Source organism: Aliiglaciecola sp. NS0011-25, from assembly GCF_040370605.1.
Lineage (GTDB): Bacteria > Pseudomonadota > Gammaproteobacteria > Enterobacterales > Alteromonadaceae > Aliiglaciecola > Aliiglaciecola lipolytica_A.
In genome coordinates this window covers 1-115,343 of record NZ_BAABWR010000010.1, presented here as the reverse complement: position 1 = coordinate 115,343, position 115,343 = coordinate 1, and the positions used below count along the sequence as shown (strand labels likewise).

103 protein-coding genes, 2 tRNA genes and 1 pseudogene (1 of these 106 running past the window's edge) are annotated in these 115,343 nt (G+C 41.4%); 47 read left to right on the top strand and 59 right to left on the bottom strand.

All coding sequences use genetic code 11. The annotated features are described in order from the left end of the window. The 4 genes from ABWV72_RS10525 to ABWV72_RS10510 all read left to right on the top strand — a co-directional run. On the top strand, positions 1 to 1,185 hold the 3' portion of the coding sequence (locus ABWV72_RS10525; protein WP_216048855.1) for an ammonium transporter AmtB. It extends 60 nt beyond the left edge of the window; 1,185 of the gene's 1,245 nt are visible here — the last part of the coding sequence; its start codon lies beyond the left edge, outside the window; the stop codon is at positions 1,183 to 1,185. A gap of 302 nt (positions 1,186 to 1,487) precedes the next feature. After that, positions 1,488 to 2,486 (top strand): DUF4382 domain-containing protein, encoded by a 999-nt coding sequence (locus tag ABWV72_RS10520; protein ID WP_303499227.1) that lies wholly within the window; start codon positions 1,488 to 1,490, stop codon positions 2,484 to 2,486. A 110-nt stretch (positions 2,487 to 2,596) separates the two neighbouring features. Further along, the gene (ggt, locus tag ABWV72_RS10515) at positions 2,597 to 4,285 is read left to right on the top strand and encodes a gamma-glutamyltransferase (RefSeq protein ID WP_353370430.1); all 1,689 of its coding nucleotides are present in this window, start codon (positions 2,597 to 2,599) and stop codon (positions 4,283 to 4,285) included. Between the two features lie 46 nt (positions 4,286 to 4,331). Beyond that, positions 4,332 to 5,255, top strand: a complete 924-nt coding sequence (locus tag ABWV72_RS10510; protein ID WP_353370428.1) for a Dyp-type peroxidase — start codon at positions 4,332 to 4,334, stop codon at positions 5,253 to 5,255. 79 nt (positions 5,256 to 5,334) lie between these two features. Here ABWV72_RS10510 and ABWV72_RS10505 read toward each other — a convergent pair whose 3' ends face one another. The 9 genes from ABWV72_RS10505 to ABWV72_RS10465 form a co-directional block, all read right to left on the bottom strand. Next, the gene (locus ABWV72_RS10505) at positions 5,335 to 5,682 is read right to left on the bottom strand and encodes a hypothetical protein (RefSeq protein WP_216048851.1); all 348 of its coding nucleotides are present in this window, start codon (positions 5,680 to 5,682) and stop codon (positions 5,335 to 5,337) included. Between the two features lie 452 nt (positions 5,683 to 6,134). Further along, entirely contained in the window at positions 6,135 to 6,692 is a 558-nt protein-coding gene (locus ABWV72_RS10500) for a CBU_0592 family membrane protein (protein ID WP_216048850.1), read from the bottom strand. Further along, complete coding sequence (locus ABWV72_RS10495) at positions 6,689 to 7,702, bottom strand: substrate-binding periplasmic protein (protein ID WP_353370426.1); 1,014 nt, start codon at positions 7,700 to 7,702, stop codon at positions 6,689 to 6,691. The genes ABWV72_RS10500 and ABWV72_RS10495 overlap by 4 nt, the downstream gene beginning before the upstream one ends. Before the next feature lie 2 nt (positions 7,703 to 7,704). Beyond that, on the bottom strand, positions 7,705 to 8,994 hold the full coding sequence (locus ABWV72_RS10490; RefSeq protein ID WP_353370424.1) for a hypothetical protein: 1,290 nt from the start codon (positions 8,992 to 8,994) through the stop codon (positions 7,705 to 7,707). Positions 8,995 to 9,341: 347 nt separating this feature from the next. Continuing rightward, positions 9,342 to 10,442 carry an adenylate/guanylate cyclase domain-containing protein gene (locus tag ABWV72_RS10485; protein WP_216048847.1) on the bottom strand — a complete coding sequence of 367 codons (1,101 nt, stop codon included), beginning with the start codon at positions 10,440 to 10,442 and terminating at the stop codon, positions 9,342 to 9,344. A 67-nt stretch (positions 10,443 to 10,509) separates the two neighbouring features. After that, on the bottom strand, positions 10,510 to 11,796 hold the full coding sequence (gene hemL / locus ABWV72_RS10480; RefSeq protein WP_216048846.1) for a glutamate-1-semialdehyde 2,1-aminomutase: 1,287 nt from the start codon (positions 11,794 to 11,796) through the stop codon (positions 10,510 to 10,512). Positions 11,797 to 11,804: 8 nt separating this feature from the next. Then, positions 11,805 to 12,812: an aspartate carbamoyltransferase gene (locus ABWV72_RS10475; RefSeq protein ID WP_216048845.1), complete on the bottom strand. Its 1,008-nt coding sequence runs from the start codon at positions 12,810 to 12,812 to the stop codon at positions 11,805 to 11,807. Positions 12,813 to 12,915: 103 nt separating this feature from the next. After that, positions 12,916 to 13,341, bottom strand: coding sequence for a hypothetical protein (locus ABWV72_RS10470; protein ID WP_216048844.1), 426 nt, complete (start codon positions 13,339 to 13,341; stop codon positions 12,916 to 12,918). Continuing rightward, complete coding sequence (locus tag ABWV72_RS10465) at positions 13,338 to 15,989, bottom strand: reprolysin-like metallopeptidase (RefSeq protein WP_353370420.1); 2,652 nt, start codon at positions 15,987 to 15,989, stop codon at positions 13,338 to 13,340. The genes ABWV72_RS10470 and ABWV72_RS10465 overlap by 4 nt, the downstream gene beginning before the upstream one ends. A 406-nt stretch (positions 15,990 to 16,395) precedes the next feature. On the opposite strand from ABWV72_RS10465, the gene ABWV72_RS10460 reads away from it, so the two are divergent. Further along, on the top strand, positions 16,396 to 16,833 hold the full coding sequence (locus tag ABWV72_RS10460) for a RidA family protein (RefSeq protein ID WP_353370418.1): 438 nt from the start codon (positions 16,396 to 16,398) through the stop codon (positions 16,831 to 16,833). Here ABWV72_RS10460 and ABWV72_RS10455 read toward each other — a convergent pair. After that, entirely contained in the window at positions 16,830 to 17,492 is a 663-nt protein-coding gene (locus ABWV72_RS10455; protein ID WP_303499235.1) for a TetR/AcrR family transcriptional regulator, read from the bottom strand. The two genes, ABWV72_RS10460 and ABWV72_RS10455, sit on opposite strands and share 4 nt — an antisense overlap. Before the next feature lie 124 nt (positions 17,493 to 17,616). Here ABWV72_RS10455 and ABWV72_RS10450 point away from each other — a divergent pair, with 124 nt between their 5' ends. From ABWV72_RS10450 to ABWV72_RS10440, 3 genes are all read left to right on the top strand, one after another. Then, on the top strand, positions 17,617 to 18,780 hold the full coding sequence (locus ABWV72_RS10450) for an efflux RND transporter periplasmic adaptor subunit (RefSeq protein ID WP_353370416.1): 1,164 nt from the start codon (positions 17,617 to 17,619) through the stop codon (positions 18,778 to 18,780). Between the two features lie 2 nt (positions 18,781 to 18,782). Beyond that, entirely contained in the window at positions 18,783 to 21,941 is a 3,159-nt protein-coding gene (locus ABWV72_RS10445; RefSeq protein ID WP_342805181.1) for an efflux RND transporter permease subunit, read from the top strand. 259 nt (positions 21,942 to 22,200) lie between these two features. Further along, positions 22,201 to 22,938, top strand: coding sequence for a DUF2982 domain-containing protein (locus ABWV72_RS10440; protein ID WP_353370413.1), 738 nt, complete (start codon positions 22,201 to 22,203; stop codon positions 22,936 to 22,938). Between the two features lie 8 nt (positions 22,939 to 22,946). Here the strand turns inward: ABWV72_RS10440 and ABWV72_RS10435 are convergent, their stop codons facing one another. Then, positions 22,947 to 26,054 (bottom strand): hybrid sensor histidine kinase/response regulator, encoded by a 3,108-nt coding sequence (locus ABWV72_RS10435; RefSeq protein ID WP_353370411.1) that lies wholly within the window; start codon positions 26,052 to 26,054, stop codon positions 22,947 to 22,949. A gap of 273 nt (positions 26,055 to 26,327) precedes the next feature. Between ABWV72_RS10435 and ABWV72_RS10430 the strand changes: the two genes are divergently transcribed. From ABWV72_RS10430 to ABWV72_RS10415, 4 genes are all read left to right on the top strand, one after another. Next, positions 26,328 to 27,449 (top strand): PQQ-dependent sugar dehydrogenase, encoded by a 1,122-nt coding sequence (locus ABWV72_RS10430; protein ID WP_353370409.1) that lies wholly within the window; start codon positions 26,328 to 26,330, stop codon positions 27,447 to 27,449. A gap of 152 nt (positions 27,450 to 27,601) precedes the next feature. Then, positions 27,602 to 29,908: a DNA topoisomerase IV subunit A gene (parC, locus tag ABWV72_RS10425; RefSeq protein ID WP_353370407.1), complete on the top strand. Its 2,307-nt coding sequence runs from the start codon at positions 27,602 to 27,604 to the stop codon at positions 29,906 to 29,908. Between the two features lie 17 nt (positions 29,909 to 29,925). Then, on the top strand, positions 29,926 to 30,363 hold the full coding sequence (locus tag ABWV72_RS10420) for a hypothetical protein (protein ID WP_342805173.1): 438 nt from the start codon (positions 29,926 to 29,928) through the stop codon (positions 30,361 to 30,363). 164 nt (positions 30,364 to 30,527) lie between these two features. Then, positions 30,528 to 32,480, top strand: coding sequence for a RecQ family ATP-dependent DNA helicase (locus ABWV72_RS10415; protein WP_353370405.1), 1,953 nt, complete (start codon positions 30,528 to 30,530; stop codon positions 32,478 to 32,480). A 35-nt stretch (positions 32,481 to 32,515) separates the two neighbouring features. Here ABWV72_RS10415 and ABWV72_RS10410 read toward each other — a convergent pair whose 3' ends face one another. The 8 genes from ABWV72_RS10410 to rpe all read right to left on the bottom strand — a co-directional run bounded on the left by ABWV72_RS10410 (position 32,516) and on the right by rpe (position 41,258). Beyond that, positions 32,516 to 33,328, bottom strand: a complete 813-nt coding sequence (locus ABWV72_RS10410) for a DUF1338 domain-containing protein (RefSeq protein WP_353370403.1) — start codon at positions 33,326 to 33,328, stop codon at positions 32,516 to 32,518. Between the two features lie 67 nt (positions 33,329 to 33,395). After that, positions 33,396 to 34,868, bottom strand: a complete 1,473-nt coding sequence (gene astD / locus ABWV72_RS10405; RefSeq protein ID WP_216048831.1) for a succinylglutamate-semialdehyde dehydrogenase — start codon at positions 34,866 to 34,868, stop codon at positions 33,396 to 33,398. Positions 34,869 to 34,891: 23 nt separating this feature from the next. Continuing rightward, a complete protein-coding gene (astA, locus tag ABWV72_RS10400; protein WP_353370401.1) occupies positions 34,892 to 35,923 on the bottom strand; it encodes an arginine N-succinyltransferase in 1,032 nt (343 codons plus the stop codon). A 34-nt stretch (positions 35,924 to 35,957) separates the two neighbouring features. Continuing rightward, complete coding sequence (locus ABWV72_RS10395; protein WP_216048829.1) at positions 35,958 to 37,163, bottom strand: aspartate aminotransferase family protein; 1,206 nt, start codon at positions 37,161 to 37,163, stop codon at positions 35,958 to 35,960. Between the two features lie 457 nt (positions 37,164 to 37,620). Beyond that, a complete protein-coding gene (locus ABWV72_RS10390) occupies positions 37,621 to 38,781 on the bottom strand; it encodes an HDOD domain-containing protein (protein WP_216048828.1) in 1,161 nt (386 codons plus the stop codon). 79 nt (positions 38,782 to 38,860) lie between these two features. Further along, positions 38,861 to 39,469: an anthranilate synthase component II gene (locus ABWV72_RS10385; protein ID WP_216048827.1), complete on the bottom strand. Its 609-nt coding sequence runs from the start codon at positions 39,467 to 39,469 to the stop codon at positions 38,861 to 38,863. 70 nt (positions 39,470 to 39,539) lie between these two features. Beyond that, a complete protein-coding gene (trpS, locus tag ABWV72_RS10380) occupies positions 39,540 to 40,544 on the bottom strand; it encodes a tryptophan--tRNA ligase (RefSeq protein WP_216048826.1) in 1,005 nt (334 codons plus the stop codon). A gap of 36 nt (positions 40,545 to 40,580) precedes the next feature. After that, positions 40,581 to 41,258: a ribulose-phosphate 3-epimerase gene (gene rpe / locus ABWV72_RS10375; protein ID WP_216048825.1), complete on the bottom strand. Its 678-nt coding sequence runs from the start codon at positions 41,256 to 41,258 to the stop codon at positions 40,581 to 40,583. Between the two features lie 319 nt (positions 41,259 to 41,577). On the opposite strand from rpe, the gene ABWV72_RS10370 reads away from it, so the two are divergent. The 3 genes from ABWV72_RS10370 to ABWV72_RS10360 all read left to right on the top strand — a co-directional run bounded on the left by ABWV72_RS10370 (position 41,578) and on the right by ABWV72_RS10360 (position 42,972). After that, positions 41,578 to 42,258, top strand: coding sequence for a TorF family putative porin (locus tag ABWV72_RS10370; protein ID WP_216048824.1), 681 nt, complete (start codon positions 41,578 to 41,580; stop codon positions 42,256 to 42,258). 210 nt (positions 42,259 to 42,468) lie between these two features. Beyond that, positions 42,469 to 42,771 (top strand): hypothetical protein, encoded by a 303-nt coding sequence (locus ABWV72_RS10365; RefSeq protein WP_216048823.1) that lies wholly within the window; start codon positions 42,469 to 42,471, stop codon positions 42,769 to 42,771. Further along, the gene (locus ABWV72_RS10360) at positions 42,772 to 42,972 is read left to right on the top strand and encodes a DUF2970 domain-containing protein (protein WP_342805167.1); all 201 of its coding nucleotides are present in this window, start codon (positions 42,772 to 42,774) and stop codon (positions 42,970 to 42,972) included. A gap of 33 nt (positions 42,973 to 43,005) precedes the next feature. On the opposite strand, the gene ABWV72_RS10355 is transcribed toward ABWV72_RS10360, so the two are convergent. The 9 genes from ABWV72_RS10355 to pilM form a co-directional block, all read right to left on the bottom strand. Beyond that, positions 43,006 to 43,824 carry a Dam family site-specific DNA-(adenine-N6)-methyltransferase gene (locus ABWV72_RS10355; protein ID WP_216048821.1) on the bottom strand — a complete coding sequence of 273 codons (819 nt, stop codon included), beginning with the start codon at positions 43,822 to 43,824 and terminating at the stop codon, positions 43,006 to 43,008. A 29-nt stretch (positions 43,825 to 43,853) separates the two neighbouring features. Beyond that, positions 43,854 to 45,221, bottom strand: a complete 1,368-nt coding sequence (locus ABWV72_RS10350) for an SPOR domain-containing protein (protein WP_342805165.1) — start codon at positions 45,219 to 45,221, stop codon at positions 43,854 to 43,856. 11 nt (positions 45,222 to 45,232) lie between these two features. Then, positions 45,233 to 46,303 (bottom strand): 3-dehydroquinate synthase, encoded by a 1,071-nt coding sequence (aroB, locus tag ABWV72_RS10345; protein ID WP_353370395.1) that lies wholly within the window; start codon positions 46,301 to 46,303, stop codon positions 45,233 to 45,235. Between the two features lie 32 nt (positions 46,304 to 46,335). Next, positions 46,336 to 46,851, bottom strand: coding sequence for a shikimate kinase AroK (aroK, locus tag ABWV72_RS10340; protein ID WP_216049198.1), 516 nt, complete (start codon positions 46,849 to 46,851; stop codon positions 46,336 to 46,338). Positions 46,852 to 47,345: 494 nt separating this feature from the next. Further along, the gene (locus ABWV72_RS10335) at positions 47,346 to 49,106 is read right to left on the bottom strand and encodes a type IV pilus secretin PilQ (RefSeq protein ID WP_342805161.1); all 1,761 of its coding nucleotides are present in this window, start codon (positions 49,104 to 49,106) and stop codon (positions 47,346 to 47,348) included. Then, on the bottom strand, positions 49,099 to 49,635 hold the full coding sequence (locus tag ABWV72_RS10330; RefSeq protein ID WP_353370393.1) for a pilus assembly protein PilP: 537 nt from the start codon (positions 49,633 to 49,635) through the stop codon (positions 49,099 to 49,101). The genes ABWV72_RS10335 and ABWV72_RS10330 overlap by 8 nt, the downstream gene beginning before the upstream one ends. After that, positions 49,632 to 50,231 carry a type IV pilus inner membrane component PilO gene (locus ABWV72_RS10325; RefSeq protein WP_216048816.1) on the bottom strand — a complete coding sequence of 200 codons (600 nt, stop codon included), beginning with the start codon at positions 50,229 to 50,231 and terminating at the stop codon, positions 49,632 to 49,634. The genes ABWV72_RS10330 and ABWV72_RS10325 overlap by 4 nt, the downstream gene beginning before the upstream one ends. Next, complete coding sequence (locus ABWV72_RS10320) at positions 50,228 to 50,812, bottom strand: PilN domain-containing protein (RefSeq protein ID WP_353370391.1); 585 nt, start codon at positions 50,810 to 50,812, stop codon at positions 50,228 to 50,230. The genes ABWV72_RS10325 and ABWV72_RS10320 overlap by 4 nt, the downstream gene beginning before the upstream one ends. Then, positions 50,800 to 51,864 carry a type IV pilus assembly protein PilM gene (gene pilM, locus ABWV72_RS10315; protein ID WP_216049197.1) on the bottom strand — a complete coding sequence of 355 codons (1,065 nt, stop codon included), beginning with the start codon at positions 51,862 to 51,864 and terminating at the stop codon, positions 50,800 to 50,802. The genes ABWV72_RS10320 and pilM overlap by 13 nt, the downstream gene beginning before the upstream one ends. A gap of 139 nt (positions 51,865 to 52,003) precedes the next feature. On the opposite strand from pilM, the gene ABWV72_RS10310 reads away from it, so the two are divergent. Together ABWV72_RS10310 and ABWV72_RS10305 are read left to right on the top strand one after the other, a co-directional pair. Then, entirely contained in the window at positions 52,004 to 54,691 is a 2,688-nt protein-coding gene (locus tag ABWV72_RS10310) for a penicillin-binding protein 1A (RefSeq protein WP_353370389.1), read from the top strand. A 280-nt stretch (positions 54,692 to 54,971) separates the two neighbouring features. Continuing rightward, the gene (locus tag ABWV72_RS10305) at positions 54,972 to 56,660 is read left to right on the top strand and encodes an NAD-dependent malic enzyme (RefSeq protein ID WP_216048813.1); all 1,689 of its coding nucleotides are present in this window, start codon (positions 54,972 to 54,974) and stop codon (positions 56,658 to 56,660) included. A 101-nt stretch (positions 56,661 to 56,761) separates the two neighbouring features. Here the strand turns inward: ABWV72_RS10305 and argA are convergent, their stop codons facing one another. The 6 genes from argA to argC form a co-directional block, all read right to left on the bottom strand. Next, on the bottom strand, positions 56,762 to 58,078 hold the full coding sequence (gene argA / locus ABWV72_RS10300; protein ID WP_216048812.1) for an amino-acid N-acetyltransferase: 1,317 nt from the start codon (positions 58,076 to 58,078) through the stop codon (positions 56,762 to 56,764). A 10-nt stretch (positions 58,079 to 58,088) separates the two neighbouring features. Further along, entirely contained in the window at positions 58,089 to 59,465 is a 1,377-nt protein-coding gene (gene argH, locus ABWV72_RS10295) for an argininosuccinate lyase (protein WP_216048811.1), read from the bottom strand. A 2-nt stretch (positions 59,466 to 59,467) separates the two neighbouring features. Next, positions 59,468 to 60,700, bottom strand: a complete 1,233-nt coding sequence (locus ABWV72_RS10290) for an argininosuccinate synthase (protein ID WP_216048810.1) — start codon at positions 60,698 to 60,700, stop codon at positions 59,468 to 59,470. A gap of 94 nt (positions 60,701 to 60,794) precedes the next feature. Next, the gene (locus ABWV72_RS10285) at positions 60,795 to 61,703 is read right to left on the bottom strand and encodes an ornithine carbamoyltransferase (RefSeq protein ID WP_216048809.1); all 909 of its coding nucleotides are present in this window, start codon (positions 61,701 to 61,703) and stop codon (positions 60,795 to 60,797) included. Continuing rightward, a complete protein-coding gene (gene argB, locus ABWV72_RS10280; RefSeq protein WP_216048808.1) occupies positions 61,700 to 62,494 on the bottom strand; it encodes an acetylglutamate kinase in 795 nt (264 codons plus the stop codon). The genes ABWV72_RS10285 and argB overlap by 4 nt, the downstream gene beginning before the upstream one ends. Beyond that, entirely contained in the window at positions 62,491 to 63,519 is a 1,029-nt protein-coding gene (argC, locus tag ABWV72_RS10275; RefSeq protein ID WP_216048807.1) for an N-acetyl-gamma-glutamyl-phosphate reductase, read from the bottom strand. The genes argB and argC overlap by 4 nt, the downstream gene beginning before the upstream one ends. A 337-nt stretch (positions 63,520 to 63,856) precedes the next feature. On the opposite strand from argC, the gene argE reads away from it, so the two are divergent. Next, positions 63,857 to 65,017, top strand: a complete 1,161-nt coding sequence (gene argE, locus ABWV72_RS10270) for an acetylornithine deacetylase (RefSeq protein WP_353370384.1) — start codon at positions 63,857 to 63,859, stop codon at positions 65,015 to 65,017. Between the two features lie 19 nt (positions 65,018 to 65,036). Further along, positions 65,037 to 65,456 carry a methylglyoxal synthase gene (locus tag ABWV72_RS10265; RefSeq protein WP_216048805.1) on the top strand — a complete coding sequence of 140 codons (420 nt, stop codon included), beginning with the start codon at positions 65,037 to 65,039 and terminating at the stop codon, positions 65,454 to 65,456. Positions 65,457 to 65,504: 48 nt separating this feature from the next. On the opposite strand, the gene ABWV72_RS10260 is transcribed toward ABWV72_RS10265, so the two are convergent. After that, positions 65,505 to 66,320, bottom strand: a complete 816-nt coding sequence (locus ABWV72_RS10260; RefSeq protein ID WP_353370382.1) for a Spy/CpxP family protein refolding chaperone — start codon at positions 66,318 to 66,320, stop codon at positions 65,505 to 65,507. 209 nt (positions 66,321 to 66,529) lie between these two features. On the opposite strand from ABWV72_RS10260, the gene ABWV72_RS10255 reads away from it, so the two are divergent. The 4 genes from ABWV72_RS10255 (at position 66,530) to trmL (ending at position 70,270) form a co-directional block, all read left to right on the top strand. After that, entirely contained in the window at positions 66,530 to 67,225 is a 696-nt protein-coding gene (locus tag ABWV72_RS10255; protein WP_216048803.1) for a response regulator transcription factor, read from the top strand. Beyond that, a complete protein-coding gene (locus tag ABWV72_RS10250) occupies positions 67,222 to 68,619 on the top strand; it encodes an ATP-binding protein (protein WP_303499263.1) in 1,398 nt (465 codons plus the stop codon). Before ABWV72_RS10255 ends, ABWV72_RS10250 begins: the two co-directional genes overlap by 4 nt. A gap of 111 nt (positions 68,620 to 68,730) precedes the next feature. Next, positions 68,731 to 69,702, top strand: coding sequence for an alpha/beta fold hydrolase (locus tag ABWV72_RS10245; RefSeq protein ID WP_353370379.1), 972 nt, complete (start codon positions 68,731 to 68,733; stop codon positions 69,700 to 69,702). Positions 69,703 to 69,805: 103 nt separating this feature from the next. Further along, a complete protein-coding gene (gene trmL / locus ABWV72_RS10240) occupies positions 69,806 to 70,270 on the top strand; it encodes a tRNA (uridine(34)/cytosine(34)/5-carboxymethylaminomethyluridine(34)-2'-O)-methyltransferase TrmL (protein WP_216048800.1) in 465 nt (154 codons plus the stop codon). A 16-nt stretch (positions 70,271 to 70,286) separates the two neighbouring features. Here the strand turns inward: trmL and gpsA are convergent, their stop codons facing one another. Genes gpsA through ABWV72_RS10220 form a run of 4 tightly spaced genes read right to left on the bottom strand, consistent with a single transcriptional unit; the run spans position 70,287 to position 72,539 of the window. Further along, complete coding sequence (gene gpsA / locus ABWV72_RS10235) at positions 70,287 to 71,300, bottom strand: NAD(P)H-dependent glycerol-3-phosphate dehydrogenase (RefSeq protein ID WP_216048799.1); 1,014 nt, start codon at positions 71,298 to 71,300, stop codon at positions 70,287 to 70,289. 8 nt (positions 71,301 to 71,308) lie between these two features. After that, a complete protein-coding gene (gene secB / locus ABWV72_RS10230) occupies positions 71,309 to 71,812 on the bottom strand; it encodes a protein-export chaperone SecB (RefSeq protein WP_216048798.1) in 504 nt (167 codons plus the stop codon). 25 nt (positions 71,813 to 71,837) lie between these two features. After that, on the bottom strand, positions 71,838 to 72,095 hold the full coding sequence (gene grxC / locus ABWV72_RS10225; RefSeq protein WP_216048797.1) for a glutaredoxin 3: 258 nt from the start codon (positions 72,093 to 72,095) through the stop codon (positions 71,838 to 71,840). 18 nt (positions 72,096 to 72,113) lie between these two features. Next, positions 72,114 to 72,539, bottom strand: coding sequence for a rhodanese-like domain-containing protein (locus tag ABWV72_RS10220; RefSeq protein ID WP_216048796.1), 426 nt, complete (start codon positions 72,537 to 72,539; stop codon positions 72,114 to 72,116). A gap of 251 nt (positions 72,540 to 72,790) precedes the next feature. Here ABWV72_RS10220 and gpmI point away from each other — a divergent pair, with 251 nt between their 5' ends. The 7 genes from gpmI to ABWV72_RS10185 all read left to right on the top strand — a co-directional run bounded on the left by gpmI (position 72,791) and on the right by ABWV72_RS10185 (position 79,313). After that, positions 72,791 to 74,326, top strand: a complete 1,536-nt coding sequence (gene gpmI, locus ABWV72_RS10215; RefSeq protein WP_216048795.1) for a 2,3-bisphosphoglycerate-independent phosphoglycerate mutase — start codon at positions 72,791 to 72,793, stop codon at positions 74,324 to 74,326. Positions 74,327 to 74,413: 87 nt separating this feature from the next. After that, positions 74,414 to 75,484 carry a murein hydrolase activator EnvC family protein gene (locus ABWV72_RS10210; RefSeq protein ID WP_252729243.1) on the top strand — a complete coding sequence of 357 codons (1,071 nt, stop codon included), beginning with the start codon at positions 74,414 to 74,416 and terminating at the stop codon, positions 75,482 to 75,484. Between the two features lie 76 nt (positions 75,485 to 75,560). Continuing rightward, positions 75,561 to 76,316 carry a divergent polysaccharide deacetylase family protein gene (locus ABWV72_RS10205; RefSeq protein ID WP_342805147.1) on the top strand — a complete coding sequence of 252 codons (756 nt, stop codon included), beginning with the start codon at positions 75,561 to 75,563 and terminating at the stop codon, positions 76,314 to 76,316. Positions 76,317 to 76,342: 26 nt separating this feature from the next. Continuing rightward, complete coding sequence (locus ABWV72_RS10200; protein ID WP_353370374.1) at positions 76,343 to 77,281, top strand: DUF808 domain-containing protein; 939 nt, start codon at positions 76,343 to 76,345, stop codon at positions 77,279 to 77,281. Positions 77,282 to 77,394: 113 nt separating this feature from the next. Then, a complete protein-coding gene (locus tag ABWV72_RS10195; protein ID WP_303499288.1) occupies positions 77,395 to 77,733 on the top strand; it encodes a VOC family protein in 339 nt (112 codons plus the stop codon). Continuing rightward, positions 77,730 to 78,119 (top strand): hypothetical protein, encoded by a 390-nt coding sequence (locus ABWV72_RS10190; RefSeq protein ID WP_216048790.1) that lies wholly within the window; start codon positions 77,730 to 77,732, stop codon positions 78,117 to 78,119. Before ABWV72_RS10195 ends, ABWV72_RS10190 begins: the two co-directional genes overlap by 4 nt. A gap of 777 nt (positions 78,120 to 78,896) precedes the next feature. Beyond that, on the top strand, positions 78,897 to 79,313 hold the full coding sequence (locus ABWV72_RS10185) for a MerC domain-containing protein (protein ID WP_216048789.1): 417 nt from the start codon (positions 78,897 to 78,899) through the stop codon (positions 79,311 to 79,313). Here the strand turns inward: ABWV72_RS10185 and ABWV72_RS10180 are convergent. From ABWV72_RS10180 to rsgA, 4 genes are all read right to left on the bottom strand, one after another. Next, positions 79,291 to 79,995, bottom strand: a complete 705-nt coding sequence (locus ABWV72_RS10180) for a glycerophosphodiester phosphodiesterase (RefSeq protein ID WP_216048788.1) — start codon at positions 79,993 to 79,995, stop codon at positions 79,291 to 79,293. The genes ABWV72_RS10185 and ABWV72_RS10180 overlap by 23 nt on opposite strands. A gap of 35 nt (positions 79,996 to 80,030) precedes the next feature. Further along, the gene (locus ABWV72_RS10175) at positions 80,031 to 80,897 is read right to left on the bottom strand and encodes a DMT family transporter (protein ID WP_353370371.1); all 867 of its coding nucleotides are present in this window, start codon (positions 80,895 to 80,897) and stop codon (positions 80,031 to 80,033) included. Positions 80,898 to 80,902: 5 nt separating this feature from the next. After that, on the bottom strand, positions 80,903 to 81,763 hold the full coding sequence (asd, locus tag ABWV72_RS10170) for an archaetidylserine decarboxylase (protein ID WP_353370369.1): 861 nt from the start codon (positions 81,761 to 81,763) through the stop codon (positions 80,903 to 80,905). Between the two features lie 157 nt (positions 81,764 to 81,920). Further along, positions 81,921 to 82,952, bottom strand: a complete 1,032-nt coding sequence (gene rsgA, locus ABWV72_RS10165) for a small ribosomal subunit biogenesis GTPase RsgA (RefSeq protein WP_353370367.1) — start codon at positions 82,950 to 82,952, stop codon at positions 81,921 to 81,923. A gap of 190 nt (positions 82,953 to 83,142) precedes the next feature. Between rsgA and orn the strand changes: the two genes are divergently transcribed. The 6 genes from orn (at position 83,143) to ilvN (ending at position 87,831) form a co-directional block, all read left to right on the top strand. Further along, a complete protein-coding gene (gene orn, locus ABWV72_RS10160) occupies positions 83,143 to 83,688 on the top strand; it encodes an oligoribonuclease (RefSeq protein WP_216048784.1) in 546 nt (181 codons plus the stop codon). Between the two features lie 155 nt (positions 83,689 to 83,843). After that, positions 83,844 to 83,919, top strand: a tRNA-Gly gene (locus ABWV72_RS10155). 204 nt (positions 83,920 to 84,123) lie between these two features. Further along, complete coding sequence (locus ABWV72_RS10150) at positions 84,124 to 84,612, top strand: DUF4442 domain-containing protein (RefSeq protein WP_216048783.1); 489 nt, start codon at positions 84,124 to 84,126, stop codon at positions 84,610 to 84,612. Positions 84,613 to 85,039: 427 nt separating this feature from the next. Then, a complete protein-coding gene (locus ABWV72_RS10145; RefSeq protein WP_216048782.1) occupies positions 85,040 to 85,417 on the top strand; it encodes a MaoP family protein in 378 nt (125 codons plus the stop codon). Between the two features lie 198 nt (positions 85,418 to 85,615). Continuing rightward, the gene (locus tag ABWV72_RS10140; RefSeq protein WP_216048781.1) at positions 85,616 to 87,334 is read left to right on the top strand and encodes an acetolactate synthase 3 large subunit; all 1,719 of its coding nucleotides are present in this window, start codon (positions 85,616 to 85,618) and stop codon (positions 87,332 to 87,334) included. Further along, positions 87,334 to 87,831, top strand: a complete 498-nt coding sequence (ilvN, locus tag ABWV72_RS10135) for an acetolactate synthase small subunit (RefSeq protein WP_216048780.1) — start codon at positions 87,334 to 87,336, stop codon at positions 87,829 to 87,831. Before ABWV72_RS10140 ends, ilvN begins: the two co-directional genes overlap by 1 nt. Positions 87,832 to 87,985: 154 nt before the next feature. Here the strand turns inward: ilvN and ABWV72_RS10130 are convergent, their stop codons facing one another. The 3 genes from ABWV72_RS10130 to ABWV72_RS10120 all read right to left on the bottom strand — a co-directional run bounded on the left by ABWV72_RS10130 (position 87,986) and on the right by ABWV72_RS10120 (position 89,617). Then, positions 87,986 to 88,306 (bottom strand): EthD family reductase, encoded by a 321-nt coding sequence (locus ABWV72_RS10130; protein ID WP_353370363.1) that lies wholly within the window; start codon positions 88,304 to 88,306, stop codon positions 87,986 to 87,988. Between the two features lie 196 nt (positions 88,307 to 88,502). After that, positions 88,503 to 88,856 (bottom strand): ribonuclease E inhibitor RraB, encoded by a 354-nt coding sequence (rraB, locus tag ABWV72_RS10125; RefSeq protein WP_216048778.1) that lies wholly within the window; start codon positions 88,854 to 88,856, stop codon positions 88,503 to 88,505. 35 nt (positions 88,857 to 88,891) lie between these two features. Continuing rightward, positions 88,892 to 89,617 carry a 1-acylglycerol-3-phosphate O-acyltransferase gene (locus tag ABWV72_RS10120; protein ID WP_216048777.1) on the bottom strand — a complete coding sequence of 242 codons (726 nt, stop codon included), beginning with the start codon at positions 89,615 to 89,617 and terminating at the stop codon, positions 88,892 to 88,894. A 221-nt stretch (positions 89,618 to 89,838) separates the two neighbouring features. Between ABWV72_RS10120 and ABWV72_RS10115 the strand changes: the two are divergent. Then, positions 89,839 to 90,949 (top strand): annotated as a pseudogene (locus ABWV72_RS10115) (HD-GYP domain-containing protein). Between the two features lie 62 nt (positions 90,950 to 91,011). On the opposite strand, the gene ABWV72_RS10110 reads toward ABWV72_RS10115, so the two are convergent. Then, entirely contained in the window at positions 91,012 to 91,335 is a 324-nt protein-coding gene (locus tag ABWV72_RS10110) for a DUF3718 domain-containing protein (RefSeq protein WP_216048775.1), read from the bottom strand. 574 nt (positions 91,336 to 91,909) lie between these two features. Between ABWV72_RS10110 and ABWV72_RS10105 the strand changes: the two genes are divergently transcribed. Then, positions 91,910 to 92,674, top strand: a complete 765-nt coding sequence (locus ABWV72_RS10105) for a choice-of-anchor H family protein (RefSeq protein ID WP_216048774.1) — start codon at positions 91,910 to 91,912, stop codon at positions 92,672 to 92,674. 208 nt (positions 92,675 to 92,882) lie between these two features. After that, positions 92,883 to 93,584 (top strand): DUF445 domain-containing protein, encoded by a 702-nt coding sequence (locus ABWV72_RS10100; protein WP_342805137.1) that lies wholly within the window; start codon positions 92,883 to 92,885, stop codon positions 93,582 to 93,584. 145 nt (positions 93,585 to 93,729) lie between these two features. On the opposite strand, the gene ABWV72_RS10095 is transcribed toward ABWV72_RS10100, so the two are convergent. The 3 genes from ABWV72_RS10095 to pepA are packed head-to-tail and all read right to left on the bottom strand — an operon-like array spanning position 93,730 to position 98,451. After that, positions 93,730 to 96,495 carry a valine--tRNA ligase gene (locus ABWV72_RS10095; RefSeq protein WP_353370359.1) on the bottom strand — a complete coding sequence of 922 codons (2,766 nt, stop codon included), beginning with the start codon at positions 96,493 to 96,495 and terminating at the stop codon, positions 93,730 to 93,732. Further along, on the bottom strand, positions 96,488 to 96,946 hold the full coding sequence (locus ABWV72_RS10090) for a DNA polymerase III subunit chi (protein WP_216048771.1): 459 nt from the start codon (positions 96,944 to 96,946) through the stop codon (positions 96,488 to 96,490). The genes ABWV72_RS10095 and ABWV72_RS10090 overlap by 8 nt, the downstream gene beginning before the upstream one ends. After that, on the bottom strand, positions 96,946 to 98,451 hold the full coding sequence (gene pepA, locus ABWV72_RS10085) for a leucyl aminopeptidase (RefSeq protein WP_216048770.1): 1,506 nt from the start codon (positions 98,449 to 98,451) through the stop codon (positions 96,946 to 96,948). Before pepA ends, ABWV72_RS10090 begins: the two co-directional genes overlap by 1 nt. Before the next feature lie 243 nt (positions 98,452 to 98,694). Between pepA and lptF the strand changes: the two genes are divergently transcribed. Further along, positions 98,695 to 99,792 (top strand): LPS export ABC transporter permease LptF, encoded by a 1,098-nt coding sequence (lptF, locus tag ABWV72_RS10080; RefSeq protein WP_216048769.1) that lies wholly within the window; start codon positions 98,695 to 98,697, stop codon positions 99,790 to 99,792. Positions 99,793 to 99,794: 2 nt separating this feature from the next. Continuing rightward, positions 99,795 to 100,856 (top strand): LPS export ABC transporter permease LptG, encoded by a 1,062-nt coding sequence (gene lptG / locus ABWV72_RS10075; protein WP_216048768.1) that lies wholly within the window; start codon positions 99,795 to 99,797, stop codon positions 100,854 to 100,856. Between the two features lie 37 nt (positions 100,857 to 100,893). Here the strand turns inward: lptG and ABWV72_RS10070 are convergent, their stop codons facing one another. The 5 genes from ABWV72_RS10070 to ABWV72_RS10050 all read right to left on the bottom strand — a co-directional run bounded on the left by ABWV72_RS10070 (position 100,894) and on the right by ABWV72_RS10050 (position 107,661). After that, positions 100,894 to 102,222, bottom strand: coding sequence for an NCS2 family permease (locus ABWV72_RS10070; protein WP_216048767.1), 1,329 nt, complete (start codon positions 102,220 to 102,222; stop codon positions 100,894 to 100,896). Between the two features lie 64 nt (positions 102,223 to 102,286). After that, the gene (locus ABWV72_RS10065) at positions 102,287 to 103,405 is read right to left on the bottom strand and encodes a purine nucleoside permease (protein ID WP_353370355.1); all 1,119 of its coding nucleotides are present in this window, start codon (positions 103,403 to 103,405) and stop codon (positions 102,287 to 102,289) included. 95 nt (positions 103,406 to 103,500) lie between these two features. Continuing rightward, positions 103,501 to 105,942: a TonB-dependent siderophore receptor gene (locus ABWV72_RS10060; protein ID WP_342805130.1), complete on the bottom strand. Its 2,442-nt coding sequence runs from the start codon at positions 105,940 to 105,942 to the stop codon at positions 103,501 to 103,503. A 373-nt stretch (positions 105,943 to 106,315) separates the two neighbouring features. Continuing rightward, complete coding sequence (locus ABWV72_RS10055) at positions 106,316 to 106,825, bottom strand: RDD family protein (RefSeq protein WP_353370353.1); 510 nt, start codon at positions 106,823 to 106,825, stop codon at positions 106,316 to 106,318. A 104-nt stretch (positions 106,826 to 106,929) separates the two neighbouring features. Then, entirely contained in the window at positions 106,930 to 107,661 is a 732-nt protein-coding gene (locus ABWV72_RS10050) for a FadR/GntR family transcriptional regulator (RefSeq protein WP_216048763.1), read from the bottom strand. Positions 107,662 to 108,383: 722 nt separating this feature from the next. Here ABWV72_RS10050 and ABWV72_RS10045 point away from each other — a divergent pair. From ABWV72_RS10045 to ABWV72_RS10035, 3 genes are all read left to right on the top strand, one after another. Beyond that, positions 108,384 to 108,782 carry a PfkB family carbohydrate kinase gene (locus ABWV72_RS10045; protein WP_353370350.1) on the top strand — a complete coding sequence of 133 codons (399 nt, stop codon included), beginning with the start codon at positions 108,384 to 108,386 and terminating at the stop codon, positions 108,780 to 108,782. Further along, on the top strand, positions 108,743 to 109,333 hold the full coding sequence (locus tag ABWV72_RS10040; RefSeq protein ID WP_353370509.1) for a PfkB family carbohydrate kinase: 591 nt from the start codon (positions 108,743 to 108,745) through the stop codon (positions 109,331 to 109,333). Before ABWV72_RS10045 ends, ABWV72_RS10040 begins: the two co-directional genes overlap by 40 nt. Before the next feature lie 93 nt (positions 109,334 to 109,426). Beyond that, positions 109,427 to 110,077 carry a hypothetical protein gene (locus ABWV72_RS10035; RefSeq protein ID WP_353370348.1) on the top strand — a complete coding sequence of 217 codons (651 nt, stop codon included), beginning with the start codon at positions 109,427 to 109,429 and terminating at the stop codon, positions 110,075 to 110,077. 68 nt (positions 110,078 to 110,145) lie between these two features. Here ABWV72_RS10035 and ABWV72_RS10030 read toward each other — a convergent pair whose 3' ends face one another. The 4 genes from ABWV72_RS10030 to ABWV72_RS10015 form a co-directional block, all read right to left on the bottom strand. After that, positions 110,146 to 110,454, bottom strand: a complete 309-nt coding sequence (locus ABWV72_RS10030) for a hypothetical protein (RefSeq protein WP_342805123.1) — start codon at positions 110,452 to 110,454, stop codon at positions 110,146 to 110,148. Between the two features lie 15 nt (positions 110,455 to 110,469). Next, a complete protein-coding gene (locus ABWV72_RS10025; protein ID WP_353370346.1) occupies positions 110,470 to 111,462 on the bottom strand; it encodes a YHYH protein in 993 nt (330 codons plus the stop codon). A 129-nt stretch (positions 111,463 to 111,591) separates the two neighbouring features. Then, positions 111,592 to 112,278, bottom strand: coding sequence for a response regulator (locus tag ABWV72_RS10020; RefSeq protein ID WP_216048758.1), 687 nt, complete (start codon positions 112,276 to 112,278; stop codon positions 111,592 to 111,594). After that, complete coding sequence (locus ABWV72_RS10015; RefSeq protein ID WP_303499316.1) at positions 112,275 to 113,747, bottom strand: ATP-binding protein; 1,473 nt, start codon at positions 113,745 to 113,747, stop codon at positions 112,275 to 112,277. Before ABWV72_RS10015 ends, ABWV72_RS10020 begins: the two co-directional genes overlap by 4 nt. 170 nt (positions 113,748 to 113,917) lie before the next feature. Here ABWV72_RS10015 and ABWV72_RS10010 point away from each other — a divergent pair, with 170 nt between their 5' ends. From ABWV72_RS10010 to ABWV72_RS10000, 3 genes are all read left to right on the top strand, one after another. Then, complete coding sequence (locus ABWV72_RS10010; protein WP_303499318.1) at positions 113,918 to 114,181, top strand: hypothetical protein; 264 nt, start codon at positions 113,918 to 113,920, stop codon at positions 114,179 to 114,181. A 14-nt stretch (positions 114,182 to 114,195) separates the two neighbouring features. Next, positions 114,196 to 114,540 (top strand): hypothetical protein, encoded by a 345-nt coding sequence (locus ABWV72_RS10005; RefSeq protein WP_353370343.1) that lies wholly within the window; start codon positions 114,196 to 114,198, stop codon positions 114,538 to 114,540. A 176-nt stretch (positions 114,541 to 114,716) separates the two neighbouring features. After that, positions 114,717 to 114,803 (top strand) — tRNA-Leu (locus ABWV72_RS10000). The last annotated feature ends 540 nt before the right edge of the window (positions 114,804 to 115,343 follow it).

Here is a 115,343-nt window from a genome sequence, read left to right as displayed (position 1 = left end):
GCCTTAGTCATGTGGATGGCAGCTGGCTTTACAATGCTAGAAGCCGGTTTAGTGCGTGCTAAAAACACCACTGAAATATTAACTAAAAACATTACTTTGTACGCAGTCGCTTGTATCATGTATATGGTATGTGGCTACTCAATTATGTACGGTGGAGACGACTTCACATTGTTCCTTAGCGGAATCGTAGGTGACGGCGCAACGGGTGAAGCAGAACCTGCTACCTATGCTCCTTCAGCAGACTTCTTCTTCCAAGTAGTATTTGTTGCAACTGCAATGTCAATCGTTTCAGGCGCGGTCGCTGAGCGTATGAAATTGTGGTCTTTCCTTGCATTTGCCGTAATCTTAACTGGTTTCATCTATCCAATGGAAGGTTCTTGGACTTGGGGTGGCGCTTCTGTATTCGGTATGTATACACTTGGTGACCTAGGTTTCTCTGACTTTGCTGGTTCAGGTATTGTACATATGGCCGGTGCTGCAGCTGCTTTAGCTGGTGTGTTGATACTAGGTGCTCGTAAAGGTAAATATACTGCCGATGGCAAAATTAATGCGATTCCAGGCGCTAACTTACCGTTAGCAACATTAGGTACATTTATCCTGTGGATGGGTTGGTTTGGTTTCAACGGTGGTTCTGTTCTTGCGACAGCTACTGTAGAAAGTGCTAATGCTGTTGCTGTAGTATTTATGAATACTAACGCTGCTGCTGCTGGTGGCCTAGTTGCTGCACTTATTCTAGCGCGTATCTTGTTTGGTAAAGCTGACCTTACTATGGCTTTAAACGGTGCGTTAGCTGGTTTGGTTGCTATTACTGCAGAGCCTTCTACTCCAACTCCACTGCAAGCTACTTTGTTCGGAGCTATCGGCGGTCTATTGGTAGTTGGAAGCATTGTTGCTCTAGATAAAATGAAAATTGATGATCCAGTAGGTGCTATCTCTGTTCACGGTGTGGTAGGTCTTTTAGGACTTCTACTAGTACCTATTACAAATGATGGTTCTTCTTTCTCTGGTCAAATCATCGGTGCTATCACAATCTTTGTATGGGTATTCGTAACTAGCTTGGTTGTATGGTTAATACTTAAAGCTATCATCGGTATTCGTGTAAGCGAAGAAGAAGAGTTCGAAGGTGTAGATATTGGCGAATGTGGTTTGGAAGCATACCCAGACTTCACTGGTGGACGTTCTTAATACCTACTCTTTAAGAAAAACACAGAGGGCGAATAAAAAAATAAGAATAATCAGAATAATAACAACATCGTCCTACTGTTGTTAAAAACAGACAAAACCCCGCTAATCAGCGGGGTTTTTTTTATGCTCAGCTCTGATTATTCTGAATCATCCTTTCGAAGTTAATTGTAACTATCTGAATATCTTGAACTTACACAGTTTTTAACACTCTTGGTATCCTTCCTGCTCTGAACTAAATCAATGTTAATTGTCAGATGCCTATAGACATTTTGAAAACTGACGTGACTTTTTCAGGAGAAATTATGATTATAAAGCCCCTTCATGTGTCTTTACTCTGTTTCATTGCAATGCTATCCGCTTGTGGTTCTAATGATGATGCTTTGCCGATTTTTGCCGCTCCCGTTAAAACCACTCTACCGTCTTTTTCCTTAGCCGTGAGTGATGCACCAGCAGACGGTTTAGCAGATGTAATTTTGTGTTTTTCGACTATTACCCTCAAAGGCGAGGAAGAAGATCTTACTTTCAAAGTTGGTGATCCAGAGTTTGCTCTTACGGCCAACGATTTATGTTTGGATGATACCAATAATGTGGTGCCTAATGCGGTTGGAATTGACCTTCTTGAGTACACTGGTAGTCTCTCAATACCGCTAGTAGAAGAGATTAATATACAAGCCGGTCAATACTCTCAAATAAGCCTTGGTATGACAGATGGTTCATACACGGTAGATAAACTAAAGCATACAAAAAATCCGATAACCATCGCATCCAATGAAATCACCTTTGACGGGTTTACTGTAACTGAAAACAACACAGCAGATTTTACGGTTGAATTCGATTTACGAAACGCCTTGACCAACCCCGTGGGACAAGATGAATATTTTTTACAATCAACTGGAATAAGGTTGGTAGATAATCAGCAAGCTGGGCAAATCAAGGGGCAAGTTTCAGAAACGCTTTTGATTAATCAATTATGTGAGCCGTTAGCTGATATCAATGGCTCTCCTGCGGTTGTGTATTTGTATGAAGGCATGAACTTAGAATCTAGTAAATTGGCAGATAATGGTGGTTTAGAACAGGTTCTTCCTTTTGCCAGTACAAGTGTCTATTTTGATGCTTCACAAACTACTTACCCCTTTGATATTGGTTTTGTTCCCTATGGAAGTTACACGCTGGCACTCAGTTGCGATCTTACTGATGATCCAGAGTTAGATGACGAAGTAGGCTTTGTACAAATTCAAGAAGTCAGCATAGATGATGCTAAAACTGAGGGAGTAGTCAATTTTGAGGACGTTAATGAATAGGCTTTAAAGCATAGAAAAGTGCTTTTACACCACTTGCGTTTATATTTTCTTTAAACCAATGGTCGCAAAGCGTATCCTTTAAATCATCAAATAGTATAAAGGGTGGTTTAATGAGATTTCTTGCGTGTATCTTTGGTTCATTGATTGTATTCAGTCAATACAGTTCAGCCTATGATCGTATCACTGGTGAACCCTTCGCTTCACGTTCTGAGGTTATAGCGACCAATGGTATGGTTGCCACTAGCCAACCATTAGCCACGCAAGTTGGCTTAGACATCTTAAAGCAAGGTGGTAACGCTATTGATGCCGCTATTGCTGCGAACGCCATGCTGGGCTTGGTAGAACCAACCGGCAATGGAATTGGTGGTGATTTGTTTGCTATCGTCTGGGATGCAAAAACGCAGCAGCTTTATGGATTAAATGCCTCAGGCCGTTCGCCTAAATCGTTAACGTTAGAATACTTTAAAGAGCAAGGTATGGAAAAGATTCCATCCCATGGTCCTTTGCCGGTTTCCGTTCCTGGCGCTGTTGATGGATGGTTTGAACTACACGGTAAATTTGGTTCATTGCCGATGACTAGTATCTTATCTCCAACCATAGAGTATGCTAAAAAAGGCTTTCCAGTAAGCGAACTTATTGCTTGGTACATGCAACGTAGCGCGCCAATTTTAAGTAAGTATGAGGGATTTTCCGATACTTATATGCCCAATGGTTCAACACCTAAAAAAGGTGAAATATTCGTAAATCAGAATTTAGCCGCCACATTGGAAAAAATAGCCACAGGTGGTCGCGATGCCTTTTATAAAGGTGATATCGCTCGAACTATTGCCGCCTATATGAAAGGGCAAGGTGGATTCCTTAGTTATGAGGATTTAGCTAGTCACACATCCACTTGGGTAGAACCCGTATCGAGTAATTATCGTGGCTATGATGTTTGGGAATTGCCACCAAATTCGCAAGGCATTGCGGCTTTGCAAATTTTAAATATGCTTGAACAGTTTGATATCGAAGGAATGGGCTTTGGTTCGGCTGAATACATTCATACATTTGTAGAAGCTAAAAAACTGGCGTTTGAAGATCGCGCAAAATATTACGCCGATCCGGCATTTAATCAGATTCCAACTGATTGGCTGATATCCAAACAATATGCCCAACAACGGGTGAAGCTACTGAATCAACAAAAGGCAGCCAATCGTTATGATGCCGGCCTCAATGAAGGCGATACTATCTACCTAACCACCGCAGATAAAGACGGTAATATGGTATCGCTTATCCAATCCAATTATCGCGGGATGGGCTCAGGAATGACACCCACAGGCTTGGGATTTATATTGCAAGATCGCGGTGAACTGTTTTCTCTGCAAGAAGGACATTTTAACGTTTATGAACCAGCGAAACGACCATTTCACACTATCATTCCTGCTTTTATGACAAAAAATGGCAAACCTTGGTTGAGTTTTGGAGTAATGGGTGGTGGTACACAACCACAAATGCATGCCCAGATAATAGTCAATTTAATTGATTTTGGAATGAACCTGCAAGAAGCTGGAGATGCACCAAGAATACTGCACAGTGGTTCAAGCCAACCGACAGGTACTTTGATGGAAGATGGGGGCTATGTGAGCCTCGAAAGCGGTTTTTCAGCCAAGACTCGACGAGAATTAGTACAAAAGGGACATATATTACGAGATGTATCTGGCAGCTTTGGTGGTTATCAAGCTATTCTTAGAGACAGCAAAACTGGTGTATACTTTGGCGCCTCTGAAAGCCGGAAAGATGGCCAAGCTGCCGGCTATTAACTGAACTTACAATGCTCTTCTATTAATAAAAAAGAACAAGAAAAATATGACACAACCCCAAAAAGGCATTTGCGCAGAACCCAATTTACATGCGCAATATTTGATGTTTAATGTTATCGATGATGATGCGCAAGTGATACGCGCAAAACTAGCTCATATCCTCAATGTATTTGAACACTATGATGAGGAGCATTATGAGGCCATGGTGTCGGGTATCATAGCGGTTGGCACTAGTTATTGGACTGACTTATATCCGGGCCTAATTCCAATGGAACTCGCGCCTTTTCCAGATATGGAGTGTGATGATCGCAATGCGCCAGCAACACCATGTGATTTATTTATTCAAATCCGTGCTGACCGAGCGGACGTTTGTTTTGCCATAGGTAGTGAGGTGTGTGAGTTGCTTAAAGGACATGTGGAGTTATTCGAGGAAGTTAAAGGATTCCGCTATTTAGATGGGCGGGACTTGATTGGTTTTGTAGATGGCACAGAAAACCCCAAGGGCATGCACAAACGAACTGTAGCCGTAGTTGGCGATAAAGATCCCGATTTTGCTGGCGGTAGTTATATTCATATTCAACGTTACCGAACCCATATGGATCGTTGGCAAAGACTACCGGTTAAAAACCAAGAAGATATAATTGGTCGCACCAAAGAGGACAACGTCGAATATTCCCGCGAAGATAAACCCGCATTTTCACATGTCAAACGCTCGGGAATTAAGGATGCTGACGGAAATAGCCTTGAGATATTGCGGCAAAGCATGCCTTACGGTGATATGACAGTGAAAGGACTATTTTTTGTATCATTGGCTATCAGTCCTAAACCATTTACGCAGATGTTAAGCAGTATGGTGTTTGGCGATGAAAACGGCGTATATGATAGGTTATTGGATTTTACTGTAGCAGAAACCGGTGCTGCGTTTTTTGCCCCTTCACTTAACTTTATTAAAGCTAATAAAGACAAGTAAAACAGACCGCAAGATGTCAGGTGTCGTGCCGATAGCCGACACCTCCATTGGTCTTTTTAAAGCAATTATATTTTTAACGTTATTCCAAATTGGTGGTTAATCGATTCGCGAATGGCTTTTTAGAAAATCCTATTCGTAATGCGCCATAAGCCAACATGATAAAGGCTATGCCAATAGCAACCATAGCAGCAAACACCTGTTGCTCACCGCTAAACACATTAGCCGTGACTAATACTACTGAAATCACAACGACAAATACTGAGATGATATATTTAGCATGGGACTTGATAATTTCAGACTTACTTTTGTATATCGCCACAATGGAAAGTAAAGCAATTAATGGAATGATGACCACTTGTTGCAGCGCAAACATTGCGAGTAAATAAGCGGCTAATCCAATCAGTTTTAAACGGTTTGCTGTGTTCATTATAACAACCTTTGCCATTGTATTTTGATTAGGATGTCATTAACCCTTAATGCAAACAATAAGACATAGGTCGTAGAGTTTAAGGGATTGTGGGCGGGTGCTTTAGCCTCTTGGATGTTTGCAGTTTTCCATGGCCTAAAGGCCATGCTACGGCCTCTTGGCTGTTTGGGTTTTTCCATGGCCTAAAGGCCTTGCTACGACCTCGTGGATGATTGGAGTTTTCCATGGCCTAAAGGCCTTGCTAGGGCCCCGTGGCTTTTTGGAGTTTTCCATGGCCTAAAGGCCTTGCTACGACCTCGTGGATGATTGGAGTTTTCCATGGCCTAAAGGCCTTGCTAGGGCCCCGTGGCTTTTTGGAGTTTTCCATGGCCAAAAGGCCTTGCTACGGTCCCGCGGTTGTTTGGGTTTTTTCATGGCCTGAAGGCCATGCTACGGCCTCGTGACAATATTTACTAGTCGATTAAATGGGCATTGTCGGGCTGACGCAATGCACCATGAATAGAAATCAATGCCCAAATGACTTCTAAGGTGAGTACAGGGTAGTTTTTATCTATCCACAATTGCGGTGTTAGTGCTAAGGCCGCATAAACATTTAAATACAAATAGGTTTTTTGCGTCATTTTCTGCGCGCAAAATAGCAAATAAGCGGCGCCAAAAACTAATGCCGATGTCCAACCTAAGATACGAATCGACAAATCAAGTTGATAAAATAAACCTAACAGGGCAGCTATCCACATAAAGGCTACGGCAACCGCCATCATTCGAAATGTGATTGGTGTGTTCTTTAGGGTGATATTCAGCAGTAATAACAAGCTAATGACAGCCCAAAATCCATTTATTACGACAGCTTGCCATGATGAAACCAATAGTGAGTTTATTATCAGGCTAGTGGCCGCGACCAAATTACCCGCGTAATAGACTCTTGGCGACCAGTTTGTTACTAAGGATAAGTATGCATGGTTGAGTAAATATAAAACCGTACCTATCCATCCTAAGCCTATTGTAATCATGGCTCTAACTGAATATGCATGTTTTTAACTCGCAATTCTTTGCCTACATGGGGGCCATTTAAAATCACAACCTTACTGGTTTCCATCATGTTCTTATAAATGCGGTCTGAATGTGATGGTTTTAGAATTTTTGAACTCCATTGAAGAACGATAACTTTGGTTCCTATTGGAATGGTGTAATAATCAATATTACCGTTTTGATTGGTAAATTCTCCAAGTATTGCCGGAAACCCTTCTGATGTTACTAATGTCGCTAAATCGACCTGTTGCTTAAGGTTTTGAGTTGGTTGCAACTGTGCATCTTCGCCATTGAGTCGCATCGTAATGGCTTGATCAAACTTTTCAATTAATGCCTTACCTTCGGCTGTTTTACTAGCAATAATATGTAGACTAGATTCATCTTTCACTTCATCAACTGGAATAATCAACTGTTTTTGCTCTGAAAATCGGGTATCCAGTAAGTTGTTCATCACGCCTTCGGTCATCGGTAATATTTGTACTTCATTGTTTAATAAAGCGATGAGTGCATCTTCTTCGGTTTCATATTGTTTGCCATTTGTGACAATACTATCTATTTTTTCGCCATAACTATAACCAGCCACTTTGGCTATTTTGAGGGATTCATAGTTGTTATTTGCTAACTCAGAAGACACAAAGTGACGATTAAAATAGAGTCGACTCGTGAGGTAGAATATAGGTTTTGAGTAGTAGTGTTTTTCTGCCCGTTGCTGAGTATAAAAATACGGATAACCAAGTTGTGCTTTTTGTTTTTCCAATAACAATGCGGCGTCTCTATAGGGCACGTAACGCCACTTAACATTGGCTTGTGCGTAAGCGGCAATTGTATCTAACACTTTTGCAGCTCGACCCATAGGTTCACTTTCTGGATTAATGTATGGAGCCCATACATCTGTCAAAACTTCTATTGATACGTCTTGTGCGTATAACCGTTGTGTTTGCATCGTTGAGCATAAAACCAATGCGACTAAAATAAGGAGTTTTTTGCCCATGATTACAGTTTCCTTTTGGCAACAGACATATAAATAAAGGCAAGGGCAATCATCAAACCAATTCCTATTCCAAACATGGTATCTGCATCTAAACTAGCTATTAATGTGAGTATCCAAGAAGAGCTTTCGTCGTTGTAATCTAGAGCCGGACGGGACATCACCTCTCTACTGTGCTGAGACAAAAATATTAATAATTCGAAAATGGTGAACAGACTGATGGCGAATAAAATCCTATCGGTTTTTATACTATTAAGTTTGCTTTGTTTGGAATTTGCTTCTTCAATTTTGTTTGAGCAAATCTCTTTCATATCATCGCCGTTCTTTATCAACAAATCGAATTCCCAAGATTCAAAAATTTCGTCTAAGTATTTCCGTTTTTGTCGAGTTAAGTATTTTTTGTGTTCATTTATCGAAACTTGGTGAAGTTTTGATTGAATTCGACTGTCTTCAAGTTGATTCTGTGCACCCAATAAATTGCCATCAATATATGCATGGGCGATAGCTTCATGTAAGCGCAGGTTACATTTTTCTTGCGCTGTGTAGCAGTATTGAGCAAGTATCATGGTGTCTATGCGTGGATCACTTTTCGCTCGCTTATCAACAATCACGTAGTTTAACCAAGTCATGGATTCAGTTTTTACTTGGTCAAAACTATTAGCGCTTGTGACACTGTCGAAGTTGATTAGATTGCAAATTTTTTCTGCGTCTTGTGGACATTCCGTTTCAGCTAGCCACTGATGTATTAATTGACGTATATCCGTGTTTTCTAGTTGTGATCTATGGATATTCAGTGAACGAGCGGTCCAATATAGACGGGTCGAGCGAGACCTAGGTTTAATAAGCAGTGGATTGTTAATACTGTTATATATATCTTTAATAACTGCCTCAAGGGCTGGCAATGATTGTTGTATAGCGAATTCGGCTTGTTGCTGAACTTGTGATTCCATTTGTTTAATATCAGCTTGAATAGGCAAGACCAGTTGGCATTCCACTACCGCCAATTCATTTGGAAATATGTGAAACTTGACCTCAACATTTTCCCATTGTGTTTTCCACAGGAAAAATGACATTGAAGATACATCACTATCAAGGTTTACATACTCGGGGCCATCATTGAGCCAAGTTACACTCTCGATGTCTTTTCTTTGACTCAAAGACGTCATGAGCTTTTTGAAATTGTTAGATTTGCGGTTAAATCCCCTAATTAAAGAGAAAGGCACATCTATTGGAGAAATGGCGGTGAAACAAATTTGATTATCGGATGGATCTTGTTGGGGGGAATTCGAAACCACGACTGGCTCTCCTTGCTACTACTGAGCGCAATATAGCAAACCTACTGATGAATGAGAATCATTGAACGCCATACATTGATTTGGTGGGGATTTTTTGTGCAAAAGCCAAACCTGTAGGCGGGTGCTACGGCCCCGCGGTTGTTTGGGGTTTTCCATGGCCTCGTGGTTGTTCGGTTTTTCCATGGCCTCGTGGTTGTTCGGTTTTTCCATGGCCTAAAGGCCATGCTACAGGTTTGGAATTGTAGGCGGGAGCTTTAGCCCCGTGGATGCTTGGAGTTTCCCATGGCCCCGTGGTTGTTTGGGTTTTCCATGGCCTAAAGGCCATGCTACGGGGAAATTTGTCGGCGTTAGAGTTCTGCTGCACCGTCCCAATTTGCGGGGACTAGGGTGTTTTTTAGGGCGTGACACTGTTCTATGTGATGGGCGACCAAGTGGTCATTCGGATTTAACAAACGTGCTTTTTCGAAACAACTTAATGCTTTGTTCCATTGTTGAGACTTGCGATAATTAACCCCTTTTTCGATCCAAGGCGCGGTTTTCAATTTTAATGTCACACTTTGTTCAGGAAGGTGATTGAGTATTTCATACACTTCTACAGGATTTTTACGTCCCTTGACTCGAACCCAATCAAGCAGCCTGTAGGTAAACTTCGCTTTGGCATCTGCAGTTGCAAGTAACTGTGAGCTGACTATGATATCGGCACCCAATTTCGGTGCCAGTGATTCCAAACGGTAGGCGATATTCACACTGTCACCAATCACAGTCGTATCCATTCGATCGTCTGAGCCGACTGTGCCAATAATCACGGGCCCGAAATGAATACCTACACCTATGTTGATAGGTGGATAACCACTGTTGCTTCGGTGCTGGTTATACACGTTTAACGCATAACGCAAATCTAAAGCTGCATTAAGCGCATCTATTGCTTTATCTTGATTACTACCATTGGGATGGTCAAATAATGCCATGATCGCATCGCCAATAAATTTATCAATAAAGCCACCATTTTGATGAATAGGATCATTCATCCGCAAGAAATAGGAATTAAGAAATTTCATCAATTCTTGTGGGGTCATCTTTTCTGATAGACCGGTAAAACCGCGAATATCTGAAAACAAAATGGCTACTTCATCTTCATCTGCTCGACCAAGCTCTAAGGTATCCGAACCATGTTTAGCAAAATGTTCAACAAATTGTCGAGGTACAAACTTTTGAAAGGTTTGAGTTAGGCGAAGTGCTTCATCAGCTTTTGATAAAAACCGCTGATCCGCTTCATTGGCGCGCAAGGTACTTTGCACCTGCGTTTCCATTTGCGCGTCGGTTTGATTCGAAAGGTTAACGAGGTTTCGTTGTTTTAAGATTCGATTTAGACGCAACAATGCCACTGCCATGATGACAATAATAACCAGTAAAACTAGCGGCACAGGTTGTAAAATTTGTTCCAACATTTTTGCGTCTTTTTCTTATTTTTATGAATAACGTAATCAACCTAACACAGCATCACTTTTAAACCTATTAGGCTGTTAACTCAGCGAATACTTCTTTGGTAATTTGTAAGGTTTTTTCTACGATATCCATATCATGCATTGCCGAAACGAAACCTGCCTCATAAGATGCCGGAGCCAAATAAACCCCTCTTGATAGCATGCCATGAAAAAAGCGATTGAACATCTCAGTATCACAATTAATTGCTTGTTTATAATTGGTTACCTTATCTATGTCGGTAAAGAAAATACCAAACATGCTGCCAGCATAATTAACGGTCATCGGAACCCCATGCTCTAAAGCTATAGATTTTATGCCTTCCGCTAAGGTTTTGGTTGCTAGGCTCAGTCGGTCGTATAGACCAGCCTCTTGAATTTGTGTTAGTGATGCTAACCCGGCTGCCATGGCAATAGGATTGCCGGATAAAGTACCTGCCTGATAGACTGGGCCTGTCGGTGCGATTTGTTGCATAATTTCAGCTTTACCACCAAATGCCCCTACAGGCATGCCACCACCGATAACCTTGCCTAAACAGGTCAAGTCAGGAACAATAGAATATAGCTCTTGTGCACCACCACGGCTGACTCTGAAACCGGTCATAACTTCATCAAAAATCAAAACACTTTGATATTGGTCACAAATGTCTCTCAGACCCTGTAAAAATCCATCAACGGGCGGGATACAGTTCATATTGCCCGCAACTGGTTCAACAATAATACAAGCAATATCATCACCAAATTCAGCAAACGCCTGTTTCACACTATCAATATTGTTAAATTCCATGGTCAAGGTATGTTTTGCCACATCCGCAGGTACACCTGGAGAGCTTGGAACACCCATTGTCAGTGCACCAGAGCCGGCTTTCACTAACAGCGAGTCTGCGTGTCCGTGATAACAACCTTCAAATTTAAGAATTTTATTTTTGCCAGTTACGCCTCGGGCTAAACGAATAGCACTCATGGTGGCTTCTGTGCCTGAGTTGACCATTCGTAGCATTTCCATTGACGGAACTAGTTTATTAACCAATTCAGCCATGGTCACTTCAGATTCTGTGGGCGCTCCAAAACTAAGGCCATTTTCAGCTGCATTGATAACTGCTTGACGAATTTTAGGGTTGTTGTGACCTAGCACCATTGGACCCCAAGATTGCACATAATCGATATATTGCTTGCCATCAGCATCGTAAATATAAGGACCATCGGCTTTAACGATGAATGGTGGAGTGCCACCAACGGCTTTAAATGCTCTGACTGGGGAATTGACGCCACCAGGGATATGTTTTTGTGCTTGCTCGAATAATTGTTGTGATTTTTGCATGTAATTTATTATCTCTTTGAACTATACCAATGAACGTCACGATCGTATTTTGAAACTAACTTTTCTACCCCAAGGGTCAGTGCAAAAAGCGCCATTCTAACTAATACGCCGTTATCTGCTTGTCTGAAAATGGCCAAATTGGGGTGTAAATTAAGGTCATTGTCCAACTCATTCGCGTCGGCTCGTGAGTCTCTTGGAAGTGGGTGCATTATGACTGTTTTAGATTGGAAGTGTTTAGTATAAATGGTTTGGTTTAAACGAAATTTTCCGCGATATTTATTTGCTTCTGCTTGTGTTTCAAAACGCTCTTCTTGAATGCGAGTTTGATAACAAATGTCGGCATCCACACTGCCTTCGAGTTGATCGGTTATTTTAACCTTGTGGCCCGCGCTGCGAATCACATCCAATATTGACTCAGGCATCGCCAACTCTTTAGGTGAAATAAGTGTGAAACGTACGTTATTAAATAAACTCAATAGCTTAGATAACGAATGCACAGTTCGACCATATTTTAAATCACCAATCATAGCGATATGAATACCGTCAATTTGCCCACCATGATATTGCTGTTCTTTGCTAATAGTATATAAATCTAACAGTGCTTGAGTGGGATGTTCATTCGCGCCATCACCGCCATTAATCACCGGCACGCGGCTGCCTTCAGCAAATTCAGATACTGAACCTGATTGCGGGTGACGCATGGTAATAATATCGGAATATCCGCTTAATACTCTGGCTGTGTCGAACAACGATTCGCCTTTGGCTAGCGCCGAACTGCTCATACCGGTGGTTTCACGCACCTCACCACCGAGTAGATTGAATGCCGTACCAAAGCTAACACGGGTTCGCGTGCTCGCTTCAAAAAATAAGTTTCCCAAAATAGCTCCGTCCAACACTTTTGTGCGTTTTTGGCGAAGCGCGTAGGGTGTCATCTTATCAGCTACATCGAATATCGCCTGAATAGAATCACGGTCGAATTGATTGACTGAAAGAATGTGCTGACCTTCAAAATTCATCGCATACCCTTATGTTTAATGACAGGAAAAATGATTAGGCTGAGAATAGCGCTTATCCTGTTGCTGGCTCGAGAGTCTATCAAAAAATTGCTGTCGGATAATCTTATTTCTGATTATTTTTATGAAATGATTGGCAGCCTTTCAAGACAATCAAATTGTAGGTTGTGGCATAGTTTTTAAGGGCTTTCCTAGTTTCGGTACTTTCACCTATTGCTAAAGTGTCACCGCTACCAGAGAGGTACTTAATTCCACACTGCTGTTGCAAAACCTCCAGAGGATAGAGGTTCATATCTACCCCTGGGAAGCTAATAACTTTGTTAGTAAAGGCCAATAATTTGAAGTTTTGCTGAGCAACTGCCGCGTCGCCATCAATTACTGCTTGTTGTGTTGAAGTTAACGTAGCGAGTGACTCCGTTTGGGTGTCAGATTCGATAATTGGCGACTTTGTCACACTACTGACCTTTTCAGTTATGCAGCCAGATGTGCTAATCATTAGCAATGCCGCAGCGCTCATTTTTAGATTACTCATTTGGCACAATACGCACAGCGGCGCCCTCTCAACCTTGCAGCCGCTAGTAACATTAGCAACCAACCGAAACTACCACCGCCAGAGCTATCATCCGGTGTTGGCAGTGGCGTGGGTGAAAGCACTTCTTGGTTAACGGTAATACTAATGGTTGCAGAATCAGTGGCAAAGCTAGGATCTTCAATTCGATAAATAATACTGTCGCTACCAAAATAACCATTGGCAGGAGTATAACTGACTTGCCCATTATTGATACTGACCCGTCCTGAGCCTACATAAGTGACTTCAGAAATAATTAACGAATCTTGATCCGCATCTGTGTCGTTACTTAATACATCAATGTTAATCGTCCCTGAATCTTGGTCAATTGTGATACTGTCATTCACTGCTACAGGGGCGTCATTGACGGCTTCTATTTGCACCGTAAATGGGAAAACATTGCTATCACTAACACCATCATTAACCGAAATATTGACGATTAAACTTCCTGAAAAGTCAGGGTTTGGTGAGACGCTAGTTTCGTTTGCTACGTAGTTTGCCCCTGGTGACACATCCAAACTGAAGTTGGATGGATAGCTGGAATCCGGATCATCAACTAACAAGTCAGCAAAGCTAATCACAAAACTTGTATCTTCTAATTCGGTTCGCTCGATTTGTCCTGTAATCAAAGGAGCGACAGGATCACTGCCGGGCACTATTTCAAAACTGCCAGGATTCACCGCGTAAAACACATTATCAGAACACCTTACTTTTATGCGGGCGCTGCTTGTACTGGTGCTAGGAGAGGTGACATTTTGTTGACCATCGTTTGCTGTATTGGCCAATAAAGTCGACTCGAAAACGTTATCGCCATCAGCATCAAGCAATATATCCACTGCGGAACATGAAATTGGAGCGCTATTTGTGCCGGCAACCTGCCAATCAACTAGGTGGCTTTGCCCGCCAATCCAACGGGCGTCGGCAATAGGTGTTGTCACCGAAAAAGGAGTATCAGTAGGCTCTACATTGATATTCGCAAATTGCGTAATCACGCCGCCATTTCCATCTCGAACTAAAAGCTCAAATGTGAGTGCGCGCTCGGTGGTGGGGTAGGCTTCGCCAAAGCCAATTGAGTCATTCAGCACTTGACTAATTTGTGGAAAATAGCGACTCGATGCGTCAGAAGGTGGGTAGGAACGAAATAATGGGTTAAATCCATTGTCTTCAGACATTTTTTGCACTGATTCAGTGGCACCGTCAAAACCGCCTGGATTCACTTGATCCCAACTATATGTCAACAAATCATTATCGCTGTCGGTGGCTTGAGCGGTCAAAACGAAAGGGGTATTTGCTGGTATGCTGTGATTGATTTCAGAGCTACTGATAATCGGAATCGCATTGCCATTGGTTTCTGTCGAACCACAATTTCTACGACTTAACAGTGATTGAATTTGTTCCACCGAAAAACTGTGAAAATAATCGTCAGAATCGTTTTGTATATTTTGGCTAGAGCATAGACCTGCATATGACATTATAGTCGAACCGCTGCCAGGTTCGACGGCAGCATTTCGGGAGCGTTGGTCTTCGCTGCAGCCAGCGGCGTTGGATGCGTTAAACGTATGTTCTGCACCTAACTGGTGGCCAAATTCATGAATGACTAATTGAGTATAAAAGCTCTCGCCAAAGGGTCTGTTGCTACCAGTTTGTCCTCGGGCTTTAAAGTCCTCAATACAAATACTTTGGATAGTTGCCAAGCCACCTGAGTCGGTATTCAATACATGACCAATATCGTAGTTGTCTGGGCCAATCAAATCATCGATAACGATTTGATTGGCTTCTAAATCATCACTTGCATCATTTACGAAGGGGTCGGTACTGCTATCGGTATAGATAATTCTGTCATTGTTCGCCACAAGCTCAAATTGGATTGCCAAGTCAGTTAATAGAATTTGATTAATCCGATTGATGAGTTTTGCTAACTCGGCAATGGTACCAGCTTCGCCTCCATTTGCCGCAGTATATTCTCCGCTGGTACTAATCGCTATTCGATAAGTTGTGATAGCGTTTCCATTCGCCCGAGCAGCATCTGGGTTTAAAGATGTCGCTTTTTTCGATAATGTTTTGATGGTTGCTGGTAGGGTTAAGTAATCTTGTTGCTGAGCCAGTTGTGACTTTTGCTGTTCAGGGTTGATTTCATCTTTCACCCAGTAACTAACATAATCTTGAGTGTTACCTAGTTTATCAAACGTCAGAATTGCCCATTGTGTATCGATTTTAAACATTGCCGATAATCCGTCCGGAGAAAGATCAAATCGGCCCTTATCTTGTGGATTATTGACGTTGTAGCCAGTAAACGAGCGGACCAATGGGAATTTCTCTGCCAGAGGTTCGGCCATTACTCGAACTTGCTGTAATTTGAAGATAAGGTAATCACCCTCGGGAGTGGGGACCGAGAGTTCAAATTCAGGTGTTTGATTGTTTATCAGCGAAGTGAATTCAATAGGATTGATCGTCAGCTCGTTTCCAGTTGCGACGGTTTGCCTGTATCGGGCATCAATTTTAGTTGTAGTCTTTGACTGTTGCCACAATGGGAATTCTTGAGCTTGTGCCAAAGGCAGCAAACAAATACTGGCGAAAAAGAACGCAATGTAGATACGGATATTAATTGTCATTAAAGTACCACTTTTAACCTAAATGTTAACTTAGTTAAGTGTGGCATAGCACAGTGCCACCAAACTATTTTAGTCTCAAATACTGATTAACCCTGAAAATAACTTACTTTTACATTCAGCAAAACGCCCACCCAAGGCAATCAGACGGAAAGGCAGCTTAGCCAGTTAATCTAATTAAATACGTAATCTAGCGTATTTAGATTTATCTTTCTTGAACCGATTTTTGGGTTGTGGGAGACTCGATGGTGAGCTTCGTTAAAACCAACAAAAAAGCAGCTCTTAGGCAAACGGATATATGCAAATATCAGGCTGTTTGTATCTATCACAGCTTAGCATGTCAAAGTTTCGGATTGCTTAATAATCCTCAACAATACAACTAAAAAATCGTGAAAAGGAAAACTTAGATATGTTTAAAGTGACTAAAATCGGGATATTAAGTTTACTATCGTGCACTCTTTTTAATAGTTTTGCTGAGGTTAAGTATTACCCTTCAGCAAATGAAAATATGCCTTTTTCTCAAGCTACCCAAGTTGATAATATCGTATATTTGTCCGGTCAAATTGCGAATGACGAAAATGGTAAACTGGCTGACAATATCACTGACCAATCTCACCAAGTAATGAAAAACATTGATGCCACATTGAAGGGGATCGGTTTGACTATGAATGATGTGTTTAAATGCACAGTAATGATTGAAGATATCGAAAAATGGAGTGACTTCAACAAAGTTTATGTGACTTATTTTAATCCTAAAAAATTGCCATCCCGCAGCGCTTTTGGAGCTGATGGGTTAGCCATGGGATCGATGTTAGAGTTAGAGTGCTGGGCTTATGCGAATAATTAGTTTTCAGCTCTGATCATCTGAATGATATGGGTAACCGTTCGCGTCACTAATTCAGTTTGCTTAGCTTCTGACTTAGTAAAGGGTAAACCCAACAAGCTGGATAAGTAAAAATCACCTTTTAGCATATTAAAAAATGTGTAGGCCCAATATTCAGCGTTAGCTTTGTCTAATTTTAGGTGTACATTTTGTTGAAAAAATTCGCGTAAAATTTCGATTCCGTGCTGTGGACCTGCGATATAAAACAGTTCTGCTACACGAGGATTGGTAGTGATCTCACCGATTACTACTCTATGCATGGCGATAGACTGCTCATCTTGTAACAAGTTAATTATCTGGTTGCCATAGGTTAGTAACGCTTCAGTGGGATCCTGCTCAACATCCCGCATATGTTCTTCGCCCAATTGATATTGGGCGCATTTGTATGCAATAACCGATGTGAACAATGCATCTTTATTGCTGAAATGAGAGTAGACCGTTTGCTTAGACACTTCAGCTTTTTTAGCCACTTGGTCCATTGACGTAGAAGAAAATCCCTGACTTAGAAATAAATCGCTTGCCGCCAAGAGAATATTAACGCGCTTCTCTTCGCTTTTAGGTCTGCCAACTTTTGTCTGTACTTTCAAACAATTAGACTTTACTTCGGATTTCGATTGCGACACTTTTTTACTCTTGTTTAAATTAAAAGTTAATTACTAAACTAGACGGTCTAGTATTTATATATTAATCTCTATAGTAATACAAAACCGTGTTAGACAAAATAACAATCTTAAGTAGGCTTGATCAGTGAATAAACCATCGTTTAAATCATTACTAATTCCCATCGCAATTATATTGCCACTCATGGCTGTGGTGGGATTAATGATCGCTGCAGGTTCTGGGCAGGTTACTGCACCGCCCTCAGAAGCAAAAATACATCAGGTGGAAGTGGTTAAACTTTCACCCCAAGATAACTATCAACAACAGCAATTAGCTTATGGCCGGTTGGAATCTGCAAACCTATCAAATTTAGGGTTTGAACTAGCCGGAAAAGTGCAGCAAATTTGGGTGGATGAAGGTGATCACATTGTTGCTGGGCAACTGATTGCTAAGCTCGATACCAAGCGACTTGATGCGTCTATGAAAGAGCTAGAAGCAGCGTTGCAATCTGCTAAGTCAGATTTGCGCTTAGCCAAACAGTCACAACAACGGGTGACTGAACTGGTGAGTAGGAATTTAGAGTCTACCCAACGGTTGAATGAAGTTGATGAAAGCACGCAAGTGGCCAAGGCGCTGGTTGAACAAACTCAAGCACGGATTAATACGTTGTTGGTGGAACTTGAAAAGTCTGAATTAAGGGCATCCTTTGAGGGCACTATCGTATCCAGACCCATTGACCCTTCAACAGTGGTCAGTGCCGGTCAGCCAGTGGTGGTGGTGCAACAATCTTCAGCTTATGATGCGCGAATCGCGTTATCCAGTGATCAAGCATTCGGATTAACTGTCGGCCAAAAACACCGGTTAATTGCCAATGGCATCAATTTGTCTGGGGTCATTAAATCTATCGCTAAAACCAGACAAATGGATACCCGCACGATAGATGTTATTTTTTCCATCGAACCTAATCAACATCCTTTGTTGCCGGGGGATTTAATTGCATTGACCTATAGTAAGCAAGTTGATGAATCTGGAGTCTGGGTGCCTAAACAAGCGCTCAGTAGCGGTATTCGCGGCTTATGGACATTGTTTACCGTACAAGGTAAAGGGCAACAAACGGTTACTTCTCGTTCTGTTGAAGTGTTATTTTCTGGTCAGACACACAGCTATGTGCGTGGCCCCCTGAGTGCGAATGATTGGATGGTTGTAAGTGGTGCGCATCGGCTCGTTCCCGGGCAAATTGTGAATGCTGTTGAAGCGCAAACATCTGCCAGTGAAGAGCGCGAATTGGCTTCTCATCAAGGTAAGCTGTAATTATGGGACAGAATTCGCCTAACAATATTATTAGACCTTGGTACACCCAGTTTTTTAGTAATGGTCACTTATTAGCACTCACTATCATTATTTTATTAGTGGCTGGAATTTCCGCTATTACCTCCTTGCCACGACTTGAAGATCCTCGTATTGATACACGAAACGTGTTGGTTATTACCCCTTATCCTGGCGCATCTGCCGAGCGGGTAGAAGCCTTAGTGAGTGATGTGCTTGAAGATGAGCTGCGTCAGCTATTCGAAATTAAAGAAATTAATTCCACCTCTAGAGCCGGTATTTCAGTTATCAGTATTGAACTTCAGGCATGGGTAGATAACAGTAATAATGAACAGATATTTTCAAAAATTCGCGACAGTATAGCCGATGCCAGTCAGCTATTTCCCGCTGGAGCGGGGGAACCGGAGCTAGATGAAAAGCGCGGCGCAACATCCTTTACGTTGCTAGTTGCGTTGGGGTCGCCTGAAGGTTATCAAACGCCAATGTCAATCTTGAGTCGTATGAGCGATGAAGTTGCCGACCGACTCAGAAACGTGCCTGGAACCGAGCTTGTTAGGATATACGGTGAGTTAGACGAAGAAATTGTCGTTGAAGTTGACCCTCATAAATTGTCTGGTGTGGGATTAACGGTTCCACAAGTCAGTCAACTCATTGCAAACGCAGATCCGAAGTTGCCTGCTGGGGTTGTGCGAACCAATAGTCAAAATATTCGTATTCAAGTTGCGCAAGAATTGGCAAGCTTAGATGTGATTCGTAATATTCCATTGTCAGTATCAGCGAATGGACAGTTTTTGCGGGTGCAGGATGTCGCCAAAGTATACCGAGGATGGCAAGATCCTCCCAATGATATTGCCTTGGTTAACGGCCAGCAAAAAGTCTTTGTTGCGGCGCGAATGCAATCTACTGTGCGCGTAGATAACTGGACAAAAAGCAGTAAAGAAGCCCTCGAAGATTTTAATTCACTGTATCAAGGTAGCGTTGCTGCGGATATTATTTATGAACAGAATCAATATACTGAATCTAGGCTGTTAGATCTCACTCAAAACCTGTTGATGGGGTGTTTGGTAGTGATGGTTGTGGTGTTTCTGTTCATGGGTTTTCGCTCTGCTTGGATTGTCGGCATCTCTTTACCTCTTAGTGCCGCTTTTACACTTTTTTCGCTAAACTTTTTCAATGAACAAATTCATCAAATGTCGATATTTGGCATTATCATCGCTATTGGTTTATTGATAGATAACGCCATTGTAATTACCGACGAAATTCGGGCAAATTTATTAGATCGGCAGAATTCCCGATTAGATGCATTGGTGAAAAGTGTTCAGCACCTGTTTAGTCCGCTTTTAGCCTCCACATTGACCACAATTTTAGGCTTTATGCCAATCTTTTTACTACCCGGCAATATTGGTGATTTCATAAGCTCTATTGCGATTAGCGTCGTGATGGCATTAATCGGTTCGTTGATTATCTCACTCACTGTTATTGCGTCATTGGCAGCTCGTTTTTTACCTAGACCAGATTCCGAAATGCGGCCGCAAGCTTGGTATCAAGGCGGGATTCAATTCAAAGAGCTTACTGATTGGTATAAAAATACTATTAGTAAAGCGATTAAACGCCCTATTCTTTGGCTATTGTTAACCACTGCATTACCTATTTCAGGATTTATTTTAGCTGGGCAGTTAGGGAATGTCTTTTTCCCCAGTGCAGATCGAGATCAATTTGAAATCCAAATGTGGTTACCTGAAGGTAGCTCGTTAAACACTACAGAAACTGTCGCTAAACAGATGGATGAGCATATTCGTTCACACCAAGGTGTGAATCAAGTTACTTGGTTAGTAGGCGCATCTACACCTTCAATTTATTACAATCAGGTGATGAAACGAGATAATACAGCTCACTTTGCGCAAGCGGTCGTGACTACTGATTCCGTTTCATCAGCAGCCGCGCTGATTTCTGAATTGCAACTGAGTTTAGATGAGGAGTTTCCTCAGGCAAGGGTTGTGGTCAAAGCGTTTGGCCAAGGACCACCCATTGCCGCGCCTATTGGAGTTGAAATATACGGTCCAGATTTAGCTGTTATCGAAGAATTGGGCCAGCAGGTGCGATTGGTTATGTCACAAATACCGGGGATCACCAATAGTATTGCCACTATCACCCTTGGCGAACCTGAGTTTATCTTAGATGTAACCCGCAATGAGTCGGCTTTAGCCGGATTATCGTTAAATGATATTGCCAGCCAGCTTCAAGCTTCATTGGATGGCCAAGTTGGAGGTTCGATTTTAGAAGGTACCGAAGAAATACCGATTCGAATTAGACTGCCAGAATCGCAACGCAATAATATTGATAGTTTAAATGCTATTCCGTTATTAACTAACACATTAACAAATCAACAACGGTGGGTACCCGTGTCAGCGCTAGGGGAATTCAAGTTCACCTCTACGATTGCTGGAATTACCAGAAAAAATGGCGAAAGAGTTAATATCATCGAAGGGTATTTGATGCCTAATGCCACTGCTGTTGACGCGAGTAAGTTGTTACAAGTCAAACTGGCTGAGTCAGGATTTGAATTACCCAAGGGCTATCGAATCAAATTGGCTGGGGATGCTGATGAGCAGCAAGAAGCTTTAGGACTCTTAGCCGCTTATGCGCCAGTATTGTTGGTGCTGATGATAACCACCCTTATTTTAACCTTTAGAAGTGTCAAACTTGCAGCCTTAATCGCCTCTGTGGCAGTTCTATCCGTGGGGTTAGGAATGTTCAGTTTATGGTTATCAGGTTTACCCATTGGCTTTAACCCGTTGCTCGGCAGTGCTGGACTAATTGGGGTGGCAATAAATGGTTCAATTGTCGTTATAGCCTCTATCAATGCTAATCCTGCAGCGAAACTCGGCGATATTGACGCTATTGTAAAAGAGACCATGAGCTGTAGTCGCCATATCCTTTCCACCACCTTTACAACAGTGGGTGGCTTTATCCCATTATTAATTTTTAGTGAAGGGAGCTTTTGGCCGCCGCTTGCTGTTGTGTTGGCCGGAGGTGTCGGTTTTTCGGTAATACTCTCATTAATTTATACTCCCATAGTAGCCGGTCGTTTAGCTATTCGCAGAGGAAGAAAATTTGCGCTAGAAACTGCCGCTATGGCTACCTAGTACAACCATTGGATTCAACTGCTCGTTTTAGATGCAGGACTTACAGTTAAGGCTGAGTATCTTAAAGCGCATAGCTATAACTTGTTTATTGCTGCTTTTAATTCGTCTAAACTGCGGTATTGGTGCTGAAATTACCGGATGTGATGGCAATGAACTATGCTTAAAACAATTAAACGATTGTTTCATACAGATTGTGTTTTCTGCCAACGGTTAAGGCTGATTATCCTATGGGGTGTAATTATGATGGTAGTGTATTTTTATGTCTGGCAATGAAAAAACTAAACGAGATATTACTGACATCGAGGCACCTTTCGAGAGTGAGCTGCACAGTATTAAAATAAAAGGAGTGGCAAAACGAAATGGTTTAACCACTTTTTTAATTGGTTTAGTCGCCTTGTTTGTGGCGATTATGTTATTGGCTTTTCTGCCGCATTCGCTTTATTTAGTCGGCGTTTTTGCGCTAAGTGCCTCCATCGTCACTATGCTCATCGGTTGGTTTAAAGTTCGTGAGCCAGTGCACAGTATTGAGCTCACTAAAACCCATATTTTGTACCATCATCGACACGGTAAATGGTCATTAGAATGGTCAAACATTCAGCGTATCGATGTACCAAAAGTTAGCCATGGTTTAGAACAAATAAACTTAGGAATGGTGGGGATTAAGATTAAACAATATGAGCCACTTCTGAGCTCCATTTCCCCTCGTTTAGCAACTAATTTACTGCTAGAACAACGGCCTTTGCTACTGCAAAATAACCAGTGCGTTGGAGGCGGTTGTTATAGTAATACATTAATTGAAAACGATACGTTCAAAACTCCCGAAGGTAAAATCATTAAAGGCATACCAGCAATGTTAGCCAATCGAATGACCAAATTGAGAGCTGGCTTAGGTTTTGATGTGTTTATTTCAGTGGGAGAACTGGACCGCAGCAGTGAAGACTTTGTTGTTTTATTAAGAGATTGCCTGTCTAGTGTCAATAGCACTTATCCTGACTAACACTTCTTTTATGCGAACGCTTCACTGTCGGTTATGACATTCTTTGCCTCTTGGATTAACGACGGAAGTCGCAATTTCACAATACTAAATTCATCTAGTTTTATGGCCGTTTCTAATTCATCACACAAATCCAACAGCATCGGGACACCGGTATATAAACATGCACCATGTAGTTTGTGAACGAGCTGCTTTAGGGTTTGTTTATCGGTTATCTTCCAAGCATCTTCTATTTGTGTAATTAAGTCAGGTAACTCTGCAACAAATGCACTTAGCATATCTTTTGCGGCAGCCTCGTCTTGGTTTGCAATTTTTAGTGCCATAGACCAATCGACGGAAGAACATTCAGTTGCTGAACTAGAGGTATTACACCAGCGTTTTATCAATACAATCAAATCTTCTAAATCAAGGGGCTTAGGCAGGTAATCGTCCATACCTGAGGCCAGTAATCTGTCTTGTTCTTCTTTGAGAGCATGTGCGGTAACCGCTATGATCGGAGTGCCTAAATTCAACTGGCTTTTACGAATTAAGCGAGAGGCCTGCAATCCATCCATAATTGGCATTTGCACATCCATTAAAATAATATCGAAATCTTCCTGATTACATAAATTAACGGCCTCTTCACCACTGTAGGCAAGGCTTAATTCTAGGTGTGAGGGGTTTAACCAGGTGCTTAATAAACGCAGATTCATTTCCATATCATCAACCGCAAGTATTTTGACTTTTGGTAATTCAAGTAAGTTTTGCTGTATCTGATTATGGTGTGACTCGATCGGCGTTTGCGTCAAACTGGCCAGTTTATTCAGGGTTAAAGGGAGTCGAAGTTGTGTGGGTTTGGTTACCTGATGAGACTCATCGAAAGAAATACCGTCGCCCGAATAGAGAATTATAAGATTGGAAGTTCTAACATTCGTCAATTGAGTCAAAATGTCTACATGCGTGGTTAAGTAGCTTTCTGGAAGGCAAACGAACAGACTGTCATAATCTTGTTTTGTAGTGAAAAACTCTTTGATACTGTGGGCTAGCGTGACTTTTGCTCCGGTATTTTCTAACATCTTAGACGCTGAGTTTGTAGTGAGCGCATCGGTATCTAAAAGCAATACTTTTTTCTCCGCCCAGCCAATGTTGCGAGCAAACTGCTCTGATTTGTCCAATATTTTGGTACTAATAGTGACGCGAAAACAACTGCCTTTTCCGGGATCACTGGTTAGCGTGATTTTGCCGCCCATCAAATGCACTAACTGTTGACAGATCACCAATCCTAAACCTGTGCCTTGATACGTTCGGCTGGTGGAGTCTTCAATTTGCGAAAATGCGTTAAATAGCTTTTTGCGATCGTCTTGGCTAATACCTATGCCGGTGTCTTCGACATTAAAATTTAGCTCGTACATGTTGTTAGCTAATAACTTACCGGTCACTAGAAGGCTAATATGACCACTGGGAGTAAACTTTAATGCATTGCCTAACAAGTTGGTTAAAATCTGTTTGATTCGTTGTGCATCTCCCTCGAGCTGCTCAGGCAAGGGGGTTAACTCATAAATGAATTCCAACTTCTTATTATGTGCAGATCTGGCCATTACGCTAACCATCTCTTCTAAGACATCATTTGGACAGAAGGGTTGATTATGTAATTGCAATTTACCCGCTTCTATTTTCGATACATCTAATACGTCGTTGACAATATTCAACAAGGTATCGGCAGCAGAATTAATAATCCTCACATGCTCTTGTTTATCAACGGGTAACGGTGTGTGAATCAGTTCTTTGCTGAACCCTAGAATCGCATTCAATGGGGTGCGAATTTCATGGCTCATATTAGCGAGAAACTGAGATTTTATGGTGCTGGCGTTAATCGCATCTTTTCTGGCGATATCTAGACGGGCATTTTGTTCTTCTATGAACTCCATGTTATTGCGTAAATCATTAGTAGCTTGTTGAATCTCGCGTTCCAATTGATTATGACTTTTATCCATCATCGCAATTGAAAATAACCCTGCTTGGATAAACAAACCAACATGCAGACAGTAAGTGGTGAACATATTGGTAGGCAAAAAGCCGGTTAAGCTGGTCATACTGACCAGTGCGCTTACAATGAGTACTAGCCAAGCTGCTATGAAGTATCGCGCTGGATTAAATTTATTCGAATAACTTTCTATCCCCGCGACTAAAAAACTGGCGATAGCAAAAAACGTTACCAGATATACAATGGCATTTTGCCAAGCAGCAGGGAACAAACTAATTAAGGAGCAGAACCCCATGGTGACCAGCACGCCAATATTGGTTTTGATAAAAGGAGCTGTTTTGAATGCCGTTCGTTTGGCCTCTAAAAACATGTAAGTGAAGATGCCTGATGCTATCCCGACCAGCACGAATATTAAATCCATATGGCTGGTTAGCCACAATGTTGCTTCATAAGGAAACAATAAAATTGAGTGCCCACCCCAAACAAACTGCCAAGTAATCACAGCCAGAATATAACCAACAAAGGCTAATAAGCTTAGCTCTCTATTGATTAAATATAAGATTAAGTTGTATAAGGCTAAAATTAATAAACCGCCATAAAATAGGCCCCAAATCAAGTTATCCCAAAACACCATTCGCATATATTTTTCGTATGGTTGAATGTCCAATGGGGCAATAACTTGCATGCTTTTGGATTCGATTCGGACATAGAGATCGACTGGAGTCGCTAGTGGCAGATTGACTTTAAAAGCAGGAAAGCGACTAAATTGGGCGCTGGATAATTTCCCCTGTTTATTTGAAGCAATGAGTTCGTCACCTGCAAATAAATAGAAATCCGCTCGGTCCATGTGCGCAAAACCAATATCAATCACCCACTCTTGTATGTCACTAACACGATTTAAGCTGGTGCGTAACCATAGACCGCCAGTATGAATGCCGTAATTAGGATTAGAAGAAGAGTGCCATATAAATTCGTTTCTGCGCTGACGTACGTCATCTATGCTTAGTTGGATATCTGTTTCTGCTAGTACTTTAACTTTATCTGATAGATGGGTGGTTTCTTCATTGTTTATTAACTGCAAAGTTGACTGCGCAAAGGCTGGTAGTCCAATGGTAATTAGAAATAGTCCCAAAACTAAGCTTTTTAGCAGATGCATGATGAGTCATTTCTTCCAAGTGATTGAAAAGCGTAAATATCATTAAACCCTTTGGCATCAGGTTTTTCAATTCTAAAATGTTCAGTTTGGCAACTAACTGACGAATTGGCGTAATAGTTTAGTAACCAGATTAAACAATTTCACTCCAGTGGATGCAGAATGCCTAGTTTATCTTCTATTTCATCGCAACACTCAGAAAATATGGACTAAAGACGGACAAAAACGCGTATAGTTAAAATGATTAATTGCATTACACCATTTAAGGATTTTCAGATGAAAAATATAAACCGCGGATTGACATTATTTTGTGCAGTTTTGTATTCAACGTGGGGATACTCTTTGCCGTTGGAAAAACTTACTCTGCCTGATGGTTTCAAAATTGAAGTGTATGCAGAAGACGTGAGTAATGCTCGCCAAATGGCATTAGGCAAAACTGGCATCGTTTATGTTGGGAGTCGCGCAGAAGGTAAAGTGCATGCTGTAGTGGATACCGATAAAGATGGTACTGCAGATAAAGTTGTCGTGGTTGCAGAAAATTTAACTATGCCTAGCGGTATTGCCTATAAAAATGGCGATTTGTACGTTGCGGCTGTTAGCGAAGTACTCAAGTTCGAAAATATCGATGAAGTCTATGCCAATTCACCAAAAGGGGAAGTGGTAATTAGTGGCTTGCCTACAGAAACCCATCACGGTTGGAAGTATATTGATTTTGGCCCTGATGGTTGGTTGTATGTGCCTGTCGGAGCGCCATGCAATATATGTCAAACGGAAGGGGACGGTAAGTTCGACGACCCTAGATTCGCTAGTATTCTCAAGTTTGATTTAGCCAGCGGTGAAATGAAATGGGTTGCTAAGGGCGTCAGAAACACAGTGGGCTTCGATTGGCAACCTGACAGCAAGGAATTGTGGTTTAGTGACAATGGGCGAGATTGGATGGGCGATGATCTTCCACCATGTGAAATCAACCGAGTAAGCGCAGATGATCAGCACTTTGGTTATCCTTACATTCATGCTGGAGATATCAATGACCCAGAGTTTGGAGCCGGCAAAAACCCAGACGATTACACAAAGCCAGAACTTAAACTCGGCGCTCATGTAGCTCCTTTGGGTGTGCATTTTTATCAAGGTGGGCAATTTCCAGCGGAATACAATAAGTCACTATTTGTCGCTGAACACGGTTCTTGGAATAGAACTGAAAAGTCCGGTTATAAAGTAATGAGAGCCAACTTTAATGGTAATGAAATTGGTACCTATGAGACCTTTATTGAAGGGTTTCTAAACCCAGATGATACGGTTTGGGGTCGTCCTGTTGCTTTCTTGGTTTTGCCAGATGGTAGCATGTTAATATCGGATGATTTCGCTAACGCGATTTATAAGGTAACCTATCAGAAGTAAACAGTTTGGCGAATCTTGTGAAAACGATAACAGCTAAAGTGTTATTCATTGACAACGTTGCCCGAAAAGGGCGCTAAAAAAACAATAATAATAACGACGAAGAATAGCCAGTTTATTCTTGTCGCATTGAAAATGGCCTGCACAAATATACTATGAGTGAAGATACAATTATCAACAAAGATGGTTCAGAGCAGCTCGCACTGAGTCGTTTTACCGAAGATGCATATTTAAATTATTCGATGTACGTGATCATGGATCGTGCTTTGCCTCACATTGGTGATGGTCTCAAGCCGGTGCAACGACGAATTGTTTACGCGATGTCTGAATTGGGGTTGAGTGCCTCAGCTAAATATAAAAAATCAGCCAGAACCGTAGGTGACGTGTTAGGTAAGTTTCATCCCCATGGTGATTCCGCATGTTACGAAGCCATGGTGTTAATGGCTCAGCCTTTTTCTTATCGTTATCCCTTGGTTGATGGGCAAGGAAATTGGGGGGCACCAGATGACCCAAAATCTTTTGCTGCGATGCGTTATACCGAATCGCGTTTATCTAAATTCAGTGAAGTATTGCTCAGTGAGCTTGGTCAAGGCACAGTTGATTGGCAACCGAATTTTGATGGCACAATGGATGAGCCTAAGGTATTGCCCGCTCGTCTTCCTCATATTTTACTGAATGGCGTTACCGGTATCGCTGTGGGCATGGCCACTGACATCCCACCGCATAATGTGCGAGAAGTGGCCAATGCCTGTGCGCTGTTACTTGATAATAGTAAAGCCGAACTGCAAGATATAATGGAACATATTCAAGGTCCTGATTATCCAACCGAAGCGGAAATCATTACGCCTAGAGAAGATATTTCTAAGCTTTATGAAACAGGACGAGGCTCAATAAAAATGCGCGCTGTTTACCATGATGAAAGTGGTGATATCGTAATTACAGCATTGCCTCATCAAGCATCTGGCGGAAAAATTCTCGAACAAATAGCGCATCAAATGCAAGCGAAAAAGTTGCCAATGGTGAGTGATTTAAGGGATGAGTCAGATCACGAAAATCCTACTCGATTGGTGATTACACCCCGTTCTAATCGCGTAGATGTTGAACAGTTAATGCAACACTTGTTTGCCACTACGGATCTTGAAAAGAACTATCGAGTCAATATCAATATGATTGGCTTGGATGGACGCCCAAAAGTTAAAGACCTACGTACCATTTTAAGTGAATGGCTGGTTTTCCGAAAAGACACTGTGGTCAGACGATTACAGTATCGTTTGGATAAAGTGCTCGCTAGGCTACATATTTTAGAAGGTTTGCTGATAGCATTTTTGAATATTGATGAAGTAATTCGCATTATTCGTTATGAAGAAGAGCCAAAACAGCAGCTTATCAAAACCTTCAATCTATCTGACAAACAAGCTGAAGCAATTTTAGAACTTAAGTTGCGCCATTTGGCCAAACTTGAAGAGTTTAAAATTAAATCTGAGCAAGAAGAGCTTGCAAAAGAACGAGATGAACTACAATTATTGTTAGGTTCAGATCGACGTCTAAAAACGTTAATCAAGAAAGAAATTCTATCGGATGCAGAAAAGTATGGTGACGATAGACGTTCCCCACTGGTTTTGCGCGAAGAAGCTAAAGCCTTAACCGACAAAGAATTAGTTCCTTCTGAAGCCGTAACCGTAGTGTTATCCGACAAAGGATGGGCACGTTGTGCAAAAGGCCATGATGTGGACGTCGAAGGATTAAGTTATAAAGCCGGAGACGTATATCTTGCCAGTGCCAAAGGTCGAAGTAATCAACAGGCCGTTTTCCTCGATAGTTCCGGGCGAACCTTTGCTTGTGATGCACATACATTACCTTCTGCGCGAAGTCAGGGAGAGCCGTTAACTGGGCGCTTCAGTGTCGTCGGTGGTGAGACGTTTCAGCATGTAATTATGGCCTCAGATGATCAACGATATCTAATTTCGTCCGATGCCGGTTATGGTTTTGTAGGTAAGTTCGCCGACATGGTTAGCAAGAACAAAGCAGGTAAAGCCTATATCTCGTTACCGGTTGGAGCAAAAGTGATTAAGCCGCAAACGGTTTCTAATATTGAAACTGATTGGTGTATGGCGATATCGAATGAAGGTCGAATGTTAATGTTTCCATTGCGTGATTTACCAAGTCTTGGTAAAGGTAAGGGCAATAAAATAATCAATATTCCGTCCGCAAAAGCAAAAACCAGAGAGGAATATGTCACTGTTCTGACAGTAGTGCCAGACGGTGCTAGTGTGAAAATTATCGCAGGTAAACGTGGTATGACGCTTAGCGCCGCTGACCTCGTTCACTATCAAGGCGAAAGAGGTCGAAGGGGCAACAAACTCCCTCGCGGTTTACAGAGGGTCGATAGCGTTGAGGTAGAATTTGAAGGAACTTCAGCTGACCTTGCATCAGACGAGCAAGACACAGAAGGTAACTCATAGCGTGAAAGGAGAAAGCAGTGCAAGCACCACAAATGAATCCACCACCAAAATGGTTTTGGATTGTTGTAGGGGTTTTGTTAGCTTGGAATCTGTTAGGTGTGATGGCCTTTATTCAACAGGTAACATTAAGCCCTGAGCAAATAAATTTAATGCCGCCAGCAGAGCAAAGGTTGCATTTGGAACAGCCATTTTGGGTATTGTTAGCGTTTGCCTTTGCGGTGTTTGGTGGAACGTTAGGCTGCGTAACCTTATTACTTAAAAAGTCGTTTGCGCGAGTTATTTTCTGGATGTCATTTGTAGGTGTATTGGCACAAATGGGACACTCGTTTTTTATCTCGAATGCATTAGACGTTTACGGGCCTGGCGCTGCAGTTATGCCAATTATGATACTAATAGTTTCAGTCTTTTTAATTTGGTTTTCGGGTAAAGCCATTGTCAAAGGCTGGATCGTTTAATCAAGCTTTGACTGTGGTTAACTATTTGGCTTAGGTACAGATTTTTGGCCGCAAATTGCATATTCTCATACCAGATCCTACTATCAATTTAGACGATATTCAGTCGCTAGAGGTTTATACCATCGGGCAATGAAAAGAATATTTAATCAACTAGGAAGTCTCAATTGAAACAGGAATTAGTCTCGTCTCTTAAACAACACTTTGGTTTTGATGATTTTAGGAACGGACAACTTCCGGTAATCGAGACCATTTTAAATAACCACTCTTGCTTGGCCATATTCCCCACCGGATCAGGTAAGTCCTTGTGCTATCAGTTTAGTGCATTACAACTACCGAATTTAACTTTGGTGGTGTCTCCTTTACTTGCCCTAATGCAAGACCAGCTAGACTTTTTATTGGCGCGAAATATTGCAGCCGCCAAAGTCGACTCAACCTTAAGTTATGCGCAAAACCAACAAGTGATGCAAGATGCTCGCAGTGGTGCTTTGAAAATATTAATGGTGTCGGTAGAGCGTTTCAAAAACGAACGATTTAGACAATTTATTGAGTCGGTGGATGTGTCATTACTTGTTGTAGATGAAGCGCATTGTATTTCCGAATGGGGACACAATTTTCGTCCGGATTATTTAAAGTTGCCGGATTACCAAAAAGCCTTGAATATTCCTCAGGTTTTACTGCTTACCGCCACGGCCACGGCAAATGTTAAACATGACATGGCAAACAAGTTTGCTATTCAGGCGCAACATATTGTACAAACTGGATTCTATCGTGCAAACCTGAACCTCAAGGTTCTGCACGCTCCTGAAGAGCAAAAAACAGCCATGTTAATGGAGCAACTAGCTAAGCTCAGCGGAGCCGGTATCGTCTATGTTACTTTGCAAAAAGAGGCTGAAGAGTTAGCTTTAGTTTTACGTCAGCACGGACACAATGCAGTGCCATATCATGCTGGCTTAAAAGACCAGCAACGACAATCTACTCAGCAGCAATTTATGGCTGATCAAATTGATATAGTGGTCGCAACTATTGCATTCGGTATGGGAGTCGACAAATCTAATATACGATTTGTAATTCATTATGAGTTACCCAAATCGATAGAAGCATATAGTCAAGAAATTGGGCGAGCTGGTAGGGACGGCCTAACATCAGAATGTATTACCTTAGCTAATTTGAATAACCTGACTCGCCTTGAAAACTTCGTTTATGCAGATACTCCTGAACTCAACAGTATTGCTAAGGTTATTCAAAATATAAAAGATCTCTGTGCGCTTTCTTCCGCTGGCGATATTAGGTGGGAAACCCAATTAATTCCTTTATCCAACGACACCAATGTTCGCCAACTACCATTAAAGACCTTGTTAGTGCAATTGGAGTTGAGGAAAGTGATTACTCCTCTGTTTGGCTATTTTTCGGAGATCCGTTTTCGGTTTATTGAAGATATTTCGAAAATACTTGCCCGCTTTGATGGCGAACGACGTCAATTTTTAGAGGCTGTATTTGCTGCCAGTCCGATGAAAAAAGTATGGGCAACGCTAGATCAAGCGGAACTGAAAAGCGCCTATCCGCATCCCCGTAACCGTTTGGTTAGCGCGTTGGATTATTTACATGGGCAAGAACTCATTGAATTACAAAGTCAGCGACATACCGATGTTTTCAAAGTCGATGAGACTAAGCTAGCGGACCCTGATTTAACCGAGTCATTATTTGTCTATTTTAAACAAAGAGAATCGGCGGAAATTCAACGGATTGATGATTTGGTGGGGTTTTTCCAAAATAAGCAGTGTTTAAGTCAGACATTAGCCCGTTATTTTGACGACAATAGTTTAACCCAAGCATGTGGACATTGTAGTGTGTGTTTATCGGGTGGAATTAACTTACCCGAAATTATTGATTCTGCTGCGCCTGATCAAGGGCGACTCGAAAAGATATTCGCAGAACTATCCGCTAGTTATACGGCGAAATTTGATGAACCCGTCTCAAGGGTTTTATTTACACGATTTTTGGCGGGCCTTAGCAATCCATATTTGACAAAAATAAAGGCCAGAAACCTAAACGGTTTTGGCCTTTGTCAATCTATGCGTTATCAACAGTTGTTTGCTTTGGTTGAAAAGGTTTGTTAACGCTTACTTACCACCTATCCTAATAAAGATTTGGTTTAAGATTTTTTGGCGTTAGTACTTTCGAAGATCTTATCAGCCGAAGCTGCCACAAAACCTTGATAAAGTTCACCGTTAGGCAATTCGTATCGTTGGGCAAATTCATAAAAACAGCTTGGAATGACCTTGCTGGTGTCTGAAAAATTCACCTCAATATGATCAGCCATTGTGGAAGACTGCGCTAGGTAAACCTCTGGGCCACCTTTGATTTCGCCACCTGATGTATTGAGTATAAAACCCGCTTGTTTTAATAGGTCATTTACATCGGTCAATAAGTCTAAATCTTGAAGATGATTGACTGAAACGGTGAAATGGTTGGCGCGATATCCCCACGCAGCCATCCAAGCTGCATATTCAGAAACCTCCAAAAGGGTTTCATATTCGTCACTGGATATTTGCCAATGGGGACCTGAATACAAAAAGTTTTCTTGGCTAGTCGCTTCTTCTGCTACTTGGCTCACCATCTTATGAATGATGTCTTGTATGGGATTTTCGAACTCGTTCACCAATAATTCGCTAATAAATACTTTGGGTTTGGTGCTTTGTGGATGTTCAAAATGTTTTGCTTTGAGTTTCTTTTGCACAAAGTCATATTGGCCTTTTTCCACATAACCTAAGGCCAAAAAATGCGCCGCAAGTTTATCTAAATTGACAGAGTCTATATCAAAGGTGCGAAACGCGACATGGTCGTTTACTAGCTCAGATTGTCCATTGTATTGCCCTAGCAATTTATGAACTTTTTGTGCAGAAGGGGTAATGTTTATGTAATCCTGCCAAAGATTTGCAAACAAAGTGTCAATATCAGTGTGCATAGTTGCAGCCTATCTCGATTTGGTAAAAGGGCCTGCAACGCATAATGATTACAGGCGGTTAAATAACTTATATGCTTAAGCCAGGGCTTAAGGTTCCAGGCAGAGTTACCTGCTCCAATTCCACAGAAGCCACAGGGAAGGCACAATAGTCAGCGGCATAATATGCGCTAGCACGGTGATTACCGCTTTCCCCAATTCCGCCAAATGGCGCGGCACTGCTTGCACCGGTAATCGGTCTATTCCAATTTACAATACCTGCACGTATGCGTTTGAAAAAGTGCTGATAGTCCGCTTCACTGTCGCCGATGAAACCTGCACTTAATCCGAATTTGGTGTTATTTGCTGACGCAATTGCTTGGTCAAAATCGTCATATCGAATTACTTTCAAAAGAGGTCCGAAATGTTCTTCATCAGGCATCTCATCAAACATAGAAGTAACATCGAGAATCCCCGGTGTGACGAAGCCTGTTGCTGTATCCATATGCTTTAGTTTGACTAATTCAGTTGCACCTAAATCAACTAATTGTTGCTGTGCTTTAACCATTCCAGCGGCCGCATTAGCAGAAATCATTGCGCCCATAAATGGCTGTATTTCGGCATCATAATGGTCAACTTTGATGTTTTTGGTAACCTCAATTAGCTTGGCTAGAATTGCGTCGCCCTGTTCACCGTTTTGAATAAACAACCGACGGGCGCAGGTACAACGTTGTCCAGACGTGACAAATGCCGATTGAACAATGTCGTGGACTACAGCGTTAATGTCTTTTGCATCTTTTACGATAAGGGGGTTATTACCACCCATCTCTAAGGCTAATATTTTACCCGGGTGACCTGCAAATTGTTCATGTAAAATTTTGCCAGTACGCGAACTTCCAGTGAAAAACAGGCCATCAATATCAGCATGGCTTGCTAATGCTTTACCGGTTTCTACTTCGCCTTGTACTAAATTCAAAACCCCTGCAGGTAAACCCGCTTGCTGCCAGAGTTTCACCATTTTCTGAGCCACCAAAGGGGTCAGATCACTAGGTTTGAATACTATGCTATTACCGGCAATGAGCGCAGGAACTATATGTCCATTAGGAAGGTGGCCTGGGAAATTATACGGACCAAAAACTGCTACTACACCATGGGGTTTGTGGCGAATAAACGCCTTGCCCACAGGCATTGGATTTTCAACTGTACCCGTGCGATCTTGATACGCTCGTTCTGATATCGCAATTTTGCCAACCATCGCACCTACCTCAGTCGCCGTTTCCCATAACGGTTTTCCCGTTTCTTGAGCAATGGTTAATGCTAAGTCTTGTTTGTTTTCAGTAAGTAGTTCTGCATACCGTTTAACAATTTCCAGACGGCCCTCAAGGGGTAAATCACTCCAGCTTAAAAACGCGTTTCGGGCAGCTTTTACTGCCGCGTCTATTTGTTGCGGCGAAGCAGATTTTGCTTGCCAAATAATGGTGTTTTTAGCGGGATCAATTGATTCAATATCGTGACCTTCACCTAGGTGCCACTCACCTGCAATATAGTGGGCTTGTGTCGTCATACATAATTCCTATGGCTGGGTTATTAAATTATTTTGGTTGGCGCATATCGTATAGGGTCATTTTCAGCGACCATTAACGCTGCAGCGCTTTCGGGAGAGATATACGCAAAGTTGTTGTCGTTATCTACATAGACTTCCGTGGTAATTGCTCTAAAGTCTTTTACCTTAGTATTAATTACGTAGCATAAAGCGCCGTCAGCGGCTTTTTGCTGGTCAATTTTAATCGGCAGCTTACGACTAGCTTGGGCGGTTCTAATGTGTTGGATATTGGCTTCTACTGTTGGGCCACCATCAAAAATGTCCACATAGCCACGGCTAATAAACCCTTCTTGTTGCAAAAGCTGTAAAGCAGGACGAGTTTTTTCATGAACTTGACCGATAACCGCTTGCGCCGCTTTGCTCAACAAACTGACATAAATTGGGTATTTGGGCATTAATTCGGCAATGAAGACTTTGTCTCCAATGCCGGTTAAATAATCCGCAGTGGGGAAGTCCATTGAAAAGAAATGTTCTTCCAGCCATTGCCAAAATGGAGAGGTGCCGTTTTCATCACTTACTCCACGCATTTCAGCAATTACTGTTTCTGAAAACCGAGTTTGATGCTCTAACATAAATAAAAATCGAAATTTTGACAGCAATCGACCATTACTGCCTTTACGAGCATTTTCTTTGAGAAACAAAGTGCATATTTCAGACACACCTGTGTAGTCGTTACAAAGCGTCAAAATATCCACAGTGTTGTGGATTTTAAGCTCACGAGAAGCATGCACTACTTTGCCACAATGATAGTGGTAAAAAGAGTCTTCTAGGCCGACTGTCGCAGCAATGCCACTGGTACCGACTACTTCATTTGTATCGGTATCTTCCATGACGAATAAATAGCTTTGATTAGCGGGTTTATCGACTTTCTCTCGAAAAGCAATTTCAGATTGTTCTATTTTGCGTCGTAACAAAGCCTCGTTTACAGGCAGTGATGTAAAACCAATACCTGACTCAACAGCAATATCATACAAGGCATCATAATCATTTAACGCAATAGGACGGATCACTTTCATAATAGCGTGCTCACTTTACTGGTTGCGTTTTAGCTTAGCTATTTACAACATGCTCAATGGCACGTTCAAAACGCGCTAAACCTTCGGCGATATCTTCATCAGGGATTACTAATGAAGGTGCAAATCGCACAACATTTGCGCCAGCAACTAGGCACATCATATTGTTAGCAGCAGAAGCCACTAAAAAGTCTCTTGCTTTACCGTGATATTGTTCATTCAGGGCACAACCAATTAATAAACCTTGGCCGCGAATTTCACTGAATACATTGAACTTTTGATTAATTTTTTCTAAACCATCGCGGAATAGTTTTTCTTTACGCTTAACGTCTTGCAGAACCGCTGGCGTGTTAACAATGTCTAAAACTTTTTCTGCAACTGCGCAAGCTAATGGGTTACCACCGTAAGTACTTCCGTGTGTGCCGACTTTCAAGCTAGCCGCTATTTCAGAGGTGGTTAGCATTGCACCGATTGGGAAACCGCCGCCTAATGATTTTGCCGTCGTGAGGATGTCAGGGACGACGTTTAAGCCCATATATGCGTATAAATGTCCTGTACGGCCAACGCCCGATTGCACTTCATCAAAAATAAGTAATGCGTTGTGTTCAGAACATAAAGCCCGCACGCCTTCTACAAATTCTTGGCTAGAACTGATTACTCCACCTTCACCTTGCAAAGGTTCCATAATCACGGCGCAGGTTTTATCCGAGATAATGTCTTTAAGTGCATCAAGGTTGTTGAAATCCACATGCTCAACAGCACCTGGTTTAGGACCAAAACCATCAGAATAAGCTGATTGACCGCCAACAGTTACGGTGAAAAATGTACGTCCGTGAAAACCCTGATTAAAAGCGATGATTTGATTTTTGTCTTCACCAAAATGCTCTAGTGCGTAGCGTCTAGCTAGTTTCAGTGCAGCCTCGTTTGCTTCTGCACCTGAATTTGCAAAGTAAACTTTATCAGCGAAGGTAGCGTGAGTTAATTTTTTACCTAAGCGAAGAGCCGGCTCATTGGTGAATACGTTACTGACATGCCACAATTTTTCGCCTTGTTCTTTCAAGGTGGCGACTAAATCAGGATGGCAATGGCCTAATACGTTCACAGCGATACCACCGGCAAAGTCTATGTATTCTTTTCCTTCCTGATCCCAAACTCGAGATCCTTGACCTTTTACAGGAACAATTGCCGCTGGGTTGTAATTGGGAACCATAACTTCGTCAAACGTTGCGCGTGTTACTTGCATTATTTACCTCACTTAAAATTCTGGACGTCTATTTTCACTTGTGATTAATACTGGGTTGGTCACCAAAAAATACTTGCCGAACGACCAATTTGGACTGCGCATTGTGTCAGATTTTATTCAATCTGTCTCTAGGGTAAACGCCGAAAACCCTTAAATTTAAAGGGATGCGGCTAATTTTGCAGGAATAGTGAATAACTATTTAAACTAAGCAATCTGCTGTTTATGCATAAAATTGTGCTACGCCATACAATTTTATGCATCTCTAAAATTGTCTATGGATAGCCGCTTTTGAGGCTGAACTGTTTTGATTAAATTTACTTACAGCGAAATTAGATTCTAACTAGAATTGAGAGTTTATCTAATTCACAAGATCATAAAGCAATCATGATAGTTGCATGAATATGTAAAAAAAATTTTAAAAATTATGGGGATAAACGAATTTACTGAGACGTTTTGATTATTTTTCATCCAAAATTATATCAAAATCTCGCAAATTAGTTTTCTTCAATTCGCCCAAAGCACCTTTAGGAAAGCAAAATTGACGTAGATATATTTTTGCTTCGTCTAAGGAAATCAACTTATTCGATTTAAGAGTTCGATATCGATTGTAGGCTTCACCTTGGGCTAGTACTTTACCAAATGGAGACATTTCGCCTATTTCTTTGTAGTTAGCAAATTCGTTCATGGCTTCAACAAAAACCAGTCGTTTGAATGGCATCCGCGAAATGAGCTCTGTGCTTAGTGAATAACCATAGGTAGTTAACGCATTGAGTAAAAACGTTTCTGAAGGTACAACTTCCCCCAACGCAAAATGTTCATCTCTCTTGCGCTCATTTTGCGCTTCGAGTACCGCTTCTCTGTGCACCTGCTCAAATAATTTAAAAAATAGGCGCACTATTACTATTTTACCGAAGTCATGGAATAACCCCAGTAGAAAGGCATTATAACTATCTAGTTTATTCAATTGCGCTAACTTTTTACATGACATCGCTGTACCAATAGACGCATCCATCATTTGCACTTTGATTTTTGGAAAAGGATCGGTAATTTGCGGTAAACAACGTCGAAATGCTATGGAAGGGATCAGCATCTTAATATTCTCAACGCCTAGATAGCTTAACGCGGTTTTTAAACTTTCAACTACAACTACTTTGCCATTTGAGTCTACTCTACGATATTTAGGGGTATTGATAAGCCTAATCAATTCATCATAAAGCCAAGGCATTCCAGCCGCTATAGGTTCAATTTTGCTGATGGAAGTTGATTTGGCCGCCAGCGAATCAAGTAGTGCGGGCAGGTTGTGGTCAAAGCCTAACACTTCGTTGAATAGTTTATCAGTATCTTCGAGTTGAGCTTCTAAGCGCTTGATAACCTCATTATGAACCATGTTTTGGATATCTTGCACATAGTTAGTGTGAGAACGTCGATTGAGCTCTTTATCATGTCTAGCTTGTTTCTCAACTTGCAGCAGTGTGCGCTGAGCTTCACTATTCGCGGGCAATTCAACATCCTTTGTTTCTGTACCTGCTCCCATATGCTGCTGGGCTAATTTTAGGCTAATAGTCAGGTAATCAAAGCGTAGGTTGATTTCGTTTTTTAATGCCAAAAGTTCGCTCATTGATTCTTCTTATTGCCGTTGAATTAGGTTTGGGATGTACTATTGTAAATTAGCAGACTTGTAGAGTTGAAAAAACACTTTAAATAGTTTCGTTTGTAGCTAACCACCATCTATCGGCAATCTTAACAAAATTACTTAATAATTTATGCCCTACTTTAGTTAAAAGTGACTCAGGGTGGAACTGCATGCCCATTAATGGCCAAATTTTGTGCTCTATCGCCATAGGTTCGAACTGGCTAAATTCTTCACACCAAGCGGTAATATCAAACTCTTTCGGTAATGAATCGCAATTCAGTATCAAAGAATGATAACGAGTGGCAATAAATGGGTCTTCAATATTTTCGAAAAGGGGGGTTGAGTTATGGCGAATACTGGAGGTTTTACCGTGCATTATGTGTTCGGCCACTTCCACTTTTGCACCGAATATTTGTCCGATTGCTTGATGTCCTAAACAAACCCCAAGAATAGGGATCTTGCCTGCAAAAGTGCGAATAGCTTCTAGTGTGACTCCCGCTTCATTGGGCGTGCAAGGCCCAGGGGAGAAAACCAAATATTGCGGTGCAAGTTGGGCAATTTGCTCACAGGTTATCTGGTCATTTCTCACTACCTGCACTTCGACATTCAATTCTCGGAAGTAACGAGCAAGGTTATGAGTAAAAGAATCATAGTTATCGATCAACAATAGCATGACAATTTACTTTCCAAAAAAGGATTACCCGCAGAACCGTAACTTTCCAAAAATGTTTTCCTAATCAGCGCTAAGGCTTTGGTATAAATCCAACTGCTTGGTAAACTTTTTGAATCATTACAGAGGCACGAGCACTGGCTTTTTCAGCTCCATCTCGCATAACCGTATTCAAATAGTCTTGGTCTGAACGTATTTCGTGGAACTTAGCTTGAATAGGTTCTAGCAACGCAACAACCGCATCGGCCACATCACCTTTTAAATGACCATACATTTTGTCCTCGTATTCAGGTACTAAGCTATCAATGCTTTTACCTGTTGCACAGGACAATAACGATAATAAATTGGAAACCCCAGGTTTTTCCTGTTTGTCGAAATAAATGCGCGCCTGCTCATCTGAATCCGTTACTGCACGCTTAATTTTCTTACTAATCTTTTTAGTATCTTCTAATAAGCCAACAAAGTTATTAGGATTCGAATCAGATTTCGACATCTTACTGCTTGGATCCTGAAGACTCATTATGCGGGCACCAAACTCAGGGATAAATGGGTCTGGGATCGTAAACACGTCGCCATATAAGTTGTTGAAACGTGTGGCCACATCGCGGGTAAGTTCTAAATGTTGCTTTTGATCATCACCTACAGGTACTTTATTTGGCTGGTACAATAAAATATCAGCAGCCATAAGAGCAGGGTAGGTCAATAAGCCAGCGTTAACGTTAGCCACATTTTTAGCTGATTTATCTTTGAATTGAGTCATCCTGTTCAATTCACCCATTTGCGTATAGCAATTAAGCACCCAAGCCAATTGCGCGTGCTCTGGCACATGGGACTGCATGAAAATGGTACTCTGACTTGGATCTATTCCACAAGCTAAGTATAAAGATAAACCGTCTAAACAAGCGTTGTAGAGGGCTTTAGGATCTTGACGCACTGTAATTGCATGCATATCGACAATCATATACAAACAATCATTATCTTGTTGCATATCGACCCATTGGCGCAATGCGCCCATATAGTTTCCTATAGTCAGTTGTCCAGACGGCTGACAACCACTTAATACAATTGGTTTACTCATATTATAAAATTATCTTCTTAAAGGTTAGAAACACGCTTAAGCCATATTCACTTTGCTTAATTCTGCGCGCATTTGGTCTATGACGTGTTTGTAATCTGGCTGATTAAATATGGCTGAGCCAGCAACAAAAGTATCGGCCCCTGCTTCAGCGATGCTGCGAATATTATCGACTTTTACGCCGCCGTCAATTTGAATTCGAATTTGTTTACCCGATGCTTGTACCCTTTGTTTAACAGATCTGATTTTATCCAGTGTTTGCGGTATGAACTGTTGTCCGCCAAATCCAGGGTTAACTGACATCATTAGAATGAAGTCTAGTTTATCTATTATATGGTCAAGACAATTTAACGGCGTCGCCGGGTTCAGCACTAATCCAACCTCACAGCCACTTTCGATAACTAATTGCACACTTCTATCTAAATGCTTTGTTGCTTCAGGGTGGAAACTGATTCGATTTGCGCCAGCTTTGGCGAAGTCTTCAATCATCTGATCAACAGGCTCTACCATTAAATGCACATCAATCGGCTTTGTTACGCCGTGTTTCACCAATGACTCACACACTAACGGACCTACCGTTAAGTTTGGAACGTAATGGTTATCCATCACATCGAAGTGGACTAGATCTGCACCAGCTTCTATCACACTATCCACTTCGTTTCCTAAACAAGCAAAATTAGCGGAAAGGATAGAAGGAGCAATTAAAAAAGGACTCATTAACTTCTCCAAAAAAATTTGACGATAGTGTAAAGAAAAATGGTTTATGAAAAAAGCGCTAGCGCTCTCAAAGTGGTGCACCAGATTGGTGCTGAAGAACTAATCTGGTGCTTCAATATCACCATAGGTTGCTTTTCAATATAAACTTTATTTATTGATAATTAAATTTTATTAATAAGAAACAATAAGTTACGTTCTTGTAAAGATTGTATAAATAAGCGGCATCAGAATTGCCTTATTGATGCCAGCGACAAAAATAAAATAATAATAATAATAAAAATTAAAACATTGAAAACAATATAAATTTCGGAGAACACATATGAAAACGTTGAAATTGGCCGCATTGGCTGTTGCTGTACTTTCTGCAACCAGTTTTAGTTCCTTAGTTCAGGCTGAGGTTTCAGCTAACTTTGGTGCAACAAGTAACTACATTTGGCGTGGTATGAGTCAAAGCTCTAACGATGTATCCGTTTCTGGCGGTATCGACTACTCAGATGAAAGTGGTTTTTATGCGGGTACTTGGGTTGGTTCAATTGACTGGGGTAACGGTGATGGCACTGAAAACGACTTCTACTTAGGTTACGGCGGTGAGTCTGGTGACTTCGGTTATGATGTTGGTTACATTTATTACATGTATCCTGCAACGGGTTTTGAAGATTCTGATTTCGGCGAAATTTATTTCAACGGTACATACAAAGCGTTTTCTTTTGGCGTAGCTTACACAGTAAACAGTCAATATGACGACGATGCACCTTATGGAACAGGTGACCTTTACTACAGCGTAGGCTATGGTATTGATCTTCCGAATGAATTTGGTCTTGGTTTAACATACGGTTATTATGACTTTGACAGTGATGACGAAGTATACGGCGATGTTGATTTTGGTCACTTCCAAATTGATCTATCTAAAGGTGATTTTACATTGAGCCTTTCAAAAGCAGATGATGAATCAGGTGATGACGATACTAAATTCGTTGTTAGCTGGGGTACATCGTTCTAATTTATTAGTTAAATTGAAACGCCTTAAGAGCCAACTTTCGAGTTGGCTTTTTTGCGTTTATGGTTAAATAAAGCTGCTTTGAAATGAATGTAGGTTGTCGTAAATTCTAAATACTTAGGACAAGCGACATAAAATTGGGATAAAAGATAGTTGTTCATTTTATCAACACACGTATAATAGGGCGTAATGGCTTTAATCTAAGGTGGTTACATGAACAGGAAGTTGAAAGCAGTTTTTTCAATTGGTACGGTTATGTTTGGCATGGTTTTTATGCTCAAAACTCAGCTTTCAAACACCGATGATTTCTGCCAAAACATTGATGTAATTGAATTTAATCAAAACCTACCTATCTCACATCCAATTAATCGATGCGCCTCAGCTAATCAGAAAAACGTGAGTTGGACGAGTTGGTTTTCTGGACGATCTGGCTATAAATTCCATTATCTAGACTTGCTAGAGCTACTTTCTAGAGCCGCAGATAACAAGTCTACTGTTCCATCGGGTGCACAGTAATTGTCAGAGCCTAAGCAAAACAACAGCCTTTGGGGCGTTTTTAAAAGCGTCGCTGCCAGTGTTTTTGGTGTGCAATCACACCAAAATTATGAGCATGACTTTCAGCAAAAGTCCTTCGTTCCATTTCTCTTGGTTGGTGTGGTCTTCGTGATTGCGTTAATTCTCGGCTTAGTTGCCGTGGTCAATATCGCGCTCAATTAACCTAACCACTAAACCTACTTGTCATCAGCAGAACTAGGTATAAAGGGCCAGTAGCTCACCCACTTTTACTCTTTTATCGCCTTTTTGACTGATAGTTCGCTTTACCATCAAACTTGTTATATCTGCTTGAGAATAAATTTCTCGGGTAAAAGGTGTATCGTGATTACTTATTAAAACACTGACCGACTTTTTCTTTGCATTATGCTTTGCTAATTTGGCTAACAATAACTGCTCATCTAACGAAAACCCATTCTTGGAATATTGGGTGAAGTTAGCGGTTAAACTAATTGGTGCGTACGGCGGATCGCTATAGATGACATTTCCCGATCTAGCGCGCGCAAAAGTATGTTGAAATGGCTCACAGGTAAAGGTGGCCTTTTGCGATTTTTCAGCAAAATAATATAGTTCTTTTTTCGGGAAATAAGGTGCTTTGTATCGACCAAAAGGCACATTAAATCCGCCAGACAAATTATATCTGCAAAGGCCGTTATAGCCGTGTCGATTTAGATATAAAAACAGAATCGATTTAAAAAATAGATCATCAGAGTGATTAAACTCTTTACGCAATTCGTAGAATCTTTTTTCCTGATTATTCGAGGGGCTAAAAAGCTTTTCAGACTCTTTGATAAAATATTCTGCCTGCGTTTTGATAATAGAGTAAAGGTTTATGAGATCAGGATTGATATCATTCAAAACGTATTGAGGGTATTCGGTGTTTAAGAAAACAGAACCGGCACCAACAAAAGGTTCGATCAACTTGTTACCTTGGGGTAAACGTTGGCAAATTTCGTCAATCAGTCCGTATTTTCCGCCTGCCCATTTCAGAAATGCCCGATTTTTGTTTTTCTTCATGTCCGCTTTTTGGTGTAACTACAACGAGGTTATTGCTGAGGTACTGCCAATTCTACCTTAATTTGTTTAACTGATTTAGCAAAAGGAACTGTTTTGTCAATGCTATCGGGTAAGGAGGCCGTATACTGCCGCGCTTGTTGAACATTGGCAAAGGTTTTTTTGAAAATTACCACATGCCAATCACCACCAAAACGTTGAGTGGTGTATATCCAGCTGGTTTCTTGTAAACCATGCTGAGTTATGAATCTCTCGGCCACGGCTGGGTCGCTCATTGAAGCCAATTGTAAAACGAAAAGGTTATCATCCAATTCAAGAATAGGGTGTTTAGCTGGTGGCAATACTAACTTAGCTTGTTCCGCTTTTGTTGCTCGCTCTTGTTGTTCTGCCTGTTTAGATTGTTTTTCTTGTTTGACCTGTAATTGCTGCTTTTCAACTTCTTGTTGCCAGCTAGTAACAAGCTCTTGAGAATGGTCAACGGGTAACTGTTGTTCGCTGTTTTCTAGCTGCAACGATTGGCTAACTTCATCCTGTTGTTGCTCTATTTGCTCTATTTGCTCTGTTTCTTCTACGTTAGGTAAGTCACTCTCTAACGGCATGTTGTCGTCTAATTGAATAGATTCCAGGGACTGCGTAACGTCGATTACTTGCTCTTCTGCAAGCTCGTCAACAGGCTCATCGACAACCGTGTAATGTGGGTCGACAAACTGTTTTATTTCGTTTGGATACTGCCAAAATACCAACATCGAAAAAATACCTAAAAAGACCATTCCCGCTAAAATTTTGAACAGTGGTTTAGTGATTATTGACTCGGATTCTGCGTCGACTGTCGTCTTGAATCGTTGATCAATCTCCGCTCTTTTTTGGCTGATACTTTGACTATAGCTTTGCGTAAATTGATTCGTCGTGACAATTTCAGAGCTCAGTAATATCGGCAAATGTTGATTATCTTTGGCCAAGTTTGACTTCGCCGATTCCGTCCACTCTGGACTACCGAATAACAATACATTTAGATGATGACCTTTTTGCAGGTCCTTATTTTTTAGAACTAAACTCCAAAGCTCGTTTAACAACTTTGTTGATATGTGTTGTGCCGCACAGATACAAAGCAATATTGGACCGGCGTCTTTGGATATGTGCTGAATTAGTTGCTCATCAAGTGGTACGTTGGGCGAAAGAGGGTGGCTGACCAATTGACGGTATATTTCGTTTCTATAATCTGAATCACGAAGTGTGCTCTCACCATTGATAAAAGCAACTTCAGTGTTTTCGTGCTGTTTGGCTATAAATTGCTGTAATGAGGATTGCTGTTGCGACAAACTTTCACAGCTAATAAATATGAGCTGAGACGAGTATGAAACTAAATATTCCAGTCGACTATGCAACTCGTTTATGGCCACAATCCCTTCTCTTAGCTATTCAATATATTTTGTAATATGTCGGGTTCTATATCTTTAGTAACGACGGCTTTGCCAATGGCTGTAGGAATTATGAACCTAATCGCGCCAGATAGCACTTTTTTGTCGTGTTGCATGTGTTGCATGAAAATATCGTAATTCATGTGCTCAGGGGCGTTTATGGGCAGATCAAATAACGCAATAAGCTTAATCATTCGCTCTAAATCTGATTTTGATATCCAATTCTTGTTGTAGGCGACTTCAGCCGCTAGCACCATGCCGCAACCAACGGCCTCACCGTGCAACCAATTGCCATAACCTTGCTCGGCTTCTATAGCATGACCGAAAGTATGACCTAGGTTCAACAGTGCGCGAATACCGTGCTCTTTTTCGTCTTTAGAAACGATCTCAGCTTTTATTTCGCAACAACGGTGTACTACGTATTTCAAATGCTCAGATGAGAGGTCTTTCAAGGCTTGGGCGTTTTCTTCTAACCAACTGAAAAATTCGGCATCGTAAATGATTCCATATTTGATCACTTCGGCCATTCCTGCTGCAAACTCTCTTGCTGGCAGGGTTTTTAAGGTATCGATATCAATGACAACAGATTTCGGCTGATAGAAAGCTCCGATCATGTTTTTACCCAAAGGGTGATTAACGGCTGTTTTGCCGCCCACCGATGAGTCCACTTGAGATAGTAGCGTAGTAGGAACTTGAATAAAGGGGATGCCCCGTTGAAAACAGGCCGCAACAAATCCAGTTAAGTCGCCAATTACGCCGCCGCCCAATGCAATCAGCGTTGTGTCTCTTGCCGCATGCTGTTCTAAAAGTTGGGTTGTTACGGCTTCGAATTGAGTAAGGTTTTTGTGTTGTTCACCATCTGGCAAACAAACAACCTTCACGTCTACACCATCTAACGCGCTTAATAACGAATTCAAATAAAGAGGTTCGACGATCTCGTTAGTAACGACTATCGCCTTGCCACTTTGAATTTGGTCTTTAAACGAATCTTTGGAAGTCAGTAAACCTGAATCTATATTGATTGGGTAACTACGCTCACCCAACTCTACTCTAATTGTTGACATGAGCGCACAACCTCTTGTGTGAAACGGTCTTATTAAAGTCCGATTTTATCTATGATTTGGCTAGCGACTGCTCTTGCGCTTTGATCATCAGTATCGACAATATAATCTGCCACTTCCTCATAAAGAGGATTGCGAGATTCTGCAAGTTCGCGTAAAACCATTTCCGGATCATCTTTTTGCAATAAAGGACGGCGCTTGTCTCGTTGAGTACGAGCAACCTGTTTGTCTATGGTTGTTTGCAAATAAACCACAATGCCTCTGGCGGACAAACGATTACGGACATTTTTACTGACAATAGAGCCACCACCGGTCGCTAAAACAATACCTTGTTTGTCAGTCAAATCGTTAATCACGGTCTCTTCTCTAAGCCTAAAACCATCTTCGCCTTCTAAATCAAATATCCACGCGATATCCGCGCCAGTGCGGCGTTCAATTTCCTGATCGGAATCAAAAAACTCAAGATGAAGTTCGTCGGCAAGATGCCTTCCTATCGTGCTTTTGCCAGCCCCCATAGGACCAACAAGAAAAATATTACGCTTTTCTGCCATTTTTGCTTTTATCACAACTTTAGTTAACTGGGGTTTTGCAGCCCAATTTGAATTATTCCAATTACGTAAAAGTCCCATTTAATCAATTAGATAATTAAATAAAATTGACTCGATTCGTTTAAGTAATTGGTCTGAACATGACCTCGTCGAAATTTCGAGAGCGCGATTATCTCAGTTATATGCTGAAATTTGCAAGTTTTGTTGCTTTTAATTTGTTCCAAGATTAAATCTATTGCTGTAAAGATGCCTTATCTGCGTCCATTGTCGCGGTTAACAAACCCTAAAATATGTCAAAAATGGATAAATAAAACAGTAAGCAGGGACAATCTAGCGATTCATACAGAGTCTAATGTTGATTGCGTTAAACTTGAACCTAAATTTGCCAGACACAATCAAAAAATCTCAAAATATTCAATTGGCTGATACATGACTTAGCTGTAAAAAAGGGCAATAACATTGCCCTTAAGTCGTCAAAAATAAAATCGGTGAATTGGTTATAGGGAATCAACCAAAATTTTAGGTGTAACGAAAATCAATAGTTCACGTTTTTCATTTACCTTTTGAGAATTACGGAACAGGCTACCGACAACTGGCAAGTCTCCCAACAGCGGTATCTTAGACACGTCATCAGTTGATGTCTGTTGGAAAATCCCCCCTAGTACAATGGTCTCACCATTTTCTACCAATACCTGAGTGCTGATCTCTTGGGTATCGATTGCTACCGCCGGTCCAGTCGAAGTGGAGACAGTTTCACCGCGAGTATCTTGAGTTACGACCAAATCCAAAATGACACGATTGTCAGGAGTGATATGCGGTGTAACTTTTAAACTTAATACCGCTTTTTTGAATTCTACAGAAGTCGCGCCACTTGATGTTGCTTGTACATAAGGAATTTCAGTACCTTGTTCAATATAGGCTTCCTGCTGATTGGCCACTGTAATTCGTGGGCTAGCAATAATTTCACCTTTATTTTCGGTCTCCAGCGCGCTTAGTTCTAAATCAATGATGGTACCATCGACCAGTCTAGCGATTTGAATTCCAATGCTGCCCGCAGGATTAGAGACTGGGAGATTAACGTTTAACCTATCAGCCAAATCAGGGAATATGCCAGCGGCGATGTCGTTCGCGCCTTCTAACGAGCCAGAAATACCGCCATCGGAAGTGCTGTCACTGATGCCCCATCTAACGCCAAGTTGCTCATCGACATTATCTCGTACGGTAACCATTCTTGACTCGATTAACACCTGTTTGATGGGAATATCCAGCGCTTTTATCAATGCACGAGCTTCCTCAACAGAGGCCGCGGTATCACGTAGCAATACTGTATTGGTGCGCTCATCAATGGTTACTGAGCCTCTTGCACTGAGAATACTGGCATCAGCAGATTTTAGAATCGCTGCCATTTCAGCTGCCTTGGCATAGTTTATTTGAATATTTACCGCGCTCAGAGGTGCTAAATCAGCCACTTGTTGTTTAGATTGTAATTGCTGTGTTTCTCGGGCTGTGAGTTCTTCAGAAGGGGCGATAAGAAGAATATTACCTTCAAGACGTTTGTCTAGGCCTTTAATTTTTAGAATCATCTCAAGAGCTTGATCCCATGGCACCCCAGATAAACTAATGGTTACATTGCCATTTACCGTGTCTGTGGTAACTAAATTGAACCCGTTCACCTGTGCAATAATTTGCAATACTTGTCGAACAGGGACGTCTTGGAAGTCTAATGAAATCGGCTCACCGGTAAAGGCTGATTCGGCTTTACTAGCTTCTGGTTGATCGTCTTTTTCAATTTCAATTACTAACTGATTGCCATTCTTTTTATGGGTAAAGTTAGCTTTGCTGAGTAATTTAAATTCAATTTTACTGCCTTTCGTTTCCTGAAAGGTTTCTATATCGGATACTTGTGTGGCGAAGTCTATTACATCAAGGGTGAATAACTGGTCATCAGCAAGTTTGACCGCAGGCAGGGTTAAAATCAGCTTTTGATTTCCTTGCGATAACTGCATTTGGAAATCAGCATTATTAAAATCTAAAGTGACACGTGCACCGCCGGTTGAATTGCGTTTGAAATTGAGATCGGTCAACTCGGAACGAAAAACACTCGCCACCTTCTTTTCTGGGTCAACTAATACTGGCTGAACTTGTTGGGCCGCTGAATTAAACGAAACGCAAGATATTCCGGCAAGTACTAAACTCAGCCAAATCCAATTATGCTTAGCTTTATTTAGTTTATGATTAAAGATAAAACGTTCAGACATTATTATTTTCTCCTGCCTGTGAAGACATACTCAGTGTTGCTTTATTTTTTTGCCAGCATCCGGCGCCATCAGGCAGCATTTCTTCGATTGAAATATTACCATTGTTGATCGATGTAATTTTTCCGAAGAACAAACCTATGTAGTCTCCTGTCGTGACTTTATGTAACGAACCATCATTGGCTGTTACTAAGGCCCACTGTCGTCCTTGACTGGTAAAAGTACCAGAGATCGTTAGTGCATCTAATCCAAATGCCTCCAATGGACCCTTGGTTCTGTTGAAGTCAGGCTGCAAACAGTTTTCGCGTTTCGCTTCAACCGTTTGTACCGCTACATTTCGAGGTCGCTTAAATGGACTGCGGAGTCCTCCCGCTTTGTATTCAAAAGCAGGTTGGGTTTTAAATTCGGGGTAGGGTTCTATGCTAATAGAGGTGCTTTGCTTAACTTCGACCACATAGGTTACCAAGTCATCCGTTTGTGCCTCACAACCTGCCAGCATGACAACAGCCATTATCAAAACGATTATTTTCATTGGCCTTGCTCCGAAACCGCTGTGCGATATGTCTTGGCTTGAAGTTGTAAACGTAATTCAGAACCCTGTTGAGTGATATCAAAGTTATGTAAAGTCACAATCCGCGGTAATGCTGCAATGTTAGATACAAATTGGCCAAATTCATGGTAATTACCGGTGACTTCCATTTGAATCGGTAATTCAGTATAAAACTCTTTAGGAATTTCTTGTTGCCAGTTAATCAGTTTGAAATTCAATCCTGCAGTCGTGCCCACAAAGGTAATGTCATCAATGAGGCCAGGTGTCTCGTTACTGGTAGGCAGTGATTTTAACATTGACGAAAAGTCAGCTTCTATTCTGGCTAGCTGTTCTTCATAGGCTTTTAGATTAACCGCAATTCTGTATTTAGCGGCAAATGTCTGTTTTAACTCTACTTCTTCGGCTTGGGTTCTATCTAACACAGGTAATTTAGAGGAGATTAATCCGTAATAACCACCGACCGCGACTAAAATCGCTACAAAAAGCGCAACTACGGTTTTCACTTCGAATGGCCAATTCGCGACCTGTTCGAAATCCAGTTCGTTCATCTCTTTGAGTTTATTTACATCAAATTTCATTTTTGACCCTCTGCTGGTGTTTCAGAGAAGTCCGGTGCCACTGAGGAGTTTATGGTAAATGTTAATTTAAACTCGCTGACTGCATCGGGCGCTGAGGTATCAGCCACAATGGATGATAATTCACCCTGACCAAATATCTTCGAATCTTCAATCCTGCGCATAAATGAAGATAGGCGGTTATTCGATTCGCTTACCCCGGATAACTCCACGGTATTGCCTTGACGGGAGAAGGAGCGAAACGAAACACCTGGGGGAACCAAGCGAGCCAGTTCATCAAATACGATAGGCGCAACGTTGCGACTGGTTTGTAATTGTTCAATCAAGGCCATGCGTTGTTCAATGGCTTTCTTGCTGTCTTTAATATCTTTTATTTTGGCTATTTCTGCATCTAAAACCGCGATTTGACCTTGTAGAAAAGCGTTACGTTGGTTTTGGCTGGCAATCTTGCTATCGATTAACATGCCCACCAGATACACAATAATCATCACAAACAGTGCGACTGCAAATAATAGTGTTAAAAAATCTTTTTTCTGTCTCTGTCTAAGCTCTTCTCGCCATGGTAATAGATTTACATGTGACATGGTTTGAAACTCCTAGATGCTAAACCAGCTGCAATCACTAGTTGTGGTGCAACTTTTTGAAAACCTTGCTGTTCAGCTTTTTCAGAGATTTGCATTTGTTCAAATGGGTTGAAAAGGGTGACTTCCACTGCCAATTCACCTTCAAGTGCCGCGGCAATTTCTTCTATATTTGCCCCGCCACCACAAACCATCAAAGATTCTGGCCTCTCAGCGCCAGTTGAACTGATATACATTTGTACTGCTTTGCTGATGTGTTGATTTAAGTTCGCTAAAAATATTGGGAAGGTATCTTCGCGCCATGTTGCAGGTAACTCACCGTTTACTAATTGCTGTTCAGTTTCTGATTTATCTAAGGTATGGATTATGCTGAGATCTTGAATAAGGCTGTTCATACCAAAACTGTGTTCTTTACTATAAATAACTCTGTCATTTTCTACGACACAGAGTTGTAATTGAGAGGCACCAATATTAAAACACAATATTGGTTTATCTGCGGGATATTCAGCGAACTCGATAATTGCATTACCCAAAGCATAATTTTCAATATCGACGATTTTAGGAACAAATTCCACTTCTCTTAATAATGTGATGCGACTATCGACCACATCTTTATGGGCTGCGCTGAGCAACACATCTACTTTACCGATGTGAGTTTTACTCTCACCTAACTCTTCAAAATCCAGATATACTTCCTCTAACGGATAAGGAATTAGACTATCAGATTCGATTTCTATTTGGGTTTCTAACTCGAAGTCCTGTTGATCTGGATCCATATAAACTATTTTACTCAATACCGAACTGCCAGATATCGCGACTACTACATTTTTATTTTTGCTTTTCAGTGACAACTTCACTTTTTTGAGCACATTGCTTATGGCGTCAAAATCTTTTATTTCTCTGTCAGCAAAGGCATTGCCGTTTATCTGCTCACATGCGAAACTCTGCACCTTAGTCTGGTTGCCATCTTGTTCAAACAAAACAGCCTTAACGTACCGTGTACCGATATCGAGACCTATCATTTGTGAAGCTTTTTTCTTGAAAAGTTCTTTCAACACAGTTAGTTCCGAATCATCTTAGTTGCTTTAGTTTTACCATTATTACTCATTTTTTTGTTTTTAATGGTTCTAATAACGGTACATAGGTATAAAATATAAGTCATTTAGTCAATTTTGCTCTGGTAGTTTTATTTTTGTGAAGTACATCAAACTGTTATTAATAATGAGTATAGCCGCATTTCTGCTAGGTACGATAGCGATTGTAGGTATGTACTTTTATATCAAACCCGATCTTCCAAGTGTTGAAGTGCTAAAAGATGTGCGCTTACAAACCCCCATGAAGATTTATACACAAGACGGCAAACTAATTTCACAGTTTGGGGTCAAGCGTCGTATTCCGTTAGAGTTAGATGAAGTCCCGCAATCATTAATAAATGCCGTACTTTCTATAGAGGATAGTCGCTTTTACGAACACCCTGGTATAGATCCTATCGGCATAGCGCGGGCTTTTGTTAATTTAGTCTTAACCGGCGAACGTGGGCAAGGTGGTAGTACCCTCACGATGCAGCTAGCCAGAGGCTTTTTCTTAACCCGTGATAAAACCTATATACGTAAAATAAAAGAGATCTTTATTGCTTGGCACATGGAAGGTTTGCTCAGTAAAGATGAAATCTTAGAGCTGTATTTAAACAAAATTGAATTGGGGCATCGTGCCTTTGGGTTTGGTGCTGCTGCTCAAGTATATTTCGGAAAATCCGTTAATGAGCTCAGTTTAGCTGAAGTAGCGACTATTGCTGGACTGCCTAAAGCGCCTTCTACTTTGAATCCAATTTCCAGCCCAGAAAGAGCGAAAGCGCGTCGTCGAGTCGTATTGTTAAGAATGCTCGATGAGGAATATATTACCCGTGAAGAGTTTGATCAGGCCAGCAATGAAACTGTCATTTCTAAACGCCACGGTGCTGAGATTCAGTTAGATGCGCCTTATTTGGCCGATCTTATTTATAATGAAATGGTTGAATTGTATGGCAAAGAAGAAGCTGAAACTGGCGGATATCAAGTTTTCGCTACCGCACCTTCGGATTTGCAGTTTGCCGCACAAACAGCAGTAATACGTAATTTACATGATTATGATGAAAGACATGGTTATCGTGGTCCTATTCGCGTGTTATGGGGAGAGCCAGATGACAATCAAAGCCTAAACAACAGTGAAGATCAAAATACTGAATTGGTAGCCTTGGATTCTGAGCCTTGGGACGAATCACAAATGCTAGAGGTTTTGGACGCTTACACGCCAATTGGAGTGCTCTACCCAGCAGTTGTTACTCAGGTTGATGAAACCAGTTTTGTGGTTTTTAATGGCCAAGGAAATTATCAAACTATCGAATGGCAGGGTATGCATTGGGCAAGAGCCTACATTGACGACAATCGCCAAGGACCGGATCCTAAAAGTGCTGCTGACATTGTGGCTGCAGGTCAATTGATCTGGATTAGGCAAAACGAGGAAGGGATCTGGAAATTGTCGCAATTGCCAACGGTGAGTGGTGCTTTTGTGGCACTGGATCCTAAAAACGGTGCGGTGCAGGCAATCGTCGGTGGATATAGTTTTTATCAGAGTCAATTCAATCGCGCGACTCAAGCTAAAAGACAAGTAGGCTCGAATATTAAACCTTTCATATATTCCGCAGCAATAGAACAGGGTTACACCTTAGCAAGTATTATTAATGACGCTCCTATCAATCAGTGGGATGCAAGTACTGGCACAGCATGGCGGCCACAAAACTCGCCAGCTGTGTATGACGGACCAATTCGAATGCGGGTCGCCTTGGGCAAATCGAAAAACGTAGTGTCAGTGCGTTTATTACGGGCAATTGGTATTAATGCCGCGGCTGACCATCTGAGTAAATTTGGTTTTGACCGCGCTGAAATTCCGAAAGATGAAACCTTATCACTAGGTTCAGGTTCACAAACTCCCCTAGAGGTTGCTACTGCAATGTCGGTTATTGCCAATGGCGGTTATTATGTGCGCCCTCATTTTATTCAACGTATTGAAGATGAGCACGGCAAAATATTGTGGCAAGCTAATCCTCCGCAAGTGTGTGAAGAATGTGAAACTCACAATGCTGAGCAAACATCTGTAACCAATGCATCAGAGCTTAATTCAGAGGAGCTCACAGAGCAGCAAATCGAGGCTTTGTTGGCGGCTGAATTAAACGGTTTCCCAGAAGAAGAAGCCGATTCTCAGCCTGAAATAATCCAAGCCCAAAGAGTGGTGTCTGCGCAAAATACCTTTTTAGTGCGCGAAATGATGCGTACAGCTGTTCGAGGAAATGGTCGATGGAGCAATGATCCCCAGCGCAATACCTATTGGCTTGGCACTGGCTGGCGGGCGAGAAACATTCTTGGTCGCACCGATCTGGCGGGTAAAACCGGTACAACCAATGACTCTCGGGATACTTGGTTTAGTGGTTTTGCGCCAGGGTTAGTGGCTACTTCTTGGGTTGGTTTTGATGATATGAGTCGCATGCTAGGCCGTACATCTCGTAACCAGAATTTGATAAACGAAAATCCTGAAAAATTTAACTGGATTGGCAACGCCATGATCGGCGCGGAAGATGGCGCGAAAGCAGCTCAACCTGCATGGATTCGCTTTATGGAAAAAGCGCTTGATGGTGTGCCTCAAGAAATTAAACCTATGCCTGAAAATATCATCACGGTTCGAATTGATAGAGCAACGGGTAAACTCACAACACGTACAGATTATACGTCTATGTTTGAATATTTCATAAAGGGTACCGAGCCAACCTCTTCAGTTCAGTCTGACTCTGTTGTTGATCCCTTTGAAAGCGATCAATCCGAAAGTGTGGAACCTGAGGATATTTTTTAGATCCGATAGGGAAGTTTCACTTTTCAAACGTATATATAAGAACAAATGTTCCTTACTCCTAAGTTCGCTAATGTAAATTGGTAGCTAACTTAGGAGCCGGAGGCGCATTTAAATTGAGCGAAAATGGATGAGTTATTAGATAAATAATTCTGATGCACATCTGACCAGACAAATTGATACTGAGTTTAGCTGAATATTCGTTAAACTTGCTATTACTTGACACCTAATCACTTTAAATCCTCTTGATAACAAAGAGAAAACTGGAAAAAAAATACCTCTAATGAGCAATACTTCTAAATACTTGTATATTCCCCATTCTGGCCCTTCACTACTTGAGACGCCGCTGTTAAATAAAGGTAGTGCGTTTACCGCCAAAGAACGTGAAAACTTCAATTTGACCGGTTTGTTGCCGCCACGCTATGAAAGCATTGAAGAGCAGGTCGAACGGGCTTATATGCAATATTCCAGTTTTTCCTCACCCATTAACAAGCATATTTATTTGCGCGCGATACAAGACAATAATGAAACCTTGTTTTATCGATTAGTGCAGTCTCATATCGATGAAATGATGCCGATTATTTACACCCCGACGGTTGGGGATGCTTGCGAACAGTTTTCGGATATTTATCGCAGTTCTCGTGGTTTATTTATTTCATATTCTGAACGAACGCAAATAGACGATATTCTGCGTAATGCCACTAAACGTAAAGTAAAAGTCATTGTGGTAACTGATGGTGAGCGGATCTTGGGCTTAGGTGACCAAGGTATTGGTGGAATGGGTATACCCATTGGTAAATTGTCACTGTATACCGCATGTGGCGGAATTAGTCCTGCGTATACTTTACCGGTGATGTTGGATGTAGGGACAAATAATCAAAAATTGCTCGACGATCCTATGTACATGGGCGCACGTCATAAACGTATTACTGGCGATGAATATAATGAATTTGTCGATATGTTTATTCAAGCAGCCCACAAACGTTGGCCTGACGTTTTGATTCAGTTTGAAGACTTTGCACAGCCTAATGCCATGCCATTATTGGAACGTTACCGTGAGCAGGTCTGCTGTTTTAACGATGATATTCAAGGTACAGCAGCGGTTACTCTAGGTTCAATCCTCGCAGCTTGTTTGAGCAAAGGTGTTAAATTAAGTGCGCAAAAAGTGGTATTTGTGGGTTCAGGTTCTGCAGGATGTGGTATTGCAGAAATGATCATCAGTCGTATGTGCCAGGAAGGAATTAGCGACGCTCAAGCTAGACAGCAAGTGTTCATGATTGACCGCTTTGGCTTGTTAACTGATGGTATGCAGGGCCTTCGCGACTTCCAGCAAAAGTTAGTACAAAATCCTGAAGTGATTAAGCAGTGGAATACTGAAAATGAATGGGCGAGCTTGTTAGACGTAGTTACGCATGCAAAACCAGACATTCTAATTGGGGTTTCCGGACAGCCAGGTCTATTTACTGAAGAAGTTATTCGCGGAATGAAAGCGAATTGTGATTTGCCGATTATTTTCCCATTAAGTAATCCATCCCGTCAGGTTGAAGCAAGACCCGAGCAAGTTATTGAATGGACCAACGGCCAAGTTATTATCGCTACCGGAAGTCCCTTTGCTCCTGTTGCATATAACGGCAGTATTTTCCCCATTGCCCAATGTAATAATAGTTATATCTTTCCAGGAATTGGTTTGGGTGTGGTGGCCACAAAAGCTCGATTGGTCAGTGAAGAAATGTTAATGGCAACCAGTGAAGCCTTAGCACTTGCTTCGCCACTAGCAAGTGAAGGTGAGGGATCTTTGTTACCGCCTTTAACCGACATTGCTAGTCTGAGTAAAAAGATTGCATTTGCAGTAGGCAAGGTTGCGCAACAACAAGGTTTGGCTTTAGAGACCTCTGACGAAGCTTTACGAGCTAGTATTGAAGCTAATTTCTGGAACCCTAAATATCGTCAATACAAACGTACTAGTATTTAATCGATTTACTGCCAACTATTTATGTTAAATAGTTGGCAGTGTTGTCGCAGTCAAATAGTTTCGCAATTTGAGCTCAGCCCACATCAAGATAAGAAGGCTGTTTATTTATCAAGGGCCATTACAAATACTTTCGAATTTCTTTGAAAGTTATATAACAACTTTTTCGATTCAGGCAGCGCATCAATGCTGGCCAAAACGAATCCTTGTTCTTGAAACCAATGTGCAGTCACTGTCGTCAGCACAAAAATACTCTCTAAACCCTGCTCAATGGCATCTTGTCGAATTGCTTCGAGCAGACGTTCAGCACGACTTTTGCCGCGATAATCACCATGGGTAGCAACACAGGCAAGCTCACCAGTACCATCCTGCGGGTAAGGATAAAAGGCAGCACAGGCGATAATCATACCGTCTCGCTCTATGACCGTGAACTGTTCAATTTCCGCTTCAAGGAGTTCTCGAGAACGTTTAACCAGAATACCTTTTTCTTCGAGAGGATTGATCAGTTGTAGGATCCCGCCCACATCTTCAATTCGTGCTTTTCTAAGTTGCTCGTAATGGCGTTTAGAAACAAGCGAGCCTGAACCGTCACGAGTGAACAACTCCTGCAATAAGGCGCCGTCCTTTTTGTAACTGACACAGTGACAGCGAGGAATATCAGCGGCTATTGTCTGGTTAATGGCATCCAATATTCCTAACTGGTCTTCTCTGGCACCTTCTTCAAGCAAATCAGATAATTGGGCTGAATCGATATTACGACGCAGCTTCCCTGTTTCATCTAAAATGCCCTGATGTTCAGAAAAAACAATCAACTTATCGGCGTTTAAGCTGATGGCAGCTTGTGTGGCGACATCTTCATGAGATAAGTTGAAGACTTCGCCCGTAGACGAGTAACCCATGGGTGAAAGCAATACGATTGAACCATCCTGAAGATGATCGTTGATGCCCATCACGTCAATTCGTCTTACCACACCGGTATGCTCAAAATCGACGCCTTCTCTAACGCCCATGGGCATAGCCACAACCAAATTACCAGAACACACACGAATATGAGCTCCGTGCATTGGCGAGTTAGCTAGCCCCATGGTTAATAGCGCCTCGATTTGCGAGCGCACCGAGCCTGCGGCGTCTTTTACAGATTCCAAGGTTTGTTTGTCGGTGAGACGAATATTATTGTTGAAACGTTTTTCAACCCCTCGTAATGCAATGCGCTGATCGATTTGTGGCCTTGCACCGTGCACTAAAACAAGCTTCACACCCAAACTATTGAGCAAGGCTATATCATTGATAATGTTAGGAAAATTAACATCCTCAACGGCCTCGCCACCAAACATTAAAACAAACGTTTTGCCCCTATGAGAATTAATATAGGGTGCTGAGTTGCGAAACAACCTAACGCCATCAATGTCTGACATCACCATCTTTCGTTCCTCAGCTCTTTAAACTTTTCAGTTCTGCATCAAGGGCTGCAAACACTGGATGAGCACCTGTGCCACCTAAAATATTGCGTTTGTCCACTAAGTATTCAAGCTCTAATACAGCATATACATCATCTTCAATTACTGAACTGAAGGTTTGCAATTCAGCTATGCTTAAATTTTCAATGGGTTTGTTTTGCTCAATGGCTGCTAGAACAATTTGACCAGAAATATCGTGTGCCGTCCTAAATGGAATACCTTTAGCAACAAGGTAATCTGCCATTTCGGTAGCATTGGCATAACCTTGTTTGGCCGCCTGAGCAGTCCGTTGAGCATCTAACTCAATAGTGTCTACCACTTCTGCAGCGATACACAAACAGATATGCCATTGATTAACTGCATCAAAGGCACCTTCTTTGTCTTCTTGCATGTCTTTGTTATAAGCCAAGGGAAGACCCTTCATGGTAACCAACAAACCTTGTAAGCTTCCAAATACTCTGCCGCATTTTCCGCGCATCAATTCTAATGCATCTGGATTTTTCTTTTGCGGCATTAATGACGAGCCTGAAGTGACTGCATCACCAAGGGTGATAAAGCCGGCTTCGCCAGAGTTAAAGAAAATAAGATCTTCAGCCATGCGCGATAAGTGCATCATTGAAGTACTGGCACAAAACAATAGTTCTAAAACATAGTCTCGATCGGATACGGCGTCTAAACTGTTGGCGCAAGGAGAGCCAAAGCTCAGCTGTTCAGCAATTTCCTGACGATCAATGGCGTAAACCGTGCCGGCTAGCGCGCCACTGCCTAATGGGCATTGATTCATTCTTACCAGCAAATCCTCTAAACGACTAATGTCGCGTTTGATCATCTCAACATAAGCCAAACACCAATGCGGATATCGTACTGGTTGAGCTCGTTGCAAATGGGTGTAACCAGGTAAGATGACGTCTCTGTTGCGATCAGCAGACAGTACCAGCGCACTTTTGATTGCCAGTAAATCGTCTTTCAAGCTTTCTAGGTGCTCTTTACACCACAACCGAAAGTCGGTAGCGACTTGATCGTTACGACTGCGACCGGTATGAAGCTTTCTTCCCAGATCACCAAGTTTTTCAATTAACGCCGACTCAATGAAACTGTGAATATCTTCTTCACTACTGGCATCAAAATCCAATTCATCTGCTTCGGCTTTGCTTAGCAATTCATTTAAAGCAGCTTCTATTTGTTGCTGTTCTTGAGTGGTCAATACACCTGCTTTAGCAATGGCACGTGACCACACAATTGAACCGCGAATATCTTGGCTAGCCAAAATCCGATCAAAGGGCAACGAGTCGTTGACCTGTTTGAACATATTACTGCTGCCCTCTTGAAAGCGGCCTCCCCATAAACCCATGACTAGTTTCCTTTATTCGCGTCGCGCGCTTTTTTATTTAAGGTTGCAATACGACTTGATAAGCTGAACAAACGAATAAATCCTTCAGCATGTTTTTGGTCATACACATCGTCTTGTCCGAAGGTGGCAAAATCTTCTGAATACAAGCTATTTGGTGAACGACGTTGAGTAACAGTAGCGCGACCTTTATATAGCTTAATGACGATGTCACCAGTAACTTGTTGCGCAAATACTTCGGCACCTGCTAACAATGAGTCGGAAAGAGCAGTAAACCAACGTCCGTCATACATCACGTGTGAAAACTCTAAACCTAAATATTCACGGTGTTTTAATGCTGCTTTATCTAAAACCATGCACTCTAGCGCTTTATACGCAGCCATAATGACTGTGCCGCCAGGAGTTTCATAACATCCACGAGACTTCATGCCGACTAAGCGGTTTTCAACGATATCGATTCGGCCAACACCATGTTTGGCTGCAATTTTGTTCAGTTCAACTAGCGCGTTATATGGCGAAAGAGCAACACCGTTAACTGTAGTAAGTTGTCCTTTATCAAAACTTAGGGAAACGCTTTCAGGCTTGTCTGGCGCATCTTCTGGATCGACGGTCATGGTCCAAATGCCTTTGGTTGGTTCACACCAAGGATCCTCTAATTCACCACCTTCATGAGAGATGTGCCAAGCGTTTGCATCACGGCTGTATATTTTAGTGGCAGAAGCACTGGTTTTAATATCACGTTTTGCTAGGTAATCTAATAAGTCTTCACGTGAAACCATATCCCACTCACGCCAAGGTGCAATAACTTGTAAGTCAGGTGCTAGTGCTGCAAAAGTACTTTCGAAACGTACTTGGTCGTTACCTTTACCAGTACAACCGTGGCATAGCGCGTCTGCGCCTACTTTACGGGCAATTTCAACTTGTGCTTTCGCAATTACTGGACGAGCCATTGAAGTACCTAGTAAATATTCACCTTCGTATACCGCGCCAGTTTTGATTGTTGGATAAATATAGTCAGCAACAAACTCTTCTTTCAAATCAACGATATAACATTCGCTGGCACCGGTTTTAATGGCTTTTTCACGAAGACCTTCTAATTCTTCATCGCCTTGGCCAACATCTGCCGCAAAGGCGACTACTTCACAATCATAATTTTCTTTCAACCATGGAATAATGGCAGAGGTATCTAAGCCGCCTGAATAGGCTAAAACAACTTTTTTAACGTCGGGTTTTGACATAACTATTTCCTAAATAAACTTGTGTTGATTTGTAGTTTGAACAAATCAGCTTCAACAGATTGATTTTTTAAAATGAACTTCGAGTCACTCAATTTTAAGCTAACAACGTTACTAGAATGGCATTTTGGCCATGCATTCTATTTTCAGCTTGTTGCATTAATAATGATTTATCGCTATCAATTAAAGTACCGCTAATTTCTAAATCACGATGAGCGGGTTGGCAATGCATAACGTATTGTGCACCGGTTAATGCCATCATAGCTTCGTCGACTTTGTATGGGTCAAAAATGCGTTTAATATCTGATAACGGTGTTTCATCTCCCATTGATAACCACGTATCAGCATAAAGTACATTGGCACCTTTAGCGTCTTCGACGTTATTACTTTGGATGATTTTTGCACCAGATTTTTCTGCAATTTTTTGGCTTAATTCAAATATCCCTTGATCAACTTCGTAACCTGCAGGGGTAACACTAACGATATTCACCCCAAGTATAGCGCCAACCAGCAATAGTGAATGGGTAACGTTATTGCCATCACCTACATAAGCTAAGGTTAAGTTTTCTAATGAACCATAGGTTTCTTGTAAGGTGAGAAAATCAGCTATTGCTTGGCACGGGTGATAGAGGTCGCATAACGCGTTGATTACCGGTACTTTAGAAGCTTGACTAAACTGCACTAAGGTATCATGACTAAACACTCTGGCAACAATCGCATCTGCCCAACAAGCTAAATTTGCTGCTGTGTCTTTGGCGTCTTCTCGGCCAGCTAGTTTACCAGCCTGGGAGTCAAGGTAAACCATGTGTCCACCGAGTTTATTGATACCAATATCAAAACTAACACGGGTACGCAAAGAGGGTTTCTCGAACAAAGCCGCAATTGATTTTCCAGCCAAAACTTGATTGTGTTCTTCAGGCGCAGCTTTAATTTTTGCCGCTAGCGCCAACAAATTATTTAAATCCTGCGAACTCCAATCTTTAAACGTTAATAGGTCCTGTTTCATTTGTTTTCCTTAGACGATGGGAAAATGGTTGTTCCTGCAGAAGCGTTTTCTTCAGTTGGAGTATCTTGGGTTAAAATATCAAGGTTTTTCCAACTTGCTATAGTCACAGACTGTCCTATTTGATTCGCCGCATCTAATGCCGCTTCTACTTTCACTGTCATACCATCGCGAATAACACCATCTGATATCAAAGTTTCAATATCGTCAGACGTGAGTTTATTAATAAGTGACTTATTCTGATCGAGCACACCTGCTACATCTGATAACAAAACTAGTTGTGCATTAAGCAGTTTGGCAATGGCTGTTGCTGCTTGATCGGCGTTGATATTAAGCAATTCACCCTGGTCATCTGCTCCAATGGAGCTCACTATGGGTAAAAAGCCAGCTGCCAACAGAGTCGTCAGTAAAGTTTGATCAATAGGCTCTGCAGAACCTACATTGCCTAATTCTTCACTGATTTGATGGCAATTGGTAATGTTACCATCCAATAAACTTAATCCCACAGGGATAAGTCCACTTTTTTTCGCTAATGCACACAAGTTTTTATTGGCTGTGCCGGCTAAAGCACCGACGACATAATCAATTTGTGATTTCGGCGTGACTCTCAGACCATTTAGTTTATGACTGCTAAGTGACAGATTTTTTAAAAGCTTCTCAACACTGCTGCCACCACCATGAACTAACACTATTGGCTGTTGTTCTTGAGCGGCATAAAGCGCGGCAAAAAAGTCTGCGGAAATACTTGGGTCATCTAAAAATGCACCACCAACTTTGATAACTTTTACTTTCATTTACTCACCTCAGCAATTAATCCAGTAGGAGATGCAAAACCGAAACTTAAGTTAGCACATTGAATTGCTTGAGATGCTGCACCTTTTAACAAGTTGTCGATGGCACTGCCAATGACTAAATATCCAGATTTTTCATCTAACTTCCAATGCAGATCACAGTGCGCAGTATTCACTACATCATCTAACTTAGGAAAATGATTTAGTAAACGGATAATAGGTTTATCACTGTAGGCTTTTTGGTAAGCATCCGATACTTGCTCTTTGCTGGTGCCAGCAACTGTTTTCACCGTAATTGTGGCCAATATTCCGCGCTTAAAATTACCTAAATGGGGAGTAAATATAACGTCGGTACCTAAGGCTTGGCTAATTTCTGGCTGGTGGCGATGGCCAAGAACACCATATGCTTGCAGGCTCACTTCGCAATAGCTATTTCCCAAAGCGGCTTTTCTTCCCGCACCACTAACACCAGATACCGCATTAATAATTGGACGATGCTGGCTGTCTAACAGATTTGAATTAAACAAAGGCTTGAGCGCTGATAGCGAAGCTGTAGGGTAGCAACCTGGCACTGCTACTAGCGATGCCTCAGCAATAGACGCTGCATTCCATTCAGCTAACCCGTAGACCGCTTTTTCAAGTAACGGTTTATGCTGGTGTGCAAATCCATAAAAGTCTGCAAACACGTCTGCATCTTTAATTCTGAACGCCCCTGATAAATCGAATATTTTTGCTTTTCCTGCCGTTAATATAGGCATCCAGTCGTGGCTGGCTTCGTGAGGTGTGGCTAAAAATATGGCATCTAAAGAATCTGCGAGCTCGCTTAACAGACCATCATTAATGGGTAAAACCTTAGTGTCGACTAAACCGCTTAAAGAGGGGTGGAGCTGACTTAAAGCTTTATTTGCATCTTGACTGTTTTGCGAAACAAACAATCCTGCTAGCTCAAATTTAGGATGCAAGGTTAATATTCTGGCGAGTTCTGCGCCTGTATATCCACTTGCTCCGATTACACATGCTTTCAACATAATGATGTCTACCGATAATTTTTGAAAATGTTAACTTAGAAAAATAAAAAAAGCGCCCCAATCCTTTAAAAACTTCTTCTATATCAAAGGAGAGGAGCGTGCTACGCAACCAAAATTAGATTCGTCGGACAGACGTACAAGCGTAGCAAGGCAGGGAGTTATTTGTGCTCATAGTTCTCATTTATTCTCTATTCATCAATTTTCAGGCAATATGCACTGTAATTGATCGTTAAGGTTTAAAAATCAGTTTAAAACTGGTTCTTTGTTGCATGGACGTAGCATGCCATCAATGTTATAAATATGCAATAAAAGTGAATAATTATATTTTAAGGTTCTTATGCCAAATTTAACTTTCTTAGAAGTTTATGAAAAAATCATTTCCATCCCTACAATAAGTGCCGTAGACGAAGATCTAGATATGAGTAATCGTCAGTTAATCGACTATTTAGGGAATCTTTTTTCAGACTTAGGTTTTAGCATTTCTATTCAAAAAGTGCCTGAAGCACGGAATAAATTCAATTTATTAGCCAAACTCGGCACGGGCAAGGGCGGTCTGCTGTTAGCTGGTCACTCAGATACAGTGCCATTTGATGAAGGTCGATGGAATAGCGACCCATTTATACTGCAGCAAAAAAATGATTCCTTTTATGGTTTAGGGACCTGCGACATGAAAGGATTTTTTGCTTTTATTTTGGAAGCTTTAAAAGATATTCCTTTAAAAAAGCTGCAAAAACCACTGTATATTTTAGCCACAGCCGATGAAGAAACCTCTATGGCCGGAGCTAGGTTTTTTGCTCAACAACAGTTAATTAAACCTGATATGGCTATCATTGGTGAACCCACAGAGCTGAAACCAATCGGTAAACATAAAGGACATATGGCGCAGAGCCTAAATATTACTGGAAAAGCTGGCCATTCCAGCGATCCAGATAAAGGCGTAAACGCCATTGAAATTATGCAAATGGCAATACAGCAGCTACTCACGTTACGTGACCAACTTGCCAAAAATTACCGCGACGAAAGTTTTAGTGTTCCCCAAGCAACGATGAATTTAGGGCATATTCATGGCGGCGATGGCGAAAATCGAATTTGTGGACATTGCAAACTTAACTTTGATATTCGCTGTGTACCTGGATTGCGTGATGAAGAAGCAATTGCATTGATTGATGAAGCGCTGTTACCTGTTAAACAAGCTTATCCAGACCGCGTAGACATGCAGCTTATGTATCCGACAGCTCCGGCGTTCTCATGTAAGAATGAGCACAATATTATCGCCTTAGCTGAAAAGTTGACGGATTTTAAAGTCACAAATGCTAATTATGCTACTGAGGCTCCTTTTATCAATCAGCTTGGCTGCGATACTTTGGTTTTGGGGCCGGGCAGTATCAATCAAGCCCATCAGCCGGATGAGTTTATATCGTTAGAATATGTGGACCCCACAGTTACTTTGTTAAAGAATATGATAAAACACGTGTGCTTTAGCGAATCAGCTAGATAAATACTAGGAAATAATATCCATGACTGAATTAGTAAAAAAGACCATTGCTTTAGTGGCTCACGATCACATGAAAGCGGAGTTAGTAGACTGGAGTCGCACCCATATTGAACAATTGAAAAAGTATAATTTGGTGGCGACAGGTACAACAGGCGGACTAATCGCCGACAGTTTAGATTTACCTGTTCATCGTTTTAAAAGTGGACCCTTAGGTGGCGACCAACAAATTGGCGCATTAATCGCTGAGCGAAAACTAGATTGTTTAATCTTTTTTTGGGATCCACTCAACCCCGCACCTCATGATCCTGACGTAAAAGCTTTACTTCGATTATGTTCGGTGTGGAATTTGCCTGTAGCTTGTAATCGTTGCACTGCGGATTTAATCATTACTTCGCCGCTGTTTGACAGCGACGAATACTTGAGGACTGTGCCTGATTATTGATAGTCAGTTTATAACTATCAATAATCTTTAACGTAACCAATGTGATAGTTAGAGTTCGTCGTCTTGATGACGTCTCTTCTTATCATGTTTGTCACCACCTTTGCGGTGTTCTCTTTTTTCATCCATTTTCGCCATTTTTGCCTGTTGTTCCTCATCAAGGATATTCCAGATTTGATGGCGCACTTTTGACATGTCTGTCGACATTTGCAAATGAGCTGCTTGAAGTTTCTCACTCACTGCCAACCATGCTGATTGATCAAAAGTTTCACTTCTAACCAGCTGTTGAGCTTGATCGCGATAACCTTTCACCGTTTCACGCTGAGATTCCATAGCCGCTTTTTGGCTTTCAAACAAAGCTTTAATTTTTGCACTTTGCTCGTCGGTTAAGTCGAGTCTCTTGAACATTTTCATCGGCGAAGAACGTTTTTCTCCTTTATGCCCCTTGCCTTTGCGTTCTTTGCCTTTTTCGCTCATGGCACTCAACTTTTGTTGTTGCTCTTCGGTAAGGGTATTCCAGACAGCGTTGCGTTTGGTCGCCGAGCTTAACGCAAGTTGAGATTTAATATCTTGCTCTTGTTGTAACAAACTCACTACCGAATCTTGATCCCAATCAGTAGATCTAATTAAGCTCTTAAGCTGATTTTTGATGTTGTTTAAATCTTGCTTGTAAATTTCACCATCTGCTTTAGATTGCTGCATGATAGTGCGTACATCAAGTTTTTGCTGATCTGTTAAATCTAGCTTTTTGAATACCGCACGCATTGGTGGTTCTGGACGTTCATGCGCTTGAATTGCAAATGCAGTGACGGCTGCGGTAGCAGCTATGGCAATGATTGCTTTAGAAAAAATCAATTTGCTTTTCATGTGTATCACCTTTTGATTAATGTTTAACGAAATAACGACATTTACCTTGTCGTTGATTTGATAAACATTATAGTTACGTCAATGCAAAGAAGTGTCTGGCCATTGTAAAGCTTGTGTAAATAATGTTCTTTTCGTCTGTCACTTAATCAGCTGGAAGCTTACAATTCACCACATAATGTACCAATGACATATAGAATAATTGAGGTTACATGCAAAATAAATCACTACTTGTTATCGATGATGATAAAGAACTGTGCAACTTGTTGATAGAGTATTTGTCGCCCCAAGGGTATGAAATAGATCAAGCCAATGATGGTGAGACAGGCTTACAAAAAGCCATCGGGCCGAAACATTACGATTTAATTTTGTTGGACGTGATGTTGCCGCAAATAGATGGATTTGAAGTGCTTAAGCGATTACGCACTAGTCATTTAACGCCAGTGTTGATGTTAACAGCTAAAGGCGATGATTTTGATAAAATTTTTGGGTTAGAGCTTGGCGCCGACGATTACTTGCCTAAACCATTTAATCATCGTGAGTTATCGGCTCGAATCAAAGCTATCGTCAGGCGCATGGATTATTTGCCTTCAACAAGCTCTCAGCAACGATTACAAATTGATGATGTTGTATTGAACCCCAATACACAGAGTGTTGAATGTGCTGGAAATATTTTAGAGTTTACCGCTACTGAGTTTTTAATTTTGCATTTGTTGATGATAAACGCAGGTCAAATTGTTAGTAAAAATGATATCAGCGAAAAAGTATTGGGCAGAAAATTGATGGCATTTGATCGCAGTATTGATATGCATGTGAGTAATATTAGGCGTAAATTAATGCAACACAGTGATCAAGAAAAAATTAAAACGGTTAGAGGTACTGGCTATTTGTTCGTGGTTGAACAATGAGGTTTTTAAAAAAGCTTAACCCTGCCAACAGTCTTTTTGGCAAAACGTTTTTATGGTTTTGGTTGGCAGCGATTCTGTTGGGTCTTGTTGGCGCTTGGTTAGCTAAGCAAACCAACTCTAACTACTCAATTAAACCGCTAAATAACGTAGACATTAATCGTATACAGCAAATAGCGTCTCGTATTGAGCTAACTGCAGAGCGATTTCCCAAAGCCGAATTAAATCGTTTATTAGGCCGCACGGGGCAAAGAAGCAAAGATGCATTGATGTTAATAGATGCTCAAAGCAAAGAATTTATTTATGGTTTTCCAAGAGAAATGATGCCGTTAAAAGAGCCGTTTTTGGAACTCATTAATGAGACGCAACCTTTTGTTATTCGAACTACGTCAGGGGTCTTTTTTGGGCCAGCTAAAGTCTCGGTAAGAGGACAGACATATTTTCTGTTCACTGGTAAACCGCGCCCTCCAAATCTTGCACGGCAGTTGATGCAGACAAATCCCATAGCGCTTGGCTTAAGCGTATTGCTAGTCAGCGGAAGTCTGTGCGCTTTGTTTGTCTGGTCGCTTGTTCGACCTATTCGACAATTGCAGAAAAGTGCTAGGAAAGTGGCCAATGGTGACTTAACCCAGAACGTAAAATTTGCATCAAAAAGAGGTGACGAGATAGGCGCCTTGGGGCGAGATTTTAATTCTATGACGAAACGCCTTGCCGACTTAATGGGAAGTCAAAAAAGGTTAGTCGCTGATATATCACATGAGTTAAGGTCGCCACTGGCAAGATTGCAACTTGCCATTGGTATTGCTCAAAATCAAAAAGAACAGCTGCCAGAGTCGATTGAAAAACAGCTATTGAGAATCGAAAAAGAAGCACAGCAAATCGATTCAATGATTGGTCAAGTGTTGCGTCTATCTAGATTAGAGGCAGATGTAGCAGTTGAAGATAAACAACTTGTTGGTTTGAAAAGTTGTTTTACAGAGCTTTTCAATGATGCCGAGTTTGAGGCGCAAAATAGTGGTAAGGAATTAATTTTAGGTGACATTCCAGAACTGACTTTAAGTTGTTATCCACACCTACTGAAAAGTGCTGTAGGAAATCTGATTAGTAATGGAATTAAATATTGTTCTACTAAAGTTGAAGTGTCAGTGGTTAATCTGACTACTACACTACAAGTGACGGTAAAAGATGACGGTACAGGTGTACCTTCTTCGGATTTGGAAGATATGTTTAAACCATTTTATCGGTTGTCTGCGTCACGAAATCGAGATACGGGTGGGGTAGGTTTAGGCTTAGCCATTGTTAAACAAGCGGTAAAATTACACGGCGGTGAAGTCGTAGCCATGAATTCGCCAGAAGGTGGATTAATTGTAAACATCACGATTCCGATTAAACAATAATGAGTGAAACCTTTGAGGCGAGATCGCGAGTGAATTGTGTTTGTAGATTGATTCTATGCAACATTGCAGTATTACGCATCTTGATGAGTGATTTAATTGTTAGCGTACAACATGATTGAACAGAGCCACATCCCAGAAGATGAAACTTTGGTAGAAAAGCGGAATCAGCAATTTATAGAACCGTTTTGGCAAAGAAACGTGATTAACGGTTATTTTCTGGGGAAGCAAAAGGTACGAATTGCCTATGCTTATGTGATCAATCCGAATCCTATTGGAAGCATAGCCATTTCCTCTGGTCGTATTGAAACCTTATTAAAATATAAAGAGCTGGTATTCAATTTGTACCACGCAGGTTTTAGTGTGTTTATTCACGACCATCGAGGACAAGGGTTGTCAGGACGAATGTTAGATGATCCAGAAAAAGGGTATGTGGCTGATTTTGCAGACTACGTTGCTGATTTTAAATTGTTTTTTGACCAAGTTATTAGCCCTAATAGCGTTCATAAACCGATTTTACTTAGCCATTCCATGGGAGCTGCAATTTCTAGTTTGTATTTACTCACACACCCTGGAGACTTCGCTAAATGTATTATGTCGGCTCCGATGTTCGGTATCAGGCCTGCATTACCAAAATGGTTAAGTTGTTTGCTAATTGAAAGTTATACCTTGCTAAACCATGTCTTTGGTAAAAGCCCATGGTATTTTATTGGTCAGTCCAAATATAATCCTAAAGCCTTTGCAATAAATGAATTAACCCATTGCCAACAAAGATACAAAATTTTTCGAGATACCTATGAGGCTAATCCGCAATGCAAGCTAGGTGGGGTCACAACAGCTTGGCTCAAACAGGCTGATAAAACGATGTCATTTATCCAAAAAAATGCTGCCGCAATTACTATTCCAGTGTTGTTATTGCAGGCTGGAGATGATCGGGTCGTGAATAACGCTAAACAAACTCAAGTCGCAGCAAAAATGCTAAATTGTGAGCTTATGCGAATTGAAAATGCGAGTCATGAAATATTCTTCGAAACTGAGGATATTCGTGATCAATCGTTACGGGCAATTTTGAGATTCTTAGCTTAAGCGAATTTGCCGCGGCATAGCTTAAAATAGTGAAGTTGCTGGTTCTTGCGGGCGTAATATTTGTTACACTTAAACAATTAGTTTTCTAGAACCTCGATTAAATATGCTTAGTATTGTTTTATATCAACCGGAAATCCCTCCCAACACCGGAAACATTATTCGTCTGTGCGCAAATACAGGTTACGACTTGCATCTGATCGAACCGCTAGGGTTTGACTGGGATGATAAAAAAGTGCGCAGGGCGGGATTGGATTATCATGAATTTGCTGAGGTTAAACGTCACGCAGATCTAACTGCTTACCTTCAATCCGAAAAACCGCAAAGAGTGTTTGCCTGCACCACTAAAGGTACTAAGAATTTCGCAGATGCTGATTTTAAATTGGGTGATGCGTTACTGTTTGGCCCTGAAACGCGAGGCTTACCTGACGAGGTCATTCAGAATTTACCGGCGGAACAACGCTTAAGAATTCCAATGTTGGCCAAGAGTCGCAGTATGAACTTATCGAATGCGGTTTCGGTTTTTGTTTATGAGTCTTGGCGACAATTGGGTTTTGAAGGGGCTGTTTAAGGAGAGGTTAGCTTAACTAACCTTCTACAGTTGGCTCTCTGCCTAGCAACGTAAGTGCGGCACTTTTCGCTGGTTTCCCTTGATAAAGCACTTGGTAAATCTGCTCAGTAATCGGCATTTCAACAGCTAACTTGTCGGCTAAAATTTTGACTTCTTCTGCATTTCGATAGCCTTCTACAACTTGACCAATACTGTCGATAGCATCTTCAACCGACTTTCCTGTTCCTAAGGCTAATCCAAAACGTCGATTTCGAGATTGATTGTCGGTACAGGTGAGTACAAGGTCGCCTAATCCTGCCATGCCCATGAAGGTTTCAGGTTTAGCTCCCATTTTTAATCCTAAACGGGTAAGCTCAGCAAGTCCTCGGGTGATTAATGCGGTTCTCGCATTTGCACCAAACCCTAAACCATCAGATAACCCGGCACCAATTGCGATCACATTCTTAACCGCACCACCTAATTGAACGCCAATGAAATCGGGATTTTTGTATACCCTGAAGCTTTTTGAACAGTGTAATTTTGCACTAAACTCTTCCGCTAAGAGTTCATCCGTTGACGACAACGAAATAGCGGTTGGTAACCCTGCCACCATTTCTTTGGCAAAGGTTGGTCCTGACAGAACAGCCAAAGGAATATCACTTCCCAAAACTTCCTCTGCAACTTCTTGGAGCAATCTACCAGTTTTTGGTTCCAGCCCTTTTGTCGCCCAAATCAAACGATGCTGATCTGTCAAAAATGGCTTAATTGCTGTTAAAGTTTGCGCAAAGGCATGGCTTGGTACAACGACTAGAATATCTTGGCTGTTGGCAATTGCCGAAGCAAGGTTTGGAATAATTTCCAAGGCGTCAGGAAATATCGCTTCAGGTAAGTATCGTTGGTTGCATCGGGAGGTTTGCATTTCTTTCATCTGCGCGGTATCTCGACCCCACAGATAGGTTTGCACTTCATTTCGTGCAAGACAAAACGCAAGAGCAGTGCCATAAGACCCTGCTCCTAGTACTGTAACGCTTTGCTTATTTAGCATTGTCATTACAATGATTAAGCATCAAGTTTTTGCGCTTGACCTTGCTGTTCTTGGGCACGCTTTTGCATGTAAGCAGCAAAGATTGCATCAAAATTAACCGGTGCAAGGTTTAATGGAGGGAAAGTACCTCGATTAACCAAATTAGAGATAGTTTCTCTTGCATAAGGGAACAAGGTATTTGGGCAGAATGAACCTAAAGTATGCGCTTTATTTGCTTCAGGCATTTCACCAATCATAAAGATACCCGCTTGCTGAACTTCACAAAGGAATGCCGTTTCTTCGCCTAAATTTGCGGTTACTGTAACCGATAAAACGACTTCATAAAGATTCGTTTCTAATTCAACTGTTTTAGTATCTAAATCCAGTTTAATTTCAGGTTTCCACTCTTTTTTGAAAATTGCAGGAGAGTTTGGTGTTTCAAACGAAATGTCTTTTGTGTAAACACGTTGAATTGCAAATTGTGCGTTTTGTTGTGGAGCTTGCTCACCGGCTTGGTTAGCTTGGATATCATCTGCCATGTTAATTTTTCCTTGGTTTACTGCGTTATACGCTAAGTAGGTTGTCTAGTTTATTTTGTGACTCTAGTGCATACATGTCGTCGCAACCACCGATATGCTTGTCATCAATAAAAATTTGTGGAACGGTATAACCGCCATTCGCTCGGGTAATCATGGTGTCACGAAGATCAGGGTTTTGATCAATTCGATATTCTTCGAATGCAACGCCTTTTTCTTCTAGTAATGCCTTTGCACGATGGCAATACGGGCAATAACCTTTGGTATATAGTTCAACTTTGCTCATTGTCAGCCTTAAATCTGTTTATTTCGCAACGGGCAAATTTGCACTCTGCCACGAATTCATTCCACCTTTTAGTACGGAAGCATGACTAAAACCAGCTTTCAATAAAGCTGTTGCTGTCTTTTTAGCTGTCATGCCCATGGCACACACTACAATAATGGGTTTGTCTTTGAATTTTTCAAGGGCGCTAAAGTCAGCGCCATTTAGTTGTTCTGTTTTAATTTGTTTTGCGCCAAGAATATGGCCTTTATTGAACTCTGCAGCCGGGCGAATATCCAACACCACAGCATCTTGTCGATTCATAAGAATCGTTGCTTCGTGGGTGCTAAGTTCTTTGACTTGAGAAAAAATCCCAGCCACATAGCTATAGATAATTAACACTACTAGTGCTACCCAACCAGCAGACAAAAAAGGATGGTTTCCAACAAACTCAATAATTTGATCCATTACTACTTCGGCCCCTTGGCGTAGAAAAAAGAGTGCAAAGTATATAGAAAATCTATACAGAAACCAGTCCTTGCATAGTGGAATCTGCAATTCAGCTATAACTTAACTGATAAATACTCTTTAAGTGATGTAGTTCACAGGATAAACTGTTGGGGATCTATCAATATGAATGTTCTCAAAACCGATTCAAAAGTCGATAGATGACTTCACTCTTATTAACAACTTTATCAAAAATTACACAGGAGCAACCTATGCCCAACGCCAAAAAGACGCTAGCACTGCTTATATTGGATGGATGGGGACATCGTGAAGATACCGATAAAAACGCCATTGCTAACGCCAATACGCCAGTTTTAGATAAGTTGGTGCAGGAATATCCCAATACGTTTATTTCCGGGTCTGGTCTTGATGTTGGATTGCCACCTGGTCAGATGGGAAACTCTGAGGTAGGGCATGTTAACTTAGGAGCCGGGCGTGTGGTGTATCAGGAATTCACACGTATTAGTAAAGCGATTGAAGATAACGAATTTGAAAGCAATAAGGTTTTGGCTGCATCTGTAGAAAATGCAGTAAATAAAGACAAAGCTGTGCACATTATGGGGCTTTTATCTCCAGGTGGCGTGCACAGTCACGAAGACCATTTATTTGCAATGGTCAAAATGGCTGTCCATAAAGGTGCTAAAAAAGTCTTTTTACATTGCTTCCTTGATGGTCGAGACACAGCACCAAAAAGTGCAAAGGAATCTTTGCAAAAAGCTGACGAGTTATTTAAAACTCTGGGTGTAGGTAAAACTGCAACTTTAATCGGTCGTTATTATGCGATGGATAGAGATGAGCGATGGGAACGGGTTCAAGCGGCTTATGATTTAATTTCTCAAGGCAAAAGTGAATACCAATATGCGTCCGCAATAGAAGCACTTGAGGCTTCTTACGAGCGTGATGAAAAAGATGAGTTTGTTAAACCTACCATTATTGGTGATGCCGTTAAGGTTGAAGACGGCGATTCACTTATCTTTATGAATTTCAGAGCGGACCGTGCAAGAGAGATAACTCGTGCTTTTGTTGAGCCAGAATTTAGCGGTTTTGAACGGGAATATTGCCCTAAAAATCTAAACTTTGTGATGTTGACTCAGTATGCGGATTCTATCGATGCCCCTTCAGCTTACCCTCCCGAACCATTGGTTAATGTGATGGGCGATTGGTTGGCGCAGCATCATAAAACGCAATTACGTATCTCCGAAACAGAAAAATATGCTCACGTTACTTTCTTTTTCAGTGGCGGTCGTGAATCTGAGTATGAAGGTGAAGAGCGTATTTTGATTCCGTCTCCAAAGGTAGCAACATACGATTTGCAGCCGGAAATGAACTCTAAGTTGCTAACCGATAAGTTGGTTGAGGCAATCGAATCGGGCAAGTACGATGCAATCATTTGTAATTATCCAAATGGCGACATGGTAGGCCACACAGGCGTATATGAAGCGGCTATAAAAGCTGTTGAAGCTGTCGATAGCTGCATTGGACGGGTAACGGAAGCATTGAAGAAAGTTGGCGGCGAGTGTCTGATTACAGCTGACCATGGAAACGCTGAACAAATGGTCAATGCTAAGACTGGACAAGCGCATACCGCTCACACCAGTGAGTTGGTGCCTTTTATTTATGTAGGTCGAGATGCAGATGTTCGCACGGGTGGAACCTTGAGTGACGTAGCACCCACTATGTTGCACCTCATGGGCATGGAGCAACCAAAAGAAATGACTGGCAAACCCATTATGACCCTTAAAAATTGATGTTACATGTAAATTTGTACACAGTTTAAGATGATACATATTCGTGTTTTACTCCGGCTACTGTGTTTTGCAGTGGTTGGAGTTTGTTTGTCTGTTAGTGCCCAACAAACTGAAGAATTAAAAGATATTCAGGCTCAGATTAAACAAAAACAGCAGCAAATTAAAAAGCAACTTGCCGAAGCAAAACAGTTACAGCAGCAATTAAAAGCTGCTGAACTGAATATCGCGCGAACAGTAGAGAAGATCGAAAATACCCGCAACGAGTTACGCAATAATCAGCGTCAACACACAGAGCTGGTTAATCAGCAAAAATCCTTACAATCACAAGTAAAACAACAGCAACAAGCCCTAGCAAGCCAGTTAAAAAGTATGTACATGGTGGGTGAAAATGATTTCGCTAAGATGTTGTTTAATCTTGAAGATGCATCAAAAATGGAGCGGACTTTTAGTTATTATCGCTACTTAACCGAGGCGAGAAAAAAACAAATTGATGCGTTTCGCAATTTAGTGACTGAACTTCGAGAGGTTTCAGAACAACTCTTAGCCAAACAGCATGAGTTGGAAATATTAGAAAAAGAACTAACTCAGCAACAAGTGCAACTTCAGCAGCAGCAAGATTTGCGACAAATTACGTTAACCAAAATTGAAAAACAAATTGATTCTGAAGCGGCAAAAATAGAACAACTACAAATCAATGAACAGGCGCTACTTAAAGCGATTGAAGAGGCTGAGCGTAACGCTAAGCAAGGGCCTTTGAACTTAACTGGATTAGCAGGCCTTAAAGGGAAATTACTATTACCGACGCAAGGTAAAATGCGTAATATGTTCGGTCGAATTCGACAGGGACAAATTCGTTGGAAAGGAGTGTTGTTTAACGGCAATACTGGGGCTCCCGTGCGAGCAGTGCATGCAGGTAGAGTTTTGTATGCTGATTGGCTTCGGGGATTTGGTTTGGTTACTGTATTGAGTCATGGTGATGGCTATATGAGCTTGTACGGGCATAATCAGGCGTTGTTGAAAAAGGTTGGAGACACTGTGCAAAGTGGCGAAACCATTGCGCTGGTTGGACAAAGTGGTGGACAAAGTAGCCCTAACTTATATTTCGAAATTCGTCACAAAGGGACGCCAATTAATCCAAGCCAATGGCTTAAAAAATAATAACTCACATGACATATACTAAGAATTAATCACTATCGTGCATTATATTAAAAAACAGTTACGCAAATTAGCCTGCATGGCTCTATTATATTTCCCAATGTTCCCCTTGTTGGCTGCGGAAATTGCGTTGATTATCGATGATATGGGAAACACTAAGCGTGACGAGGCGGCTTTCAACTTGCCTAAAGAGGTGGCATTTTCAATCTTGCCCCTTACCCATTTATCCGAAAAATTTTCCCGTAAAGCGGCATTCCAAAAACGCGACGTCATGCTGCATATTCCCATGGAGTCGCTGGCCGGAAAACGATTAGGTCCAGGAGCCTTAACCGCAGATATGTCTGCTGAATCTATCCGACAAACACTCATGCAGGCGCTGGCAACTGTGCCTGATGCTATCGGAGTGAACAATCATATGGGCAGTAAACTAACGCAACTTAGTTTACCGATGAATGTCACAATGGAATTCTTAGCTCAGCACCACCTATTTTTCGTGGATAGTAGAACAACGCGATATAGTAAAGCGCTAAAAATCGCGCAACAAAATGGTGTGTTAAGTGCACCACGCAACGTATTTTTAGATAATGATAGTCGAGTTGAAGAAATTGATGTTCAATTTCAACGATTACTTCAACTGGCCAAACAACACGGTCACGCAGTAGGGATTGCGCATCCTTACCCGCAAACTGTGGCCTATTTGCAAAAAGCTTTGCTGTCAGTCGACAAACTGAATGTACAATTAGTTACTATCAGCGAGCTATTGCATACTCAACACCTCGCAGTGGTCCAAGACGTAAATATAAAATCGCGTCGAGTATCATCTGAACTTGAATAAACTCAAAGCAGATAAAAGGAATAATTATGGCTGCTTCTAATCTACTCGCTTTAATTGATGATATTGCCACTATTCTTGATGATGTCGCTGTGCTTTCCAAAGTTGCAGCGAAAAAAACCGCCGGTGTCTTGGGGGATGATCTTGCTTTGAACGCCGAGCAAGTTTCTGGTGTAAAAGCTGATCGGGAATTACCAGTGGTGTGGGCTGTCGCTAAAGGCTCATTTTTAAATAAACTCATTTTAGTGCCCGCAGCTTTAGCAATTAGCGCATTTTTACCTGTGTTAATCACCGTTTTGATGGTTATTGGTGGCTTATATTTAAGTTTTGAAGGTTTTGAAAAGGTATTCCATAAGTTCTTCCACTCCAAAGAAGAGTTACAGGCCGAGCATGCAGAAAAGATAAAAGCTTTGGCAGATCCTAACGTTGATCTCGTTGCTTTAGAAAAAGATAAAATTAAGGGCGCAATTCGCACTGATTTTATTCTTTCTGCTGAAATAATTGTAATAGTACTGGGCACTGTAAAAGACGAAGTTTTCATGACCCAGTTGGCGGTGGTATCTGGGCTGGCGTTACTTATAACCGTGGGGGTCTATGGTCTAGTCGCTGGTATTGTGAAATTGGATGACTTGGGACTCTATCTACTGCGTAAATCGATAACCGGCAAGTTTGATACACTGCAACGCACCTTAGGTAGAGGACTATTAATGTTTGCCCCTATGCTGATGAAAACCTTAGCTATTGTTGGGACTGCTGCCATGTTTCTAGTTGGAGGTGGCATACTGGTGCATAGTATTCCAACTGTCCATCATGTGGTTCATGAAATAGTCGCTTGGCTTGAAACCCTATTTGGCAGTGTTAGTCAAAGCGTTGCCCCAATTTTACTCGAAGGTTTAACCGGGGTAATGGCTGGTGCTGTAGTGATGCTTGTTGTGACCTTCGCCACTAAACTGAAAAAATCTTCCTAAAATGAAGTAATAGGTCGCTCAACAAAGCACAAAACCGATTGTTAACTTTATTATCATTTGCGTCGTTTGAGGCTATATTGATTATACAGTGATATAAAGTGAGGTTTTCCACTATGGAATTAGGACAATTTTCGGTTAGCTTGGCAGTGAAAGACATTGTTAAATCCAAAGCATTTTATGAAATGCTTGGGTTTAAAACCCATGAAGGCTGTGGCAGCGTTGAAGATAAATGGCTGATATTACAAAAAGACACTACTGTTATCGGATTATTTGAAGGTATGTTTGAAGATAATATTCTTACGTTTAATCCCTTGGATGTCAGATCAATAGAAGCTCATATTCGTAAAAATGGTTATCCAATCGATTCTGAAACTCAAGGAGAGTCAGGGCCTGCCCACTGTATTTTAAAAGACCCTGACGGCAATGTAATTATGTTTGATCAACACCAATGAGTTGTTCAGAATTAACCTGCTGGAAATGTGGCAACCGTCTAACCGATGTTATATTTCCTATGTCTCGCCGAGAAGAATGTGCCAACTGTGGTGCAGATCAGCATGTTTGTAAAATGTGTAAAGATTACGACGGACGAGGTGGCTGCAATGAACCAAGGGCTGAGCAAGTAAGTGATCCTGAAAAGGCCAACTTCTGTGACTATTTCTCACCCTCTGGTAAAACCTTTGCTCAAACTCAGGATCACAAAGCACAGCACGCCAAAGCACAATTGGCCGCCCTATTTGGTGAAGAGCCCGAAGTGAAGGATGTGGCAGAATCTGAAGATAAACAATTAACGCCCGCGCAAATAGCCGAACAAAAGTTACGGGACTTGCTAGGGGATTAATGAATTCAGCGGAATAAATTACGTCCTATATTTGACATTTTTGGCTCCGATTCCATGGCCTAAAGGCCATGCTACGGATTTCTGTTGTAGGCGGGGGCTTTAGCCCCGCGATGGGATTGAGATATTCCATGGCCTAAAGACCATGCTACGGATTTCTTTTGTAGGTGGGTGCTTCAGCTCCGCGATGGCTTTGTGATATTCCATGGCCTAAAGACCATGCTACGGGTTTCTGTTGTAGGTGGGTGCTTTAGCCCCGCGATGGCTTTGTGATATTCCATGGCCTAAAGACCATGCTACGGATTTCTGTTGTAGGCGGGGGCTTTAGCCCCGCGATGGGATTGAGATATTCCATGGCCTAAAGAGCATGCTACGGATTTCTGTTGTAGGTGGGTGCTTCAGCTCCGCGATGGCTTTGTGATATTCCATGGCCTAAAGACCATGCTACGGGTTTCTGTTGTAGGTGGGTGCTTTAGCCCCGCGATGGCTTTGTGATATTCCATGGCCTAAAGACCATGCTACGGATTTCTGTTGTAGGTGGGTGCTTTAGCCCCGCGATGGCTTTGTGATATTCCATGGCCTAAAGACCATGCTACGGATTTCTGTTGTTTAACCCAACAATTGGCCTATAAAAAAAACTAATAACGGTTGCATTTGAATGGAAATGTTATACTATAACGTCCCGGTTTTAATAGGGTAAGATTTAAACTTGATCTTATATCCTGCATTTAATGTAAAACTGAATTAAATAAGCATAACGTGAGAGGTTTAGTTAGCGCCATGGCAACATCTGAAAATAAATCAGTAATGGATAGAGTAGGGATCTGGACGTCCAGTATCTGTGCTTTGCATTGTTTGCTGTTGCCTATTCTCATTCCGCTTGTGCCCTTTGTCAGCGCGAGCTTTTTTGCTCAAGATTGGTTTGAAAAAACGATTCTGACCTTATCGATGATAGTAGGTTTCTGGGCCCTTCTTTTCGGGTTCTATCGATACCACAGACAATTATATCCAATATACAGCTTGCTCTTAGGTGGCTTAATTTATTGGAACAAAGATATGTTTGGTGAGGCTTATGAACCATTTACTATTGGTTTGGGAGCGCTACTGATCGTTGCAGCACATGTTGCCAATATTCGTTTGTGCAAAAGCTGCGATACTTGTCACGATTGTGAGTCTAGTCAACAGCCGAATCAGTAAGAGCTAATCTGGCATTGAGTGGATTATTGCAAAATACTGCGTCCACTCCCCATTTTTGCAATTGTAATAAGTCTTCAGGCTGATCAACGGTATAAACACCCATTTTAAGTCCTCTTCGTTTCGCATCGTAAACAAAATTTTTGTCTACAAATGTCACATCAGCATTAACAAACTCAGCGCCTAAGTTTTCAGCAAATGCAGCGTAGTCAACTGGCTTATTTGCAGTTAATGCGCCTATTCTTGAAGTAGGTGAAATCGTTTTAATGGCTTTTAGTAAATGATGATCAAATGACGAATACAAAATATTTGAGCATGGAATAGATAAGGTTATACAGGCTTGCTGAACGTATTTTAGGAGCAAAGGAACATCCCTAACGCCCTTCAATTCAATGTTGATTTGACAGGATTGACCGATACATTCTAGCGCTTCAAATAGGGTCGGTACTGTTTCTCCTTCTCCTGCATCTAATTTTCTGATTTGCTCAAGTAATAATGAATCTATATTACCAATGCCATTGGTAGTGCGATGAAGCCAGCGATCATGAATTAAAATAAATTCGTTTTGATGTTGGAATACATCAAATTCAATGCCATCGGCTTGCTGGGAAATTGCCGTTTTAAGAGCAAGTAAGGTGTTTTCTGGTGCCAGCGCACTGGCACCACGGTGAGCGTATATAAACACGTAAAATCCATTAATCGCTAGCCTAATAAAAGGAACTATTTGCGATGCAGTTTTTGGGCGTTTACAGTCTCGTAGATTGCTGCAGAAATTACCAGTGTTCCACCGAGAAAAGTTTGCCAGTTAGGTTTTTCATCAAGCACGATAATGGCCAGAATCACGCCATAAAAAGGCTGCATACAGGCTACCAACGCAAAGGTTTTAACCCGTAGATGTTTTAAGCTAGTCGCAATCAAGGCATGGGGTAGGGCGGTTAAAAATATACCTAGCACCACTAACCACATATAGGTTTCACTACTGGCCGTGAAAAAGTCGTCGGAAACAAAAAATAACAGGCTAATTAATATCACTAACGTCTGGTAAGCCATTGCGTGGGAGCCAGAGTAGTGAGAAAAATACTTTCGATGGCATAAGTTTCTAAGTGCGTAAAGTACCGCAGAAAGCATGCCTATAAGAATTCCTAAGGTTACGTCATTTTTTAAAGAAATTTCAGGAACGATCAGGAAAATACCAATAAATACCACGATTGCGCTGACAACGTCCTGCCAAACTAAACGAATTCCTTCAAAGAACGGCTCTAACAAAACCGCGATAACGGGGAAGGTGAAAAGTGCAATCATACCAACTGACACTGACGAGTACTGCATGGCTGCAAAATACGTTACCCAATGCGCTGACATCAACAAACCAAGGGCTATGGCAACCCAATAATCCTTAATATTATTAAGGCGCAAGCTAGCCCCTGAGAGCTTGACTAACAATGCCAACACGATACAAGCAACCAATGAACGCCCAAATGTAATATCGGTAGCGGACAGAGGAATAATTTTAGACATTAATGCCGTGGCACCTAACAATATTACGGTTAGGTGCAAAGACCATAGGCTTCGTTTTACTGGATGCATGAATCTTAGTCTTTTAGCGTGGCGAAAACTTCACCTAGTCGTGTTGTGTCACCGTTGGACTGACCGTTGAACTCGATCATTTCCGGTTCAAAACAGGCAACAATAGTAGAGCCCAGTTTGAACAGTCCCATTTCCTCGCCTTTGGCCAAAGTAATGGTATTTTCGCTATCTTTGGGATAACGCCAATGTTGAACATTTTTCCCTGCAGGGGGAGTTACCGTACCAGCCCAAATTGTTTCGATACTGGCAACTATAGTTGCACCTACCAATACAATGGCGAACTTACCGTGCTCAGACTCAAATACGCATACAACACGCTCATTGCGGGCAAATAGTCCTGGTACGTTTTCGGTGGTGAGAGGGTTTACTGAAAACAGCTCTCCGGGTACATAAATCATATCCGTCAGTACACCGTCCATAGGCATATGGATACGATGGTAATCTTTCGGTGATAGATAAATGGTCGCGAATTTTCCACCTTGAAAAGGTGCAGCAATATCTGGATTACCACCTAAAAGAGTAGTCAGACTGTAATTATGACCTTTGGCTTGGAAAATGGTATCAAAATCAATGTCGCCCAATTGACTTACTGTGCCGTCTACTGACATCGCTAATTGCTTAGGATCATCACAAATTGGGCGCACACCTTCTTTTAATTCTCGGGTAAAAAATTCATTAAATGTGCGGTAGTGGTCAGGCTCTGAAAATTTAGCCTCTGACATGTCAACGTTATATTGTTTAATAAACAACTTAATCAATGCGGTGGTTAATCCACCTACTTCACTAGCTGCCAGCTTACCCACTAGTCTGGATAGCAAGTGTTTAGGCAATATGTATTGTAACTTAATTTTGAACCAACTGATCAAGACCGGAGCCTCCGTAATTTCGACCAAGTTATTGTATCGTATATTGTAATTTTAGTCTGAGAATGAGTCGGTCTAACTCATGCCATTTTGATGGGGAGTAGAAAAACGCCCCATTTTTAGGGGCGTAGAAGCCTATTGTGGAAACAAAAGATTACATTTAAGTTGGAATTGCGCGGTTTGGTCTGTTGTCTTCCATTGAAGATAATATCTTATGGTAACTGTCATATCGTTGCTGAGATATTTCGCCATTTAACGCTGCCTGCTTAATGATACAACCCGGATCATCTAAATGCTTACAGTCTCGAAATTTACAGCCACCAATATAATCTCTAAATTCAATGAATCCTGAGGTCACTTTTTCTACAGGCAGATGCCAAAGAGCGAATTCCCTGACGCCCGGCGAATCAATAAGATCTCCGCCTCCTGGAAAGTGTAACATTTTAGCCGCAGTGGTCGTATGTTGGCCTAAACCTGAATTGTCTGAGATGTCGCCAATAGCCTCATCTGCATCAGGGAGCAATTGATTGACGATACTCGATTTACCCACTCCTGATTGACCTACAAATACGCTAATTTTGTCTGATAAAATGTGTTTAAGTTGTTCTATACCTTCACCGGTTTTACAACTGGTAAGTAACACTTGGTAGCCTATATCTCTGTATATTTGTAGTTCTTTATCAACGGCTAAACGTGCATCTTCATCTAGCATTTCAATTTTGTTTAACAGCAAAACAGGTTGAATCTGAACATCTTCAGATGCAACTAAGTAACGATCAATAATATTCAATGAAAGCGCCGGTAAAACTGAACTCACAATTATGATTTGGTCGATGTTGGCGGCAATTGGCTTAACACCATCATAAAAATCAGGTCGAGTGAGAACTGAAGTTCGGTCATGGACTAATTCAATGATGCCGCTCACCCCTTCATTGACATCTTTGCCGGGACGAAATTCAACTTTATCACCGCAAACCACACTGCCAATAGTGCGTCGCATGTAGCACTTGGTGATTTCCCCGGATTCATCTTGTACGTCAGCATGTTTACCAAAACGTCCAATAACGGTTCCATTTCGGCTATCAGCTAATTGTTCATCGTTTTGAAAAGACTCTTTGGTGGAAAGCCTTTTTTGACGGTTGGTAGAGACCTGTCGTTTTTGTTTTTTTGTTAACTTTGGTTTTTTTGCCACGTTTACTTTACTTAATTTGGCTCGTAAGACTCATACATGTTAACGTCAGCGCGTGAATTTTGATAATATTTTATTTGGCTTGGCTTATCGGCAAGCTAAATCCTGAAAGATACGCTTGGTGAGATAGATAGTTTAAAACTGTCGAATAGTTGAAGAAAAAACCAGTTGGCCCATTAATAAGGTTTGTTTTATGCCATTAAATAACGAAAATTTAGTTTGGATAGATCTTGAAATGACCGGACTTGAACCTGAAACCGATGTCATTTTAGAAATTGCTACTATTGTCACCGACAAAAACCTCAATGTTCTAGCAGAGGGGCCGGTTTTAGCGATTCATCAAAGCAATGAGATACTCGACAACATGGATGCTTGGTGTGTTGATGTGCACGGTAAGTCGGGCTTAACAGATCGTTGCAAAGCCAGCTCAATAGATGAGAAAGAGGCAGTAAAACAAACAATTGCATTTTTACAGCAATATGTTCCCAGTGGAGCTTCCCCATTATGCGGTAACACTATCGGGCAAGATCGTCGATTTCTTGTGAAATATATGCCAGACCTAGAAAACTATTTTCATTATCGCAGTATTGATGTCAGTACATTAAAAGAGCTAATTAAACGTTGGAAGCCTGAAGTTTTGGACGGATTCCATAAAAAAGGTACTCATCAAGCCTTAGATGATATTCGAGAGTCTATCGAGGAATTAGTTTATTACCGTCAGCATGTGTTCAATATATAAGCGTAATGATTATATTTTTAGCAATTAAAGCAACTTAACTAAATTAATTGAAAATAACACTTGATTCGTTAAATTATTTTTGTACAATGCGCACCCGGTTTAGGATGAACCGAAAGCAAAACGGCAAATCAGGAATTGCCAACCACCACCAAAATGCGGGAATAGCTCAGTTGGTAGAGCACGACCTTGCCAAGGTCGGGGTCGCGAGTTCGAGTCTCGTTTCCCGCTCCAATTTTCTAAATGAAATCTATCTATACATCTAAAGACAACTTTCCCAAACAGGGAATCTGTTATTACTTTACTCGTTCCTGATAACCATAACTTCACTGTTAACCGTTCTTCTTGAGCGTCGAAGTTCAGCGATTATTTTAGCTTGATACTCATTATAAAATAGCTCACACTCTCGTGGTCCAACCAGTAAGTGGAGAATACACCATGTCAGTTAAAAGCCCGTTAAAACAATTTGTCGATAAAGCCAATCAATACCCTCAATGGCTGAGTCAATTTCTGATGACAACTTTGTTCCGCTACAAAGTAAAGTTGGTGGGCACTGCTAAAATCGACATTGTTGAAACGGACGGGGTCTCTGCAACCTTAAAATTGAAAAATAGGCGCAAGGTTCGTAATCATATTGGCACTGTTCATGCGGCTGGTATGGCGTTGTTGGCTGAATCCGCCACCGGATTTGTGGTTGGTATCAATTTACCAGCAGATAAAATTCCGTTAATCAAAACGATGAACCTGAACTATGTCAAACGCTGTACCGGAGATATTACTGCTAAGGCGTGGCTGACTGAGGAACAAATTGAATTAATGCAACACCAGCCAAAAGGTGAAATTGCAGTGCAAGTTGTGATTACTGATGGAGCAGATATTGTTCCCCTTGAAGCTGAAATGATATGGGCCTGGGTGCCGAAAAAATAACCCTCCAATAGGCAAATCTGCCGTCCCGGCTCAAAAGGGATAATACAATGCTCAAAATCAGAACCAAATTGGGGCTTGGTATATAAATTATTTATCAACTTTCTTAGCCAACAAGTACGAATTTGAATAAGCGTTTTTTTCTATCCTCAATTTTTCCTTTTAGCCTCGTTTCAATAGTTCTTTTGGCCTATTTTATGCTAATGATTTATGCACCTTAATAGTTCATTAACCTCAACCCTGTAGCGGATCTGCGACGAATTTTACCCGACTTTAAATTGTCATCAAATTTTTATTGACACTAGGTCGTTTTGGTTTTATTTATCCACTTGAATAGACGCACCAATTTGTGTTTTTGTTGTGAATTGCAATAACCAATTTGGAACCAGTTTTTAAGATTGATTATTTTTTGTTTTTTGGGATGTCCATCATGGCAAATATTACAAGAGATTCTTTGACAAAACGCGTTTTCAGCGATGTGAAAAATTATCCTTACGGCTTTTCACGTTCTGGAGACTTTTCGATTAATGAGAGCAAGGCGTTAAGTCAATACGGTGCCTTATATGCTGCTTTAGTAGATGGTGTTATTTCACCTGAAACCGAAGAAGATCAGCACTTTATTGAATCGGCATTTGGAAAGGTAGAACCTGAAACTGTTTCGGAGCGTGCTTGGTTAAAATACCAAAAACGCATTAGTCGACCAAAACTGGGCAGTATCTACGGCAACAAGCCTTCTCATCTGAATGACGACGACGAAGACGCGTCAATAAATGACGATGTAGAGTTAGAAGTGGATATGGATTCCTAAAAGCGTGTAAATAAAATGTAAATTCATCCTATTTATGGCTATTTTAAGCTTGGTAATAGGATGCTCATCCTAAAAAAACGGTATATTGGGATATATATCTCACTTTATGCCGTTTTGCTGTTTTATCTTCCTAATCTGTCACGTATAGTCCCTCTATAAATCTAACAGTCACTAATTAATTACACAGGAGGATGTCTGGTGGAAATGATGTCAGGTGCAGCTATGGTAGTTCGCGCCCTTAAAGATTCTGGAGTTACGCATGTGTTCGGATACCCAGGTGGTGCCGTTCTCGACATTTATGATGCTTTGTATGCACAAGATGACGTCAAGCATGTACTCGTCCGCCACGAACAAGCCGCAGCCCATATGGCTGATGGTTATGCTCGCTCTACAGGAAAAACTGGTACTGTTTTAGTGACATCGGGACCCGGAGCAACCAATACAATTACCGGTATTGCCACTGCTTATATGGACTCAATTCCTATGGTTGTGTTGTCTGGTCAGGTGCCTTCAATGCACATAGGTGAAGATGCATTCCAAGAAACTGATATGGTGGGTTGTTCACGTCCAATCGTAAAGCATAGTTTTTTGGTTAAACGAGCAATCGATATTCCTATGGCCATCGCTAAAGCATACTACATCGCTAATACCGGCCGTCCAGGTCCTGTGGTTGTTGATTTACCAAAAGATTTAGTGAATGTGCTTGAATCTCATCCTTATGAATATCCTTCTGATGTGACTATGCGTTCTTACAACCCAACGTTGAAAGGACACAGTAAACAAATTAGAAAAACTGTTGATACTTTAGTTAGTGCAAAAAGACCTGTGCTTTATGTTGGTGGTGGTGCAATTACCTCTGAAGCCTCTGCATTAATTACTGAGTTGGCTGAGAAACTTAATGCCCCTGTAACTTCGACGTTAATGGGCTTGGGAGCGTTCTCAAGCGTACATGAGCAGTTCGTTGGCATGTTGGGTATGCATGGTACTCTTGAAGCTAATAAAACGATGCACAACGCCGATTGTATTTTTGCGTTAGGCGCACGCTTCGATGATCGTGTAACTAACAATGTGGAAAAATTCTGTCCCCATGCAACTATTATCCACGTTGACATCGATCCCGCGTCAATTTCTAAAACCGTTGCTGTGCACATACCTGTAGTCGGTTCCGTTGATAAGGTTGTTGAGCAAGTATTAAGTCAACTTAATAAAAAAGACTTATCAGGACAGAAACAAAAGCTTGCGGATTGGTGGAATCAAATTAATTCGTGGCGTGATCTTAAGTGCTTAGATTATCAGAAAAATGATGACGTCATTAAGCCACAGCAAGTTATCGAAGCATTGTATAAACATACAAACGGTGATGCATATGTGAGTTCTGATGTTGGTCAACACCAGATGTTTGCTGCGCTTTATTATCCTTTTGCAAAACCGAGAAGATGGATCAATTCAGGTGGTCTTGGCACCATGGGCTTTGGTTTGCCTGCCGCCATGGGTGTTCAAATGGCTAATCCTGAAGCCGTTTCCGTAGTGGTAACGGGTGACGGTAGTATTCAAATGAATATCCAAGAGTTATCTACTTGCTTGCAATATAACTTGCCAGTCAAAATTATTTCATTGAATAACCGCGCGTTAGGCATGGTAAGACAATGGCAAGATATGATTTATAAAGGTCGCCATTCTCATTCGTATATGGATTCTATGCCTGATTTCGTTAAATTGGCTGAAGCTTATGGCCATGTTGGCATTAAAGTTAATCATCCATCTGAGCTTGATGAAGCAATGGAGAAGTGTTTTGCCTTAAAAGATCGCTTGGTCTTTATGGATATAGCAATAGATCAGAATGAACATGTATATCCCATGCAAATCAAATACGGTGCTATGGATGAAATGAGATTAAGTAAAACGGAGCGTACCTGATGAGAAGAATTATCTCTGTATTGATGGAAAACGAACCAGGTTCATTATCACGCATTGTGGGCGTGTTTTCTCAACGTGGATATAACGTTGATTCACTGTGCGTAGCACCTACTACAGACTCAAGCCTTTCGCGTTTGACCATAGTGACCCACGGTGATGACAAAGTGATTGAGCAAATTACTAAACAGGTAAACAAGTTAATAGATGTACTAAAAGTTACTGATTTAACCGATGGAACCCATGTTGAACGTGAGTTGATGCTAATTAAAGTTGCCGCTAAAACGGATTTAGTGCGCTCTGAAGTGAACCGCACTGTTGATATTTTTCGCGCTCAAATAGTGGACACAGATGCAAAAAATTACACGATTCAAGTAACTGGAACGAGTGATAAATTGGATGCGTTTGCGCAAGCCATGTGGGCTCAGACTGAAGTTATTGAGTCTTCCAGAACTGGAGTTTGTGGTTTGGCTCGCGGTGAAAAGTCACTAAGAGTATAGATTGTAAAACAGTAAACTGTAGCTGGGACGCCCGTCCCAGTTACAGATTTAAGTCATTACCCAAAGCCTCTCGACCATTATTATCCATTTATGCAACTAGCCAATGCTATGGTTTAGGTCAATTCTATGGCCTAAAGACCATGCAACACCTGATTTATTTGGCGTCGCTTCCAGTCAAAATTACCGGCGCGCCACCAGTTGAAATGCGTGTTGCGTCACCCGCTACCTCTTGCATCTCGGCACTTTCCAATGTTTGCTGCAACACCTCTGCTGAAGGAAAGGGCATGGAAAACATTTGATAGAATGGGGATGGGTTTTGCGGTTGGGAATCAAATTTGGTTACAGTATAAGGTTTATGATCCGTGGGGATGTTCATTTTCTCATGAAGCAACGATATATGTGCTGGATAATCGCTCTCGAATTGAGCCACATCAGTTGGTTGAGGGTATAAAACAACTAATTTAACTTCTGACATAATGCATTTCCTTATTATTAATAGTTCTGCAACGGCATTGTTAACAGAACTCTAAACCATATCGCCTTAGGCTTTGGCAACACTAGAAACTTCGGCAATTAAGCCAACTAGAGGTTACGAATGCCTCAACTGAATCTCGAAAAGTTATTTATCATTGATTTTGCGCTTTTACTTTTGTATCACATAAAACCCTTAACTACTCGATAAAGTAAGTACCCCAACCATCGTAGTGTATATTATGTTTGTCAGCGATTTTTAGCAGTGTATCCGTATCTTTATTGATCAAATCAATATCTAGCATTCTTTCTACAACAGCATCAAAGCAGAATACGGTGCCACCATCGTCTAACATCAACTCTTCGGCATCACCCACTTCAAAACCCGCTTTGAAAGCATCTACAGCTGCTTTTTCGAGGACATCAAAATCAGAATGAGCAAAATGATATTCGATAGTGTGTGGCAATTCTGCATTGCTTCCGTCTTCAATTAAAGCTTCAACGGTTTCTTGATTAAATTCGTACCACTCTTCTTTTTGTTCTGCATTGCTCATTGGCTATCCTTCGTTGTTTATACTTTTGAGATAATCTATTTAACTTCGTCGATTTGTGCAACTTGATTGTCAAGTTCCGCAATCTTGATTTTCATCCGGTTATGGATTTCTTTGGCCCAAGTTTTGGCGTCATGTTGTTTATCCAAGATTACGGGCTCGCTCAAGTCAATAAGCAAAGTGCCATTATCCCATCGGTTCAACTGTATTTTTTGATGTAAATTACTCGTGCTTACCATCACGATAGGTTCGTTGACAGCTTGCGCAATTCTGAATGCTCCGGTTTTAAAACTTAATAGACCACGACCTCTACTTCGTGTCCCCTCGGGGAAAAAGAATACTGAAAGTTTGCGTTGATTAATTTTGTCTATTGTTTGCTTCAAAGTATCTTTAGCTCGTCCAGAATCTTTACGGTCAATCAAGATATTGCCAGATAACCAATACAACCAACCAAAAATGGGAATCAGTACTAGGCTTTTTTTGCCCACAGAAACAACGCCCTTTTGAGCGGAAAGACACACTGTGATGAGATCATAACTATTCTGATGGTTTGCAACAAAGACGAAAGGGCCACCATTTTTAACGCTGGTTGGCACATTGACCTTTACTTTCAAGCCTATCATGGGTGCAATAGCACCATATACCTTGCCAATAACATGCACGTTGTTACGATGAAATGGACGCACTAGGCACATCACAATCATTGCTAAACTTGCAAGTGTAAAATAGCACAAAATGAATATCACTCGTCCAATAGCTAACACGTGTACTCTCAAATAAAAAATGGGCGGTGAGTATACAATGTTTCTGATTAATACCAAATCTTAACCTAATCTAGTTATAAGCGACTTTTTCAGAAATTAACTCTGTTCACGGCAGTGTTTAATCAATAAAGTAGAGATATGCTGTGTAGATCGTGTTCAGATGGTCGATAACTATTAGTTATTATTGAACTTTGTGATATTGCTTGAGGTAAATCAAATTGATGCAAACCTTTACTCCAGAAGATCTTGATGATGATATCTTGAATGATCTCCTCGATGAAATTAATGAACTTTATGAGGCCAGTGAGCAAACTCTAATTGAATTGGAGCTGCGGCCAGAAGACAACGAGCTGCAACGTTCGCTCTTTCGCTCAGTGCACACTATCAAAGGGGATTTAGGCTTAGTTAACTTTAAACCTCTGTTGCCGTTGCTCCAACACGTTGAAGACCTGCTCGATTTTTTACGCAAAAACCAAGTTAGATATACCAGTACAATGAGTGATCTGGTTTTGCTAACCATGGACAGAGTTAAAATCTTCGTGGAAAGTTGCTTCGAAAAGGGTTTTGCTCAGTACGATCCAGAGCTGTATCGTCTGTTAGTTAATCATGTAGCGAAAATCACCCCGGAAAATTCTGCTTCTCATGAGCAACTGCTATCTGATGCGGTACTGTTACTCAATCCTGATTTAGACCACACGGCAGCAGATGTTATCGAAGAAGCTGCAGGTGAAACCACACCATCGCGGTCAGTCACATTGGCTAATACCGGTATTCCTAAAGGGTTAAGTAATGAAACCGATAGAGCGACGCTCTATGTATTGGGAAGGGCGCGGAGATCGCATTGCAAAGTTGGCTTTTTATATCAATAGCATTGCGGGTAATCCAATTGAGGAAGATCAGCTTGCCGTAGCCTGTTATGTGCACGATTTTGGAATGGCCTTTATGCCTCTTAGTATTTTACACAAAGAAGGTAAATTGACTGCCAATGAGTTTAATTTGGTGCGTTCACACGTGTATAAGAGCTCAAGATTATTAGAACATCTTGATCAATGGAATAGTGCACGAAAAATTGTGATGCAACATCACGAACGCATCGATGGAAGTGGCTACCCACTAGGTATTAAGGACAAAGATATCTGTGAAGGTGCAAGATTGTTAGCCATTTTAGATAGTTTTGATGCGATTACTCACAGTCGTGCTTACACTGGACATAATCAACAGCCTAAGAAAAGAGCAGTGGTTGAGATAAATAGAGCGGCGGAAGGTCAATATTGTAAAACTTGGCTTGGACATTTCAACCGAGGAATGGCAGTTTTACTTACCAAAGGATAATTTTGTTATAGAAGGATTTAGCAAGCTGGATTATTGATTTCCAGCTTGCCTACCTACAGTCACTATTCAGCCTGTGCAGTAATGAATGAACCTATTTGCGTAGCGTTGCGCTTTGCAGAAAATTCAACCAAAGATTGACCAGAACAAGTAACATTGTTATCAGCTAAAACACGCTTAAGAACACGCTTTCTAGAAGAACCTAGCTCGCCAACAAAACGGTTTAATGACAATTTGAAAAGCTCTACGTCGTTGTTGACTACTGCTTTACAAAATGATGCATACTCTAAATCACCAATGAATTTTACGCTTTCAGCAGAAGACTCTGAAGCTGAAGCTGTAAATGGAACAGATAGGGCAAGCAAACTTGCTAATACTAATTTTTTCATAATGGACACCTATTTAATAAATATAAAATAAATTTTGAATCACTGATTACCTAACCAGTGAGATTTATTGTAATTAAATTTCAGTTTAATGTTGTTTTTATACTGTATAGGTTTGATTAAAATTGTGTTACACGCTTCCGAAAAACGTTACATTTGATTCTAAGTGGTTGATTTGGTTGGTTTGTTAGGTTTTTTCATATATCATAAAAATATATCTTTTCTTATTTTTATATGAAAGTTGTATTGTAATTTAATTACAAAACGCCTTGCAGCCTATGTTTAACAAGGAGTTGTTAAAAGAATTAACTGTTTTTTACATCAAAACGCGAGAATTTAGGAATACCTTGCGCGGTAACTAAGCTCAAAGTGGTTGTTGCTAGTCAGTTTTTCGAAGCTTATTTGATGCACCAGAAGCAAGTAGCGTTCAGTTCTTTCGTTGTTTGTAGTTATTTGCTCACAGTTCGCGGAATAAAATGTGGGCTATAAGAACACAGTTAAGCATCCCTTCAGCTTTTATTCATCTTAATTGGTCCACAATGATTCTCAGATTAACAGGAAAGTTTTTGGAGTAAGCATGACCCGATTTACATTAATTAGTACTTTTTCACTAATGTTCTCAATCGCTTCGTTTTCAGCCTTGAGTGCGCAAAGTGATACAACGGAATCCATCAGTGTTACTTCTACAGAATCTCAATACGGTTCAGTGTTAGCTCAAGTGAACAAAAAAGGCGTACCGGGAAGTGTTCAAAAACAATCAATGGAGTCAGTTTCATTAGATAAAGCTGAAGCCCACAAAATGCGGCAAGCGGCAGCGCCTTTAACTAGGCCACTTGATCGTGACTTACGTATGGTCGAAGACGATCCTGATTTTTGGATTTACGATGCAACCGTATTTTTAGATATAGATCGCGATGCTGACGGATATTACTCTGGATTCACTCTGGAATTTGATGCCGACACTATTTATACCGAAGCGGAGGTTTATGCCCGTTTATATTTGGCAAGAGGTGACGTATTTGAAGAATATCACACTACCTCGCTATTTTTTATCAACGGTGATTCTAGTTCAGATAGCTATGTTATTGAGAGTGACCTGCAAACTGGTTTTCCTCCCGGTGATTATGAGTTGTTAATTGAACTCTATGACACCTATGACAATCGTTTAGTCGCGATCTCTGATGGATATAGTGATGCAGACTTAAGTTTACTCACACTTGAGAGTCAAAGTTACGAACAGCCACAAGTAATTATCGTCACTGAACACGGTGGAAGTTTTGGATTTCTTACCTTGTTGTTAATACCAATACTAATGGGAAGAGTATTTTTCACAAGAAGTTAGGTTTGGTTAGGTAAGATTTTCTGGGAGCTTAGGCTCCCTTTTTTTATGAGTCTAATTTGTACAAAGAAATTTTATTTAAGATCTTGAAGTTTTTGTATCAAACAATATCTACCTTGATATGCCAATTTGGGCTGACTTAGGCTAGCATGCTCGCCACAGTTTTGAATGTTGTATTAACTCACCCTTTTGTATTTAGCGGAGATTAAGTTTGAATAAAAGTATTGCCACTAATGGTTTGGCCGCATTGTTAGTGTTGGTTGGTTTCGGTTTAGATAATAGCATAGTGAAAACCGTGGGGTTATTTGCTTTGTCAGGGGCACTTACCAACTGGTTAGCCGTTCATATGTTATTTGAGAAAGTCCCTGGATTATACGGTTCTGGCGTGATTCCTGAGCATTTTGAAGACTTCAAATTAGGTATTCGAAATTTGATTATGGAGCAGTTTTTTAATAGCGAAAATATTCAACGTTTCTTGACGGATAATAAACCTTCTTTAGCTATACATGTGGGCGCGCTGCTCAAAAAAGTGGATTTAAACCCCACGTTTGATTCGTTGGTAGCGGTGATTAAAGAGTCTTCATTTGGGCAAATGCTTGGTATGTTTGGAGGTGAAGCAGCCTTAGAGCCCCTCAAACAGCCCTTTGTTACTAAAATGGAAACATCACTTGAAGGTATAGTTCAAGACCCAGCATTTATGGCTGCTCTGCAAGAACAACTCGCTGGATCCAATTCCAATGACGATCTCATAGCAAATATTAATAAAATTGTTGAGCAGCGTTTAAATGAGCTCACGCCAACCATGGTAAAAGTACTCGTACAACAAATGATTAAACAGCATTTGGCTTGGTTAGTGGTATGGGGAGGTGTATTCGGCGGTTTAATTGGTTTAATAGCGGCAATCTTTGTTTAGACCGGGGGATGGCTAATTTGATGGCGACTAGGTATAAGCTGATTTAAGCCTTTTTCATTGTTCTCGCCAGTTAGCTCAGTGCTAACTGGCGCAGAAACTAAAAACCCCGGTACAACCGGGGTTTGTGTTTAGAAAAAGATTAAACTCAGAGTGCTTGAATCGTATCTCGCTGTTCGTTGAGTTTATTTATCTGCATTTGGAAGTCATCCAATTTAGCTTTTTCTTTGTTAATAACAGCTTCAGGAGCATTGCTGACAAATTTCTCATTGCTCAGTTTACCTTGTGTACGGGCAAAATCTTTTTCGATTTTGTCCAAGGCTTTAGCAATTCGCGATAGTTCCGCGTCTTTATCTATCAGACCTGCCATTGGGATAAGAATTTCCATTTCGCCCACAAGTGCTGTCGCTGAGGCTGGCGCTTTATCGCCGGCTTTCAGCTCTGTAATGCTCTCAAGCTTCGCCATTTTTGCTAAGAAACTCTCACTCAAGTCTAAGCGAGACTGATCTTTGTCACTGACATTTTTCAAAAGTACATTGAGGGGTTTATTGGGTGATATATCCATTTCACCACGAATGTTACGTATTCCTACAATGAAGCTTTTCACCCATTCAATATCGGCTAATACACTTTCGTTTTGACGGGAAGCATCTAATTCAGGAAATGGTCTTTCCATGATGCTATCGCCTTCAAGCCCACATAAAGGTGCCACTCTTAACCAAATTTCGTCCGTAATAAATGGCATAATAGGGTGCATAAGACGCAACAGACTTTCCAGAACATTGATAAGTGTATGTCGAGTGCCTCGTTTTTGCGCATCAGTGCTGGTTTCAGCATTCAGAACTGGTTTAGACAACTCTAAGTACCAATCACAGAATTGATTCCAAGTGAACTCATATACAGCTTGGGCGGCAATATCAAAACGATAATCTTTGAGCGCCGATTCAAATTCACTTAGGGTCTGTTGAAAACGTGCCCAAATCCATTTATCAGCGAGACTTAATTCCAACTCACCACCCTGAATGCCGGTATCTTGTTCTTCGGTATTCATTAATACAAAACGTGAAGCATTCCACAATTTATTGCAGAAGTTACGGTAACCTTCCACTCTGCCCATATCAAAGTTGATATCTCTGCTGGTGGATGCCATTGCTGCAAAGGTGAAACGCAACGCGTCAGTGCCATAGGCATTGATACCATCTGGGAATTGTTTGGTCGTGCGTTTGGTTATGGCTTTAGCTTTTTGCGGCTGCATCATGCCCGCGGTACGCTTTTCCAATAACGCTTCTAAGGTAATACCGTCAATTAAATCGATAGGATCAAGCACGTTGCCTTTCGATTTAGACATTTTATCCCCTTGCTCATCACGAATAAGTCCAGTGATGTATATTTCTTTAAAGGGAATCTTGCCGGTGAATTTTTTGGTCATCATGATCATTCTGGCTACCCAGAAGAAGATAATGTCGAAGCCAGTTACCAGCACTGAACTAGGCACAAAAGTTTCTAATTCCGGTGTCTCTTTCGGCCAGCCCATAGTGGCGAATGGCCAAAGGGCGGATGAAAACCAGGTATCCAATACGTCTTCATCTTGGCGTAAATTAACATCTGCGCCTAGATTGTGTTTTTCACGCACTTCGGCCTCATTGCGGCCTACGTATATTCCCCCTTTATCGTCATACCATGCTGGAATTCTATGGCCCCACCATAATTGACGTGAAATACACCAATCTTGAATGTTGTACATCCATTGGTAATAGGTTTTATTCCAGTTTTCTGGGACAAATTTTATCTCACCGCTTTCTACCGCTTCAATCGCAGGTTTGGCTAAAGATTCAACGGCAACATACCATTGGTCTGTTAAGTAAGGTTCGATTACCGCACCTGTGCGATCGCCTCTAGGCACTTTTAGTTTGTGATTTTCGACTTTAACTAAAATATCCGCCGCTTCTAAATCTGCGACAATTTGTTTACGCCCATCAAAGCGGTCTAGCCCTCGATATTGCTCCGGAGCGGTATCATTTATTTTTGCGTCTGCCGTGAAAATATTAATCATTTCTAGGCTATGGCGTTTACCCATCTCATAATCGTTAAAATCATGGGCTGGGGTAATTTTCACGCATCCAGTACCAAATTCCGGATCCACATAATCATCAGCGATTATCGGAATTTCTCGTCCAGTTAGCGGTAATGTGATGCTTTTACCAATTAAACTTTGATAACGTTCATCATCTGGGTGCACTGCCACGGCGGTATCGCCAAGCATTGTTTCTGGTCTTGTTGTCGCTACCACTAGCTCGCCACTGCCATCCGTTAGCGGGTAGCGCATGTGCCACATGAAGCCATCTTCTTCTTCGTTTAACACTTCTAAATCAGACACTGCGGTGTGTAACACTGGGTCCCAGTTTACTAGGCGTTTACCACGATAAATTAGACCTTCTTCGTGCAATTTAACAAATACTTCTTGAACTGCTTCAGACAGGTCAGGATTCATCGTAAATGCTTCTCTTTCCCAGTCTGGAGAAGTACCTAAGCGGCGCATTTGTTGAGTAATATTACCGCCTGATTCCTCTTTCCAATCCCAGATTTTGTCGACAAAGGCTTCTCGGCCTAAATCATGGCGGGTTTTACCTTGTGCATTTAATTGGCGTTCTACAACCATTTGGGTGGCAATACCTGCATGGTCAGTTCCACATTGCCAGAGAGTATTATCGCCTTTCATTCGGTGATAACGAATCAGTGAATCCATGATGGTATGCTGGAAAGCATGTCCCATATGTAGGTTACCAGTAACATTCGGTGGTGGTAACAAAATACAGTAAGGGTCACCTTTTCCGCTGGCTTTAAAATAGCCTTTTTGTTCCCAGAGTTGGTAACGGGCTTGTTCGATATTCTGTGGACTAAAAGTCTTATCCATGTTGATTCTCATTAATGCTACTCGCGGGCAGGTTATGCATGTTTAATCCTGCTGCGCGGTATTGTTTATATCTTTCTCGAGCCTGTTGCTTAGCGGTTTCTTCTGCGGGCACAAAATCGAATATTTGTTTGAAGCGCTGAGCGTCGCTGGGCACTTGGTTGGCAAGGTTGATTACCACTGGCCTATTGCCGGGGTTATTCACCTGCCAGCATATTTCCACTGGAGCGCCTCCACTTGGGCCTTCGCCACTTAAATTGTGGGGGACAAAAGCCTCCAGTGGTTGCTGCCAAAGAAGCTCATCGAAGGCTTCAGCTGTTTTTTTATCGTCACAGATAACTAAACAACGGCGCTTATTACGATAGCTATTGGCGGCTAATTCACATGCTGTTAGCCAGTGCGCAGGATGCTCTTCATCTGCTTTTTCTAGCATGTAAAAAGTAACATCAGTCATTACTCTTCAGTTTCCAGTCCTGCACGATTCATCAAAAACTGGGTCATCATAGGCACGGGTCTTCCGGTCGCACCTTTGTCTTTGCCACTGCGCCATGCCGTGCCAGCAATATCCATATGCGCCCAGTTATATTTTTTAGTGAAACGAGACAAGAAGCAGGCCGCTGTTATGGTACCTGCTGCACGTCCACCTAAGTTGGTCATGTCTGCAAATGGGCTATCCAGTTGTGATTGATATTCATCCCACAAAGGTAAGCGCCAAGCTTTATCACCACTTTGCTCTGAAGCATTTAGCAGTTCGTGAGCTAAAGGATTGTGATTACTCAATACGGCAGATGCATGGGCTCCTAAGGCAACGATACAAGCACCGGTTAAGGTAGCCATATCAACAACTAACTCAGGGTCAAATCTTTCTACGTAGGTCAATGCATCACATAACACCAAACGACCTTCGGCGTCGGTATTCAGAACTTCGACAGTTTGCCCTGACATGGTTGTTAGAATATCACCTGGACGATATGCGTTGGCATCGGGCATGTTTTCACAGCCAGCTAAAACGCCAATCACATTGAGTGGAATGTTCAGGGCGGCAATGGCATGCATAGTACCTAACACGCCCGCTGCACCACCCATGTCATATTTCATTTCGTCCATGCCTTCGCCTGGCTTAATAGAAATACCACCTGAATCAAAAGTCAGTCCTTTGCCGACCAAGACTACTGGCGCTTGATCTTTCGGGCCGCCATTGTGATGAATAATCGTCATAATCGATTCGTTAACTGAACCACGCCCGACAGCCAGATAAGAGTTCATTTGTAATTCGGCCATTTGCGCTTCATTTACCGACTCAATTTTGATGCTGGCGTAATCTTTTTCTAATATTTTTGCTTGTTCCAACAAATATGCTGGATTACAAATATTAGGTGGCATGTTAGCTACATCTCTTGTGGTTTTCATTCCAGCTGAAATAGCCAATCCGTGCTCAACAGCACGTTCGCCAGCAGGCAATTCGCGACGAGTCGGCACATTGAAAACAATTTTACGCAACGGACGACGGGGCTCGCCTTTTTTAGTTTTGAGTTGTAAGAAGGTGTATAGTGAGTCTTGGGTTGTTTCTACTGCTTGGCGGACTTTCCAATAAACATCTCGACCTTTAACATGCAGTTCACTTAAGAAACACACCGCTTCCATCGAGCCAGTTTCGTTAAGTGTCTTGATGGTTTTATCTATAATTTGCTTGTACTGACGTTCGTCTAATTCACGTTCTTTTCCGCAACCAACCAATAATACTCTTTCACTTAGAATATTAGGGACATGGTGAAGCAACAGCATTTGGCCGGCTTTGCCTTCCAAGTCGCCTCGTCGTAACAGGTTACTGATATAACCTTCGCTGATTTCGTCTAGTTGTTCTGCTACTGAGGTTAAACGTCGGGGTTCAAATACACCAACGACTATACAAGCGCTGCGTTGCTTTTCAGGGCTACCGCTTTTTACGCTAAATTCCATGCTAATTCCTCATTGTAATCGAAGTAACTGATGCTATGTTATTCAAATAATGACCAGCAATCAGTCAGCAATATATTTTCAGGATTGTCTGTCTTTTTGCTATTGCCTGACAGATTCGAAGAAATTCAAGTCCAAGAGTGGCTTTATTTAAAGTCATTCATACATTAAACTTGTCAAAACACTAAGTTTACTTAAAAATTCGCATCATGCCACTAAAAAAGCGACTTTTCCCTTGGACAAAAAGTGCTGATATTCCGCTATTTACTTAAAGAAACCGTAAAGTCACAATTGGCTGTGTTTCTTGTCATTATGGCCATTTTCCTCACACGTAATTTCGTGCGGGTATTGGCAGACGCCTCCGACGGCGAAATTCCTGCCAGTTTAGTGCTAGGCTTTTTGGCCTTGAGCACCCCTTATTTGGCATCTTTAATCTTACCCTTGAGCTTATTCCTCGGAGTGATGTTAGCCCATGGACGCATGTACGTAGACAGTGAAATGTCGGTGATGCGAGCCTGTGGCATCAGCGAATGGTATATCACCAGAGTGATGTTGGTGCTGTCGGTATTGATGATGGTAGTGACCGCCACTTTAACCTTGTGGTTGGCTCCCTTGTCCGTTGAAAGTGAATATCAATTGCAAGAAAAAGCCGGTGCCGAAAGTGGTTTGACTGCGTTAATCGCTGGTCGCTTTCAAGAAACGGCCAATCGTAAGGCGGTGATATTTGTCCATGAAATAGATTCAGATAATGCTTCATTGAACAAAGTGTTTCTTGCACAGCACGACAAACGCGACGAACAAGAGGTGCATATTGTCTATTCTCAAAAGGGTAAAGTCAGTTTGGATGACGAAGGCTCACAGCAATTAATTTTGCAACAAGGGGTTCAATATGAAGGTAAACGGGGCAAAAGGGATTACCGAGTTGTTGAATTCGATCAGTACCAAATTGAAATTTCAGAACGGGAAGCCGAACAAAAGCGCCGTAAAATGACCGCCATCCCGACTATGGATCTATTGGAGGATGACAGTATTGAAGCGATTGCTGAATTACAATGGCGGATTGCAATCCCGTTGTCTTTGCCTTTCCTTATTTTAATTGCTGTTCCATTGAGTTCAGTAGACCCACGGCAAGGCCGATTTGGCAAAATGTTCCCTGCATTATTACTTTATCTTGGATACTTTATGTTATTGATGGCAGGCAGAAAAGTATTAGAGGATGGTAAAATCCCCCCTGCTTTTGGATTATGGTGGGTGCATGCTGTGGTGTTGCTAATTGGAGTGACATTAGTGGTCAAAGGTCGTCCGATTGGAGTGCGGTTTAGAGCCGCGTTTGGCAGAGGGTAGGCATGTTTCGTATTCTAGATATTTATATTGCTCGCACCTTGCTTGGCACCACGGCGATTAGTTTGTCTGTACTTGTAGGTTTAAGCGCTCTGATTAAATTCGTAGAGCAAATGAAAAGCGTCGGCCGTGGCAGTTACGATATGACCGCAGCTGGTATTTATGTGCTGCTCAGTTTACCCCGCGAGTTAGAGCAGTTCTTTCCAATGGCCACCTTATTGGGCGGTTTGATCGGATTGGGTATTCTGGCAAGCAATTCTGAGTTGGTGATCATGCAATCGGCCGGGTTATCACGTTGGAATATCACAGTATCGGCAATGAAAACGGCCATTGTGATGGTTTTATTTGTGATGGCAATTGGTGAATGGGTGGCACCTGTTACTGAAGCAAAGGCCAAAGAAATAAGAACCCAGGCTATATCTGGCGGCAGTTTGTTTTCATCTGACAGTCTGGTGTGGGCAAAGGATGGTGATAACTTTGTGAGCATAGGTGAGGTTGTTGACCGCAATAATCTTATCGATATCAATGTCTACGAATTTGATTCAGATTTGAACCTTCGTCAGATTACGAGCGCTGAAAAAGCGGAGTTTGTGGATGACGTTTGGCGCTTAACAAACGTTGATTATACGTTTATTGGCGATAAAAAAATACGTGGACAAAATGTCAAGTTAGGCAGTTGGCAATCAACTCTCACTCCTGACAAATTGAGCGTGGTAAGTGTCAAACCCGAAGCATTATCAATTCAAGGTTTGAATGGTTACGTGCAATATTTAGAAAATAACAGCCAAGATTCGGGGCGTTATAATTTGGCATTGTGGCGTAAAATTTTGCAACCCGTGTCTATTGGCGTAATGTTGTTACTAGCCTTATCCTTTGTGTTTGGCCCGTTGCGCAGTGTGACTATGGGAGCTCGGGTCATTATGGGAGTATTAGCGGGGTTTGCGTTTTTCATTAGTAATGAAACCTTTGGCACCTTCAGCTTAGTCTTTCAACTGCCCCCTTTCCTCGGTGCAATAACGCCAAGTTTAGTTTTTGCTGCAATTGCCGGATTTTTGCTCAAACGCTAACCCCAAAAAATAAATCAAGGGGTCAGATCCCTTTGATTTATTTCAAGTTAAATATATAGCGCAGCATAAATATGCCAGCCATGATGTAAGTAAGGGCCGATATTTGTTTGTATTTGCCCATCCCCAGATTCACCCCGACATAAGTGATAAAGCCCAATGCGATACCTTCGCTTATGCTAAACGTGAGTGGCATTGTGAGTAAGGCTACAGTGGCGGTTGCTAACGAGGGCAAGTCATCAAAATCTAGTTGACGAATAGACTCCATCATAAATATACCTACCATCACTAATGCTGGCGTGGTTGCCATTACGGGCACTACAACCATCAATGGAGTGAAGAACAAGGCTAACACGAAGCAAAGGGCGACAATTACCGCAGTGAGCCCCGTTCTGCCGCCGGCTGACACCCCTGATGCTGATTCTACATATGATGTGACCGGTGATGTACCTAAGGTTGCTCCTACCACACTGGCTGCAGCATCAGCGGTCATGGCGCTGCCCATCTTCGGTAATTCACCATTACTATCAAGTAAGTTGGCTTTGCGAGATACGCCTATTAGGGTACCTATAGTATCGAACATATTCACAAACAGTAGGGCGAATATTAGATCCCAGGTGTGCGCAAAATTTTCTATGGGATACATAATATCCATTGCAAAAAACGTTGATGATATGCTCTCTGGTAACCCAACTATTCCGGCGGGAGTAGGGGTTAATGTACCTTCTCCATGGGGAATGAAGGCGCCAATAATGGCTAAACCAATAACCGATATTAAAATTGCCCCAGTAATATTCTTCGCGACTAATATGATGGTACCGACTATGCCCGCTAATGCCAGTAGGGTCACAGGTTGAGATAAGTCCCCTAAAGACACCAATGTGGCTGGGTTATCGACAATCAAGCCGGCATTTTTCAGTCCGATAAAAGCAATAAATAGTCCGATACCGCACTGCACACCTATCTTTAAGGCATTCGGTATAGAATCGGCAATTTTTTTGCGGATCCCCAATAACGATAACAGAACAAATAAAATCCCATTCCAAAATACAATACCAAGGGCCGCTTCCCAAGGCACCTCTCGAGTAATACAGATAGTAAACGCAAAAAACGCGTTGAGCCCCATGCCCGGTGCCATAGCAATCGGATAATTAGTCATGAATGCCATCAACAAAGTGCCAATACAGGCAGCCAATGCGGTTACCGTAATTAAGCCGGCGACGGGCATACCAGAGGCGGATAAGATGCTTGGATTGACTACTAATACATATGACATAGCGGCAAATGTCGTCAGACCGGCAATGCATTCGGTTTTAAAGTTTGTACCGTGTTGCGACAGACTAAAAAAGCGCTCTAAAAATGTGTTCATTGGATGATGTCTCTAGTTATTATAATTGACCTGATGTCTATCAGCATTTTTTATATTATTAAAATCAAGCGCTTGGTGGATTTTGGCGATAATTTTTCCAATCGTCAAGTAGGGCTTTTACGACTGTGCTACCTACCGTATAGGCTGATTCCAAGGCCGATTGCATGCCAGCAAAGCCCGCCTCACCGCTTTCCATCGCCAGATTTTCGGCGGCACTTAAACCTGTTGGTTGCATAGAGTAATTGCTACCTGTACGCAGCACCATCACTCTGTCTCTATCTACTTTATCTATTCGGTCTAAATACTCTATGGCTTGCATAGTGCCGGTGTCTTCCATACCGGAGCTGACAAAGTTACCCTGACCGTTGGTCCAAAAGGTTGTCCAGTCATTTGCCCATTGATTAAGTCGTTTTCCGTGCCAGAACGTAGACGAGGCAAGCTGATCACCTTTGAGCACAAAAGGTTTTTTCTGCGCATTTGCAAAGTCGCTGTATTTGGCCCGCAATTCTGCCATTGCTGGGTAATCTGTTAATTGAATATTTTTAGTGAGCTGAAAAGCCCATTCCGTTAACGATGGATTCAGTTTATAAACTTCACCGTTAGCGCTGTGCTGGGTGTCTGATGCGTGTTCTGAATCAGAATATGGAGCATTGGCAAAAAGCGGAAAATAACCAGAAGACCACTGTTCTGGAATTTCTCGTGCGTCAATTTGGTGGGCTAAGTCGCCATCTACAATCCATGTTGCCCAAGCGGCAGAACCAATAGATGCATCAGCGGGATCAAAACCCGCTATGCCGGCTACCAACCAATAGGCCTTACTTAAATCAAAGCGAGGATCTAAACCTAGCGCCATTATTGCTGCAGTGGCCTTAGCGGTGCCCATGCCGGTGACAATTCCCATCACGCCAGTGTCAGTATTCATATATATATCGTGATGTGAGTGGGGGAAATCGAATTTGGTTGAGAGTTTTTGGCCGGCCTTCCAAAGTTGGAATTCACCGGGTTTATCCCCTTCATCTTCACCAATTTCAAACATGGTTACCACAACCACTTTTACTTCAATCGCTGGTGGAAGCGTTGTTGAATTAGATTCACTGTTATCGACAGTACAAGCTGTCAACCCTAATATAGCGACACTGAATAATGCGCTGTTAAATAATTTTTGGAGTGTAATGCCGAACATTTGTCGATTCCTGTAAAAAGGGTAAATATGTCGAAACAACATATTTACCCTAATACCAATAAAACAATTAACTCATTTTAACGTTATTTTTAAGATTAAAATTTATAGCTAAATTTCGCTTGGTAATGTCTTGGTAACTCAGGTAGCACAATTTGCGCCCCAAATAGATCTGGGAAATTTGCGCGATAGTATTTTTCATCCGTAAGGTTCTTAATGGATAAACTCGCAGTCCAGGTATCTGCATCGTAAACAACCCCTGCATTGACCAAAGTATAGGCAGGTAATTCAACCGATTTAGAGAAGCTAGAGTAAGTTTCGTCAGCACGAATTACACTCCCGTTTATTGCAAAACCATTCTGGAAATCATAGGTCGCGGTTGCGGTGTAGATGTTTTCTGGAATCCCTTGTTTACGGGCATCTTCTTTACTTGCACCAACATCGATTAAGGTTAAGCCGATGGGATTACCACCAAATACAAGTGATGGGTCAGATAGGCTAGTCAGATCTTCAGCACCCAAGAAACCAAATAATGAACCACCTTCACCATTGTTGTATGCAGTTAGGTTGTATACTTTCATGTTGGTATAACCAGCGGTAACAACTAATTGCTCATTCACAACCCAACGTAATTCAAACTCAGTACCTTTGTTCTCAGTAGTTGCATTGGTAACAATCGCTTGTGCATTAAAATCGGAGCGTTCTTGTTTATAGGAAGATAAAGCAAAATACAAGGTATCATCTAAAAACGAGCCCTTGATACCAATTTCTTTCAATTCAGAAGTATCAAATGCACCGTTATATGAATTGCCATCATCATCAATCAATTGACCATAACCAATCTCAGCACCTTGACCTGCAATCACGGTTGCTTGTTCCGCTATCGTGATGTAGGGAATCAAACCAATTGGCGTTTTATATGAAATACTGGTGTTCCATGAGGTGCCATTGAAACTATCCTCAGCACTAACAACAGGCCCTTTCACCAATAGCTTATCGCCGTGGCTAGTGGTTTCTACATCGATAACGTCATAGCGAAGACCTAACACGATATTCAGGCCGAAATCCCAGGTTAAATCGGTCATCGCAGCAATACCATAATCGATGTAATTACCTTCGTCATAGTTATCGTAATTGTCGTCGATACGTGTGGCTAATTCACGTCTATCTAACGCGGTTGACTCCATGGTTAAATCGCGACGGTTAAAGTACTCATAGGTAAAATCATCACCATGTAAGAACTGAGTGCGTCGAATAGATGGTGACACCTGAAATTGTGCAAGTAGAGAGTCGTTTTCGTATTCAGTTGAAATAATCAATTTGTTTTCGAAAACAGAACTTTCATGGAATTGAGAGAAACCATAGGCATTTTCATTGAGGTTTTCATATGCCTCATAAAACATTTGGTTTTTAATTTCCCAATCATTTTCTGTGTAATAAATAATATCGAAATATAGGGTATCAACAGTGTTAGTTAGGACATCGTCGGCGGCAACTAATACCTGATTACCGCTTAATGTTGTGGTGCCAGGATTATCAAGCTGCATCAATTCAGTGGCGTCGGCATCGGTGAACGATGGTGCAAATGCATAGAAAAAGTTTTCTCCAGCTAGATTTACAGCACCATACTCTTCATGGGAAATAGCTCCTGAACCATCGGTATCAATATTTTTGGCGGTACCCGTTATGTAGGTTCCTGTGTCAATTAAATCTTGGGTTAAGCGGTTCCAACCGGCTACTTGATTTCCATCATAATCATGATGCATTCCACCAAATTCAAGGCGTAAATTATCAGTGATATCAATATTAAACGATGCTTGTAACACGGTTTGATCGGTTGCTGAGTTATCATAGTAGCTGCCAGAATTCTCAACTTCACCATAGAGATAGAAGCCCATTTTTTTATCGCCGATTGACGCTGGGCCACCTAATTCGGCAGTTAGGACACTTTTGTCCCAACTTCCTAATGTGTATGAGAATGCACCTTTATTTTCATCCAAATATTGGCCACCGCTAGCACGGGCAGATTTAGGGTTAAAGTTAAGGTATCCCCCAATTTTAGCTGGTCCGTAAATAGGGGAAGCTGGGCCTCTTACAATATCGATACTGCTTGAGGCACCAATTGGAGTTGGATAGTTTCCAGGGTTATCTAATCGTTTAACCCCTCGAAAATATGCTTCACCCGGAGTACCACGTACATCCAAAGAGCCCGCAACACCAAAGAATGATTGGGTATAAGTACCTGGAGCGAAAGCGACTAAATCATCTATGTCGGATACCGCAAAACGCTCGAGTTGTTCATCACTAATCGTGGAGGCTGAACGGGGAGTCTCCAGTATAGATTTTCCAAAACCGAATACTGACTCTACATCTTGACCAGGCAAGCTACCTAAGGAGCCTGTAATAGAGATGCGCTCCACGCTTTCAGTTGCATCTTCTTCAGCTTCTTGTGCATATAAACTCAAAGGCTGCAAAGTCGCAAGACCAATAGCAATTCCCAATGCTACCGGATGAAACTTTTGTTTGTTGTTGTTTTTCATAGTGTGTTTCCTGGCTTGTGTGTAATTCTTATTTGAATAAATTGATTTTGATTTCTGAATCAATTAGTCAAGAGAGTTAGCACAAAAGATGCCAGAGAGTTGACCGAATGGTCAGCTTTTTTATTGTTTTATAAGATGTTGAAATATAACGGTATTTATTGGTTTTTTGATGGAAGGGTTATTTTTTTCGCAGGCTGCTTAACGTCTAAGTGCACCACAAAAGGCCTAAAAAATGAGCATTGCACCATACTGAACACTCTGTGAAAAATAGCGCTTGTGAGCCTTAGATCCTTTTATTTACCGATGTCGTTGAATAATCCTAAATAGCAGCAAGAAACAATTCTGATTGAGTTTATTAGCGATGATTAAGTGCTTAAAGTGATTTCCAGGCACGGTGATGATTTGCATCTTTGCTTAACACCAGCATTTCTGTTCCTGCCAGTCTATCTTGCAAAGATTGTTTATTTTTCACATCAAATAATACTAAAAGTGTTCCCAATCCCCCTAATGAGAAAATAATTCGCATTAAAGCTCGACCGTAGCCCAACGGCTCATCGGTTGTACTAAATAAACGTAATCGCCAAGCACGCATGCCGATGGTTTGTCCACCATTTCGCCAAAACCACAAAAAGAAAACCAAAATCCAGAATCCAATCCAGATTTGCTCGCTGATTCTAAACCACAGGGATTGGTCAGTAAAATCCATGAAATGGGTAAAACCTTGCTTATCAATTATGCCATTTTCAAATAACATCAAGCCAATAACTGAATAAATAAGTCCTGCACACATGCCAATTGCCACGGCAACTAGGATGTCATATACCATAGCTGCTAATCGTTTAAAAAAGCCAGCACGAGGAAAATGTTGGGTAGTTTGGGTCATGTTAACCTAAATGATAATGATGCTATGGGCGCACAAAATTAGTTGGCAAAATTTAAACAAATCAAGCTTATATTGTATTCACAACAACATAAGCCATGCTGATTTTAACCGACCAAGTGAGTCAAAGAATAACGATCACGGGTTTCATTGGATTTTTTTCTGACTTCTTCCAATGCTTCGGCTTCAGATATTTCAAATAATGAATTAATTAAACGATGAAAATGGCCGTGCATAGCCGCTCTTGCTTCTTGAGAGTCATGCTTTTTCAGTGCCAAATAGATGCGTCTATGTTCTTCAAGACGATCTTGAACACTACTACTACATACACCTTTATATGCAGCAACAATTTGTGGCTGAGACTCACGTAACGTCCAATAATGTTGTATCGAATAAAGCAAAGCTGTATTGCGAGTTGCAGTAGCAATAATCGAATGAAATTCGCGATCAGCGGCTTCTGGCTCATCGCCATTTTCCATTGCTTTTAACGTTTTCTCTAGTGCTTCGAGTTCTTTATCGGTAATTGATAATGCAGCAAGGGCGGCTGCTTCTCCCTCAACTAAAGCGCGCGCTTGTGTTAATTCAAATGCGCTGATGTTGGGCGTAGATTCGCCTTTAGATGCAGTATCAATGACGTATACACCTGAACTCACTTTTACTTCAACTCTGCCTCTTACTTCTAGCGCAATTATCGCTTCTCGAATAGTAGGGCGACTGACTTCAAAGTTTTCTGCTAATTCTCTTTCTGGTGGAAGGCGACTGCCCACAGGGTAACGGCCAGCGTCAATCTGTGATTCAATTTTACTTACAATCTGCCAAAACATACGACGATTTTTCATTTTCTAAATTTTTCCTGAAACAAAATTTATACAGCAAAGAACAATTAGCCAGAGTCTGCATCTATAATAATGCAAATTGTACGCGTACTTAACTGCAATGCCAATTTGTATAGCCCAACGTGCTAACTGTACTAAGTTGAGCAAACAACTGAGAAATACATTGGTAAGCAAGATTAAGTTAAGGATCTTACCGTGCAGAGCAATTGATTTAATACAATTTTAAGTGGCTAAATACTTTTTATTTTGTACTAGTCTACACCTTATTCTGTTTACGAATCTTGTTAAGTGTTCAATTTTATTTAGCAATAATAATTCTCAGCAATAATGATTTCAACAAGCCTAGATTTCATAAACAAATACCTGACCATTTGATTTAGTTGTTTTATTTGGATTTGGTATTTTTGGTTATACCTTTTTTATGTTTTGGTTGACAATGCGGTTTGTTCAGGTAACTTACTCATGCCCGCGTACCCTGCGGAGGCCACCTCGGTGGCCTAATTTCCCTCTCTCTCATTTTAAATCTTTATATTTCAAACCCATCGACATTAATTTGTAATCATAATATTTGTGGTATGACCAATATTTGTAATTGGTAATGCTATCATTCTGTTTTGGTTAGTTTGTTGTTGGCGGTTTTTATTCAATACGAATCGACAGAAACTGGACATAATTAGCAGATCTTCATGATCTAGGTGTGGTTTTACAAACAAGTGAGCTAAATAATGGTGCAACAAAGTGATAATTCGCAGATATATTCTTCAAAACCTATTGTCATGATTGGGGAATGTATGATGGAGCTAAGTCAATACGGAGATGACAAGTTTCATAAGGGCTTCGCTGGGGATACTTTCAATAGCAGTGTTTATATGAAACGTGCTTTTGAGCAATTAAATGTTAATTTTATGAGTTGCATTGGCAGCGATACTGTAAGCACACAACTGCTCGATATGTTGCAATTAGAAGGCTTAGATAATCGTTTTATCGAAGTAGATGAAAAGCGTATTATGGGTGCTTACATGGTGCAAACAGATAATCAAGGTGAGCGTTCTTTTTTATATTGGCGCAACGACTCTGCGGCTAAATTGTTAATGCCGAACAAGCCCTTCAAGATTGCCAATTAATCTTTTTTTCCGGTATCACCTTAGCTATCTTAAATGACAATGATCGTGCTCAGTTACTGCATATGCTTTGTCGTTTGCGTAATAAAGGTGTCAATATTGCATTCGATCCAAATTATCGCCCCGCTTTATGGGAAAACGAAAAAGTCGCCCAAAATGCCATAGGTCAGGGTTTTCAGGTAGCCAATATTTTATTGCCGGGAATGGAAGACTTCGAACTATTTGGGTTGCGACAACGGCAACAAATTGTCAAATTTTTAAATAGTTGTGGCTTTGATGAACTGATTATTAAAGATGGCTCGAAGAGTGTTTTCGGCTATTCCTCAGATGCATGTTGTGAAGTGCTAGTTGCCCCTAATCCCGCCGTTATCGATACCACTTCAGCTGGCGATGCTTTTGCTGGTGTTTACCTTGGAGCAAGAATCCTAGGCTTAGATATGAAAAGTGCCATCGAAAAAGCGGCTGCAGTTGCCAAAGAGGTCACTAATCATCGCGGCGCGATTATGCCCCAAGAAAAATTTAAGAACTTCTGGAAAGGTTACAAAGCAGCGTAAAAGTCTTTGCTAGACCTAGGTTTATAGGTTGCATTTAGCCTTATCCAAGTACACTATTAGTTATTATGAATTTGGTTAAATGCCCTAGCAAAAATGCCCCCTGATCCTACTATCAATAAACGTCATGATTTAGTCTTGCGAGACATTAATCGTCTTAAACAAAAAATCACTTTTAATAATGTTCCACCGTTTTACCATGCAGTTTCGACTTCCTTAGGCCTAGCCGAAGGAATGTTTCGTTATGGCTTTGAGAACTCTCTTGATGGATTATTAAATCAGGCTAATTGGAATCCCAAAACCCTTGATGGTAAGGCCGGCCAGCTTGGCTCAGTCGAATTTACGCGAGCTCCTAGGTTGTCTATTTACAAGGTGTTTACCCATCGAGGGTTTGAAATTCATTGCATTCCTTGGATGAAAAACCAAGAAGTTGATAGAGATTTAATTAATCATCCAGATATGGAATTTAAGCGCTGGATCCCAAGTTCAATGAAAGTGTTGTTTCGCATTGCTCAGTTGCATACTTTTATACAAAGCTACTTTGATGTGGGGGACGAGGCTGATTTGGAGTTAATTAAATACGCGCATAATATTAGTGAAGATTTCATTGATGATTTGCAACACAAGCTGAATGTTGTCAAAGTCCACGGGATTTCAATCAGAGCATTTTTTGACGTAATGCAGAAAAAACACAAAGCAGGCGAAGATTTTTATTTACCTAAAGTGTATGACTTCAGTGAGCAATAAAGATCTTCGTTTGCGATTTTTAATTAGAGACTGCTTGCAGCTTAATTGAACCGACTTAAATTAACCTACTAGTGTCCTTTATGGGAGGCATGTCGTTTCGACAACCAAGTCGATATGGCAACTTCACCCTCGGCTCTGAGCTTAGCCAGTTTCTCGTCCGTCACTGTCTCAAGGGGTTTATTCCGCACACAAATAAGATTTTGATTAAATTGTTGGCAGCTGCCTTTGTGTAGTTGTAGGTTGGCTGACACGTATCCACAAGGGGTTGCTATAGCCTTCTCAGCGCATGCTTGTAATGCTGTATCGTCAATGTGCCCTTGATGAGCAACACTGTTAAAAGCAACTAATCCAACTATCAATACATATTTTTTCATCATTTTATCCTTAAATAATTACTCGCTAACCAAGTACCCTTGTTCACCTTTGAAACAACCGATAAACATATTTTCTCCAGCGCTCGCCGAATGGTAGTGATAGCCTCTAGTGTCATCACTATGACCACGACATTCGTCCAAGTCGTAATCTTCTTCGCCAGACATATTTAGCATTCCATAAATACCGTATCCGTCGATGGCATAACCTAATAAACTGGCGTGATTGTCGTCTTGAAATACCGATTCTGTGCAACCAGTTGAAGCATGATAGTGGTAGCCTTCAAACGGATTGATGTGTCCACCACAGTCATCAAACGCAGCGATGGTATTGGCTGCAAGAATAGCGTCAACAGGAGCAGGAGGAGCTAACACCACGCCGTTAACCGTTATGCCCAAATCGTTATTGTTGATACTGTCGGGATTGCTCATTGCAACGGGTTCTACGGGGATTAAAAAGGTTTGAGACACTGCACCACCAAAGTAAGTGAGTGAGCATTCGACACAGTGATTTTGGTATTCTTCTGCAACATTCGGACGGGCCGCACCTTCGCAAGAAGCTTGCGTATTGGTTACATTGACGTTGCCTGTTTCAGGATCATAAAGTTGCCAATCAGCGCCGTAGAGATTGGCAAGATTGAGAATAAATTCGCCATCAATATCATACACTTCCCCTGAACCGTCAAACCAGATTCCTCCTTCACTGGCATCGGAATAAATAGTAGGAGGACAAAAGGGACCGATGTCCGTTGTGACAGGCTCGCCAGCGATAGTGATCCGGTAGCAAGTCGTTGAGGTTCCACCTGATAAAGTGCAGTTTTCAATGGTAGGGGTTTCAAGTAGCGCACCATCGTGAAACACATCTGGGTCGAAAGTAGATTGGGTTGTCAGCGAACTGTCGTCACTGCTACTTCCATCATCAACAGTGACATCATCTGTTTGGCTACCATTACATCCGTACAACAATACGCTGCTAATTAACAGTGATAGAGCAAAACATGATTTTTTTTGCATTCTAGAGCCTCTACTTTGTACTCAATATTTGAATGAGCGAAAGCATAGCGACGAAATGTGCAGAGACTGTGCAAATAAAGTGTGTTTTTGATTGAATTTTAAAGCCCTTGGAAGATTCGCGGCCCGTATTTATTCGATTTTATAACCTACGCCATAAATTGAATGTAGCAGGGGATTTGCGGATTGACCTATTTGTAATTTAGCTCTTAGATTTTTCATGTGACTATCAATAGTACGTGAGCTAACAATTCGCTCATCCTCATAACAGGTATTCATTAGTTGGTCGCGTGAAAATACCACGCCAGGACGCTTAACTAAGGCCAGTAATAACCTAAATTCCACCGGGGTTAATTCAACGTGAACATCCGCTACTGTGGTCTGGTGACGAGCTAAATCCAGTTGAATATTTTTATAGGTAACTACATTGTCTAAGGAAATCGATTGTTGTTCAAATCGACGCAATATGGCTTGTACTCTTGCTACCACTTCTCGGGCGGAAAAAGGTTTGCAAACATAATCATCGGCTCCAATTCCTAAGCCCATTATTCTATCTATTTCATCTACTCTGGCGGTTAACATCAGAATCGGAACCGTGGAAAATTGACGAATTTCTTTACATAGAGTGTAACCATCTTTAAACGGCAACATGACATCCAGAATAACGAAGTCAGGGGAGTGTTTTTTGACAAACTCGATTACGTTTTTGCCATCGTGTAAAACGGTAGCCTGAAAATCTTCTAGTTGTAAAAACTCAACTAAGATTTGAGCAATCTTGGGCTCATCTTCAACAATCAGAACATGTTTTTGTTGGTTCACTTCTCACCCCTTGGTAATGGAAACATTACTTCGATACATAAGCCACCTAGCGAAGATGGTGATGCCTTAATTTGCCCCTGATGGGCTTCTGCAATATTTTTACTAATTGTAAGACCCAATCCTGCACCGGATTCTCTGCTGGTGCGCGATGAATCTACCCTAAACATGGGTTCAAATAGCTTCTCGCAATCGCTATGTTTAACTGATGGTTTGGAGTCGTTGATGCGTAAGCTAATGTGCTCTTGTTGTACCGATAAAGCTATATCTATCTGCCCAGGCGTATCTGTATATGCAATGGAATTCATTAGCAAGTTCAAGCACAGTTGTTCAATTCGCCTATTATCCATGGTCATCATAATATTGTGTTGAATGTCGGCGGTTATTTTTATCGACTTTGCTCCTGCGTGCTGGCTAACACTTTGAATGCAGCGTTCAACAGTTTCGGATAAGTTTGTCTGAACCATGGAGTACTTCAATGCTCCCACATCCGATAGAGATAGTTGGTACAAATCTTCAACCAGATGATTTAGACGCTCAGTTTCCTGTTCCAGAGATAGTAAATTTTTCAAGTTAAAGGGTCTAACCCCTTCTTTTAATAAATCAATTTCACCGGTTAGCACTGTTAACGGAGTTCTCAATTCGTGAGAAATATCCGCAAAAAGCCGATTTTTGGCAGAGCGGTTTTTATTTAAGGTTTGGCTTAAGTAGGAAACGTTATCCATTAGTTCGCCAAGTTCATCTTTGCGATTTGTGGTGAGATTAACAGCGTAATTGCCGCTACTAAGTTGGGAAACACCTTGCATAATTAGTTTGATGGGCTGCAACAATTTACGAGATACCAACAGTGACAGCAAGCCGGCCAAAATTAAACAGACGAGTCCAATAATTAAAAAAGCAGAAAATTGTTTTTGCGCAAATAGGTTTGCTGACTCAGAGGAGCCTTCAATGCTTGGCCAGCTTCTAAGTTCGCCCACTTTTATATTATCTATATACAATGGATAGCTAAACGAGTTCTGACTATTATCTGAGTGGTCATCACCTGAAAGTAGCGCGCCATTTACGTCGAATAACCCCGTTGGAGGGCCGGACGTGTTATCCCGCCAGGGCGCGCCTGGATTGGGCTTCTCGTTAGGTCTATTGGCAAGCAGTTGCTGGTGGGGAGGCGGAGCATGTCTTGGCCGCTCTCCACCACCTCTATTATTCATGGGCGGATGTTTTGGCGGAGAATTAAAACGTTTATTGTTGTTGATAAAGTCTTCCAGACCAATCCGTTGAACGTCTTCCCAGCTGTTCTTGGACAATACATATTGCGCCAGTACATCGTTACTTATTTTCTCAAGACGGCTTTGTTCGATACCAGAAACAAATTCCAGAAATCCTTGTTTAAAGCTCCACTGGGCAAGGCTTAAAGAAATCACCAGCATAGTGGTGATAAGGCCCAATAAAATCAAAAATAGTTTAGTTGTCATTTTCATGGCGCAAGTATATCGGGTGAATTTGGCTTGCACTAGTCACAAAAGCTGAAGTAGCGCTTTATTCCACGGTAAATGCACACTTTCTGCACATTCATTTGTTAACCTTTAACCAGTGAAAATAGTCAATTTAATCGTTTACATCTTTTAATTTTGGAGAATTGTATATGCAAAAATCAGTGATGACACTTTTGATTTTGAGTTCCGTTTTAGTCAGCCCATTAACGCTAGCAAAGCCAGATAGAGAAGGGCGAGGTGGTAAGCCTCCGCAAGAAGCAATCGAAGCTTGTGAAGGAAAAAGTGAAGGCGATGAAGTGAGCTTCAGTACGCCCCGTGGTGATACTATTACCGCTACTTGCCAAACCATGCAAGACGAACTTGTAGCTGTGCCGGAAGGGCATGGACAGCGCAGATCCGAAGACAATAACTAATACCGGAGCGAACAATGCAAATTAATAGTCAAAGCAGTTCAATCAATATGTCAGATATCAACATGGATGATACTCAACAAAGACGTCCGCCACCACCGCCACAAGGAGCAGTGCCGCCAGGTCTTGAGTCATCAGTGGCGTCTTTATCATCTGAGCAGCAAGAGCAAGTGACATTCATGTTGAGTTCTTTATCTAAAGATCAGCAAGCGGAATTGAAATCATTTCTGGATAGCAATAAGTCTCAGGCAGATAAGCTAAGTGATGAGGAAAAAGGCAGTCAATTTCTTAACGCGCTTTCTCAAATTAGCGGACAAAAATCCAGTTCTGATAGTTTGTTAACTGTTGATACTTACGCTTAGCAGTAAAAATTCAGTTCATGAGCACATCATTTGTCCGATTATGCCTAATTTATCGACATTTGATGATGTTCATTGCATAAAATACTTGCAAGCAGAAATTGCGAAGATATAATGCCTGCCACTCGTTAGCACAGCGAGTATACCAAACACTTAATCAAATAGATTAAGCGTACGTTGCCAGAGTGGCGGAATTGGTAGACGCAGCGGATTCAAAATCCGCCGCCAGTAATGGTGTGCCGGTTCAAGTCCGGCCTCTGGTACCAAACATTAAACCAACTTTTTAGTTGGTTTTTTTGTGTCTGAAATTTGAGTTAATCTCAACTCGCCGGACTATTCGTGAGGTGAGGTCTTCGAATTAACGCTAGACAAAACCCAATTTGAACCCATCCATGGTGGCTCACCCAGCCACGCCATCCTTGGCGTGTCGTGCGGCTGGGCGCAACTGCGTTGCTAAAGAAACCAGCCTTACCCTCTGGTACTAAACATTAAACCAACTTTTTAGTTGGTTTTTTTGTGCCTGAAATTTGAGGTTGCCCCCAGTAATGATGAAGAGCTCACTTTTGTAGGCGGGTGCTTTAGCCTCGCGGTTGCCGTTTGATGCCATGGCCTAAAGACCATGCTACAGGTTGTTTTTTTGTGCCTGACATTTGAGGTTGCCCCCAGTAATGATGAAGAGCCCACTTTTGTAGGTGGGTGCTTTAGCCTCGCGGTTGTCGTTTGATGCCATGGCCTAAAGACCATGCTACAGGTGGTTTTTTTTTGTGCCTGAAATTTGAGGTTGCCCCCAGAAATGATGAAAAGCT

Bases quoted from the DNA above. Each gene is read 5' to 3' on its own strand.
- ABWV72_RS10365 (WP_216048823.1), top strand. From the start codon at position 42,469: ATGAACAGGAAGTTGAAAGCAGTTTTTTCAATTGGTACGGTTATGTTT.
- ABWV72_RS10150 (WP_216048783.1), top strand. From the start codon at position 84,124: ATGTCAGTTAAAAGCCCGTTAAAACAATTTGTCGATAAAGCCAATCAA.
- ABWV72_RS10070 (WP_216048767.1), bottom strand. From the start codon at position 102,222: ATGAACACATTTTTAGAGCGCTTTTTTAGTCTGTCGCAACACGGTACA.
- ABWV72_RS10260 (WP_353370382.1), bottom strand. From the start codon at position 66,320: ATGAAAAGCAAATTGATTTTTTCTAAAGCAATCATTGCCATAGCTGCT.
- ABWV72_RS10025 (WP_353370346.1), bottom strand. From the start codon at position 111,462: ATGCAAAAAAAATCATGTTTTGCTCTATCACTGTTAATTAGCAGCGTA.
- hemL (WP_216048846.1), bottom strand. From the start codon at position 11,796: ATGCAAAAATCACAACAATTATTCGAGCAAGCACAAAAACATATCCCT.
- ABWV72_RS10485 (WP_216048847.1), bottom strand. From the start codon at position 10,442: ATGTTGGAACAAATTTTACAACCTGTGCCGCTAGTTTTACTGGTTATT.
- gpmI (WP_216048795.1), top strand. From the start codon at position 72,791: ATGCCCAACGCCAAAAAGACGCTAGCACTGCTTATATTGGATGGATGG.
- aroK (WP_216049198.1), bottom strand. From the start codon at position 46,851: ATGGCAGAAAAGCGTAATATTTTTCTTGTTGGTCCTATGGGGGCTGGC.
- ABWV72_RS10440 (WP_353370413.1), top strand. From the start codon at position 22,201: ATGTCTGGCAATGAAAAAACTAAACGAGATATTACTGACATCGAGGCA.
- ABWV72_RS10060 (WP_342805130.1), bottom strand. From the start codon at position 105,942: ATGAAAAACAACAACAAACAAAAGTTTCATCCGGTAGCATTGGGAATT.
- ABWV72_RS10065 (WP_353370355.1), bottom strand. From the start codon at position 103,405: ATGTTCGGCATTACACTCCAAAAATTATTTAACAGCGCATTATTCAGT.
- ABWV72_RS10010 (WP_303499318.1), top strand. From the start codon at position 113,918: ATGCAAAAATCAGTGATGACACTTTTGATTTTGAGTTCCGTTTTAGTC.
- ABWV72_RS10390 (WP_216048828.1), bottom strand. From the start codon at position 38,781: ATGAGCGAACTTTTGGCATTAAAAAACGAAATCAACCTACGCTTTGAT.
- lptG (WP_216048768.1), top strand. From the start codon at position 99,795: ATGTTTCGTATTCTAGATATTTATATTGCTCGCACCTTGCTTGGCACC.
- ABWV72_RS10195 (WP_303499288.1), top strand. From the start codon at position 77,395: ATGGAATTAGGACAATTTTCGGTTAGCTTGGCAGTGAAAGACATTGTT.
- ABWV72_RS10495 (WP_353370426.1), bottom strand. From the start codon at position 7,702: ATGGGCAAAAAACTCCTTATTTTAGTCGCATTGGTTTTATGCTCAACG.
- ABWV72_RS10265 (WP_216048805.1), top strand. From the start codon at position 65,037: ATGACTGAATTAGTAAAAAAGACCATTGCTTTAGTGGCTCACGATCAC.
- ABWV72_RS10395 (WP_216048829.1), bottom strand. From the start codon at position 37,163: ATGCAAGTAACACGCGCAACGTTTGACGAAGTTATGGTTCCCAATTAC.
- argE (WP_353370384.1), top strand. From the start codon at position 63,857: ATGCCAAATTTAACTTTCTTAGAAGTTTATGAAAAAATCATTTCCATC.
- ABWV72_RS10520 (WP_303499227.1), top strand. From the start codon at position 1,488: ATGATTATAAAGCCCCTTCATGTGTCTTTACTCTGTTTCATTGCAATG.
- aroB (WP_353370395.1), bottom strand. From the start codon at position 46,303: ATGTCAACAATTAGAGTAGAGTTGGGTGAGCGTAGTTACCCAATCAAT.
- ABWV72_RS10355 (WP_216048821.1), bottom strand. From the start codon at position 43,824: ATGAAGAAAAACAAAAATCGGGCATTTCTGAAATGGGCAGGCGGAAAA.
- ABWV72_RS10475 (WP_216048845.1), bottom strand. From the start codon at position 12,812: ATGAATTTTGAAGGTCAGCACATTCTTTCAGTCAATCAATTCGACCGT.
- ABWV72_RS10325 (WP_216048816.1), bottom strand. From the start codon at position 50,231: ATGAAATTTGATGTAAATAAACTCAAAGAGATGAACGAACTGGATTTC.
- ABWV72_RS10285 (WP_216048809.1), bottom strand. From the start codon at position 61,703: ATGAAACAGGACCTATTAACGTTTAAAGATTGGAGTTCGCAGGATTTA.
- ABWV72_RS10245 (WP_353370379.1), top strand. From the start codon at position 68,731: ATGATTGAACAGAGCCACATCCCAGAAGATGAAACTTTGGTAGAAAAG.
- gpsA (WP_216048799.1), bottom strand. From the start codon at position 71,300: ATGACAATGCTAAATAAGCAAAGCGTTACAGTACTAGGAGCAGGGTCT.
- ABWV72_RS10105 (WP_216048774.1), top strand. From the start codon at position 91,910: ATGACCCGATTTACATTAATTAGTACTTTTTCACTAATGTTCTCAATC.
- astD (WP_216048831.1), bottom strand. From the start codon at position 34,868: ATGACGACACAAGCCCACTATATTGCAGGTGAGTGGCACCTAGGTGAA.
- trpS (WP_216048826.1), bottom strand. From the start codon at position 40,544: ATGAGTAAACCAATTGTATTAAGTGGTTGTCAGCCGTCTGGACAACTG.
- ABWV72_RS10505 (WP_216048851.1), bottom strand. From the start codon at position 5,682: ATGAACACAGCAAACCGTTTAAAACTGATTGGATTAGCCGCTTATTTA.
- ABWV72_RS10095 (WP_353370359.1), bottom strand. From the start codon at position 96,495: ATGGATAAGACTTTTAGTCCACAGAATATCGAACAAGCCCGTTACCAA.
- ABWV72_RS10250 (WP_303499263.1), top strand. From the start codon at position 67,222: ATGAGGTTTTTAAAAAAGCTTAACCCTGCCAACAGTCTTTTTGGCAAA.
- ABWV72_RS10145 (WP_216048782.1), top strand. From the start codon at position 85,040: ATGGCAAATATTACAAGAGATTCTTTGACAAAACGCGTTTTCAGCGAT.
- ABWV72_RS10320 (WP_353370391.1), bottom strand. From the start codon at position 50,812: ATGTCACATGTAAATCTATTACCATGGCGAGAAGAGCTTAGACAGAGA.
- ABWV72_RS10460 (WP_353370418.1), top strand. From the start codon at position 16,396: ATGTTTAAAGTGACTAAAATCGGGATATTAAGTTTACTATCGTGCACT.
- ABWV72_RS10290 (WP_216048810.1), bottom strand. From the start codon at position 60,700: ATGTCAAAACCCGACGTTAAAAAAGTTGTTTTAGCCTATTCAGGCGGC.
- astA (WP_353370401.1), bottom strand. From the start codon at position 35,923: ATGAAAGTGATCCGTCCTATTGCGTTAAATGATTATGATGCCTTGTAT.
- ABWV72_RS10035 (WP_353370348.1), top strand. From the start codon at position 109,427: ATGCCCCCTGATCCTACTATCAATAAACGTCATGATTTAGTCTTGCGA.
- argB (WP_216048808.1), bottom strand. From the start codon at position 62,494: ATGAAAGTAAAAGTTATCAAAGTTGGTGGTGCATTTTTAGATGACCCA.
- ggt (WP_353370430.1), top strand. From the start codon at position 2,597: ATGAGATTTCTTGCGTGTATCTTTGGTTCATTGATTGTATTCAGTCAA.
- ABWV72_RS10015 (WP_303499316.1), bottom strand. From the start codon at position 113,747: ATGACAACTAAACTATTTTTGATTTTATTGGGCCTTATCACCACTATG.
- ABWV72_RS10205 (WP_342805147.1), top strand. From the start codon at position 75,561: ATGGCTCTATTATATTTCCCAATGTTCCCCTTGTTGGCTGCGGAAATT.
- ABWV72_RS10305 (WP_216048813.1), top strand. From the start codon at position 54,972: ATGAGCAATACTTCTAAATACTTGTATATTCCCCATTCTGGCCCTTCA.
- argA (WP_216048812.1), bottom strand. From the start codon at position 58,078: ATGGTGATGTCAGACATTGATGGCGTTAGGTTGTTTCGCAACTCAGCA.
- ABWV72_RS10030 (WP_342805123.1), bottom strand. From the start codon at position 110,454: ATGATGAAAAAATATGTATTGATAGTTGGATTAGTTGCTTTTAACAGT.
- ABWV72_RS10090 (WP_216048771.1), bottom strand. From the start codon at position 96,946: ATGACTGATGTTACTTTTTACATGCTAGAAAAAGCAGATGAAGAGCAT.
- ilvN (WP_216048780.1), top strand. From the start codon at position 87,334: ATGAGAAGAATTATCTCTGTATTGATGGAAAACGAACCAGGTTCATTA.
- ABWV72_RS10330 (WP_353370393.1), bottom strand. From the start codon at position 49,635: ATGAAAATAATCGTTTTGATAATGGCTGTTGTCATGCTGGCAGGTTGT.
- argC (WP_216048807.1), bottom strand. From the start codon at position 63,519: ATGTTGAAAGCATGTGTAATCGGAGCAAGTGGATATACAGGCGCAGAA.
- secB (WP_216048798.1), bottom strand. From the start codon at position 71,812: ATGGCAGATGATATCCAAGCTAACCAAGCCGGTGAGCAAGCTCCACAA.
- orn (WP_216048784.1), top strand. From the start codon at position 83,143: ATGCCATTAAATAACGAAAATTTAGTTTGGATAGATCTTGAAATGACC.
- argH (WP_216048811.1), bottom strand. From the start codon at position 59,465: ATGGGTTTATGGGGAGGCCGCTTTCAAGAGGGCAGCAGTAATATGTTC.
- ABWV72_RS10185 (WP_216048789.1), top strand. From the start codon at position 78,897: ATGGCAACATCTGAAAATAAATCAGTAATGGATAGAGTAGGGATCTGG.
- ABWV72_RS10220 (WP_216048796.1), bottom strand. From the start codon at position 72,539: ATGGATCAAATTATTGAGTTTGTTGGAAACCATCCTTTTTTGTCTGCT.
- ABWV72_RS10110 (WP_216048775.1), bottom strand. From the start codon at position 91,335: ATGAAAAAATTAGTATTAGCAAGTTTGCTTGCCCTATCTGTTCCATTT.
- ABWV72_RS10055 (WP_353370353.1), bottom strand. From the start codon at position 106,825: ATGACCCAAACTACCCAACATTTTCCTCGTGCTGGCTTTTTTAAACGA.
- ABWV72_RS10175 (WP_353370371.1), bottom strand. From the start codon at position 80,897: ATGCATCCAGTAAAACGAAGCCTATGGTCTTTGCACCTAACCGTAATA.
- ABWV72_RS10435 (WP_353370411.1), bottom strand. From the start codon at position 26,054: ATGCATCTGCTAAAAAGCTTAGTTTTGGGACTATTTCTAATTACCATT.
- trmL (WP_216048800.1), top strand. From the start codon at position 69,806: ATGCTTAGTATTGTTTTATATCAACCGGAAATCCCTCCCAACACCGGA.
- ABWV72_RS10190 (WP_216048790.1), top strand. From the start codon at position 77,730: ATGAGTTGTTCAGAATTAACCTGCTGGAAATGTGGCAACCGTCTAACC.
- ABWV72_RS10410 (WP_353370403.1), bottom strand. From the start codon at position 33,328: ATGCACACTGATATTGACACTTTGTTTGCAAATCTTTGGCAGGATTAC.
- ABWV72_RS10200 (WP_353370374.1), top strand. From the start codon at position 76,343: ATGGCTGCTTCTAATCTACTCGCTTTAATTGATGATATTGCCACTATT.
- ABWV72_RS10130 (WP_353370363.1), bottom strand. From the start codon at position 88,306: ATGTCAGAAGTTAAATTAGTTGTTTTATACCCTCAACCAACTGATGTG.
- ABWV72_RS10445 (WP_342805181.1), top strand. From the start codon at position 18,783: ATGGGACAGAATTCGCCTAACAATATTATTAGACCTTGGTACACCCAG.
- rraB (WP_216048778.1), bottom strand. From the start codon at position 88,856: ATGAGCAATGCAGAACAAAAAGAAGAGTGGTACGAATTTAATCAAGAA.
- ABWV72_RS10465 (WP_353370420.1), bottom strand. From the start codon at position 15,989: ATGACAATTAATATCCGTATCTACATTGCGTTCTTTTTCGCCAGTATT.
- pepA (WP_216048770.1), bottom strand. From the start codon at position 98,451: ATGGAATTTAGCGTAAAAAGCGGTAGCCCTGAAAAGCAACGCAGCGCT.
- ABWV72_RS10430 (WP_353370409.1), top strand. From the start codon at position 26,328: ATGAAAAATATAAACCGCGGATTGACATTATTTTGTGCAGTTTTGTAT.
- ABWV72_RS10005 (WP_353370343.1), top strand. From the start codon at position 114,196: ATGCAAATTAATAGTCAAAGCAGTTCAATCAATATGTCAGATATCAAC.
- ABWV72_RS10370 (WP_216048824.1), top strand. From the start codon at position 41,578: ATGAAAACGTTGAAATTGGCCGCATTGGCTGTTGCTGTACTTTCTGCA.
- ABWV72_RS10045 (WP_353370350.1), top strand. From the start codon at position 108,384: ATGGTGCAACAAAGTGATAATTCGCAGATATATTCTTCAAAACCTATT.
- ABWV72_RS10335 (WP_342805161.1), bottom strand. From the start codon at position 49,106: ATGTCTGAACGTTTTATCTTTAATCATAAACTAAATAAAGCTAAGCAT.
- ABWV72_RS10500 (WP_216048850.1), bottom strand. From the start codon at position 6,692: ATGATTACAATAGGCTTAGGATGGATAGGTACGGTTTTATATTTACTC.
- ABWV72_RS10510 (WP_353370428.1), top strand. From the start codon at position 4,332: ATGACACAACCCCAAAAAGGCATTTGCGCAGAACCCAATTTACATGCG.
- parC (WP_353370407.1), top strand. From the start codon at position 27,602: ATGAGTGAAGATACAATTATCAACAAAGATGGTTCAGAGCAGCTCGCA.
- ABWV72_RS10050 (WP_216048763.1), bottom strand. From the start codon at position 107,661: ATGAAAAATCGTCGTATGTTTTGGCAGATTGTAAGTAAAATTGAATCA.
- ABWV72_RS10470 (WP_216048844.1), bottom strand. From the start codon at position 13,341: ATGAGTAATCTAAAAATGAGCGCTGCGGCATTGCTAATGATTAGCACA.
- rpe (WP_216048825.1), bottom strand. From the start codon at position 41,258: ATGAGTCCTTTTTTAATTGCTCCTTCTATCCTTTCCGCTAATTTTGCT.
- ABWV72_RS10255 (WP_216048803.1), top strand. From the start codon at position 66,530: ATGCAAAATAAATCACTACTTGTTATCGATGATGATAAAGAACTGTGC.
- grxC (WP_216048797.1), bottom strand. From the start codon at position 72,095: ATGAGCAAAGTTGAACTATATACCAAAGGTTATTGCCCGTATTGCCAT.
- ABWV72_RS10385 (WP_216048827.1), bottom strand. From the start codon at position 39,469: ATGCTATTGTTGATCGATAACTATGATTCTTTTACTCATAACCTTGCT.